Origin of the sequence: Pseudomonas persica, from assembly GCF_900291015.1 — a bacterium.
GTDB lineage: Bacteria > Pseudomonadota > Gammaproteobacteria > Pseudomonadales > Pseudomonadaceae > Aquipseudomonas.
The window spans coordinates 1-112,309 of the sequence record NZ_OLKL01000045.1 but is presented as its reverse complement, the minus strand read 5'-3'; the positions used below and the strand labels follow the sequence as shown (position 1 = coordinate 112,309).

101 protein-coding genes, 7 tRNA genes and 1 pseudogene are annotated in these 112,309 nt (G+C 63.3%); 69 read left to right on the top strand and 40 right to left on the bottom strand.

Annotated elements, in window-relative coordinates; translation table 11 throughout:
• Positions 1 to 539: 539 nt before the first annotated feature.
• Entirely contained in the window at positions 540 to 1,421 is an 882-nt protein-coding gene (locus FQ664_RS21175) for a DMT family transporter (protein WP_144174651.1), read from the top strand.
• 3 nt (positions 1,422 to 1,424) lie between these two features.
• Here FQ664_RS21175 and FQ664_RS21170 read toward each other — a convergent pair whose 3' ends face one another.
• Positions 1,425 to 1,883, bottom strand: a complete 459-nt coding sequence (locus FQ664_RS21170) for a DUF4265 domain-containing protein (protein WP_144174649.1) — start codon at positions 1,881 to 1,883, stop codon at positions 1,425 to 1,427.
• Between the two features lie 13 nt (positions 1,884 to 1,896).
• Positions 1,897 to 2,772 (bottom strand): DMT family transporter, encoded by an 876-nt coding sequence (locus FQ664_RS21165; protein WP_144174647.1) that lies wholly within the window; start codon positions 2,770 to 2,772, stop codon positions 1,897 to 1,899.
• A 248-nt stretch (positions 2,773 to 3,020) separates the two neighbouring features.
• Here FQ664_RS21165 and aceK point away from each other — a divergent pair, with 248 nt between their 5' ends.
• Positions 3,021 to 4,736 carry a bifunctional isocitrate dehydrogenase kinase/phosphatase gene (aceK, locus tag FQ664_RS21160; protein ID WP_144174645.1) on the top strand — a complete coding sequence of 572 codons (1,716 nt, stop codon included), beginning with the start codon at positions 3,021 to 3,023 and terminating at the stop codon, positions 4,734 to 4,736.
• Between the two features lie 123 nt (positions 4,737 to 4,859).
• On the opposite strand, the gene FQ664_RS21155 is transcribed toward aceK, so the two are convergent.
• Positions 4,860 to 5,726 carry a DUF6279 family lipoprotein gene (locus tag FQ664_RS21155; RefSeq protein ID WP_144174643.1) on the bottom strand — a complete coding sequence of 289 codons (867 nt, stop codon included), beginning with the start codon at positions 5,724 to 5,726 and terminating at the stop codon, positions 4,860 to 4,862.
• A gap of 131 nt (positions 5,727 to 5,857) precedes the next feature.
• On the opposite strand from FQ664_RS21155, the gene FQ664_RS21150 reads away from it, so the two are divergent.
• Entirely contained in the window at positions 5,858 to 6,694 is an 837-nt protein-coding gene (locus tag FQ664_RS21150; RefSeq protein ID WP_144174641.1) for a CvfB family protein, read from the top strand.
• Here the strand turns inward: FQ664_RS21150 and FQ664_RS21145 are convergent, their stop codons facing one another.
• Positions 6,695 to 7,075, bottom strand: a complete 381-nt coding sequence (locus FQ664_RS21145; protein WP_144174639.1) for a hypothetical protein — start codon at positions 7,073 to 7,075, stop codon at positions 6,695 to 6,697.
• A 295-nt stretch (positions 7,076 to 7,370) separates the two neighbouring features.
• Here FQ664_RS21145 and FQ664_RS21135 point away from each other — a divergent pair, with 295 nt between their 5' ends.
• Positions 7,371 to 8,330, top strand: a complete 960-nt coding sequence (locus FQ664_RS21135) for a YihY/virulence factor BrkB family protein (protein WP_144174635.1) — start codon at positions 7,371 to 7,373, stop codon at positions 8,328 to 8,330.
• The gene (def, locus tag FQ664_RS21130; RefSeq protein WP_144174633.1) at positions 8,327 to 8,863 is read left to right on the top strand and encodes a peptide deformylase; all 537 of its coding nucleotides are present in this window, start codon (positions 8,327 to 8,329) and stop codon (positions 8,861 to 8,863) included. The genes FQ664_RS21135 and def overlap by 4 nt, the downstream gene beginning before the upstream one ends.
• Here the strand turns inward: def and FQ664_RS21125 are convergent.
• On the bottom strand, positions 8,818 to 9,186 hold the full coding sequence (locus tag FQ664_RS21125; protein ID WP_144174631.1) for a GNAT family N-acetyltransferase: 369 nt from the start codon (positions 9,184 to 9,186) through the stop codon (positions 8,818 to 8,820). The genes def and FQ664_RS21125 overlap by 46 nt on opposite strands.
• A 354-nt stretch (positions 9,187 to 9,540) precedes the next feature.
• Between FQ664_RS21125 and FQ664_RS21120 the strand changes: the two genes are divergently transcribed.
• From FQ664_RS21120 to FQ664_RS21100, 5 genes are all read left to right on the top strand, one after another.
• Positions 9,541 to 9,798 (top strand): DUF2790 domain-containing protein, encoded by a 258-nt coding sequence (locus FQ664_RS21120; RefSeq protein ID WP_003254632.1) that lies wholly within the window; start codon positions 9,541 to 9,543, stop codon positions 9,796 to 9,798.
• Positions 9,799 to 10,048: 250 nt separating this feature from the next.
• Positions 10,049 to 10,474, top strand: coding sequence for a YybH family protein (locus tag FQ664_RS21115; RefSeq protein ID WP_144174629.1), 426 nt, complete (start codon positions 10,049 to 10,051; stop codon positions 10,472 to 10,474).
• Between the two features lie 44 nt (positions 10,475 to 10,518).
• Positions 10,519 to 10,863, top strand: a complete 345-nt coding sequence (locus tag FQ664_RS21110; RefSeq protein ID WP_013973721.1) for a YciI family protein — start codon at positions 10,519 to 10,521, stop codon at positions 10,861 to 10,863.
• A gap of 21 nt (positions 10,864 to 10,884) precedes the next feature.
• On the top strand, positions 10,885 to 11,370 hold the full coding sequence (locus tag FQ664_RS21105; protein ID WP_144174627.1) for an SRPBCC family protein: 486 nt from the start codon (positions 10,885 to 10,887) through the stop codon (positions 11,368 to 11,370).
• Positions 11,370 to 12,608, top strand: a complete 1,239-nt coding sequence (locus FQ664_RS21100; protein ID WP_144174625.1) for an RNA polymerase sigma factor — start codon at positions 11,370 to 11,372, stop codon at positions 12,606 to 12,608. The genes FQ664_RS21105 and FQ664_RS21100 overlap by 1 nt, the downstream gene beginning before the upstream one ends.
• Before the next feature lie 273 nt (positions 12,609 to 12,881).
• Here the strand turns inward: FQ664_RS21100 and FQ664_RS21095 are convergent, their stop codons facing one another.
• Together FQ664_RS21095 and FQ664_RS21090 are read right to left on the bottom strand one after the other, a co-directional pair.
• Entirely contained in the window at positions 12,882 to 13,352 is a 471-nt protein-coding gene (locus FQ664_RS21095; protein ID WP_016488563.1) for a MaoC family dehydratase, read from the bottom strand.
• A 34-nt stretch (positions 13,353 to 13,386) separates the two neighbouring features.
• Complete coding sequence (locus FQ664_RS21090) at positions 13,387 to 14,331, bottom strand: alpha/beta hydrolase (protein WP_144174623.1); 945 nt, start codon at positions 14,329 to 14,331, stop codon at positions 13,387 to 13,389.
• 219 nt (positions 14,332 to 14,550) lie between these two features.
• Here FQ664_RS21090 and fadD2 point away from each other — a divergent pair, with 219 nt between their 5' ends.
• Together fadD2 and fadD1 are read left to right on the top strand one after the other, a co-directional pair.
• Positions 14,551 to 16,239 carry a long-chain-fatty-acid--CoA ligase FadD2 gene (gene fadD2, locus FQ664_RS21085; protein WP_144174621.1) on the top strand — a complete coding sequence of 563 codons (1,689 nt, stop codon included), beginning with the start codon at positions 14,551 to 14,553 and terminating at the stop codon, positions 16,237 to 16,239.
• A gap of 360 nt (positions 16,240 to 16,599) precedes the next feature.
• The gene (fadD1, locus tag FQ664_RS21080) at positions 16,600 to 18,297 is read left to right on the top strand and encodes a long-chain-fatty-acid--CoA ligase FadD1 (protein ID WP_144174619.1); all 1,698 of its coding nucleotides are present in this window, start codon (positions 16,600 to 16,602) and stop codon (positions 18,295 to 18,297) included.
• Positions 18,298 to 18,415: 118 nt separating this feature from the next.
• Here the strand turns inward: fadD1 and FQ664_RS21070 are convergent, their stop codons facing one another.
• Together FQ664_RS21070 and FQ664_RS21065 are read right to left on the bottom strand one after the other, a co-directional pair.
• Positions 18,416 to 19,723 carry an NAD(P)/FAD-dependent oxidoreductase gene (locus FQ664_RS21070; protein WP_144174617.1) on the bottom strand — a complete coding sequence of 436 codons (1,308 nt, stop codon included), beginning with the start codon at positions 19,721 to 19,723 and terminating at the stop codon, positions 18,416 to 18,418.
• A gap of 23 nt (positions 19,724 to 19,746) precedes the next feature.
• The gene (locus tag FQ664_RS21065; RefSeq protein WP_144174615.1) at positions 19,747 to 21,111 is read right to left on the bottom strand and encodes a glutamine synthetase family protein; all 1,365 of its coding nucleotides are present in this window, start codon (positions 21,109 to 21,111) and stop codon (positions 19,747 to 19,749) included.
• A 535-nt stretch (positions 21,112 to 21,646) separates the two neighbouring features.
• Here FQ664_RS21065 and hrpA point away from each other — a divergent pair.
• Both hrpA and FQ664_RS21050 read left to right on the top strand, forming a co-directional pair.
• Complete coding sequence (gene hrpA, locus FQ664_RS21055) at positions 21,647 to 25,552, top strand: ATP-dependent RNA helicase HrpA (protein WP_144174612.1); 3,906 nt, start codon at positions 21,647 to 21,649, stop codon at positions 25,550 to 25,552.
• Between the two features lie 174 nt (positions 25,553 to 25,726).
• Positions 25,727 to 26,848, top strand: coding sequence for a beta-ketoacyl-ACP synthase III (locus tag FQ664_RS21050; protein ID WP_144174610.1), 1,122 nt, complete (start codon positions 25,727 to 25,729; stop codon positions 26,846 to 26,848).
• Positions 26,849 to 27,047: 199 nt separating this feature from the next.
• Here the strand turns inward: FQ664_RS21050 and FQ664_RS21045 are convergent, their stop codons facing one another.
• A complete protein-coding gene (locus FQ664_RS21045) occupies positions 27,048 to 28,292 on the bottom strand; it encodes a putative porin (protein WP_144174608.1) in 1,245 nt (414 codons plus the stop codon).
• A 262-nt stretch (positions 28,293 to 28,554) separates the two neighbouring features.
• Here FQ664_RS21045 and FQ664_RS21040 point away from each other — a divergent pair, with 262 nt between their 5' ends.
• The gene (locus FQ664_RS21040; protein ID WP_144174606.1) at positions 28,555 to 29,682 is read left to right on the top strand and encodes a GNAT family N-acetyltransferase; all 1,128 of its coding nucleotides are present in this window, start codon (positions 28,555 to 28,557) and stop codon (positions 29,680 to 29,682) included.
• Positions 29,683 to 29,745: 63 nt separating this feature from the next.
• On the opposite strand, the gene FQ664_RS21035 is transcribed toward FQ664_RS21040, so the two are convergent.
• The 4 genes from FQ664_RS21035 to FQ664_RS21020 all read right to left on the bottom strand — a co-directional run bounded on the left by FQ664_RS21035 (position 29,746) and on the right by FQ664_RS21020 (position 33,941).
• On the bottom strand, positions 29,746 to 31,578 hold the full coding sequence (locus tag FQ664_RS21035) for an ABC transporter ATP-binding protein (RefSeq protein ID WP_144174604.1): 1,833 nt from the start codon (positions 31,576 to 31,578) through the stop codon (positions 29,746 to 29,748).
• 62 nt (positions 31,579 to 31,640) lie between these two features.
• Entirely contained in the window at positions 31,641 to 32,198 is a 558-nt protein-coding gene (locus FQ664_RS21030) for a peptidylprolyl isomerase (RefSeq protein ID WP_144174602.1), read from the bottom strand.
• Positions 32,192 to 33,004: an alpha/beta fold hydrolase gene (locus FQ664_RS21025; RefSeq protein WP_144174601.1), complete on the bottom strand. Its 813-nt coding sequence runs from the start codon at positions 33,002 to 33,004 to the stop codon at positions 32,192 to 32,194. The genes FQ664_RS21030 and FQ664_RS21025 overlap by 7 nt, the downstream gene beginning before the upstream one ends.
• A 13-nt stretch (positions 33,005 to 33,017) precedes the next feature.
• Entirely contained in the window at positions 33,018 to 33,941 is a 924-nt protein-coding gene (locus FQ664_RS21020) for a LysR family transcriptional regulator (protein WP_016711896.1), read from the bottom strand.
• Between the two features lie 48 nt (positions 33,942 to 33,989).
• Between FQ664_RS21020 and FQ664_RS21015 the strand changes: the two genes are divergently transcribed.
• The 4 genes from FQ664_RS21015 to FQ664_RS21000 all read left to right on the top strand — a co-directional run bounded on the left by FQ664_RS21015 (position 33,990) and on the right by FQ664_RS21000 (position 37,627).
• Positions 33,990 to 34,304: a hypothetical protein gene (locus tag FQ664_RS21015; protein ID WP_056804885.1), complete on the top strand. Its 315-nt coding sequence runs from the start codon at positions 33,990 to 33,992 to the stop codon at positions 34,302 to 34,304.
• A 109-nt stretch (positions 34,305 to 34,413) separates the two neighbouring features.
• Positions 34,414 to 35,013 carry an FMN-dependent NADH-azoreductase gene (locus FQ664_RS21010; protein ID WP_144174600.1) on the top strand — a complete coding sequence of 200 codons (600 nt, stop codon included), beginning with the start codon at positions 34,414 to 34,416 and terminating at the stop codon, positions 35,011 to 35,013.
• Positions 35,014 to 35,296: 283 nt separating this feature from the next.
• Positions 35,297 to 36,178: a carboxylate/amino acid/amine transporter gene (locus FQ664_RS21005; protein ID WP_144174599.1), complete on the top strand. Its 882-nt coding sequence runs from the start codon at positions 35,297 to 35,299 to the stop codon at positions 36,176 to 36,178.
• Positions 36,179 to 36,250: 72 nt separating this feature from the next.
• Positions 36,251 to 37,627: a purine-cytosine permease family protein gene (locus FQ664_RS21000; RefSeq protein WP_144174597.1), complete on the top strand. Its 1,377-nt coding sequence runs from the start codon at positions 36,251 to 36,253 to the stop codon at positions 37,625 to 37,627.
• Positions 37,628 to 37,821: 194 nt separating this feature from the next.
• Here FQ664_RS21000 and FQ664_RS20990 read toward each other — a convergent pair whose 3' ends face one another.
• The gene (locus FQ664_RS20990) at positions 37,822 to 39,123 is read right to left on the bottom strand and encodes a mechanosensitive ion channel family protein (protein WP_144174595.1); all 1,302 of its coding nucleotides are present in this window, start codon (positions 39,121 to 39,123) and stop codon (positions 37,822 to 37,824) included.
• Positions 39,124 to 39,226: 103 nt separating this feature from the next.
• Between FQ664_RS20990 and FQ664_RS20985 the strand changes: the two genes are divergently transcribed.
• Positions 39,227 to 40,588, top strand: a complete 1,362-nt coding sequence (locus FQ664_RS20985; RefSeq protein WP_144174594.1) for a DEAD/DEAH box helicase — start codon at positions 39,227 to 39,229, stop codon at positions 40,586 to 40,588.
• A gap of 125 nt (positions 40,589 to 40,713) precedes the next feature.
• Here the strand turns inward: FQ664_RS20985 and FQ664_RS20980 are convergent, their stop codons facing one another.
• Positions 40,714 to 40,986 carry a hypothetical protein gene (locus FQ664_RS20980; RefSeq protein ID WP_025340165.1) on the bottom strand — a complete coding sequence of 91 codons (273 nt, stop codon included), beginning with the start codon at positions 40,984 to 40,986 and terminating at the stop codon, positions 40,714 to 40,716.
• Positions 40,987 to 41,236: 250 nt separating this feature from the next.
• On the opposite strand from FQ664_RS20980, the pseudogene FQ664_RS20975 reads away from it, so the two are divergent.
• From FQ664_RS20975 to FQ664_RS20965, 3 genes and pseudogenes are all read left to right on the top strand, one after another.
• Positions 41,237 to 41,329, top strand: a pseudogene (locus FQ664_RS20975) (BrnA antitoxin family protein); the annotation flags it as partial.
• A gap of 76 nt (positions 41,330 to 41,405) precedes the next feature.
• The gene (locus FQ664_RS20970; protein WP_144174593.1) at positions 41,406 to 41,801 is read left to right on the top strand and encodes a transcriptional regulator; all 396 of its coding nucleotides are present in this window, start codon (positions 41,406 to 41,408) and stop codon (positions 41,799 to 41,801) included.
• 106 nt (positions 41,802 to 41,907) lie between these two features.
• The gene (locus FQ664_RS20965) at positions 41,908 to 42,834 is read left to right on the top strand and encodes a DMT family transporter (protein WP_144174592.1); all 927 of its coding nucleotides are present in this window, start codon (positions 41,908 to 41,910) and stop codon (positions 42,832 to 42,834) included.
• Between the two features lie 127 nt (positions 42,835 to 42,961).
• Here FQ664_RS20965 and FQ664_RS20955 read toward each other — a convergent pair whose 3' ends face one another.
• The gene (locus FQ664_RS20955; RefSeq protein ID WP_144174591.1) at positions 42,962 to 44,134 is read right to left on the bottom strand and encodes an MFS transporter; all 1,173 of its coding nucleotides are present in this window, start codon (positions 44,132 to 44,134) and stop codon (positions 42,962 to 42,964) included.
• A gap of 106 nt (positions 44,135 to 44,240) precedes the next feature.
• Between FQ664_RS20955 and ptrR the strand changes: the two genes are divergently transcribed.
• Together ptrR and FQ664_RS27945 are read left to right on the top strand one after the other, a co-directional pair.
• Positions 44,241 to 45,134 (top strand): putrescine utilization regulator PtrR, encoded by an 894-nt coding sequence (ptrR, locus tag FQ664_RS20950; RefSeq protein WP_144174589.1) that lies wholly within the window; start codon positions 44,241 to 44,243, stop codon positions 45,132 to 45,134.
• Positions 45,135 to 45,258: 124 nt separating this feature from the next.
• Entirely contained in the window at positions 45,259 to 45,387 is a 129-nt protein-coding gene (locus FQ664_RS27945; RefSeq protein ID WP_256676039.1) for a PA1414 family protein, read from the top strand.
• Positions 45,388 to 45,576: 189 nt separating this feature from the next.
• On the opposite strand, the gene FQ664_RS20940 is transcribed toward FQ664_RS27945, so the two are convergent.
• Both FQ664_RS20940 and speB read right to left on the bottom strand, forming a co-directional pair.
• On the bottom strand, positions 45,577 to 46,956 hold the full coding sequence (locus FQ664_RS20940) for a sodium:solute symporter family protein (RefSeq protein WP_144174587.1): 1,380 nt from the start codon (positions 46,954 to 46,956) through the stop codon (positions 45,577 to 45,579).
• 132 nt (positions 46,957 to 47,088) lie between these two features.
• On the bottom strand, positions 47,089 to 48,039 hold the full coding sequence (speB, locus tag FQ664_RS20935; protein ID WP_144174585.1) for an agmatinase: 951 nt from the start codon (positions 48,037 to 48,039) through the stop codon (positions 47,089 to 47,091).
• 225 nt (positions 48,040 to 48,264) lie between these two features.
• Here speB and FQ664_RS20930 point away from each other — a divergent pair, with 225 nt between their 5' ends.
• The 3 genes from FQ664_RS20930 to FQ664_RS20920 all read left to right on the top strand — a co-directional run bounded on the left by FQ664_RS20930 (position 48,265) and on the right by FQ664_RS20920 (position 51,646).
• On the top strand, positions 48,265 to 49,158 hold the full coding sequence (locus FQ664_RS20930; RefSeq protein WP_144174583.1) for a LysR family transcriptional regulator: 894 nt from the start codon (positions 48,265 to 48,267) through the stop codon (positions 49,156 to 49,158).
• A gap of 140 nt (positions 49,159 to 49,298) precedes the next feature.
• Entirely contained in the window at positions 49,299 to 50,864 is a 1,566-nt protein-coding gene (locus tag FQ664_RS20925; RefSeq protein ID WP_144174581.1) for a methyl-accepting chemotaxis protein, read from the top strand.
• Positions 50,865 to 51,046: 182 nt separating this feature from the next.
• Positions 51,047 to 51,646, top strand: a complete 600-nt coding sequence (locus FQ664_RS20920; RefSeq protein WP_144174579.1) for a tRNA-uridine aminocarboxypropyltransferase — start codon at positions 51,047 to 51,049, stop codon at positions 51,644 to 51,646.
• 133 nt (positions 51,647 to 51,779) lie between these two features.
• Here FQ664_RS20920 and FQ664_RS20915 read toward each other — a convergent pair whose 3' ends face one another.
• The 3 genes from FQ664_RS20915 to FQ664_RS20905 form a co-directional block, all read right to left on the bottom strand.
• Positions 51,780 to 53,138: a TolC family outer membrane protein gene (locus FQ664_RS20915; protein WP_144174577.1), complete on the bottom strand. Its 1,359-nt coding sequence runs from the start codon at positions 53,136 to 53,138 to the stop codon at positions 51,780 to 51,782.
• 311 nt (positions 53,139 to 53,449) lie between these two features.
• Positions 53,450 to 53,815, bottom strand: a complete 366-nt coding sequence (locus FQ664_RS20910) for a YbaN family protein (RefSeq protein WP_025340149.1) — start codon at positions 53,813 to 53,815, stop codon at positions 53,450 to 53,452.
• A 7-nt stretch (positions 53,816 to 53,822) separates the two neighbouring features.
• Positions 53,823 to 54,410 (bottom strand): YecA/YgfB family protein, encoded by a 588-nt coding sequence (locus FQ664_RS20905; RefSeq protein ID WP_025340148.1) that lies wholly within the window; start codon positions 54,408 to 54,410, stop codon positions 53,823 to 53,825.
• 246 nt (positions 54,411 to 54,656) lie between these two features.
• Between FQ664_RS20905 and recQ the strand changes: the two genes are divergently transcribed.
• Positions 54,657 to 56,804: a DNA helicase RecQ gene (recQ, locus tag FQ664_RS20895; RefSeq protein WP_144174575.1), complete on the top strand. Its 2,148-nt coding sequence runs from the start codon at positions 54,657 to 54,659 to the stop codon at positions 56,802 to 56,804.
• Between the two features lie 150 nt (positions 56,805 to 56,954).
• Positions 56,955 to 57,392, top strand: coding sequence for a MarR family transcriptional regulator (locus FQ664_RS20890; protein WP_144174573.1), 438 nt, complete (start codon positions 56,955 to 56,957; stop codon positions 57,390 to 57,392).
• A 274-nt stretch (positions 57,393 to 57,666) separates the two neighbouring features.
• On the opposite strand, the gene FQ664_RS20880 is transcribed toward FQ664_RS20890, so the two are convergent.
• Positions 57,667 to 59,853 (bottom strand): patatin-like phospholipase family protein, encoded by a 2,187-nt coding sequence (locus FQ664_RS20880; RefSeq protein WP_144174569.1) that lies wholly within the window; start codon positions 59,851 to 59,853, stop codon positions 57,667 to 57,669.
• A gap of 67 nt (positions 59,854 to 59,920) precedes the next feature.
• On the opposite strand from FQ664_RS20880, the gene FQ664_RS20875 reads away from it, so the two are divergent.
• Entirely contained in the window at positions 59,921 to 60,202 is a 282-nt protein-coding gene (locus FQ664_RS20875) for an Rdx family protein (protein ID WP_144174567.1), read from the top strand.
• Positions 60,203 to 60,204: 2 nt separating this feature from the next.
• On the opposite strand, the gene FQ664_RS20870 is transcribed toward FQ664_RS20875, so the two are convergent.
• Positions 60,205 to 61,095, bottom strand: a complete 891-nt coding sequence (locus FQ664_RS20870; RefSeq protein ID WP_144174566.1) for a DMT family transporter — start codon at positions 61,093 to 61,095, stop codon at positions 60,205 to 60,207.
• Positions 61,096 to 61,432: 337 nt separating this feature from the next.
• Here FQ664_RS20870 and FQ664_RS20865 point away from each other — a divergent pair, with 337 nt between their 5' ends.
• On the top strand, positions 61,433 to 62,230 hold the full coding sequence (locus FQ664_RS20865; protein ID WP_144174564.1) for a UDP-2,3-diacylglucosamine diphosphatase: 798 nt from the start codon (positions 61,433 to 61,435) through the stop codon (positions 62,228 to 62,230).
• 28 nt (positions 62,231 to 62,258) lie between these two features.
• Here FQ664_RS20865 and FQ664_RS20860 read toward each other — a convergent pair whose 3' ends face one another.
• Positions 62,259 to 62,570, bottom strand: coding sequence for an Mpo1-like protein (locus FQ664_RS20860; RefSeq protein ID WP_144174562.1), 312 nt, complete (start codon positions 62,568 to 62,570; stop codon positions 62,259 to 62,261).
• A gap of 153 nt (positions 62,571 to 62,723) precedes the next feature.
• Here FQ664_RS20860 and FQ664_RS20855 point away from each other — a divergent pair, with 153 nt between their 5' ends.
• The gene (locus FQ664_RS20855; RefSeq protein ID WP_144174560.1) at positions 62,724 to 63,785 is read left to right on the top strand and encodes an AraC family transcriptional regulator; all 1,062 of its coding nucleotides are present in this window, start codon (positions 62,724 to 62,726) and stop codon (positions 63,783 to 63,785) included.
• On the opposite strand, the gene FQ664_RS20850 is transcribed toward FQ664_RS20855, so the two are convergent.
• Positions 63,742 to 65,196, bottom strand: a complete 1,455-nt coding sequence (locus FQ664_RS20850; protein WP_085589111.1) for a TrkH family potassium uptake protein — start codon at positions 65,194 to 65,196, stop codon at positions 63,742 to 63,744. The genes FQ664_RS20855 and FQ664_RS20850 overlap by 44 nt on opposite strands.
• Before the next feature lie 102 nt (positions 65,197 to 65,298).
• On the opposite strand from FQ664_RS20850, the gene FQ664_RS20845 reads away from it, so the two are divergent.
• On the top strand, positions 65,299 to 65,856 hold the full coding sequence (locus tag FQ664_RS20845; protein ID WP_144174558.1) for a nitroreductase family protein: 558 nt from the start codon (positions 65,299 to 65,301) through the stop codon (positions 65,854 to 65,856).
• 148 nt (positions 65,857 to 66,004) lie between these two features.
• Here the strand turns inward: FQ664_RS20845 and FQ664_RS20840 are convergent, their stop codons facing one another.
• From FQ664_RS20840 to FQ664_RS20820, 5 genes are all read right to left on the bottom strand, one after another.
• Complete coding sequence (locus FQ664_RS20840) at positions 66,005 to 67,345, bottom strand: sensor histidine kinase (RefSeq protein ID WP_144174800.1); 1,341 nt, start codon at positions 67,343 to 67,345, stop codon at positions 66,005 to 66,007.
• Positions 67,346 to 67,405: 60 nt separating this feature from the next.
• Positions 67,406 to 67,822, bottom strand: coding sequence for a Spy/CpxP family protein refolding chaperone (locus FQ664_RS20835; RefSeq protein WP_144174556.1), 417 nt, complete (start codon positions 67,820 to 67,822; stop codon positions 67,406 to 67,408).
• 129 nt (positions 67,823 to 67,951) lie between these two features.
• The gene (locus FQ664_RS20830; RefSeq protein ID WP_144174555.1) at positions 67,952 to 68,629 is read right to left on the bottom strand and encodes a response regulator transcription factor; all 678 of its coding nucleotides are present in this window, start codon (positions 68,627 to 68,629) and stop codon (positions 67,952 to 67,954) included.
• Positions 68,630 to 68,773: 144 nt separating this feature from the next.
• On the bottom strand, positions 68,774 to 69,073 hold the full coding sequence (locus FQ664_RS20825; protein ID WP_015271283.1) for a YciI family protein: 300 nt from the start codon (positions 69,071 to 69,073) through the stop codon (positions 68,774 to 68,776).
• A 1-nt stretch (position 69,074) separates the two neighbouring features.
• On the bottom strand, positions 69,075 to 69,668 hold the full coding sequence (locus FQ664_RS20820) for a septation protein A (RefSeq protein ID WP_144174553.1): 594 nt from the start codon (positions 69,666 to 69,668) through the stop codon (positions 69,075 to 69,077).
• A gap of 67 nt (positions 69,669 to 69,735) precedes the next feature.
• On the opposite strand from FQ664_RS20820, the gene FQ664_RS20815 reads away from it, so the two are divergent.
• The 6 genes from FQ664_RS20815 (at position 69,736) to FQ664_RS20785 (ending at position 76,252) form a co-directional block, all read left to right on the top strand.
• Positions 69,736 to 70,596, top strand: a complete 861-nt coding sequence (locus FQ664_RS20815; protein WP_144174551.1) for a PHP domain-containing protein — start codon at positions 69,736 to 69,738, stop codon at positions 70,594 to 70,596.
• Between the two features lie 13 nt (positions 70,597 to 70,609).
• A complete protein-coding gene (locus tag FQ664_RS20810; RefSeq protein WP_112253257.1) occupies positions 70,610 to 71,239 on the top strand; it encodes an L-threonylcarbamoyladenylate synthase in 630 nt (209 codons plus the stop codon).
• Between the two features lie 125 nt (positions 71,240 to 71,364).
• Complete coding sequence (locus tag FQ664_RS20805; protein WP_178091033.1) at positions 71,365 to 72,090, top strand: segregation and condensation protein A; 726 nt, start codon at positions 71,365 to 71,367, stop codon at positions 72,088 to 72,090.
• On the top strand, positions 72,077 to 72,847 hold the full coding sequence (gene scpB / locus FQ664_RS20800; protein ID WP_144174547.1) for an SMC-Scp complex subunit ScpB: 771 nt from the start codon (positions 72,077 to 72,079) through the stop codon (positions 72,845 to 72,847). The genes FQ664_RS20805 and scpB overlap by 14 nt, the downstream gene beginning before the upstream one ends.
• Positions 72,848 to 73,121: 274 nt before the next feature.
• Positions 73,122 to 74,189 carry a 23S rRNA pseudouridine(2605) synthase RluB gene (rluB, locus tag FQ664_RS20790; protein ID WP_144174545.1) on the top strand — a complete coding sequence of 356 codons (1,068 nt, stop codon included), beginning with the start codon at positions 73,122 to 73,124 and terminating at the stop codon, positions 74,187 to 74,189.
• Between the two features lie 644 nt (positions 74,190 to 74,833).
• Complete coding sequence (locus FQ664_RS20785) at positions 74,834 to 76,252, top strand: amino acid permease (RefSeq protein ID WP_178091026.1); 1,419 nt, start codon at positions 74,834 to 74,836, stop codon at positions 76,250 to 76,252.
• 176 nt (positions 76,253 to 76,428) lie between these two features.
• Here the strand turns inward: FQ664_RS20785 and FQ664_RS20780 are convergent, their stop codons facing one another.
• Positions 76,429 to 77,313 carry a LysR substrate-binding domain-containing protein gene (locus FQ664_RS20780; RefSeq protein WP_144174543.1) on the bottom strand — a complete coding sequence of 295 codons (885 nt, stop codon included), beginning with the start codon at positions 77,311 to 77,313 and terminating at the stop codon, positions 76,429 to 76,431.
• Positions 77,314 to 77,465: 152 nt separating this feature from the next.
• On the opposite strand from FQ664_RS20780, the gene ydiJ reads away from it, so the two are divergent.
• Positions 77,466 to 80,486: a D-2-hydroxyglutarate dehydrogenase YdiJ gene (gene ydiJ, locus FQ664_RS20775; protein ID WP_144174541.1), complete on the top strand. Its 3,021-nt coding sequence runs from the start codon at positions 77,466 to 77,468 to the stop codon at positions 80,484 to 80,486.
• Positions 80,487 to 80,623: 137 nt separating this feature from the next.
• On the opposite strand, the gene FQ664_RS20770 is transcribed toward ydiJ, so the two are convergent.
• The 4 genes from FQ664_RS20770 to phhA form a co-directional block, all read right to left on the bottom strand.
• Positions 80,624 to 81,823 (bottom strand): MFS transporter, encoded by a 1,200-nt coding sequence (locus FQ664_RS20770; RefSeq protein ID WP_144174540.1) that lies wholly within the window; start codon positions 81,821 to 81,823, stop codon positions 80,624 to 80,626.
• 91 nt (positions 81,824 to 81,914) lie between these two features.
• Positions 81,915 to 82,181 (bottom strand): hypothetical protein, encoded by a 267-nt coding sequence (locus tag FQ664_RS20765; RefSeq protein ID WP_144174539.1) that lies wholly within the window; start codon positions 82,179 to 82,181, stop codon positions 81,915 to 81,917.
• A 138-nt stretch (positions 82,182 to 82,319) separates the two neighbouring features.
• A complete protein-coding gene (locus FQ664_RS20755) occupies positions 82,320 to 82,676 on the bottom strand; it encodes a 4a-hydroxytetrahydrobiopterin dehydratase (protein WP_003254532.1) in 357 nt (118 codons plus the stop codon).
• Positions 82,677 to 82,715: 39 nt separating this feature from the next.
• Positions 82,716 to 83,504, bottom strand: a complete 789-nt coding sequence (gene phhA / locus FQ664_RS20750) for a phenylalanine 4-monooxygenase (protein ID WP_144174537.1) — start codon at positions 83,502 to 83,504, stop codon at positions 82,716 to 82,718.
• Between the two features lie 256 nt (positions 83,505 to 83,760).
• Between phhA and FQ664_RS20740 the strand changes: the two genes are divergently transcribed.
• Positions 83,761 to 85,320 (top strand): sigma-54-dependent transcriptional regulator, encoded by a 1,560-nt coding sequence (locus FQ664_RS20740; protein WP_144174536.1) that lies wholly within the window; start codon positions 83,761 to 83,763, stop codon positions 85,318 to 85,320.
• Between the two features lie 135 nt (positions 85,321 to 85,455).
• Here the strand turns inward: FQ664_RS20740 and FQ664_RS20735 are convergent, their stop codons facing one another.
• On the bottom strand, positions 85,456 to 85,710 hold the full coding sequence (locus FQ664_RS20735; protein WP_144174535.1) for a DUF2790 domain-containing protein: 255 nt from the start codon (positions 85,708 to 85,710) through the stop codon (positions 85,456 to 85,458).
• Between the two features lie 398 nt (positions 85,711 to 86,108).
• Between FQ664_RS20735 and acs the strand changes: the two genes are divergently transcribed.
• The 13 genes from acs to astE all read left to right on the top strand — a co-directional run bounded on the left by acs (position 86,109) and on the right by astE (position 100,804).
• Entirely contained in the window at positions 86,109 to 88,070 is a 1,962-nt protein-coding gene (gene acs, locus FQ664_RS20730) for an acetate--CoA ligase (protein ID WP_144174534.1), read from the top strand.
• A 613-nt stretch (positions 88,071 to 88,683) separates the two neighbouring features.
• Positions 88,684 to 89,469 carry an ABC transporter substrate-binding protein gene (locus FQ664_RS20725; RefSeq protein WP_075045965.1) on the top strand — a complete coding sequence of 262 codons (786 nt, stop codon included), beginning with the start codon at positions 88,684 to 88,686 and terminating at the stop codon, positions 89,467 to 89,469.
• Between the two features lie 88 nt (positions 89,470 to 89,557).
• Complete coding sequence (locus FQ664_RS20720) at positions 89,558 to 90,247, top strand: ABC transporter permease (protein ID WP_144174533.1); 690 nt, start codon at positions 89,558 to 89,560, stop codon at positions 90,245 to 90,247.
• Positions 90,244 to 90,942, top strand: coding sequence for an ABC transporter permease (locus tag FQ664_RS20715; RefSeq protein ID WP_144174532.1), 699 nt, complete (start codon positions 90,244 to 90,246; stop codon positions 90,940 to 90,942). Before FQ664_RS20720 ends, FQ664_RS20715 begins: the two co-directional genes overlap by 4 nt.
• A 22-nt stretch (positions 90,943 to 90,964) precedes the next feature.
• The gene (locus tag FQ664_RS20710) at positions 90,965 to 91,729 is read left to right on the top strand and encodes an ABC transporter ATP-binding protein (protein ID WP_025340127.1); all 765 of its coding nucleotides are present in this window, start codon (positions 90,965 to 90,967) and stop codon (positions 91,727 to 91,729) included.
• A 98-nt stretch (positions 91,730 to 91,827) separates the two neighbouring features.
• Positions 91,828 to 92,808, top strand: coding sequence for a transcriptional regulator ArgR (gene argR / locus FQ664_RS20705; protein WP_144174531.1), 981 nt, complete (start codon positions 91,828 to 91,830; stop codon positions 92,806 to 92,808).
• A 342-nt stretch (positions 92,809 to 93,150) separates the two neighbouring features.
• Entirely contained in the window at positions 93,151 to 94,371 is a 1,221-nt protein-coding gene (locus FQ664_RS20695) for an aspartate aminotransferase family protein (RefSeq protein ID WP_144174529.1), read from the top strand.
• A 146-nt stretch (positions 94,372 to 94,517) separates the two neighbouring features.
• Positions 94,518 to 95,537, top strand: a complete 1,020-nt coding sequence (aruF, locus tag FQ664_RS20690) for an arginine/ornithine succinyltransferase subunit alpha (protein WP_144174528.1) — start codon at positions 94,518 to 94,520, stop codon at positions 95,535 to 95,537.
• A gap of 78 nt (positions 95,538 to 95,615) precedes the next feature.
• Positions 95,616 to 96,644, top strand: a complete 1,029-nt coding sequence (gene astA / locus FQ664_RS20685; protein WP_144174527.1) for an arginine N-succinyltransferase — start codon at positions 95,616 to 95,618, stop codon at positions 96,642 to 96,644.
• Positions 96,645 to 98,108, top strand: coding sequence for a succinylglutamate-semialdehyde dehydrogenase (gene astD, locus FQ664_RS20680; RefSeq protein ID WP_144174526.1), 1,464 nt, complete (start codon positions 96,645 to 96,647; stop codon positions 98,106 to 98,108).
• Between the two features lie 23 nt (positions 98,109 to 98,131).
• Positions 98,132 to 99,481, top strand: coding sequence for an N-succinylarginine dihydrolase (gene astB / locus FQ664_RS20675; RefSeq protein ID WP_144174525.1), 1,350 nt, complete (start codon positions 98,132 to 98,134; stop codon positions 99,479 to 99,481).
• Between the two features lie 14 nt (positions 99,482 to 99,495).
• Positions 99,496 to 99,786: a topoisomerase II gene (locus tag FQ664_RS20670; protein WP_144174524.1), complete on the top strand. Its 291-nt coding sequence runs from the start codon at positions 99,496 to 99,498 to the stop codon at positions 99,784 to 99,786.
• Positions 99,787 to 99,796: 10 nt separating this feature from the next.
• The gene (gene astE, locus FQ664_RS20665) at positions 99,797 to 100,804 is read left to right on the top strand and encodes a succinylglutamate desuccinylase (protein ID WP_144174523.1); all 1,008 of its coding nucleotides are present in this window, start codon (positions 99,797 to 99,799) and stop codon (positions 100,802 to 100,804) included.
• A 49-nt stretch (positions 100,805 to 100,853) separates the two neighbouring features.
• Here astE and FQ664_RS20660 read toward each other — a convergent pair whose 3' ends face one another.
• Positions 100,854 to 102,026 carry a M91 family zinc metallopeptidase gene (locus FQ664_RS20660; protein ID WP_144174522.1) on the bottom strand — a complete coding sequence of 391 codons (1,173 nt, stop codon included), beginning with the start codon at positions 102,024 to 102,026 and terminating at the stop codon, positions 100,854 to 100,856.
• Between the two features lie 274 nt (positions 102,027 to 102,300).
• On the opposite strand from FQ664_RS20660, the gene alaS reads away from it, so the two are divergent.
• The 9 genes from alaS to FQ664_RS20615 all read left to right on the top strand — a co-directional run bounded on the left by alaS (position 102,301) and on the right by FQ664_RS20615 (position 107,541).
• Positions 102,301 to 104,925, top strand: coding sequence for an alanine--tRNA ligase (alaS, locus tag FQ664_RS20655; protein ID WP_144174520.1), 2,625 nt, complete (start codon positions 102,301 to 102,303; stop codon positions 104,923 to 104,925).
• A gap of 84 nt (positions 104,926 to 105,009) precedes the next feature.
• On the top strand, positions 105,010 to 106,245 hold the full coding sequence (locus FQ664_RS20650; RefSeq protein ID WP_013973645.1) for an aspartate kinase: 1,236 nt from the start codon (positions 105,010 to 105,012) through the stop codon (positions 106,243 to 106,245).
• 166 nt (positions 106,246 to 106,411) lie between these two features.
• Positions 106,412 to 106,600, top strand: coding sequence for a carbon storage regulator CsrA (gene csrA, locus FQ664_RS20645; protein ID WP_003254503.1), 189 nt, complete (start codon positions 106,412 to 106,414; stop codon positions 106,598 to 106,600).
• A gap of 72 nt (positions 106,601 to 106,672) precedes the next feature.
• A tRNA-Ser gene (locus FQ664_RS20640) sits at positions 106,673 to 106,763 on the top strand.
• Between the two features lie 107 nt (positions 106,764 to 106,870).
• A tRNA-Arg gene (locus FQ664_RS20635) sits at positions 106,871 to 106,947 on the top strand.
• Positions 106,948 to 107,018: 71 nt separating this feature from the next.
• Positions 107,019 to 107,095, top strand: a tRNA-Arg gene (locus FQ664_RS20630).
• Between the two features lie 72 nt (positions 107,096 to 107,167).
• A tRNA-Arg gene (locus FQ664_RS20625) sits at positions 107,168 to 107,244 on the top strand.
• Positions 107,245 to 107,315: 71 nt separating this feature from the next.
• Positions 107,316 to 107,392, top strand: a tRNA-Arg gene (locus FQ664_RS20620).
• Positions 107,393 to 107,464: 72 nt separating this feature from the next.
• Positions 107,465 to 107,541: transfer RNA gene (locus FQ664_RS20615), tRNA-Arg, on the top strand.
• A 7-nt stretch (positions 107,542 to 107,548) separates the two neighbouring features.
• Here the strand turns inward: FQ664_RS20615 and FQ664_RS20610 are convergent.
• Positions 107,549 to 107,788: a hypothetical protein gene (locus FQ664_RS20610; protein WP_144174519.1), complete on the bottom strand. Its 240-nt coding sequence runs from the start codon at positions 107,786 to 107,788 to the stop codon at positions 107,549 to 107,551.
• Between the two features lie 193 nt (positions 107,789 to 107,981).
• Between FQ664_RS20610 and mgtE the strand changes: the two genes are divergently transcribed.
• A complete protein-coding gene (gene mgtE, locus FQ664_RS20605; RefSeq protein WP_025340118.1) occupies positions 107,982 to 109,424 on the top strand; it encodes a magnesium transporter in 1,443 nt (480 codons plus the stop codon).
• Between the two features lie 87 nt (positions 109,425 to 109,511).
• On the opposite strand, the gene FQ664_RS20600 is transcribed toward mgtE, so the two are convergent.
• Positions 109,512 to 109,838 (bottom strand): Arc family DNA-binding protein, encoded by a 327-nt coding sequence (locus FQ664_RS20600; RefSeq protein ID WP_003254499.1) that lies wholly within the window; start codon positions 109,836 to 109,838, stop codon positions 109,512 to 109,514.
• A 69-nt stretch (positions 109,839 to 109,907) separates the two neighbouring features.
• On the opposite strand from FQ664_RS20600, the gene FQ664_RS20595 reads away from it, so the two are divergent.
• The 4 genes from FQ664_RS20595 to FQ664_RS20580 all read left to right on the top strand — a co-directional run bounded on the left by FQ664_RS20595 (position 109,908) and on the right by FQ664_RS20580 (position 112,160).
• Positions 109,908 to 110,195: a hypothetical protein gene (locus tag FQ664_RS20595; RefSeq protein ID WP_144174518.1), complete on the top strand. Its 288-nt coding sequence runs from the start codon at positions 109,908 to 109,910 to the stop codon at positions 110,193 to 110,195.
• Positions 110,185 to 110,778, top strand: coding sequence for a phosphonate metabolism protein/1,5-bisphosphokinase (PRPP-forming) PhnN (gene phnN, locus FQ664_RS20590; protein ID WP_144174517.1), 594 nt, complete (start codon positions 110,185 to 110,187; stop codon positions 110,776 to 110,778). The genes FQ664_RS20595 and phnN overlap by 11 nt, the downstream gene beginning before the upstream one ends.
• Positions 110,779 to 110,889: 111 nt before the next feature.
• A tRNA-Arg gene (locus tag FQ664_RS20585) sits at positions 110,890 to 110,966 on the top strand.
• A 195-nt stretch (positions 110,967 to 111,161) separates the two neighbouring features.
• A complete protein-coding gene (locus FQ664_RS20580; protein WP_144174516.1) occupies positions 111,162 to 112,160 on the top strand; it encodes a sensor domain-containing diguanylate cyclase in 999 nt (332 codons plus the stop codon).
• Positions 112,161 to 112,309: the final 149 nt, after the last annotated feature.

Below are 112,309 nucleotides of genomic sequence, written 5' to 3'. Positions count from 1 at the left end.
CCCTAAGGTCGCGGCTGGCTTGCAAAGAAATTGGAAGGTTGCGTAAACCCCTGTGGGAGCGGGTTTACCCGCGAAGAATCCAACGCGGTGCATGGCACCGGCTGCGCCGGTGCACAGGGATCGCGGCCGCTTCTTGACCTGGAGCAGGGCAGTTGTCCCGCAGTGACATGCGCAAGGTTGAACCAGGCGGGGGAGGTTGCCAGCCTTGTGGCACCGGGCTATAGTCCAGCCCACTGTTCTCTTCCTGAAGACCTGTTCATGCCAGCCAGCCCTTCCACCACAAGCTTTGCCATCGCGCCAGTCGCGGGCATGGTCGTGCGTGGCTGCCAGCAGCCGGCGATGATCAGTCACTATCCACCACCACCTGTCAGTGGCGTCGTAGGCGGCGTAGCTCCGCCTCCTTGCGTGGTCGTGCTGGGCTGATCGGCTTCTGGCCGCGTCCCTTCGCACACGCAACCTACTGAACACGGTCGGCGACTTCCCACACTGAAGCGCACGCCGTCCGTTTGGCTTATTCGCCTTATATCAGGTGGCAATACATGTCTGTCCTTAGCAAAGCATCCGTGGCCTCGGCGGCCACTACCAGCCTGTTCGTCCTGCTGTGGAGCAGCGGGGCGATCGTCTCCAAGCTGGGCCTGGCGCATGCCAGCCCGTTCGCCTTCCTGCTGTTGCGCTCGGCGCTGGCCCTGGCTGGCCTGCTGCTGATCGGCCCGCTGCTGGGGCTGCGCTGGCCGCGTAGTCGCGGGGCCATCCTGCGGGCCCTGGGCACCGGCTGTGTGCTGCTCGGCGCCTACCAGATCTTCTACCTGCTGGCGCTCGACGCCCATGTCACCCCCGGCGTCATGGCCACGGTGATGGGGGTACAACCGATCCTGACCGTGGTGCTGATGGAGCGCCAGCGCTCCTGGAGCCGCTTGTTCGGCCTGGGGTTGGGGCTTGGCGGGTTGATCATGGTGGTCTACCAGGGCATCAACCTGGGCGGGGTGTCGCTGGCAGGGATGCTGTTCGCCTTGCTGGCGCTGGCCAGCATGACCTTTGGCTCGATCCTGCAGAAGCGCATCACCGACAACCCCATGGGCACGCTGCCGCTGCAGTACCTGGCCGGCTTTGCCCTGTGCGCGCTGTTCGCGCCGCTGCAGCCGCTGCATGTGGCGTGGACTGGCGGTTTCGTCGGCGCGCTGCTGTGGATGGGGCTGGTGGTCTCGCTACTGGCGACCCTGCTGCTGTACCGGCTGATCGCCCAGGGTAACCTGGTCAATGTCACCAGCCTGTTCTACCTGGTGCCGGCAGTGACCGCAGTGATGGACTTGCTGATCTTCGGCAACCACCTGGCGCCGCTCAGCCTGCTGGGCATGGGGCTGATCGTGGTGGGCCTGCTGTTCGTGTTCCGCAAGCCCGCCGCACACCTGGCCGAGGCGTAGGCCCTAGCGGAATTCTTCGGGGATGGCGTGGCGCAGTACGCCTTCCTCGAAGTCCAGCAGGCCGGCTTCGCGCTGGGTGAGCAGGTAGTAGAGCAAGGTGTCGAGCGAGCGCTGCGGCGGGACCTCGACCGCCAGCATCTTCACCGCCTGCTCGGTTTCGCAATTGCAGCCGAAATCGTGCAAGGCCGCGCGTACCTGGGCCAGGGTTTCCGGGGGCTTGACGAGAACCCGGAACACCGAGCTGCCGCTGCTGCGACGCAGTTCGGCGAACCAGGTTTCGCCGGCTTCCTCACGGGTGCCGATCACGTCGCCCGGGGCGATGCCGTAGACATGGAAGGGAATGTTGTCGACGGCATAGCCGCCTTCCACGGCCTTGGCCCACAGGCCCTCGACCGAGGCCGGCGGGTAGCCGTTTTCGTCTTGCTCCAGGCGGAACAGGACCTTCTTGTACGCGCTGTTCATCCTGTACCCCGCTTCAGCTGCGCGCCGGGCGCAGCACCAGCCACAATGCCACGCCAATCAGCAGGCCGCCGTACAGGTGCGCCATCGACAGCGGTTCGTTCAGCAGCCATGCCCCCCACAATACGCCGAAAACCGGGATCAGGAAGGTCACGGTGCTGGCCTTGACCGGGCCGATCTCCTCCAGCAGGCGGAAGTACAGGATGTAGGCGAACGCGGTGCACAGCAGGCCCAGGCCCAGCAGCGACAGCCACACCTGCCAGCCGCCCCAGCTGGCCGGTGGCTGGCTCAGCGCGCTCCAGGCGAACAGCGGGCTGAGCATCAGGGTAGCGCCGAGCATGCTGCCCAGTGCCGACAGGCGGCTGTCCAGGCCGCTGACCCAGCGGCGGGCGAGGAAGCCGGCAAAGCCGTAGCAGGTGGTGGCCGCCAGGCAGGCGAGGGCGCCTTGCAGCAAGGCAATGTCCAGGGCTACCGGGCCGGCGCCGCTGAGGATGCCGACGCCGAACAGGCCCAGGAAGATGCCGCAGAGCTTGGCCAGGGTCATCGGTTCGCGGAAGAACAGCACGCCGACCAGCACGCCCATCAGCGGCGTGGTGGCGTTGAAGATTGCCGAATAGCCGGCGGGCAGCACCTGGGCGGCCACCGAATAGAAGGTGGCGGGGATACCGGAGTTGATCATGCCCAGCACCAGGCAAGCACCGAGCTTGCCCTGGAAGTCCCAGCGCACGCGGGCGGCGGCGAGCAGCGCAACCAGGCCCAGGCAGGCGATCGACACACGGAAGAACGCCGTTGGCACCGTGCCCAGCTCGGGGGCGATGATGCGCATGAACAGGAAGCTCGCCCCCCAGACGGCGGCAAGGGTCAGCAGGCGGGCTAGGGCGATGGCGCTCACAACGGTCTCCGGAGGCGGGGCAGGGGCGCGAGTGTACGCCAGGGGGCCAGGGGATTCTTGTGCTTTCTTGCGGTGTAAACCTGTGCCGGCCTCTTCGCGGGTAAACCCGCTCCCACAGGATTACCACAGGGCCGAGCATTGCAGCGAACCTGTGGGAGCGGGCTTACCCGCGAAGAGGCCGGCACAGGCTCCGCAAAAGCCAAGAGACGACTAAGCTCTGTAACTCAACACCGCACCGAGGTCTCTGCATGCCCCAGCCCTGGCCCGCTGTCGAAATCGCCCGGATGATCCTCGCCGGCTTCGACGACTACCGCGACCACTTCCAACGCATCACCCTTGGCGCCCGCCAACGCTTCGAACAGGCGCGCTGGCAGGATATCCAGCGTGCCGCCGCCGCCCGCATCAATCTCTATGAAGAGAAGGTCGCCGAGGTCAACGGCTGGCTGCGCCAGGGCTTTGCCGAGGACGTGCTGCTGGATGTGGAACAATGGCCACTGGTGAAGAACGCCTACATCCACCTGATCGACCCACGGCTGGACGACGAGCTGGCCGAGACCTGGTACAACTCGCTGTTCTGCAGCCTGTTCAGCCACGACCTGATCAGCGACGGCTGCATGTTCATCCACACCACCCGCCCCTCCATGCGCAGCCGTGAGCGCGCCGCGCAAACCCGTACCTATCGGCCTGACGCTGGGCTCAAGGGCCTGCTGCGGGCGGTGTTCACCGATTACCGGTTCGATGTGCCGTACGGTGACCTGGAAGGCGACCTGGCGCGCCTGGAAGATCAACTGCGCGACTGCCTGCCGGACTGGGTATGCAAGGACCCGACCCTGGCAGTGGAGCTGTTTTCGCCGGTGCTGTACCGCAACAAGGGTGCCTACCTGGTCGGCCGGCTGTTCAACAGCGATGAGCAGTGGCCGCTGGTAATCCCGCTGTTGCACCGCGAAGGGCACGGTATCGAGGCCGATGCGCTGATCACCGACGAGGCCGAGGTGTCGATCATCTTTTCCTTCACCCGCTCGTACTTCATGGTCGCTGTGCCGGTGCCGGCGGAGTTCGTCAACTTCCTCAAGCGCATCTTGCCCGGCAAGCACATCGCCGAGCTGTACACCTCCATCGGTTTCTACAAGCACGGCAAGTCGGAGTTCTACCGGGCACTGATCAACCACCTGGCCAGCAGCGACGACCGCTTCGTCATGGCGCCCGGGGTGCGCGGCATGGTCATGAGCGTGTTCACCCTGCCGGGCTTCAACACCGTGTTCAAGATCATCAAGGACCGCTTTTCTCCGTCCAAGACGGTCGACCGCGCCACGGTGATCGACAAGTACCGGCTGGTGAAAAGCGTCGACCGCGTCGGGCGCATGGCCGATACCCAGGAATTCGCCGATTTTCGCTTCCCGCGCAGCAAGTTCGAGCCGGAGTGCCTGGCCGAACTGCTGGAGGTGGCGCCATCGACCGTGGCGCTGGAGGGCGACACGGTGCTGATCCGCCACTGCTGGACCGAGCGGCGCATGACGCCGCTGAACCTGTACCTGGAGCACGCCAGCGAAGGCCAGGTGCTCGAGGCGCTAGAGGACTATGGCTTGGCCATCAAGCAGCTGGCAGCGGCGAATATCTTCCCAGGCGACATGCTGCTGAAGAACTTTGGCGTTACCCGCCATGGCCGGGTGGTGTTCTATGACTATGACGAGATCAGCTTGCTGACCGAGGTGAACTTCCGCCATATCCCGCCGCCGCGTTACCCGGAAGACGAGATGTCGGGTGAGCCGTGGTACTCGATCGGGCCGCATGACGTGTTCCCCGAGGAGTTTCCGCCATTCCTGTTTGCCGATATCGGCCAGCGACGGTTGTTCAGCCGCTTGCATGGGGAGTTGTATGACGCGGATTACTGGAAGGGGCTGCAGGCAGCGATTCGTGAAGGGAAGGTGATCGATGTGTTTCCGTATCGGCGCAAGGTGCGGTGATCATGCTTTATCAGGCCCGGCCACTTCGCGGGTAAACCCGCTCCCACAGGGACCCCACTGGTTTCGAGCCCTGTGCCGTACCTGTGGGAGCGGGTTTACCCGCGAAGAGGCCGGGCCTGCTTTTCACACTCCCCCCTTCAAGCACTTCAATTCACTGAAATCGGTACGCACCTTGCCCAACCGCTCCTGCAGGAACCGCCGCTGCTGCGGGGTACTCTGGTGCACCAGATCCACCAGCAAGCTGCGCGCCTGCTGCTCGGTATTCTGATACGCCGCCCGGTACTCAGACGTCCACAGGCTTTCCTTGCGCTGCAACAGCGTCGCCAGGCGCGGCTCGAAGCTGGCGTCGTTGCGCTGGTTCATCGCCAGCAGCAATTGCTGCTGCCAGTGCGCGCGGTTGGCGATCCGTTCGCGGTTCTGGTCGCCCAGTGCCTGGGACCAGGCCTGTACGCGCTGCTTCTGCACCGCGGTCAGCTCGCCAAACCACGGCGTCAGGCGTTTCTCCATGCGTTCGCTGCGGCGGGCGATCTGCCTGGACAACGGTGTATCCACATACTGCTTCTGCCGTTCGCTGATATCCTCGCGGAACGCCTCGCGCATCTCCGCTACCTGGGTATCGCTCATGCCGCGTAGCAACTCGGTGGCCGAAGGGGTGATTTCCTCGGCCACCCGGCCAATCGCCTCGCGGGCTTCGCGGGTGCGCTGCTGCAGGGCCTGGTCGGTCACCTGGTCATCGACGACCATGGCGCGTACCCGGTCCAGCCAGTCGAGGTAGCCGGGCAGTTGGGTCTTGCAATGCCAGGCCAGGTGCTCCCGCAGCCGGTCGTCAAGCATGGCCTTCTGCTCACGGTTCATGGCCAGGTAGTCGCCCAGCGACCACGGCACCAGGCGGTCGAGGTTGCGGTAGGCCAGGTCGATACGGCTGCAGGCGACCAGGGCCAGGGCGCAGCCGATGGCGACGAGCAGGGCTTTGGACAGGCGTAGCGGCATGGGCTGTTCCTTGCGGGTGCTGGCCAGACGGTAGACGCAAGGGGGAGGCTGACGGTTCCACTGCATCAGCGGTCGGGCGGCGCGCTGGCTTCAGGTGTAGAATAGCCGCCTTGTCTTGAGGAACATCGGAAATGGCTCTGCTTGGGCGTTACAACAGTTTGCAAATCGTGAAACACGTGGACTTCGGCCTGTACCTGGACGGCGGTGCCGACGGCGAGATCCTGCTGCCCGGGCGCTATATCCCGAAAAACGCCGAAACCGAGGTGGATGACTGGCTGAACGTGTTCATCTACCTGGACAGCGAAGACCAGCTGATCGCCACCACCGAAAAGCCCAAGGTGCAGGTCGGCGAGTTCGCCAGCCTCAAGGTCAAGGACATCAACGGGGCCGGCATCTTCCTCGACTGGGGCCTGTCCAAGGACCTGCTGATGCCGTACTCGGAAGAGGCGCGGCCGCTGAAGATCGGCGACTACTGTGTGGTGCACGTGTACCTCGACAAGCGCACCCGCCGCATCACTGCCACTTCACGCCTGGACCGCTACCTGGACCGCACGCCGGCGGACTACCAGGTGGGCCAGCCGGTCGAGCTGCTGGTGGCCGGCGAGACGCCGATGGGCTTCAAGGCGATCATCAACAACCGCCACTGGGGCCTGATCCACAAGAACGAGGTGTTCAAGTTCCTGCGCTCGGGCATGCACGAGAAGGGCTTCATCAAGGAAGTGCGCGCGGACGGCAAGATCGCCTTGAGCCTGCAACCGGTCGGCGCTGCCCTGGCCGACAGCCTGCAGGAGCAGATCATGGCGCGCCTGGAGGCCGAAGGCGGGGTGCTGGGGGTGTGCGACAAGAGCGACCCGGCGCTGATCAGCAAGCTGTTCAACGTCAGCAAGGGCAACTTCAAGAAGGCCATTGGCGGGTTGTTCAAGGAGGGCCGCATCGTCATCCATGACGATCGGATCGAGAAGGCCTGATCAGGCCTGCACGAAGGTACGGAAGTCCAGCTGTTCGCCACCGGGGCGGGTGTCGCGCAGCAGCGAGTCGCGGTCGGCGCTGAGGGCCAGGCTGATGGTCGAGCGGCGCTTGCCGGGGTTGCGCACTTCCATGTGTTCCTGGTGAGCGCGCAGGAAGTTGATCGGTACTTTCAGGTGCTGCAGCTCGTCGCTTTCCGGGGTGTGCAGCAGCAGGTTGACCCAGTCGGGCTGGCCCTTGCGCAGCAGCGCCACCGGCACCTCGAACCACCACAGGTTGCGCTTGCGGTCGAGGATGGCGAACAGGGTGTTGCTGCTGGTCAGCACCGGGCGGGCCAGTGCTTCGTTGCGCCGGGCGATGGCGGCGGGTTTGTCGAGTTTCATGCAGGTTCCTGCGGGTTGACGCTATGAAGGCCTGCATTGTGAGGGGTGGCGGGTAGCGGGGCAAGGTTTGCCATCTGCTCTGGCTGTAGCGGCCTCTTCGCGGGCACGCCCGCTCCCACAGGTACACCACAGCTCTCAAGGGGCAGTGGAGGACCTGTGGGAGCGGGTTTACCCGCGAAGAGGCCAGTACCGGCGTAAGCAAATTCTTGCAGCATGGCCGGGATCAGCACAGCAACGGCATGGTCTATTAGACTTACCCGTGGTACTCACGAATCAAGCGGCGAAAGGAGACGCTATGATTTTCCCCGACCTGCGCGGCCTGCCCCTGCACCGCGTGCTGGTACGCACCGTCAAGGAATTCCTCGACGACGAGATGTCGACCTACGCCTCCGCGCTGGCCTACCAGATGCTGTTTTCGCTGTTCCCGTTCCTGCTGTTCCTGATCGCCCTGATCGGCTTCCTGCACCTGCCGGACTTCTTCTCCTGGCTGCGTCTGCAATCGGAACTGGTGCTGCCACCCCAGGCGCTGGAGCAGGTGAACCCGGTGATCGACCAGCTGCAGCAGTCCAAGGGCGGGCTGTTGTCGGTGGGTATCGTGATTGCCTTGTGGACCGCATCGGCCGGTGTGCGCCTGATGATGAGCGCGATGAACGCCGCCTACGATGTGCCCGAGGGGCGCCCGGTGTGGAAGCGCATTCCGTTGTCGATCATCTACACCGTGGGCATCGCCGGCATGTTGCTGGTGGCTGCGGCGCTGATGGTGCTGGGGCCGCAGGTGATGGAGTGGATTGCTGCCCAGGTCGGCATGCAGGAGGTGATCGTCACGGTATGGACCATCCTGCGCTGGCCGGCGATCATCATCCTGATGATGGTGGCGGTGGCGCTGATCTACTACGTGATGCCCGATGTGAAGCAGCAGTTCCGCTTCATCACTCCGGGCTCGGTGCTGGCGGTGGTGGTGTGGATCGTGGCGTCGTTGGGCTTTGCCTACTACGTGAAGGCCTTTGCCGACTACAACGCGATGTACGGCAGTATCGGTGCAATCATCGTGCTATTGCTGTATTTCTATATTTCCGCCGCCGTGTTGCTGCTGGGCGCGGAGATGAATGCAGTGATCGAGCACATGTCGAGCGAGGGCAAGAACCCTGGCGAAAAGGACTTCGATGAGCACAAACCGCGGGAAACCATTACCGTGCTGGGCCATGAACACCCGATACCGAGCGAGCACCAACCTTCCGAGCCGAACCCCCGATGATCCGTGACATTCTCAAGATGGGCGACGAACGCCTGCTGCGCATCGCCCCACCAGTACCCGAACATATGCTCGGCAGTGCCGAACTGCAGCAACTGATCGACGACATGTTCGAAACCATGCGCCATGTGGGCGGAGTGGGCCTGGCCGCACCACAGATCGGCATCGACCTGCAACTGGTGATCTTCGGCTTCGAGCGCAGCGAGCGTTACCCGAATGCCGAACCGGTGCCGCAGACTATCCTGCTCAACCCGGTCATCACGCCCACCTCCAGCGAGCTCGAGGACGGTTGGGAAGGTTGCCTGTCGGTGCCCGGCCTGCGCGGCGTGGTGCCGCGTTTCAAGCACATCTGCTACGAAGGCATCGATCCCCAGGGCAACCCGATCAACCGCTTTGCCGACGGCTTTCATGCGCGGGTGGTGCAGCATGAATGCGACCACCTGAGCGGTCGGCTGTACCCGTCACGCATCCAGGACTTTTCCCGGTTCGGCTACACCGAGGTGCTGTTCCCCGGGCTCGACGCCAGCGACGACTGACCCCGCTGCAGTGCCACCAGGCGCTTGCTGCGCTGGTAGCGCTGCAGGCGGTCAGCCAGGGCTTGCGGCAGTTGCCTGGCGACCTCGAAGCCCAGGCGTTGGTAGAAGGGCGCAAGGTCCGGGTGGCAGAACAGCCAGGTGGGCCCGCCAGCCTGGGCCAGCGCCGCCTCGATCAAGCGCCCGGCCACCCCCTGGCTGCGCCGCTGCGGGGCGACGAACAACCCGGTCAGCCACAAGCCATCGCCCACCGCGCTCAGGCTCAGGCCCGCGATGATGCCGGGGCTGCGCGCTACCCACAGCTGAGCGTCGCCCGCAGCGCGCATGCGTGAGCCGTGCTGGCGGTAAAAGTGGTCCAGCAGCCGGCGTTCCGGGTCCGAAAGTTTCGAACAGTACACATTTTCAGAAATGGCGCGTCCTACCCTGCATGGCGGCCAGAGGCTCTGGCCTGACATTTTTCGGTCATCTTGTCGCAGATTGTTGCATATCCGGCAAGGGTGAATATCCGAGTTCGGGGTTCAACTATTCCAGGCCGGGAGTAGACTTTTACCCATCCCCACTGGCAGTACGAAGCGGGATCGGTACTTCGTGCCATCTCCACCGCAGATGGCAACTTCTCCGCGCCGCTTACGGCAATAGAAGTCAATCGATCAGCTTGAATGCTCAAAAGGCAAACACACATGAAACCACTACTGATTCTTGCATTGGTCGGTATGTCCTCGTTCGCCCTCGCCGATGAGGCCAAACCTGTTTCCAGCGAGCCCGTGGCCCAGCAGTACGACTACTCCATGAACCTGGACATCAAGCGGGTGATCAACCTGTCGACCATCCCCAATGTCTGCGAAGTGGTACCTGCGACCATGACCTATGAGGACCACCAGGGCCAGGTGCACACCATCCAGTACCGGGCCATGGGTGAGGGTTGCCAGCAGGGTTGAGCCCGCTTGCCCGAGCGCTTGAAGCTTGCGAGACCCCTGTAGGAGCGGCTTTGGCCGCGAACACCGGCGCAGCCGGTGCCATCCACCGCAATGGCTGGTTCGCGGGCAAGCCCGCTCCTGCAGGTTCAAACCGCAATCAGGCCAGAATAATTTCCTCGACCTGTCGATTCCTCCAGTTGCCGTTCGACCATAGGTGAAAGCACGCTGCACTGCGTGCCCAACCACCCATGACCTGTCGGAGGAACACCCGATGAGCACCGCAGCCGAAACCGAGATCCGCCAATTGATCGAGCGCTGGATGCAGGCCGTGCGCGAGCGCGACATCCCCAACATCATCGCGCCCTATGCCGACGACATCGTCGCCTTCGATGCCATCCAGGCCCTGCAATTCAAAGGCAAGGCCACCTACCAGGCGCACTGGGAAATGTGCATGGGCATGTGCCCCGGCCCCATGGTTTTCGAATTTGCCGAGCTTACCGTGCATGCCGCTGGCGACCTGGCCCTGGCCCACTGGCTGAACCGCTGTGGCCCGGCGGACAACGAAAGCCAGTGCGGCTTCATGCGCGCCACCGTGGGCTATCGTCGTCAAGGTGGCCAGTGGCAGGTAATCCACGAGCACTGGTCGGCGCCGTTCGACATGGAAAGCCAGAAAGCCCTGTTCGATCTCAAGCCCTGAGCCGTTATTGCCAAACGCACTTTGCCAATGCCCTGGAGGCAATCATGAAATACCTGTGCCTGGTCTATTGTGACGAGGGGCTGCTGCACAGCCTGCCCGACAGCCCGGAAGACGCCGAATGCATGGCGTACGCCGAATCCATCCAGGGCTCCGGGCGCATGCTGGCGGCCGAGGCGCTGAAACCGGTGCAGACCGCCACCACAGTGCGCATGCGCAACGGGCACATGAGCCTGACCGACGGCCCGTTTGCCGAAACCAAGGAACAACTGGCGGGGTTCTACCTGGTGGAGGCCCGCGACCTGAACGAGGCACTGAACATCGCCAAGGGCATCCCCGCCGCGCGGGTCGGCAGTGTCGAGGTGCGGCCGGTGCGCGAACTGCAACCCTGACAGCAACGGAGACCTACCAGCATGAGCCTTGCACACCCCGCGCAAGCGCAACACGAGTTGTCCATCAGCCGCCTGATCGACGCGCCACCGGCCAAGGTATTCCGCGCCTGGACCGACCCCCAGTGGCTGATGCAGTGGTGGGGGCCGCATGGCATGACCACCCCGGAGTGCGAAATGCAGTTGTGGAGCGGGGGCCTGTTCCGCACCCTGATGCGGGCGCCGGATGGCAGCGAGTACCCGAACCAGGGCGTGTTCCTGGAAATTGTCGCGCCGCGACGGCTGGTGTTCACCGATGCCTTTGGCCCAGGCTGGGTGCCTGCGGACAAGGCCTTCATGACCGCCGTGATCAGTTTTGACGAGGAGCAGGGCAAAACCCGCTACACCGCCCGCGCCTGGCACTGGAATGCCGCCGACTGCCGCGCCCATGAGGAAATGGGCTTCCACCAGGGCTGGGGAGAAAGCCTGGACCGCCTGGTGGAGGTGGTGACCCAGCGGATGCCCGACTGATGACGGCACTGGCGCAGGTGCGTGCCGAGGTCGAGGCGGTCTACCGGCGCGAGTCGCGGCGCATCCTGGCGACGCTGATCCGCCTGCTGGGTGATTTCGACCTGGCCGAGGAGGCCATGCACGATGCCTTCTTCATCGCCGTCGAGCGCTGGCAGCGCGACGGAATCCCTGATAGCCCGCGGGCGTGGCTGGTTTCCACCGGCCGCTTCAAAGCCATCGATGCGCTGCGCCGACGCGCCCGCTTCGACCGTTCCCAGGCGGACCTGAGCATGCTGCTCGACGGCCAGGCCCACGACCCCAGCGAAGACGAGTTGCTGGCCGACGACCGCCTGCGGCTGATCTTCACCTGCTGCCACCCGGCCCTGTCCGCCGATGCCCAGGTGCCGCTGACCCTGCGTGAAGTGTGCGACCTGACCACCGAGCAGATCGCCCGCGCTTTCCTGCAAAGCCCGGCCACCATCGCCCAGCGCATCGTGCGCGCCAAGGCCAAGATCCGCGATGCCGGCATCCCTTACCAGGTGCCGGAGCTGAACGAACTGCCCGAGCGCCTGGAAAGTGTACTGCGAGTGATCTACCTGGTGTTCAACGAGGGCTATTCGGCGTCGTCGGGCGAGGCGCTGTTGCAGCAGGAACTGAGCGATGAAGCCATTCGCCTGGCGCGCTTGCTGGTGCAATTGCTGCCTGACCCGGAGGCGGTCGGCCTGCTGGCCTTGATGTTGTTGCAAGCATCCCGGCAGCGGGCGCGTACCGATGGCCAGGGCAACCTGGTATTGCTGGAACAGCAGGACCGTAGCCTGTGGGACCGGCAACGCATTGTCGAAGGTTGCGAACTGGTGCGCCAGGCCCTGCAAAGCCGGGCGTTCGGTGCCTATACCGTGCAGGCGGCGATTGCCGCGGTGCATGCCGAAGCGGCGACCGCCGAAGAGACCGACTGGGCGGAGATCGTCGGGCTGTATGACGTGTTGCAGCGGCATTGGCCGTCAGCAGTGGTAGAGCTGAACCGGGCCGTGGCGCTGGCGAAGCGGGATGGGCCGGAGGTTGGCCTGCGGGAGGTCGAAGGGATTCTGGCGCGGGGGGAGTTGCTGGACTATCACCTGGCCCATGCGGCGCGGGCCGAACTGTATTACCAGCTGGGGCGTGTGGAGGAGGCGCGTGCGGCCTGGCGGCAGGCGCTGGCGCTGACCCGGCAGGCGCCGGAGCGCAGGCATATCGAGCGGCGCTTGCAGGCCATCGAATGATGTTTGCCGTACTGGCCCTATCGCCGGCAAGCCAGCTCCCACAGGATCACCACAATGTTCAAGCCTGTGGTGATCCTGTGGGAGATGGCCCAGCCCTTTGGGCTGCGCTGTCGCATAGAGAACTGAATTCGCAAGCGGTCCGTGCATCCTGNGCTGCGCCGGTGTTCGCGGCTAAAGCCGCTCCCACAGGGGCCCTGCTAATTCAACGAGTTATGTGCAGTTCTATGAGAGCTGGCTTGCCGGCGATAGGGCCAGTACTGCCTAAATCACTTTTCAGCTAGCCACGAAATTCGGCGGCGACACCAGCTCGACGGTCTGCTGCTTGCGCGGCGCCAGGATCTCGGCCTCGCCCTGGACCACCAGCTCATCATTCTGGTTGTACACATTGGTGGCGATGCGCACCTTGAACTTGGGCAGCTTCTCCAGGATTTCCAGGCGCACGGTCAGGGTATCGCCAATTTTCACCGGCTTCTGGAAGCTCATCTGCTGGCCCAGGTAGATGGTGCCAGGGCCAGGCAGGGTGCAGGCCACTGCAGCACTGATCAGTGCGCCGCTGAACATGCCATGGGCAATGCGCTCGCGGAACATGCTCTTGGCAGCGAACTCGGCGTCCAGGTGCACCGGGTTGTGGTCACCGGACATCGCGGCGAACAACTGGATGTCGCGTTCTTCAACGGACTTCTTGTACTCGGCCGTCTGGCCGACTTCGAGGGCTTCGTAAGGCGTGTTGGTGACCTGGGACATCGGGGCTTCCTTAAGCGGTAAGCGAGGGCGGCTATCATTCACTGCGCACAGGGCGGCCAAGGGCAAGCGCCTGTTCAAGCCAGCCGAGAATATCGGCGGTGACCTCGTCACGGTTGGTTTCGTTGAGAACTTCATGCCGCGCCTCAGGGTAGACGCGCAGCTGTACATGTCGATTGCCGGTCGCGCGCAGAGCGTCGGCCAGGCGGGTGAGACGCTTGCCGGCACTGACCGGATCACATTCACCTCCGATCACCAGCATGGGCAGGTTCGGATCGATCTGCGCGAGGTTACTCGGCTGACTGATCTGCGCCAAGCCTTGCAGCAGGTCGAGCCACAACTGGTTGCTGCAGCGAAAGCCGCACAGCGGGTCGTTGACGTACAGGTCGACCTGCGCCGGGTCGCGGCTGAGCCAGTCGAACGCCGTGCGATTGGGCTTGAAAGCCTTGTTGAACGAGCCGAACGACAGCCATTCGATCAGCGTGCTCTTGCCTAGCGGCCCCTGGCGCCAGGCCTCCAGCCGGGCAATCAGCCGCGCCACGCGGTACAGCGCCGCCGGCTGGTAGTTGGAGCCGCTGAGGATCGCCCCATGCAGGCTGCCACTGTGGTGCAGCAGGTAAGCCTGGGCGATGTAGCTGCCCATGCTGTGGCCGAACAGGAACAGCGGTGTGCACGGGTACTGCTGGCCGATGTGCTGGGCCAGCAACCCGAGGTCGTTGACCACGGCATTCCAGCCATGATGGCGGGCGAACAGGCCGAGACTGCCCAGTTCGGCGGTGCGTCCATGGCCGCGCTGGTCGGCGGCGAACAGGGCAAAGCCGGCCTCGCTCAGGGCATGGCCCAGGCGCTGGTAGCGCCCGGCATGCTCGGCCATGCCGTGGGCCAGCAGCACCACGGCCTTCACCGGCGTGGCCGGCAGCCATTGGTGCACGTACAGGCTGCAGTGCTCGCTGGCGGGCAGCCAGAAGGCATCGTGAGGCATGGCGGGTCCTTGTGCGCACAGGTATCCGAACAGTGTATGCACAACCGGCCGGATTGCAGGAAGGGCACAAATAAGATTCACAATGTTAATGGCGGCACTTGGCGTATATGCCACCTTGGGCTTACCTGCTAACGTCGGATCAACGCCTTTTCGCTTTCGGGCGGGCAGGTGAAAGGACTACAGGCCTCACAGCAGGTCCAGGCAGAGGAACAATAATAAATGCAAGCCGACTTCTGGAATGACAAGCGCCCGGCGGGCGTGCCTTCGACCATCGACATCAATGCCTACACCTCGGTCGTCGAGGTGTTCGAGCGCTCCTGCAAGCGCTTCGCCGACCGCCCGGCCTTCAGCAACCTGGGCGTGACCCTGACCTACGCGGAGCTGGAACGCCATTCGGCGGCCTTCGCCGCCTGGTTGCAGCAGCATACCGACCTCAAGCCGGGTGACCGCATCGCGGTGCAGATGCCCAACGTGCTGCAATACCCCATCGCCGTGTTCGGTGCCCTGCGCGCAGGCCTGATCGTGGTCAACACCAACCCGCTGTACACCGAGCGCGAGATGCGCCACCAGTTCAAGGACAGCGGCGCGCGTGCGCTGGTGTACCTGAACATGTTCGGCAAGCGCGTGCAGGAGGTGTTGCCCGATACCGGCATCGAGTACCTGATCGAGGCCAGGATGGGCGACCTGCTGCCCACCGCCAAGGGCTGGCTGGTCAACACCGTGGTCGACAAGCTGAAGAAGATGGTGCCGGCCTACCAGTTGCCCCAGGCGGTGTCGTTCAAGCAGGTGCTGCGCCAGGGCCGCGAGCTGTCGCACAAGCCGGTGCCGCTCAGCCTGGGCGACATCGCCGTGCTGCAATACACCGGCGGCACCACTGGCCTGGCCAAGGGTGCCATGCTCACCCACGGCAACCTGGTGGCCAACATGCTGCAGGTGCTGGCCTGCTTCTCGCAGCACGGGCCGGACGGGCAGAAGCTGATCAAGGACGGCCAGGAGGTGATGATCGCGCCGCTGCCGCTGTACCACATCTATGCCTTTACCGCGAACTGCATGTGCATGATGGTCACCGGCAACCACAACGTGCTGATCACCAACCCGCGGGATATCCCCGGCTTCATCAAGGAGCTGGGCAAATGGCGTTTCTCCGCCTTGCTGGGCCTGAACACGCTGTTCGTCGCGCTGATGGACCACCCGGGCTTCCGCCAGCTCGACTTCTCGGCGCTGAAGGTCACCAACTCCGGCGGCACCGCGCTGGTCAAGGCCACGGCCGAGCGCTGGGAGGCGCTTACCGGTTGCCGCATCGTCGAAGGCTACGGCCTGACCGAAACCTCGCCGGTGGCCAGCACCAATCCCTATGGCCAGCTGGCGCGTCTGGGCACGGTGGGCATCCCGGTGGCGGGCACCGCCTTCAAGGTGATCGACGATGATGGCAATGAGTTGCCGCTGGGCGAGCGGGGCGAGCTGTGCATCAAGGGCCCGCAGGTGATGAAAGGCTACTGGCAGCAGCCCGAGGCCACGGCCCAGGCCCTGGATGCCGAAGGCTGGTTCAAGACCGGCGACATCGCGGTGATCGACCCGGACGGCTTCACCCGTATTGTCGACCGCAAGAAGGACATGATCATCGTCTCGGGTTTCAACGTGTACCCCAACGAGATCGAGGACGTGGTGATGGGCCACCCCAAGGTCGCCAACTGCGCGGCCATCGGCGTGCCGGACGAGCGCTCCGGCGAGGCGGTGAAGCTGTTCGTGGTGCCGCGCGAGGGCGGGCTGAGCGTGGATGAGCTGAAGGCCTACTGCAAGGCCAACTTCACCGGCTACAAGGTGCCCAAGCACATCGTGCTGCGCGAGTCGTTGCCGATGACGCCGGTGGGCAAGATCCTGCGGCGGGAGCTGCGGGATATCGCTTGAGACCGAGTTGGATTCTTCGCGGGTGAACCCGCTCCCACAAGGGGCTTGCAGTTCTCAAGGCCTGTGCAGTACCTGTGTGGGAGCGGGTTCACCCGCGAATGCTTTCAAACACCTCTAGCAGGCTTTTTACAGCCCGATCTGCAACATTTTGGATAATTACTCTAAAAATGACCTGTATTCTTCATTGAGTCATTTTTGTGACCGTGAGGCCTGTTTTGGCCTCTAGGCGACCCCAGGCAAAGCTGTTACTCTCGGCCCGCTTTCAGATGATCCGGTTTGCAACGAGCCGTCATCTCATATCAATAATAAGCGCATCAACGCGTGAATCGAACTTCGCTGTTGCTGAAGGAGTGGGCTTCCATGATCGAAAATTTTTGGAAGGATAAGTACCCAGCCGGGATTACGGCGGAAATCAATCCTGACGAATTCCCCAATATCCAGGCGGTACTCAAGCAATCCTGCCAACGCTTTGCCGACAAACCGGCCTTTAGCAACCTGGGCAAGACTATCACTTATGGCGAGCTGTATGCGCTGTCGGGGGCGTTTGCCGCCTGGTTGCAGCAGCATACCGACCTCAAGCCGGGTGACCGTATCGCCGTGCAACTGCCTAACGTACTGCAATACCCGGTGGCGGTATTCGGTGCCATGCGTGCCGGGCTGATCGTGGTCAACACCAACCCGCTGTACACCGCACGGGAAATGGAACACCAGTTCAACGACTCCGGCGCCAAGGCTCTGGTGTGCCTGGCCAACATGGCCCACCTGGCCGAGAAGGTGGTGCCCAAGACCCAGGTCAGGCACGTCATCGTTACCGAAGTGGCCGACCTGCTGCCACCGCTCAAGCGCCTGCTGATCAACAGCGTGATCAAGTACGTGAAGAAGATGGTACCGGCCTACAACCTGCCGCGTGCCGTACGCTTCAACGACGCACTGGCGCTGGGCAAGGGCCAGCCGGTGACCGAGGCCAACCCGCAGGCCAACGACGTGGCGGTGCTGCAGTACACCGGTGGCACCACCGGCGTGGCCAAGGGCGCGATGCTGACCCACCGCAACCTGGTCGCCAACATGCTGCAGTGCCGGGCACTGATGGGCTCCAACCTGCACGAAGGCTGCGAAATCCTCATCACCCCGCTGCCGCTGTACCACATCTACGCCTTTACCTTCCATTGCATGGCAATGATGCTGATCGGCAACCACAACGTGCTGATCAGTAACCCGCGTGACCTGCCGGCCATGGTCAAGGAACTGGGCAAGTGGAAGTTCAGCGGCTTCGTCGGCCTCAACACCCTGTTCGTTGCCCTGTGCAACAACGAAGCGTTCCGTGCCCTGGACTTCTCGGCGCTGAAGATCACCCTGTCCGGCGGCATGGCCTTGCAGCTGAGCGTGGCCGAGCGCTGGAAGGCCGTGACCGGCTGCGCCATCTGCGAAGGCTATGGCATGACCGAGACCAGCCCGGTGGCCGCGGTGAACCCCGCAGATGCCAACCAGGTCGGCACCATCGGTATTCCGGTGCCGTCCACCCTGTGCAAAGTCATCGACGACAACGGCAACGAGCTGCCGCTGGGCGAGGTGGGCGAGTTGTGCATCAAGGGCCCGCAGGTGATGAAGGGCTACTGGCAGCGCGAGGACGCCACTGCCGAGATCCTCGACAGCGATGGCTGGCTGAAGACCGGTGACATTGCCGTGATCCAGCCGGATGGCTACATGCGCATTGTCGACCGCAAGAAGGACATGATCCTGGTCTCGGGCTTCAACGTGTACCCCAATGAGCTGGAAGATGTGCTGGCGGCCCTGCCGGGCGTGCTGCAGTGTGCAGCCATCGGCGTGCCGGACGAGAAGTCCGGTGAAGTGATCAAGGTGTTCATCGTGGTCAAGCCGGGCATGACCGTGACCAAGGAGCAGGTGATGGAGCACATGCGTGCCAACGTCACCGGCTACAAGGTTCCGCGCCAGATCGAGTTCCGCGACGCGCTGCCGACCACCAACGTGGGCAAGATCCTGCGCCGCGAACTGCGCGATGAAGAGCTGAAGAAGCAGGGCCTGAAGAAGATCGCCTGATCCTCTGCATCTTCGCTGGCTTTACTGGCCTTTTCGCGGGTAAACCCGCTCCCACAGGTTTTGCGCAACTCTCAAGGGTTGTGCAATACCTGTGGGAGCGGGTTTACCCGCGAATGCTTCAGCGCAGTTTTTCCAGCATCTGGTAGTACCACATCCCCGCCGCCAGCAGCGGGTTGCCCAGCAAGTCGCCCATCGGCACCCGCACATGCTTGCACTGGGCAAAGGTGTCGAATTTCTCCAGGGTCCCGGTCAGCGCCTCGGCCATGATCTCGCCCATGATGTGGCTGGTGGCAATCCCGTGCCCCGAATAGCCCTGGCAATACCACACGTTATCCGACAACTTGCCCAGCTGTGGGATGCGGTTGACCACGATGCCCATGGCGCAGCTCCACTGGAACTCGATCGGCACGCCTTTCAATGCCGGGAACGTGCGTTCGATGCACGGGCGCAGTTCGCCTTCGATATCCCGTGAATCACGGCCGGAATAGTTGGCACCGCCGCCGAACAGCAGGCGCTTGTCGGCGGTCAGGCGGTAATAGTCGAGCACGAAGCGGCAGTCGTACACCGCCAGGTCCTGCGGGTTGATCTGCTCGGCCAGTTCCCCCAGCGGCGCGGTGGTGACGATGCCGCCCATGGCCGGGAAGATCTTGCCCTTGAGCTGGCGCTTTTCCAGCTTGTGGTACACATCACCGGCCAGCATCACCTGGCGCGCCTCGACCCGGCCGTGGGCGGTGACCACCGCCGGGCGCGGGCCGTGGACGATGTCCAGTACTTCGGAATTCTCGAAAATCAGCGCCCCCAGGCCATGGGCCGCACGGGCCTCGCCCAGGCACAGGTTGAGCGGGTGCAGGTGCAGGTTGCGCAGGTTCTTCAGCGCGCCCAGGTACAGCGGGCTTTGCAGGTGCTCGGCCATGCCATCGCGGTCCAGCAGTTGCACCTGCTCGCCCATGCCGCGCCGCCGTGCCTCGGCTTCGAATGCGCGCAGCTCGTCCATGTGCGAGGGCTTCATCGCCGCATGCAGGTGGCCGCGCTTGAGGTCACAGTCGATGCCGTAGCGTGCCACGCGTTGCTCGATCACTTGATGACCGCGCCAGCGCAAGTGCCAGATGAAGTCATCGACCTCGGCACCCAGGCGGTTGCGCATCTGCGAGCGCATGGCTTCGTCGCCCGACAGGCTGCCGGTAACCTGGCCGCCGTTGCGCCCGCTGGCCCCCCAGCCGATGCGGTTGGTTTCGACGATGGCCACTTTCAGACCACGCTCGGCCAGTTCCACCGCTGTGGCCACGCCGGTGAAGCCGCCGCCGATGATCGCCACATCCACCTGCACCGTGCCCTTGAGCTGCGGGTACTCGGTGTGGTCGTTGAGGCTGGCGCTGTAGTAGGACGGCGCGCGCTGCGCCGGGCCTTTGTTCAATGCTGCGTTCATGGGTGTTCCTTGTTAGTTGGGGCTCAGGCCTGGTGCAGGTACCAGCGCCAGTCCTGCTCGCTGACTTCGGCCATGAACTGGCGGTACTCGGCGCGCTTGACCTTCAGATACACGCCAAGGAAGTCCTCGCCCAGTGCTTCGCGCGCCCAGCTGGAATGCTGCAGGGCGTCGAGGGCGGTCAGCCAGTCGGTGGGCAGGTGTTCGGTGGCCTGGGCATAGCCGTTGCCTTCCACCGGTGCCCCCGGGTCCAGCTGTTCGCGGATACCCCGGTGGCTGGCGGCAAGGATCGCCGCAGCGGCCAGGTAGGGGTTGGCGTCGGCGCCGCAGATGCGGTGCTCCACATGCCGGCTGTTGGCCGGGCCGCCCGGTATGCGCAGGCTCACGGTGCGGTTGTCCACGCCCCAGGTCGGCGCCAGCGGCGCATAGCTGTTGGCCTGGAAGCGGCGGAACGAGTTGGCGTTGGGGCAGAACAGCAGCAGCGAGTCGCGCAGGTGGCGCAACATGCCGGCCACGGCCTGGCGCAGCAGCGGGGTGCCGGCCTTGTCCTCGCTGGCGAACAGGTTGTTGCCGGCGCTGTCGGCCAGGCTCAGGTGCATGTGCATGCCGGTGCCGGCCAGTTGCGCGAACGGCTTGGCCATGAAGCAGGCCTGCATGCCATGGGCATGGGCCACGCCTTTGACCAGGCGCTTGTAGCGTACGGCCTGGTCCATCGCCTGCAGGGCGTCGCCGTGTTCGAGGGTGATTTCCACCTGGCCGGGGGCGTATTCCGAAATCGCCGTGCGGGCCGGGATGCCCTGGGCCTTGCAGGCGGCATAGAGGTCGGCAAGAAACGGCTCGATTTGCTCCAGTTCGCGCAGGCCATACACCTGGGTGCTGCGTGGGCGACCGCCATCGTTGTCCAGCGCCGGTTGCGGGCGGCCCTGGGCGTCACGTTGCTGGTCGAGCAGGTAGAATTCCAGCTCGCAGGCCATCACCGGATGGTAGCCGTCGGCCTTCAATGCTTCGATGGTACGCAGCAGCACGTGGCGCGGGTCGGCGATGCTGGCCGGCAGGCCCTCGTTCGGGTGCATGCTCACCTGCACCGCGGCGGTCGGCACCCGGCGCCAGGGCAGGCGCACCAGGCTGCCTGCTAGCGGGTAGGCACGGCAGTCGATATCGCCGACGTCCCACACCAGGCCGGAGTTTTCCACGTCGTCGCCGTTCAGGGTCAGGCCGAGGATGGTGCTGGGCAGTGGCCGGCCGGACTGGTACACGGCCAGCAGTTCCTCGCGGTGCAGCAGCTTGCCGCGCGGTACGCCGTTGGCGTCGAGGATGAACAGTTCGAACAGCTCGATATCGGGGTTGTCGGCCAAAAAACGGCTGGCCTGCTCTACAGGTGCAAAGTGCATGATGGATTCGCTCACGGGCGCACGGGGCCACCGCGCATGCAGGCGGCCCAACTGAGTCAAACGGCCGGACGTCGGCCAGGTCTGGTCACAAAGGCGTGAGCGAAAAATCCGGTGGGCGCGCGTGACGACAGTGCCACAGGGCCCAGAAGGCGAGGATGATGTGCACCAGCGGATTTTCACCGGCACGGCGCCGGGCCTTCGGCAGCGAAGGGCGGGACAGCGGTGGGGCGATGGGCTGGACGGGAGTCATGCCTTTGATACTCACATGCGGCGTAAGGTTGATTAAAGCAGTGAATGGCAACCTTTACATCGCATTTGGCTAAACATATGTGCTGTTGCAACTGGCCTCTTCGCGGGTGAACCCGCTCCCACAGGATCGCATCAAGGCTGAGAGCTGTGGGGTACCTGTGGGAGCGGGTTTACCCGCGAAGAGGCCGGCACAGGCAGCAGAGAACCGGCAAATCTGCGACAATCGCCCGACTTTCCGAATGCCGATCATGACAAAGCAGGCCCACCTGCATCACTAAAAAGCCCCATGACTGACCACGCCATCGACAAACTGTTGCAAAACCTCGACCACGCCATGATCGCCGACCGCCATCGCCTGCGCCGGCAATTGCACGAACTGCGCAAGCGCCCCGACGAGGCGAAGCTGGCGCAGTGGGGGGAAAAGGTCCAGGCGTCCTGCGCCCAGGTCACCGCGCGTCAGCAGAGCGTGCCAACCGTACGCTACGACGACAGCCTGCCAATCGCTGCCAAGCGTGACGAAATCAAGAAGGCCCTGGCCGAACACCAGGTGCTGGTGATCGCTGGCGAAACCGGCTCGGGCAAGACCACCCAGTTGCCGAAGATCTGCCTGGAACTGGGCCGTGGCAGCCATGGCCTGATCGCCCACACCCAGCCACGCCGGATCGCCGCCCGCAGCGTGGCGGCGCGGGTCGCCGAAGAACTGGGCACGCCGCTGGGCGGGCTGGTCGGCTACCAGGTGCGCTTCGAGGACCAGAGCGACGCCAATACCCTGGTCAAGCTGATGACCGACGGCATCCTGCTGGCCGAAACCCAGCACGACCGGTTCCTCGAACGCTACGACACGATCATCGTCGACGAAGCCCACGAACGCAGCCTGAACATCGACTTCCTGCTCGGCTACCTGAAGACCCTGCTGCACCGCCGCCCGGACCTGAAACTGATCATCACCTCGGCGACCATCGACCTGGAACGCTTCTCCAGGCACTTCGACGGTGCACCGATCATCGAGGTGTCCGGGCGTACCTACCCGGTGGAAACCTGGTACCGCCCGCTGACCAGCGAGCAGGACGAGGAGGGTAACCAGATCGAGGATGACCTCACCGTCGATCAGGCCATCCTCGCCACGCTGGATGAACTGGCGCAACACGAGCGCAGTGAGGGCAAGGGCCCCGGCGATGTGCTGATCTTCCTGCCGGGCGAGCGGGAGATCCGCGATGCCGCCGAGATTCTGCGCAAGGCGCAACTGCGCCACACCGAGATCCTGCCGCTGTACGCGCGCCTGTCGCCGGCCGAGCAGCAGCGTATCTTCCAGCCGCACACCGGGCGCCGTGTGGTGCTGGCCACCAACGTCGCGGAAACCTCGCTGACCGTGCCCGGCATCCGCTATGTGATCGACACCGGTACCGCACGCATCAGCCGCTACAGCTACCGCGCCAAGGTCCAGCGCCTGCCCATCGAGGCCGTGTCGCAGGCCAGCGCCAATCAGCGAAAGGGCCGCTGTGGCCGGGTCGAGCCCGGCATCTGCGTGCGCCTGTACAGCGAAGAGGATTTCAACAGTCGGCCGGCGTTCACCGACCCGGAGATCCTGCGCACCAACCTGGCAGCGGTGATCCTGCAGATGCTGCACCTGCGCCTGGGCGCGATCGACGCCTTCCCGTTCATCGAGCCGCCGGATGGCAAGGCCATCAGCGACGGTTTCAACCTGCTGCAGGAGCTGTCGGCGGTCAACCGCGAGAACCAGCTGACACCGATCGGCCGCCAGCTGGCACGCCTGCCGATCGACCCGCGGCTGGGCCGCATGCTGCTCGAAGGTGCTCGGCTGGGCAGCCTGCAGGAAGTGCTGATCGTCACCAGTGCGCTGTCGGTGCAAGACCCGCGCGAACGGCCACCGGAGCGCCAGCAGGCCGCCGACCAGGCGCACGCGCAATGGAAGGACGTGGATTCCGACTTTGCCGCGCTGGTCAACCTGTGGCGTGGCTTCGAGGAACAGCGCCAGGCGCTGACCGCCAACCCGCTGCGCAACTGGTGCCGCAAGAACTTCCTGAATTACCTGCGCCTGCGCGAATGGCGCGATGCCCATCGTCAGCTGGCGCTGATCTGCCGTGATCTGCAGCTGACAGTGAACAAGGACCCGTCCGACTACCGGAAAATGCACAAGGCCATTCTCAGCGGCCTGCTCAGCCAGATCGGCCAGAAGACCGAAGAGGGCGACTACCAGGGTGCCCGCCAGCGGCGCTTCTGGGTGCACCCGTCGTCGGGCCTGGGGCGCAAGCGCCCGCAGTGGGTGATGGCGGCCGAACTGGTCGAAACCACCAAGCTGTATGCACGCATGGTGGCCAGGATCGAGCCGGACTGGATCGAGCCGCTGGCTGGTCACCTGGTCAAGAAGAACCACTTCGAGCCGCACTGGGAGAAGAAGCGCGGGCAGGTGGTGGCCTATGAGCAGATCACCCTCTACGGCCTGATCCTGGTCGGTCGTCGACCAGTGCATTTTGGCCCGATCGACCCGGCCACCTCACGCGAGCTGTTCATCCGCCACGGCCTGGTGGGTGGCGAAATCCAGTCGCGGGCCAAGTGCCTGGCGGCCAACCAGCGCCTGCTGGAAGAGCTTGACGAACTGGAGGCCAAGGCCCGCCGCCGTGACATCCTCGCCGACGAAGAGACGCTGTACGCCTTCTACGAAGCGCGCCTGCCGGCGGAAATCCATCAGACCGCGACCTTCGACAGTTGGTACCGCATGGGTAGCCAGAAGGACGCCAACCTGTTGATCATGCGTGAGGAAGACGTGCTGGCCCGCGAGGCCAGTGAGGTCACCGCCGCGCAGTATCCCGACAGCATGCAGGTGGGTGAGCTGCGCCTGCCGCTGAGTTACCACTTCGAGCCCGGCCACCCCCGCGATGGCGTGACCGTGCGGGTGCCGGCACCGCTGCTGCCGAGCCTGCCGGGCGAGCGCCTGGAATGGCTGGTGCCGGGCCTGCTGGAAGCCAAGTGCGTGGCGCTGGTGCGCAACCTGCCCAAGGCCCTGCGCAAGAACTTCGTGCCGGTGCCGGACTTCGTCAAGGCCGCGCTGGCGCGTATGGTCTTCGGCCAGGGCGCATTGCCGCAAGCTTTGGGCCAGGAGCTGCTGCGCATGACCGGCGCCCGTGTGGCCGACGAGGCCTGGGCCGAATCGGTCAACCTGGTCGAAGGCCACCTGCGCATGAACATCGAAGTGGTCGATGGCCAGGGCAAGTTCCTGGGTGAAGGCCGTGACCTGGCCGAGCTGACTGCGCGTTTTGCCGCCGCCAGCCAGGCAGCGCTGGCCGTGCCGCGTGATGCCAAGAGCGAGCAGCCGGTGCAGGCCAAGGCCTTCAGCGAAGTGAAGCAGACCGCCCAGCAGAAGATCGCCGGCCTGTCGATGACCGTGTACCCGGCGCTGGTGGAAGAGGCCGGCACCGTGCGCGAAGGGCGTTTCTCGACCCAGGCCGAAGCCGAGTTCCAGCACCGTCGCGCCTTGCAGCGGCTGTTGCTGCAGCAACTGGCCGAGCTGGCCAAATACCTGCGCGGCAAGCTGCCGGGGCTGACCGAGCTGGGCCTGTTGTACCGGGAAATGGGCCGGGTCGAGGCGCTGGTCGAGGACATTCTGCTGGCCAGCCTGGACAGTTGCATCCTCGAAGGCGAACAGCCGCTGCCACGCGATGGTGCGGCCCTGGCTGGTTTGGCCGAGCGCAAGCGCGGCAGCTGGGCCGAGCATGCCGAGCGCCTGGCACGGCAGGCCCTGGAAGTGCTGAAACTGTGGCATGGGCTGCAGAAGCGCTTCAAGGGCAAGATTGACCTGAGCCAGGCGGTGGCGCTGAACGACATCAAGCAACAGCTGGGCAACCTGGTGTACCCGGGCTTCGTGCGCGAAACCCCCGGGGTCTGGTTCAAGGAGTTGCCGCGTTACCTCAAGGCGGTGGAATTGCGCCTGGAGAAGCTGGGTTCGCAGGTGCAGAAGGACCGGGTATGGAGTGGTGAGCTGGCCAACCTGTGGGCGCAGTACAAGGCCCGTGCCGACAAGCATGCCCAGGAAGGCAAGCGCGATGAGCAACTGACCGTGTACCGCTGGTGGCTGGAGGAATATCGGGTGTCGCTGTTTGCCCAGCAGTTGGGGACCAAGGTGCCGATTTCCGACAAGCGATTGAGCAAACAGTGGAGCCAGGTGGAAGGCTAACTTCCTTGATTTGTGGCACACTTCAGTGAGTTTGGGGCCGCTTTGCGGCCCTTCGCGGGTAAACCCGCTCCCACAGGGTCCGCGTACGTCTTTGAGTTGGCACTAAAGTGCCATTAACCTGTCATGTTTCCAGCCAGCGCCCCGTGGCGATGGCCTTTGACCAGAGGAACGACCGTGCATAACGTCGTGATCAGCGGCACCGGCCTGTATACCCCGGCCCAGAGCATTTCCAACGAAGAACTGGTGGCGTCCTTCAACGCCTGGTCGCAGCAGTTCAACCAGGACAACGCCGCCGCCATCGAGCGCGGTGAAGTCGAGGCAGCGCCGCTGTCCGATGCGGCGTTCATCGAAAAGGCCTCGGGCATCAAGAGCCGCTTCGTCATGGACAAGGCCGGCATCCTCGACCCGCAGCGCATGAAACCCCGCCTGCCCGAGCGCTCCAACGACGAGCCGTCGCTGCTCTGCGAAATGGCCGTGGCCGCTGCCCGCCAGGCCCTGGAGCGCGCCGGCCGCAGCGCGGCCGATGTCGACGGGGTGATCGTCGCCTGCTCCAACCTGCAGCGCCCGTACCCGGCCATCGCCATCGAAGTGCAGCAGGCGCTGGGCATCCAGGGCTTTGCCTTCGACATGAACGTGGCCTGCTCGTCGGCCACTTTCGGCATCCAGACCGCCGCCAACAGCGTGGCCCTGGGCCAGGCGCGTGCGGTGCTGATGGTCAACCCGGAGGTGTGCACCGGGCACCTGAACTTCCGTGACCGTGACAGCCACTTCATCTTTGGCGATGCCGCCACTGCGGTGTTGCTCGAGCGTGCCGACAAGGCCACCTCGGCGCACCAGTTCGACATCGTCAGCAGCAAGCTGTGGACCGAGTTCTCCAACAACATCCGTAACAACTTCGGCTTCCTCAACCGCGCGGCGGAAGAGGGCGAAGGTGCGGCGGACAAGCTGTTCATCCAGGAGGGCCGCAAGGTGTTCCGCGAGGTGTGCCCGAAGGTGGCCGAACTGATCGGTGAGCACCTGCAGGAAAACGGGCTGCAACCAGGCGATGTGAAACGCTTCTGGCTGCACCAGGCCAACCTCAGCATGAACCAGCTGATCGTCAAGAAGCTGCTGGGGCGTGAAGTGGCCGAGGAAGATGCACCGGTGATTCTCGACCGTTATGCCAATACCAGCTCGGCGGGCTCGGTGATTGCCTTCCACCTGTACCAGGACGACCTGGCCAAGGGCTCGCTGGGGGTGTTGAGCTCGTTTGGTGCGGGGTATTCGATTGGTAGCGTGATCCTGCGCAAGCGCTGATTGAGCGCAAGCCAGTACCGGCCTCTTCGCGGGTAAACCCGCTCCCACAGGGATATCACAGATTCGAATGCTGTGGTGTCCCTGTGGGAGCGGGTTTACCCGCGAAGAGGCCGGTGCATTTTTCACAGGCAAAAAAAAGCGGGAAACGCCGGATGGGATCGGCATTTCCCGCTTCAGCTGAAGCAGGGGAGGGTGTCGCTTAGAACTTGGCTTCCAGGTCTACCTGCAGCGTGTCTACGTCAGCATCGCTGTTAGGCAGGTTGGAGAAGTCGGTCTTGGCCATCATATAGGCCGCGCCGAGGGCGAAGTTCTTGTCGATTTCGTAGCCCACCTTGAACTTGTGGCCACGCGAACCGGTAAAGCCGTTACCGAAGTCGGAGTCGGTGAACAGGCTGACGACACCGTTACGCTGCACGTCGCGGTAGTTGTAGTCCAGGCTCCAGACACCGATCTTGCTCTTCAGGCCAGCCAGCCAGGCCTTGTCCTTGCCATCGGTGCTTTCGGTGTTTTTGACGAACTGGCCGTAGGCCGACAGCGGGATGGCGAAGCCGGTGAAGTCGACCTGGCCGAAACCTTCCACCAGCTGGAACTCGTTGGTGGTGTTGCCCAGCGAACGCAGGGCGGCAGATTCCTTGTCGTTGTCGTAGCCGTAGATACTGCCACCGACGGTGACCTTGACGGTGTCAGCCGCATTGAACTTGGTGCCCACCTGGGCCGCGTACAGCTGGGCGTCGTGCTTGAACTGCACGCCGTCGCCGTCGACGTTGTCCTTCAGGTTGTAGTGGCCGATGCTGCCGAACACTTCGGCCGGGCCGAGGTTGGTCTTGTAGGTAGCGGCCAGGCCTTCCGGGTTGATGTCGCTGTCCCAGATGATGTCGCCCATACTCACCCATGGCTGCAGCATCTTGCCGCCGATCAGGTGCAGGTTCGGGACGGCAGTCGGGTGCCAGTCGAGGTAGGCCAGGTCGACCCACAGCGATTTCTTCTCGAAGTAGTTGTCCAGGCTTTGGTTGGTCGAGCGGGCATCGGCGCTGCTGCCGGTGGCCACACGCACGCCGGCGTCGACCTGCGGGTTGATCTCGCTGTAGAAGCCGACCCGGGCACGTACACGTTCACGGTCCTGGTTGCCGCTGCGAGCGATCGGGTCGTCGACGTTGACGTCTTCGTAACGCAGGCGCACATCACCCTTGATCTGGGTCTTGGCGGCCCATGCCACTTTCTGTTCAAAGGAGCTCATCCGTTCGGACTGAGCTTTCTGAGCGGCCTTTTCCTTGGTTTCTTGAGCCAGGTCCGCCTGCAGTTCGTTGTACTGCGCCTGGTTGATCGAGCCATTGGCGCGGAGCATTTCGAGCAGCTTGGCGTCGACAGCTGCACTGGCCGGAGTACTCAGAGCCAGCATCATGCCGGTGAGGCTCACTCCGGTAAGTGTAGAAACAAGACGCATAAGGTTCTCCCTACTGAATAAGATGGGGGAGGCTCAAGCGCCCGCCCCGTGTTGGCATGTCTTCGGAAAGGGCCTGAATAGACAGGTTCTCGGGTTCCGGAAAACAGGCGCAAGTATTGCGGGGGCGAATGACAGATTAATGTCGAATTGGTGGCACTGCTGTTAAGTAATTGAGAACAAAAGGATCTGGCCCGGCGTTGGTGATTTGAGTGGCGGGCCTTCCTTGGGGATACTGGGTACCTTCAGACAGCGAGCCGAAACCGTGACCAGCCTGTATAGCCTTGCCCATTTGCGTGATCTTCCGGCGGCCACCTGGGATGCCCTGGTGCCGGCCGGCCAACCGTTCCTGCGCCATGCGTTTCTCAGTGCCATGGAGGACAGCGGCAGCGTCGCACGCAACACCGGCTGGGCCGCCGAGCATCTGGTGCTGGAGCGTGACGGGCAGGTGCGGGCACTGCTGCCGGCGTACCGCAAATGGCACTCGTTTGGCGAGTACGTGTTCGACCATGGTTGGGCCGATGCCTGTGAACGGGCCGGCATCGCCTACTACCCCAAGTTGCTCGGTGCCGTGCCGTTCAGCCCGGTCAGCGGTCCGCGCCTGCTCGCCACCGACCCTGGCGATGGCTTGCTGCTGTTGCAGGCGTTGCCTGAGTACCTGGGCAAGGCCGGGCTGTCTGGCGCGCACATCAATTTCACCGAGCCGGCGCTGGACGAACAACTGGCCGGCCAGCCGGGCTGGATGGAGCGCCTGGGTTGCCAGTTCCATTGGCGTAACCACGGCTACCGCGACTTCCAGGATTTTCTCGACCGCCTGAGCTCGCGCAAGCGCAAGCAGATGCGCAAGGAACGTGAGCAGGTGGCTGGGCATGGCATTGAGTTCCGCTGGTACCGTGGGGATGAGCTGGATGAGGCGCAGTGGGATTTCGTCTACCGCTGCTACGCCAACACCTACGCGGTGCGCCGCCGTGCGCCTTACCTGACGCGCGCGTTTTTCAGCTTGCTGGCCGAGCGCATGCCTGAGGCGTTGCGTGTGGTGATGGCCCGGCAGGGTGGCCGTGATGTGGCCATGGCCTTGAGCCTGATTGGGGGCGACAGCCTGTTTGGCCGCTATTGGGGCTGCCTGGACGAGTTTGACCGGCTGCATTTCGAGACGTGTTTTTACCAGGGCATGGACTTTGCCATCGCCGAAGGGCTGCAGCGCTTCGATGCCGGGGCGCAGGGCGAGCACAAGCTGATTCGCGGGTTCGAGCCGGTGCTGACGCGGTCGTGGCACTACCTGCTGCACCCGGGGTTACGGCGGGCGGTGGAGGATTTTCTGGTGCAGGAGCGGGACGGGGTGCGGGCGTATGCCGAGGAGGCCCGGGGGATGCTGCCCTATCGGCGGGACTGATGGCTTGATGTTGTCTGTGCCGGCCTCTTCGCGGGTTTACCCGCGAAGAGGCCGGCACAGGAATCAGTCGACCCCGACAAAGCCCCCGGTCTGGTGATGCCACAACCGGGCATACAGCCCTTGCTGCTCCAGCAACTCACTGTGGCTACCACTCTCGACAATCCGCCCCTTGTCCAGCACCACCAGCCGGTCCATCCGCGCAATGGTGGAGAGCCGGTGGGCAATGGCGATCACCGTCTTGCCCTGCATCAGCGTCTCCAGGCTTTCCTGGATCGCTGCCTCCACCTCCGAGTCCAGCGCCGAGGTGGCCTCGTCCATGATCAGGATCGGTGCATTCTTCAACAGCACCCGGGCAATGGCGATGCGCTGGCGCTGGCCGCCCGACAGCTTGACCCCACGCTCGCCGACATGGGCATCGAAACCGGTGCGACCCTGGGCGTCCGACAGTTGCGGGATGAATTCGTCGGCGCGGGCCCGGCGCACCGCTTCATGCAATGCCGTCTCGCTGGCATCGGGGCGGCCATACAGCAGGTTGTCACGGATCGAGCGGTGCAGCAGCGAGGTGTCCTGGGTGATCATGCCGATCTGCGCACGCAGGCTGGCCTGGCTCACTTCGGCAATGTCCTGGCCGTCGATGAGAATGCGCCCGCCCTGCACGTCGTACAGCCGCAGCAGCAGGTTGACCAGGGTCGACTTGCCCGCCCCGGACGGGCCGATCAGGCCGATTTTCTCGCCCGGGCGGATGTCCAGGTTGAGCCCTTCGATGACGTTGGCGGCCTTGCCGTAGTGGAAGTCCACGTCATCGAAACGCACCGCGCCGCGGCTGACCTTGAGCGCTGGGGCGTTGGGCCGGTCGGTGACGGTGACCGGCTGGGCGATGGTCTGCAGGCCGTCCTGGACCATGCCGATGTTCTCGAAGATGCCGTTGACCACCCACATGATCCAGCCCGACATGTTGACGATGCGGATCACCAGGCCGGTGGCCAGGGCGATGGCGCCGACAGTGATCAGCGACTGGCTCCACAGCCACAGCGCCAGGCCGGTGGTGGCAACTACCAGCAGGCCGTTGAGGGTGGTGATGACCACGTCCATGCTGGTGACCACGCGCGCAGCCAGTTGAGTCTTCTCGGTCTGTTCGCTGATCGCTTCGCGGGCGTATTGCTGTTCGTAGTCGGTGTGGGCGAACAGCTTCAGGGTGGCGATGTTGGTGTAGCCATCGACGATACGGCCCATCAGCTTGGAGCGGGCATCGGAGGAGATCACCGAACGTTCCTTGACCCGTGGCACGAAGTAGAACAGCGCGGCGATGTAGCCGGTGATCCACAGCAGCAGTGGCAGCATCAGGCGCCAGTCGGCCTCGGCGAACAGCACCAGCGAGGTGATGGCGTAGATCAGCACGTGCCACAGCGCGTCTACCGCTTGCACGGCCGAATCGCGCAGCGAGTTGCCGGTCTGCATGATGCGCTGGGCGATGCGCCCGGCGAAGTCGCTCTGGAAGAAGTTCAGGCTCTGCTTGAGCACATAGGTATGGTTCTGCCAGCGGATCAGGCTGGTCATGCCGGGGTTGATGGTCTGGTGCACCAGCAGGTCATGCAGGCCGAAGAACAACGGCCGCAGCAGCAGGATCACTACCAGCATCCAGATCAGCTCGCCACTGTGCTCACTGAAGAAGTTTGCATTGGGCGTGCCCTGGGCCAGGTCGATGATGCGGCTGAGGTAGCTGAACATCGCCACCTCGATCAGCGAGGCGAACAGGCCGACCACCAGCAGGGCGACAAAGCTCGGCCACACCTGGCGCAGGTAGTACAGGTAGAACGGCCAGACCTGGCCGGGCGGCGACTCGCTGGGCGCGTCGCGGAAGATATCGATCAGTTGCTCGAAACGGCGGTACAGCATGGGTGACAAGACTCCTGTGCTACCCGACCCCGGAAGGTTTCACGTCCCTGTGAAGCCTGCGGTCAGTCGATGCGTTTGGCGGACTTGATGAACACCGGGTCTGCCGGGACATCACGCATGCCTTTCTTGATGGTAGTTGGCGAGTTGACGATCTGGTCGACCACCTCCATGCCCTTGGTGACCTTGCCGAACACCGCGTAGCCACGGTCGCGGCCCGGGTTGAGGAAGTCGTTGTCGGCGACGTTGATGAAGAACTGGCTGGTGGCCGAGTTCGGGTCGGAAGTACGTGCCATCGACAGTGTGCCGCGGGTGTTCTGCAGGCCGTTGCCGGCCTCGTTCTGGATCGGGTCACGGGTCTGCTTCTGGACCATTTGCTCGGTGAAACCGCCGCCCTGGACCATGAAGCCCGGAATTACCCGGTGGAAGATGGTGTTGTTGTAGAAGCCGCTGTCGACGTACTCGAGGAAGTTCTTGGTACTGATCGGCGCCTTCTCGGCATTCAGTTCGATTTCGACCTGGCCGAAGCTGGTGTCCAGCAGTACGTGCGGGGTCTTGTCGGAGGCCATGACGCTGGTGGCGAAGGCGAACGAGCAGGCGGTGAGCAGGAGTTTTTTCAGCATGGGCTCAAAGATCCTTGAGAGGTGGAAGCGGCTGCAAGGAACTGCAGCAGGGTCTGGTTGAAGACCTCGGGTTGATCGAGGGGTGTAGCGTGCCGGGAATCGTCGATGACCACCAGCCTGGCATGGGGCATCAGGGCGACGTAGCGTTGTTTCAGTTGTATCGGGGTGTAATCGTGGTCGGCGGCGATCACCAGGGTAGGACAGTGAATCTGCCCGATGCGTTCCTGCACGCCCCAGTCGACGATGGCGTCGAAGCTTTTGAGGTAGGCGCGCTTGTCGTTGCGTGCCCAGCGCTGGGCCATCTTGTTCCGCAGTTCGGCCTGCTGCGGTTTGGGAAACAGCCGCTCGGCCAGGCCCTTGCCGACGGTTTCGACACTGAGCAGACGCGCCAGGCCCCAGCGCTTGAGCCACCAGACCCAGTCATTGCGGGTGCGGCGCTTGACCTCGGGGGCGCTGTTGACGATGCACAGGCTGCGCAGCCACTGCGGGTGATCGACGGCGAACTGGAAGCCGACCATACCGCCCATGGACAGGCCGACGAAGTGCACGGGACCGGTGTGCAGGTGTTCGAGCAGGGCCAGCAGGTCGGCACTGAAGGTGGCGATCTGGTAACCGTCGCGTGGCTTGTCGGAGCGGCCGTGGCCGCGGATGTCCATGAGGATTACCCGGTAGTGGCGGCTGAGCACCGGCACCTGCAGCTCCCAGTCCTGGCAGCTGGAGCCCAGGCCATGCAGCAATACCAAGGGTTCGCCCTGGCCATATTCCTCGTAATGCAGTGTGCATCCTTCGTGTTCGAAATAGGCCATGGGCGCGGTCCTCTCAAGCTTGTGGGGGGGCTGCGAAGGGCACGTCCAGTGGCGCGGTGTCGAAATTGCGCAGCAGGTCGATGAGAATCTGCGTAGCCGGGCCCAAGGTCTTCTCTTTGCTCGAATAAAGGTAGAACAGTGGGTGGCGGCTGCCACCCTGATCCAGCGGCAACGGCTTGAGCACGCCTTCGCGCAGCTCGCGCTCGATCATGTGCCGGGGCAGCCAGGCAAAGCCCAGGCCACTGCTGACGAAGGTGGCGGCGGTGCCCAGGCTGCCGACGGTCCAGCGTTGCTCGGCACCCAGCCAGCCGACATCGCGCGGTTGGGCGCGGCCGGAGTCGCGGATTACCACCTGCAACTGGCTTTCCAGGTCCTGGAAGGTCAGTTCGCGGCCCAGGCGGTGCAGGCTGTGTTCGGGGTGGGCGACGGCGACGAACTCCACCGCGCTCAGTTCGGCGCCCAGGTAGCCGCCGATGCTGTAGCTGCTGATGGCCAGGTCGGCGATGCCTTCGTGCATCACTTCCTCGACGCCAGACAGCACTTCTTCACGCAGGCGCACGCGGCAGCCGCGGCTCTGCGGCATGAACGCGGCCAGGGCACGCACCAGGCGGGCACTGGGGTAGGCGGCATCGACCACCAGGCGCACCTCGGCCTCCCAGCCCTGTTCCATGTGGTGGGCGAGGTCTTCGAGCTGGCTGGCCTGCTTGACCAGGTGACGCGAACGGCGCAGCAGGACATTGCCCGCGTCGGTGAGCACCGCCTTGCGGCCGTCGATGCGCAGCAGCGGCACGCCCAGTTGCTCCTGCATGCGGGCCACGGTGTAGCTGACCGATGACTGCGAGCGGTGCAGTGCCTCGGCGGCCTGGGCAAACCCGCCGTGATCGACCACTGCCTGCAGGGTTCGCCACTGGTCAAGGGTTACGCGCGGCGCTTTCATCTTTCGCTCCTGTTGTCCTAAGCTGCGCTCTTTCAAGGAGAGCGGCCCATGAAGAAATGTTGTGCGGCAATACTGATGTGCCTGCCCCTCGGGGCCATGGCTTATCCCATCGATGTGGAGAAGGAGCTGACCGGGGTCAAGCTCGACTACACCGCCTATGACACGGCCTACGACATTGGCGCCATCACCCTGAACAACTATGGGCAGGTAGCGGCGGCGTGCAAGGTGACCTTCCGCAACGGCCCGGAGGCACCACGGGTGCGCCGGGTGAACGTACCGGCCGGGAAAAGCGTCGATGTCACCGCCAAGTTCAACCGGCAGATCATCAAACTACGGATCGCCTTGAACTGCAGTGCAGAATAAACTGATAAATCGATAGATTGAACCCACTTTTTACGCTTTTTTATCGATAGGTCAAGCCTTAATCTCACCTCCATCGAATCGCAACCCTTTTTGCCGATGGAGGCACCCCATGTCCCGTGTACTGATCATCGAAAGCAGCGCCCGCCAGCAGGATTCCGTTTCCCGTCAGCTGACCCGTGATTTCATCCAGCAATGGCAGGCCGCCCACCCGGCCGATCAGATCAGCGTACGCGACCTGGCCGTGACCCCGGTGCCGCATCTGGACGCCAACCTGCTGGGTGGCTGGATGAAGCCTGAAGAACAGCGCAGCGCTGCCGAACTGGAAGCGCTGGCCCGATCCAACCAACTGACCGATGAATTGCTAGCTGCCGACGTGCTGGTGATGGCTGCGCCGATGTACAACTTCACCATCCCCAGCACCCTCAAGGCCTGGCTCGACCACGTGCTGCGTGCCGGCATCACCTTCAAGTACACCCCCACCGGCCCGCAGGGCTTGCTGACCGGCAAGCGCGCCATCGTCCTGACTGCCCGGGGTGGCATCCACGCCGGCGCCACCAGCGACCACCAGGAACCTTACCTGCGCCAGGTCATGGCCTTCATCGGCATTCACGATGTCGACTTCATCCATGCCGAAGGCCTGAACATGAGCGGCGAGTTCCACGAGAAAGGCATCAACCAGGCCAAGGCCAAGCTGGCGGCGGTGGCCTGAGGCTTAGCGAATTCCCAACCCTGACACCTGGTTTTGCTCCTTTGGGTGTACCTGCCCGGCCATTGGCCGGGCTTTTTTGTGCCTGAAATTCTGTGGGTGCCTGTGCCGGCCTCTTCGCGGGTAAACCCGCTCCCACAGGAATATCACGGCACCTGAGGCCTGTGGTGTCCCTGTGGGAGCGGGTTTACCCGCGAAGAGGCCGGCACAGCCCTTACATTCCCCATGGTTGAACTCATTCACCGCAACCCGCTAAGGTCGCGGCCTTGATCCACGAGAGGCAACCATGGGCTACCTGATAATCGTCGCGCTGATCCAGGCGTTTTCCTTCAGCCTGATCGGCGAGTACCTGGCCGGGCACGTCGACAGCTACTTTGCCGTGCTCGCGCGCGTAGTGCTGGCTGGGCTGGTGTTCCTGCCGCTGACCCGCTGGCGCCAGGTCGAGCCGCGCTTCATGCGTTCGATGCTGCTGATCGGCGCGTTGCAGTACGGTATCACCTACGTCTGCCTGTACCTGAGCTTCCGCGTCCTCACCGTGCCGGAGGTGCTGCTGTTCACCATTCTCACGCCGTTGCACGTGACGCTGATCGAAGACGCCATGAACCGGCGCTTCAACCCGTGGGCACTGGTGGCAGCGCTGGTGGCAGTGGCCGGTGCAGCGGTGATCCGCTTCGACACCATCAGCGGCGAGTTCTTCATCGGCTTCCTGCTGCTGCAACTGGCCAACTTCACCTACGCCGCTGGCCAGGTGCTGTACCGCCACCTGGTCGCTCGCCACCCCAGCGACCTGCCGCACTACAAGCGCTTTGGCTACTTCTACCTGGGCGCGTTGATCGTGGTGTTGCCGGCGTTCCTGCTGTTCGGCAATGTCCAGCACCTGCCGACCACCAACGTGCAGTGGCTGGTGTTGCTGTTCCTGGGGCTATGCCCGACGGCACTGGGCCTGTACTGGTGGAACAAGGGCGCCTGCCTGGTTTCGGGCGGGACGCTGGCGGTGATGAACAACCTGCATGTGCCGGTAGGGTTGCTGCTCAATTTGCTGATCTGGAACCAGCACGAGCCACTGGGCAGGCTGTTCATCGGCGGTGCGGTGATCCTGGCGTCGGTGTGGCTGAGCCGCCTGGGTACCCTGACGTTATCAAGCAAGCCATGGCGCAGTCAGCTATGACGCGTTCGTTACTGAACCCAAAACCCGCCGGTACCTACCCGATAATCATGAAAATAAAATCGGGAGACCGGCGTGAAGTTAGAAACGCGAAGTATCGAATTTGTCCCACACGCTGAGCGTTATGGCACGCCCAAACGATTGTTCACCATCTGGTTCAGCTCCAACTTCCAGATAACCGCCCTGATGGTCGGCACCCTGGGCGTTGCCTCGGGGCTGAGTCTGGGCTGGACCTTGCTGGGCCTATTGGTCGGCAACCTGATCGGCACCGTGTTCATGGCCGCGCACTCTGCCCAGGGGCCGCACCTGGGCGTGCCACAGATGATCCAGAGCCGGGCCCAGTTCGGTGTCCATGGCGCGGCGCTGCCGCTGCTGGTGATGGTCACGGCCGCAGTCCTGTTCCTCGCCGCCAGCGGCGTGCTGATGCGCAATGCCCTGCAGGCACTGGTGCCCATGAGCGATGACCAGGCCATCGTGGTGGTCGGCTTGCTGACCTTTGTCATCGGCTTTGTCGGCTACGAACTCATCCACCGCCTCGGGGCATGGATGAGCCTGTTGTCCACGCTGGTTTTTGCCGGCGCCCTGGTGCTGATCCTGCTGCACCCCGGCGACATGGCAACCACAACGGCGGTGAGTACCGGCTTTTCGTTCACCGCGTTCAACCTGATCGTTGCCCAGTCGGCCTCGTGGACGCTGGGGTATGGCCCCTATGTGGCCGATTACTCGCGCTACCTCCCGGCCAACGTCAACCCGCGCGCCACCTTCTGGGCCACCTATTGCGGTTGTGCGCTGGGCTCCTTCGCCATGATGGCATTGGGCGCGCTGGTGGCAGTGGAACTGCCCTCGGCACTGGGGCATGACCCGGCGACAGCCATTGCCGCGTTGTTTGGCCCGTGGGCGCCGTTGGCGCTGGCAGTGATTGCCTTGGGGGTGATCCAGTACAACGTCCTGTGCCTGTACAGCGCCTACATGTCGTCGGTCACGATCTTTGGTGCCTTCAAGACCATCCGGCGCGTGACCGCGACGGCCAAGGCCTTGGTAATGGCCGGCCTGACCGCAGCGGCAACGCTGATCGCCATCGCCACCCAGTACAATTTCGATACGTTCTTTGCCGACATCCTGATCGGCCAGCTGTACCTGTTGATCCCATGGAGCGCGATCAACCTGGTGGATTACTACTGGGTGTGCCGCGGCCACTATGATGTGGGGGCGCTGTATGACGCCAAGGGGCGTTACGGATGCTTCAATCGTCGCAGCCTGGCGGTGTACGCCGTGTCGATCATCGGTACCATCCCGTTCATGAAGCTGTCGTTCTACACGGGCTTCGTGGCCGAGTGGCTGGGGGCGGACATCAGTTGGGCGATGGGGTTGATCCTGGCTGGCGCGCTGTATTGCATGGTCCATGGGCGCGAAAGCAAGCGGCTTTCGACAACCAGGAATGCGCTCTCCTGACGCGGCCTTGGGACGGAAAGGGCTGCTTAAACACCACCCTCAGGCGTAATGCCTGTCAGTCAAGTAATTTGGGGCGCTTTGCGGCCCATCGCCGGCAAGCCAGCTCCCACAGGTACTGCACACGTCTCGAATTTTGCGCGGAGCCTGTGGGAGCTGGCTTGCCGGCGATGGACTGCGAAGCAGCCCCGGCAATATCAAGCCTCGCTCATTTCTTCCTGCCGACGCGGCACAGGCTCTTGCGATACACGCCCGCTCAACCCCACCCGCATGTCATTGCCACTCGGCTGTTGATACAGACTCAGCCCGAACTCCGGCAGCACGGCCAGCAGGTAGTCGAAGATATCCCCCTGGATCCGCTCGTAATCCGCCCACGCCGTGGTGGTGGTAAAGCAGTAGATTTCCAGCGGCACGCCCTCGGCGGTGGTCTGCATCTGCCGCACCATGCAGGTCATGTCCGGGTGCACGTTGGGGTGGTTTTTCAGGTAGGCCAGGGCGAACGCCCGGAAAGTGCCGATATTGGTCAGCTTGCGGCGGTTGGCCGACAGCTCGGCCACCGGCCCCAGGGCTTCGTTCCAGCTTTGCAGTTCCTGGCGCTTGCCCGCCAGGTAGTCGCGCAGAAGACTGACCTGAGTGAGTCGCTGTTCTTCCTCGCGGGTCAGGAAGCGCACGCCGGCCGCATCGATGAACAGACTGCGCTTGATGCGCCGGCCACCGGACTGCTGCATGCCGCGGTAGTTGCGGAACGACTCGCTCATCAGGCGCCAGGTGGGGATGGAGACGATGGTCTTGTCGAAGTTCTGCACCTTCACCGTATGCAGGGTGATGTCCACCACATCGCCATCGGCGCCGACCTGGGGCATTTCGATCCAGTCGCCGACGTGCAGCATGTCGTTGCTGGTCAACTGCACGCTGGCGACGAACGACAGCAGGGTGTCCTTGTACACCAACAGCAGCACCGCCGACATCGCACCCAGGCCGGATAGCAGCAACAGTGGCGAGCGGTCGATCAGGGTGGCGACGATGACGATGGCGGCAAAGATCCACAGCATCATCTTGGCCAGTTGCACGTAACCCTTGATCGAGCGGGTGCGGGCGTGTTCGGTGCGGGCATAGATGTCCAGCAGGGCATCCAGCAGGCACGACAGCGCCATGGTCATGAACAGCAGGGTGAAAGCCAGGGCGACATTGCCGAGGAAGTGCTGGGCGGTGTCGGACAGCTCGGGCACCAGTTTCAGGCCGAACTGCAGGACCAGTGATGGTGTGGTTTGCGCCAGGCGGTGGAAAACCTTGTTGTTGCGCAGGTCGTCCAGCCATTTCAGTGCTGGCTGGCGGGCCAGCAGGCGGGCGCCATGCAGCACCAGGAAGCGTGCCAGGCGGCCGATGACCAGGGAAATCAGCAGCAGCACCGCCAGGCCGATGGCCGCGTGCAGCATCGGATGTTGGTCAAGGGTGCCCCACAGGTCGAGGGAGTCACGCCAGATTCGTTGGATATCCATGGGCTTGCGTACAGTCTTGTTGCCAAACGAAGCGCCATTAGAGCGCGGATGGCGACAAAGTTGCCAAAAGAAATTCGGCTAAGGCGGCAGAAAACGTTACCCTATGCAACTGAATTTCCCGCACTTGCCTGAGGTTACCTCCGTGTTCTCCCAATTCGCCCTGCATGAACGCCTGCTTAAAGCCGTGGCCGAGCTTAACTTTGTCGAGCCAACCCCGGTGCAGGCCGCGGCCATCCCCCTGGCCCTGCAAGGGCGTGACCTGCGCGTGACTGCGCAGACCGGCAGCGGCAAGACCGCAGCCTTCGTGCTGCCGCTGCTCAACCGCCTGGTCGACCTGCGCGAGCGCCGCGTGGAGATCCGCGCGCTGATCCTGCTGCCGACGCGTGAACTGGCCCAGCAGACCCTCAAGCAGGTACAGCTGTTCTCGCAGTTCACCTACATCAAGTCGGGCCTGGTCACCGGCGGTGAAGATTTCAAGGAACAGGCCGCCATGCTGCGCAAGGTGCCGGATGTGCTGATCGGCACCCCGGGACGCCTGCTCGAGCAGCTCAACGCCGGCAACCTCGACCTGTCCCACGTGCAGGTGCTGATCCTCGACGAAGCCGACCGCATGCTCGACATGGGCTTCGCCGAAGACATGGAGCGCCTGTGCAAGGAGTGCGAGAACCGCCAGCAGACCCTGCTGTTCTCCGCCACCACCGGTGGTGCGGCCCTGCGCGACATCATCGGCAAGGTACTGAAAGACCCTGAGCACCTGATGCTCAACAGCGTCTCGCAACTGGCCGAAGGCACCCGTCAGCAGATCATCACCGCCGACCACGACCAGCACAAAGAGCAGATCGTGCAGTGGCTGCTGGCCAACGAAACCTTCGACAAGGCGATCATCTTCACCAACACCCGCGCCCTGGCCGACCGCATCTACGGCCACCTGGTGGCCAAGGACGTGAAGGCCTTCGTGCTGCACGGAGAGAAGGACCAGAAGGACCGCAAGCTGGCCCTGGAGCGCTTCAAGCAGGGTAGCTCCAAGGTGCTGGTGGCCACCGATGTGGCGGCCCGTGGCCTGGACATCGACGGCCTGGACCTGGTGATCAACTTCGACATGCCGCGTAGCGGTGACGAGTACGTGCACCGTGTGGGCCGTACCGGCCGTGCCGGTGGCGAAGGCCTGGCGATCTCGCTGATCACCCACAACGACTGGAACCTGATGTCGAGCGTCGAGCGCTACCTCAAGCAGCAGTTCGAGCGCCGGGTGATCAAGGAAGTCAAGGGCACCTACAACGGGCCGAAGAAGGTCAAGGCCTCGGGCAAGGCGGCTGGCAGCAAGAAGAAAAAGGTCGAGAAGAAGACCGGGGACAAGAAGGCGGCCGCCAAGCGCAAGCCAACCGCCAAGCCAAAGGCCAACGCACCGCTGGCCAGCGCTGACGGCCTGGCGCCGCTGAAGAAGCGCAAGCCTGCTGCCGAGTAAGCCCCGGTAACGGGGTCGGCTTCTTCGCGGGTAAACCCGCTCCCACAGGTACTTCACAGGTTTCGAGAGCTGTGATGAGCCTGTGGGAGCGGGTTTACCCGCGAATGGGCCAGTACAGCCAACAACTATTCAGCCTTTTTCTCCGCCTCTTTCAACTCCTTGATCCGCTTGTCGATCAGTTGGCACTTGTCGGGCAAATCCTTGCTCGCCGTCCCCAGCTCCATCCCTTGAAGCTCGTCATTGATCTCCTTGGCCTTCTGCGGGTTCTGCTCGGTCAACTGGGTGACCAACCCGGCCAGCTCTTCGCGTTTCTGCGTCGCTTCTTCCGGTGTGCAGGCCCAGGCGGGCAGGGCGCAGAACAGGGCAGTGGCGCAGGCAATGGGCAGCAGCAGTTTCATCCTTCCTACCTCCGGCGGTGGTGATGCCCGGTGGAGGCATGTGCTTGCTCGTTAGTTCAGCGCCTTCGACCGGTGGCTATACCCCTGCGGACCAACCTCATGGTCAGCCTGTTCCCCAAGCTGGGCAACTGACCGAGCCTTGCTAGCCGGTTGGTTATGCCGCTTCCGCTTCCGGCTGTAATCCTTTTCCGGAGCGTCCCACCAGATGGGAGGCCAAACATTATGACCAAAGCATCGAAAACTGACTGGAGTCGCCTGGTTCAAACAGCAGGGTAGCGGCTACCAGACCCGGATCAACCAGTTGCTGCGCCAGTACATGCAAGCGCAACAACGCCAGCGCTGAGATATTTCGGAACGCCGGGCAACCTCGACAGGTCCCAACCTGTGTACCCTTCCGTCCACAGCAGGAGCCCGTAGCCATGAGCATCGCCTACGACTGGGACCTGATCGAGCGTTTGTTGCACGAGGTGCAGAACGGCGCCGGTCACAGCTTCACGCCACGCCCTTATGCCGAGCAGCACGCTGCGGCACTGGCCGCCAAGGGTGAGCCGGTGGGCGACCTGGACCACCTGAAAACCCGTGCCTGCGAGTACGAAAGGCTGTTGTTCGAGCGGGGTTTCATCGAAAGCCGGCCTGAAGAGGACGGCGGCAATGGCGAGAACTTCGTGCTGACCGAGCGCGGTTCGCGGCTGATGAGCCTGATCGACAGCAGCATCCCCGGCTTCGAGCACCCACGCCAGGTGCTGGACGAGCAGGAGGATGCGCTGGACGAAAGCACCTTCGAGCAGTTGTCGGCGAAGGCACAGATCGCCTGAGGTCGTTTTGAGGCTGGCAAGGGCAGCCCTTGAAACCCGATAATCGGTAGCTTCTGAACGCTGCCGAGCCCTTGCCCATGCCAATGACCACCGCAGAGGCCCGCCCATGAGCGCGGTCCGCAAGAACCCTGATGCCTTTGCCTTCCAGGTGATGCTGGGGCTTTGCCTGATCTGGGGCTGCCAGCAGGTGTTGATCAAGACCGCTGCCGTCGATATCGCGCCGGTGATGCAGGCGGCCTTGCGCAACGGCATCGCCGCCGTGCTGGTGGGCCTGATGCTGTGCTGGCGTGGCGGCTGGGAGCAGGTCGGCAGCACCTGGCGTGCCGGGGTGGTGGCGGGCGGGCTGTTCGGCCTGGAGTTCCTGTTCATTGCCGAGGGGCTGAAGCTGACCTCGGCGGCGCACATGTCGGTGTTTCTCTATACCGCGCCGGTGTTCACCGCGTTGGGCCTGCATTTCAGCTTGCCCAGCGAACGCCTGCGGCTGCTGCAATGGCTGGGCATTCTGCTGGCCTTCGGCGGCATTGCCATGGCATTTGCCGGCGGTATGTCGTTCGAGCACATGGATGGCCGCACCCTGCTGGGCGATGCCTTTGGTGTGATCGCCGGGCTGGCCTGGGGCGCGACCACGGTGGTGGTGCGTTGCTCGCGGCTGTCGGAAGCGCCGGCGACCTTGACCCTGTTCTATCAGTTGGCGGTGGGCTTTGCCGGGTTGCTGCTGATTGCCCTGCTCAGCGGGCAGATCGGCGCCGTATCGCTGACGCCGCTGGCGATGGGCAGCGTGCTGTTCCAGGGGGTTGTGGTGTCGTTCATCAGCTACCTGACCTGGTTCTGGTTGCTGCGCAAATACCTGGCGTCGAACCTGGCGGTGTTTTCCTTCATCACCCCGCTGTTCGGGGTGACCTTTGGCGTGTTGCTGCTGGATGAGCCGCTGAGCCTGAACTTTGTGGTTGGCGCGTTGATGGTGTTGCTGGGGGTGATTCTGGTGAGTGCCGAGCCTTGGGTGAAGCAGCAATTGCGTAAGTTTGTGGGGTAATGGGTTGCCTGTGCCGGCCTCTTCGCGGGTGAACCCGCTCCTACAGGTACTGCGCAGGGCTTGAGGTTTGTGCGGTCCCTGTGGGAGCGGGTTTACCCGCGAAGAGGCCAGAACAGGCAAACACAATTCAGGATGCAGCCTTGGCCTGACAAGCGCTGCCCTGCTGTGCAGAGCCGGCAAACAGCACCAGCCCCCCAGCCACCACCAAGCCACCCGCCGCCACCATCAGCGCCGGCTGCAGCCCGCCGCTGTAATGGCTGCTGAGCGCCGCCAGCAACGGCCCGCTCAACTGCCCCAGGGCAAAGCACGCTGTCAGCAGCCCGGCATTGCGCTGCGTGGCATGCGGCGCCAGCTCCCGTGAACGCTGCATCACCAGTTGCATGCAAGCCAGGAACGGCCCGCCACATAGCACCACGCCCAACGCCAGCCCGACCCCGCCGCCCATCAGGCAGGCCAGCACACCCAGCCCCTGCAACCACAGGGTGGCAGTCAGCCAGGTCGAGGTGCGGCCACCACGCCGCAAGCTCACCAGCAGCACACCGAGCGCCGCCGCCAGGCCGAACGCCGGCCAGAACAGGTCGGCCAGCCACTGCCCGCGGAACTGCTGGTTGGCCATCTGCGACAGGAAGGTGGCCGGCAGAATGTAACCCACGCCATACAGCGCATACACCAGCCCCAGGCGGCCGATGCCGACACTGCGCGTCGGGCCCTGGCCTGCAGCCGACGGCAGCGGCGCCGCTTGCAGCGCCCGGGGCAGCCAAGGCCGGACCGCCAGCAGCATCACCAGCGCGGCCACGGCATAGATCAGCCACAGTGCTGCCGAGCCCAGTCCCCACAAATGCGCCACCAGTGCCAGCAACCCGGTCAGCGCAATGCCCAGGCCGGGCCCTGCGAACACCAGGGCACCCAGGCGCTGGCGGTCATGGGTGTTGGCCACCTGCTGGCTGAGGCTGGTGATCATCACCAGCACCCAGGCGCTGGCCACGCCGGTGCCGAAGCGCAGCAGCAGGTGGCTGCAGAACCCGGCGGCGGCCCATGAGGCCAGGGTCAGCAGCACGCACAGCCACAGCCCGCCATGCAGGCGCAGGCGCACCTGGCCCGGCGAGCGGGCGAACATGGCGTCGACCGCGCCGATGAAGTAGCCCAGATAGTTGGCCGCCGCCACCAGCCCGGCGACCGTCAGGTCGAACTGGCCTTCGGCGATCAGTTGCGGCAGTTGCGGAGTAAGGGCGAATCGGCCGATGCCCATGGCCATCATCAGCGCCACGGCGCTGGCCAGCAGTTGAATGAGTGGCGACATGGCAAGTCTCCTGCACGGATGTAAGCGATGGCTGGCAGGTTAGGGCGGTTTCTTTTTCAATAAAATTGAATAATGATGATCAAGTTGTTCTGTTTTGGAGAATGCTGTGGAATTCAGCCAACTGCGTATCTTCCAGGCCGTGGCCGAGGAGGGTTCGGTCACCCGTGCCGCAGAGCGCCTGCATCGGGTGCCGTCGAACCTGTCGACGCGCTTGCGCCAGCTCGAGGAGCAACTGGGTGTCGAGCTGTTCCTGCGCGAGCGCCAGCGCCTGCAGCTGTCGCCGGCGGGCAAGGTGCTGCTGGACTACGCCAACCGCATGTCAGCTTTGCGCGACGAGGCGCTGGCCGCCGTGCGGGGTGGCCAACCGGCCGGGGACTTCGTGCTGGGGACCATGTACAGCACGGCGGCGACCCATTTGCCAGGGTTGCTGGCGCGTTATCACCAGGCCTACCCGGCGGTGAACCTGCAGGTGCGCGCGGCGCCCAGTGGCGAACTGCTGGAAGGCCTGCTCAGCCACAGCCTGGACGCGGCCCTGGTGGACGGGCCGCCGAGCCTGGCCGGGCTCGATGGGGTGCCGTTGTGCGATGAGCAGCTGGTGCTGATCACCAGCCCTGAGCACCCTGCGGTGCGCACTGCCAAGGATGTGGCAGGCAAGGCGGTGTTCACCTTCCGCCAGGGCTGCTCGTACCGCATGCGCCTGGAAGCCTGGTATGCCCATGCCCATATCCCCATGGGCCGGGTGATGGAGATCGAGTCGTACCAGAGCATGCTGGCCTGCGTGATCGCCGGCGCGGGCGTGGCGATGATGGCCAGGTCGATGCTCGACAGCCTGCCCGGGCGCGACCGGGTACGGGTGCACCAGATGCAGGCGCCGTTCGATCAGGCGGTCACCTGGTTGATGTGGCGCCAGGGCATGCGCGGGGCGAATTTGCAGGCCTGGATCGACCTGCAACAAAGCGAAACGATTAACCAGTCGTCGGAATGCGCCACTACGCCTTGATCCGTATCAAAATGGCCCGTATCTGTAGGTGTAGAGGCATGCGTAATACAGGACATAGGGCTATGATCTGTATGAAACATTGCAGGATTGAATTGCCGTGAGGCTGACCCGTCAAGGGGGCATTATGAATAAACCACTGTCCAACTGGCTCCACGACCTGGCTGTCGCCTTAGGGCTGATTCCACCACCCTTGCAGCCGGTGCCGATCCCGACTGATGAAGAGCAGCGCCAACGCCAACCGCGTCGTCGCTGATAAAAACAAAGGCCGCTGCACCTGGGTGGGGGCAGCGGCCTTTTTGTGTCTGATGAATATCTATTGCCTGTACCGGCCTCTTCGCGGGTAAACCCGCTCCCACAGGAATATCACAGGCCTCAAGTGCTGTGGGATACCTGTGGGAGCGGGTTTACCCGCGAAAGGGCCAGTACAGGCAGCCGGGATCTATCAGGCCAGCTTCACCGCTGCCGCCGATTTGCGCGACATCAGGCTTACCACCACAAAACTCACCAGGCCAACCACCAGGCTGTAGTAGATCGGTGTATTGGCCTCCAGCCCATCCTTGAACATGAACAGCAGCGCGGTAGCAAAGCCCAGCGACATGCTGGCGATAGCCCCGGCGGTGGTAGCGCGCTTCCAGAAGATCGCCCCGATCAGCGGGATCAGCATGCCGCCGACCAGCAGGTTGTAGGCCAGGGTCAGGGCACTGATCACATCGTTCACCACCAGGGCGATGCCCAGTACCACCAGCCCGGTGAGCAGGGTGAACAGGCGGCTGACGCCCAGGCTCGACGGCTTGCCGCCACGCAGCTTGGGCAGCAGGTCTTCGGTCACGGTGGTCGACGCAGCCAGCAGGCCGGCGCTGGCGGTGGACATCATGGCGGCCAGCGCCGCTGCCATCAGCAGGCCGCGGATGCCATCGGGCAGGGTAGTCTTGATCATCTCGGCAAAGGCATTGTTCGGGTTGGCCAGGTCGGGCATTAGCACGTGCGCAGCCATGCCGATCGTGGCGCAGGCCAGGCCGTACAGTACGCAGTACACACCGGCAGTGGTGCCGGCACGCTGGCAGACCTTCTCGTCACGGGCAGTGAACACCCGCTGCCAGATGTCCTGGCCGATGAGGATGCCGAAGAAGTAGATCAGGAAGTAGGTGATGATGGTGTCCCAGCCAATGGTGGTCAGCTGGAAGCTGGCCGCCGGCAGCTTGGCCACCAGGGTGTCCCAGCCACCGGCTTTGTACAGGCACACTGGCAGGAGGATGAACATCAGGCCGACGGTCTTGATCACGAACTGGACGATGTCGGTCAGGGTCAGCGACCACATGCCGCCAATGGTCGAGTACAGCACTACCACACCACCGCCCAGCAGCAGCGAGGCCCAGAACGGCAGGTCCAGCAGTACCTGCAGTACGGTGGCCATGGCCAGGGTCGAGGTGACGCCGATCATCAGTGCGTAGGCCAGCATGATCACGGCGCTGGCCTGGCGTGCGGTCGGGTTGTAGCGCTGCTCCAGCACCTGGGTCACGGTAAAGATGCGCAGGCGCAGCAAGGGTTTGGCCAGGAACAGGTTGATGGCGATGATGCCCAGGCCCAGGGCTGCACACAGCCAGAAGCCGGAGATGCCATGGACGTAGCCCAGGCGCACGGTGCCGACGGTGGAAGCGCCACCGAGCACAGTGGTGGCCATGGTGCCCATGTACAGGACCGGGCCGAGGTTGCGCCCGGCCACCAGGTAGTCCTCATGGGTTTTCGCGCGCCGCATGCCATACCAGCCAAGCCCGAGCATGCCGGCGGTGTAGATCATTACAACAATGATGTCCAAGGCCATTGGGGTCTCCCGATTATCTTTATTATGGCGAGATCGACCACGCGGGCGGGTTCACGGCGCCCGGTGGTCTGGTCGTGTTGTTGGCGGGCCTCTGTGGCCCTCCCTCATGGCTCCTGCCGGGGTGTAGCGGTTTTAACGACGCACTACGCCTGGAAGCACGCAGAGCATCTCGAACAGCAGGTTGGCACCGAGCAGCGAGGTGTTGCCGGTGGTGTCGTAAGGCGGGGAGACTTCGACGAGGTCACAGCCGATCAGGTCCAGGCCGTGGCAGCCGCGAATGATCTCCATCGCCTGGATGGTGGTCAAGCCGCCGATTTCCGGGGTACCGGTGCCTGGCGCCCAGGCCGGGTCGATGCCGTCGATGTCGAACGACAGGTACACCGGGCCGCCGCCGACCTTTTCCCGCACTTCGGCCATCAGCGGCGCCAGCGACTGGTGCCAGCACTCTTCGGCCTGGACCACGCGGAAGCCCTGGCGGCGGCTCCAGTTGAAGTCATCGGCGGTGTAGCCCTGGGCGCGCAGGCCGATCTGTACCACGCGCTCGCAATCGAGCAGGCCTTCTTCCACGGCGCGGCGGAAGGTGGTGCCGTGGGCGATCTTCTCGCCGAACATGTGGTCGTTGACGTCGGCATGGGCATCGATGTGCACCAGGCCGATCTTGCCGTGCTTCTTGTGCAGCGCGCGCAGGATCGGCAGGGTGATGGTGTGGTCACCGCCCAGGGTCAGCGGGATGACGTTGTGTTCGAGGATTTCGTCATACGCCTCTTCGATGATGCGCACGGCGTCCAGCAGGTTGAAGGTATTGATCGCCACGTCACCGATGTCGGCCACCGACAGCGAGTCGAACGGTGCAGCCCCGGTGGCCATGTTGTACGGGCGGATCATCACCGATTCGGCGCGGATCTGCCGCGGACCGAAGCGGGTGCCGGCGCGCAACGAGGTGCCGATATCCAGTGGCACGCCGATGAAGGCGGCGTCCAGGCCTTGGGCACTTTGCAGGTGGGGCAGACGGAGCATGGTGGCGATGCCGCCGAAACGCGGCATTTCGTTGCCGCCCAGTGGTTGGTGGAGGGTCTTGTCCACGGTGGGCCTCATCAGTCGGTCGATTGTTCTGGTTGTTCGAACCTGTGTCGCCGCGCGCCTTCCAGGTGCGGTGTTGCCGGCGGGTAGGGACATTTCGGCCAAGTCTGCTGAAGGTAGTGCCGGGGAAAAATCGCTACCGGCAAATACTTAGTTCAGGAATTTCTGAACTAAAGGCCAGCAGAGCGGTTAGACTGCGCGCAAATACCTTTGCGGAACCGTTGCACCATGGCCTCGTCCCTGCCCGACCTGAAACTGCTGCGTATCTTCGTCAGCGTGGTGCGCCACCAGGGCTTTGCCAACGCCCAACGCGAACTGAACCTGTCGACCTCGGCCATCAGCACCTACATGAGCCAGCTGGAAGGCGCCCTGGGGATCGTGCTGTGCCACCGCGGCCGTGGCGGTTTCAGCCTGACCAGCAAGGGCGAGCTGTTCCACCAGGAAACCCTGCGCCTGCTGGCCGAGCTGGACGGTTTCGAGCAGTACGCGGCCGCCCTCAAGGGCGAGTTGCGCGGCACTCTCAACCTGGGGGTGATCGACTCCACCGTCGGTGACCGGGCCTTGCCGCTGGCCGAAGCCATCGGTGCCTATAGTCAGGAACACCCGGCGGTGCACCTGCACCTGTCGGTGTCCAGCCCTTACGAGCTGCAACTGGGCGTGCAGGACAACCGCCTGGACCTGGCCATCGGGGCGTTTTCCTCGCGCATGAGCGGGCTGCTCTACCAGCCGCTGTACCGTGAGCAGCACTGGCTGTACTGCAGCAGCCGGCACCCGTTGTATGCCGAACGGCGCATCCCCGAGCAGGTGGTGACCCAGCAACGTATGGTCGGGCGTGGCTACTGGAGCCAGGCCGAGCTGGCCCGGCATGGCTTCAAGCACAGCGCGGCGACGGTGGAGAGCATGGAGGCGCAGTTGATCCTGATTCTCTCCGGGGCCTACATCGGCTACCTGCCCGAGCACTATGCCCAGGCCTGGGTCGACAAGGGCGACTTGCGCGTGCTGTCGCCATCGACCTTCGGTTACCAGGCACCGTTCTCGCTGATCATTCGCCGCGGGCGCAGCCGCGAACCGTTGATCCAGACTTTCCGCGACCTGCTCAAAAGCCAGCTCAACGTCGGCTGAGGTACGGCGCACGCCTGTATTTCGTTGGTGTGCGCTAAATAGTCGGCGCTGCTGACCGACAACATAATGGCGTCCTGCTATACATCACACTTGCGTGTGTTGCTGACTCTCTCCCTTTAATCCTGCAAGGATTGCCCAAGATGCGCATGAATTTGCCCGTCACTGAGCACGAAAGAACCTTTCCCAACGGTCAACGGCTGATTTCCACCACAGACCTCAACAGCCGCATCACTTACTGCAACGACGCTTTCGTGGCGATCAGCGGGTTCACCTACGACGAGCTGGTCGGCCAACCCCACAACCTGGTGCGCCACCCGGACATGCCGCCGGCGGTGTTCGGCCACATGTGGGAAACCATCAAACAGGGCAAACCGTGGATGGGTGTGGTCAAGAACCGGGCGAAAAACGGCGATTACTACTGGGTCAGTGCCTATGTCACGGCCATCTATGAGAAGGGCCGTATCAGTGGCTACGAGTCGGTGCGCTCGGTGCCCAGCCGCGAGCAGATCCGCCGCGCCGAGGCGTTGTACGCACGCTTGCGGGCCGGCCGCACGGCAGTGCCGTGGGCGGCCCGGCTGGGGCATGGCCTGGGCCACGGTTGGCCATTGATCGGTGCGGGCCTGCTGTCGGCGGCGGGCTACCTGTGGCTGCCACCTTATGCGGCGCTCGGTGTGCTGATGGCCAGCCTGCTGCTGGCCTGGTATCTGGTCGAGCATCGGCAGAACCAGGCCATCCGCCGTACGCTGGCCGAGCATCCCAAGGCCTTCACCAGCCCGCTGGTGGCGCTGACCTACAGCGATAACCCGGGCCTGCAGGGCCAGCTCGACCTGGCCATCATCAGTGAGGAAGCGCGCCTGCAAACGGCTCTGACCCGCCTGGTGGATGCCGGGGTCGGAGTGAAGTCACGGGCGGCGCAGTCGTCCGACTTGTCCGATGCCCAGGCACAGATGCTCGACCGCCAGCGCAACGAGACCGACCAGTCCGCCACCGCCATTGCGCAGATGGCGGCGACCATCCAGCAGGTAACCCACAACGTGCAAAGCACGGCGCACGCAGCGGGCGATGCCGACCAGCTGGCACAGCAGGGCAGCGAACTGGCCCTGCAGAGCCTGAAAGCCATGGGCAGCATGAGCGATGCCGTCAATGACATTGGCCAGGCGGTGAACGCCTTGGCCGAGCAGACCCAGTCGATCGGCAGTGTGGTCGATGTGATTACCTCGATCGCCGAGCAGACCAACCTGCTGGCGCTCAATGCCGCCATTGAAGCGGCACGCGCCGGCGAACAGGGGCGCGGGTTTGCCGTGGTGGCGGATGAAGTGCGTTCGTTGGCCCAGCGCACTCGCGCCTCGACCGAGGAAATCCATCACATCATCGCTTCGTTGCGCGCCGGGGCAGAGCGTGCGGTCAGTACCGCGAACCGTGGTGAGCAGATCTCGCGGGACAGCGTGCACAGTGTCGAGGCAGTGCAGGCGGCGTTGAGCGGGATTGCCCAGGCGGTCAGCCGCATCACTGGCATGAGCCAGCAGATGGCGACGGCGTCGGAGCAGCAGAGCCATGTGGCCGAAGACATCAACCAGCAGATCGTGAGGATTGCCCAGCTGTGCGACCAGAGTGCCGGGCAGGCCAGGCAGGGCGCGGAAATCAGCCAGGACCTGGAGCGCATGGCGGAGTACCTGCATAGCCTGGCGGAGCGGTTCAATCGCTGAAGTCGCAGAGGCTGCTTTGCAGCCCTTTCGCCCTGTAGGAGCGGGTTTACCCGCGATCACGGGCGAAGCCCGTGCCAACCACCGCATGGTCTGCATCGCGGGCAAGCCCGCTCCTACAGGGCGGATGTCCCGCAAAGCGGGCCCCGGTTCTGTGGCAAACTGTTCCCGCCAAGGAGAACCCCATGCCCAGACCCCGCTGCGAGCGTTGCCAGCGCCCGCTCGACCATTGCCTCTGCCCACTGATTCCCGCGCTCGACAGCCGCACCCGCGTCATCCTGCTGCAGCACCCCAGTGAAACCGCCCATGCCCTGAACACCGCCCGCCTGGCCGCCCTTGGCCTGAACAACGCCGAGTTGCGGGTAGGCGAGGTGTTCGATGACCTGAACGAACTGCTGGCCACTCCCGGTTACCGGCCGGCCCTGCTGTTCCCTGGCGACGATGCCCGGGTGCTGAAGGCCTATGGCGAGGCGGACGACAAACCCTTGCTGTTGATCGTGCCCGACGGCACCTGGCGCAAGGCGCGCAAGCTGCTGTACCTGAACCCGGTGCTGGAGGCCTTGCCGCGGGTGACGCTGGGGGCTGTCGCGCCTTCGCGCTACCGGCTGCGCAAGGCACCGCAGGCGGGGGCGTTGTCGACTATCGAGGCGGTGGTGGGGGCGCTCAATGCGCTTGAGCAACCGGCCTGCTTCGATGCGTTGCTGGCACCGTTCGAGGCGTTGATCGAGGGGCAGATCAGGGCCATGGGCGTGGAGACGTTCCAGCGCAATCATGGTGAGGGGTGAGGTGGCAGTGAGGGCCCTAGCGCCGGCAAGCCAGCTCCCACAGATACAGCACAGGTTCAGCCCTTGTGCTGTACCTGTGGGAGCTGGCTTGCCGGCGATGGGCCGCACAGCGGCCCCTGGCTTTCAAACCGGATCAACGCATCTCAGGCAAACGCGCCTCGGTGCGTACTTCGGTGGTGGCCAGCGCTTCCGGCGGCAGGGAAATACGCTGCTTGCTCAGCAGCTCACCCATGGTCGCCAGCACGCGGTAGCGCGAGAACTCCTCGGTATAACGCACCTCGGTGTAGCGACGGTCGGCGTTGTACAGCTCGTTCTCACTGTCGAGCAGGTCGAGCAGGGTACGCTGGCCCAGGCCGAACTGGTCCTGGTAGGCGGCACGCACACGCTTGGTGGTCTCGGCGTATTCACGCGCGGTCGGCAGCTGCTTGCTGGCGTTGTTCATGGCATTCCACGCCAGGCTCAGGTTTTCGGTCAGCTCACGCAGGGCGTTGTTGCGGATGTCCAGGGCCTGGTTGATCTTGTGTGCGTCGGACTGCAGGCGAGCCTTGTCGCTGCCACCGCGGAACAGGTTGTAGTTCATCTCCACGCCGGCTTGCCAGTCGTTGTTGTTGTGGCCTTTTTCGCCGCCGGTGTTGTTGTTGGCACCGGTGGCCAGAATGGCGTCGAAGCGTGGGTAGAAGGTCGACTTGGCCACTTCGTATTGCTGCTCGGCAGCATTCACGTCAGCCTGGGCAGACTTGATGTACGGGTTGTTCTGGCGCATGCCGTCGCGGGCCTCATCGAGGGTGCCAGGCACTTCGCCCTGGATGGTCTGCGGGCTTTCCAGCTCGTCCGGCATACGGCCGACGACGCTGAAGAAGTTGGCCTCGGCGTCGGCCAGGTCGACTTCGGCGGTGTCCAGGTTGTTTTCCGCCAGGGCGCGACGTGCGCGAGACTGGTCAAGGTCTGCGGTACTGCCGACGCCGCGCTCGTTGCGCAGGCCGATCTGGTCGTTGACGCGCAGGTGGGCTTGCAGGTTGTTCCTGGCCAGGGCTACCAGTTCACGGCGCTTGAGCACTTCCAGATACACCTCGACTGCACGCAGGGCGACATCCTGGGCGACGGCCTGGGTGTAGTAGGCGCGGGAGGTCGACACCGCTTCGGTGCGGCCCACTTCATTCGAGGTGTTGAAGCCGTCGAAGATCATCTGCCGCAGGCGCAGCTCGGACTGGGTGTAGTTGAGGGTTTCCTTGTTGTGGTTGCCCTCGGCACGAGTAGTGGTGTTGTCCGAACGCTGGCGACCATAGCCAGCGACCAAATCCACGGAAGGGTAGTAGCCACCACGCGCAAACTTCACATCTTCATCGGCCGACAGCTTGCTGTTGCGGTTGGAGCTGACTTGCGGATGGTAGTCCACGGCGCTCTGGACGGCCTCTGTGATCGACATCGCCTGTACGTTGGCACTGGCCAGGGCCAACAGTAATGCACTGGTGATGGGGGTCAAAACGCGCATGGTACATCTCCCTGATCCTGGAATTGATCCTGCTATTCGCCAAAAAAATGACGATAAAGTTATCGCGTATAGTGTTGCAGGTTTTTAACAACACAGCTAAGTACATTCAACGCGATAGATAAGAAGATTTGTTCATATCAAATTGCCATGAAAGACATATATTGTCTAATTGATTTGCGTTAGAGCAGAGCTTGCGGCAACGCAAAATGGCGTTCAAGCCAATGAATACAAGGCTTGTACACGGTTCCAGAACTATTTCGGATAAAAGAAATAGCAGTTAGGCGAAATTGATATTTGGCGACAAAATATTGTCACTTTGGCTTGTGCAAGGTTTTCTGGCTGAGGATATACAGGCTTACCAGTACGGCGCTGGTCAACATGAAGGTGCGTGCCCAGAACAGGGGCACCAGATAGCACGACAGGCCGATGCTGGCCCACATCAGGCCGATGGCGTAGACCTTGCCCTTGAGCGGGATACCTTCACCACTGAGGTAGTCGCGAATCCACGGCCCGAGCTTCGGGTGATGGACTAGCCAGTGGTGAAAGCGCGGCGAGCTGCGGGCAAAGCAGGCTGCCGCCAACAGCAGGAAAGGGGTGGTAGGCAATACCGGCAGGAAAATCCCCAACACCCCCAACGCGACGCTGAGCCAGCCGGTGGCCAGCAGCAGGTAGCGCACAGGCAACTTAGTGGTGGCGTGGCTTGAGCAGCGCCGGCTTTTCGTCAGGGGCGTGCAGCAGCAGGAACAGCGCAGTCAGCGCTTCGGGGATCTGTACGATCATGTCGTCCTGCAGGTTGGCGTTGCTGGCGATGTCGGCGAACTCCGGCTGCTCGTCGAACAGGCCCGAGCCGACCATGATCGGCAGCAGCATCTCGCTGACTTCTTCCTCGGCGTTCTCGAACCAGGCCTCTTCACGCAGGAATACGCCTTCCATGAAGCCAATGCACCAGCCGCGCAGGTCGGAATCGTCCGGCTCGTCGGTCAGGTCGAGGTCGCACGGCAGCTCGAACTCGTCGTCGCTGGCCAGTTGGCGGGCGATGTGCGCCTTGAGCGCCACCAGGGTGGCCTCGATCTCGGTGCGCTGAGCGTCGCTGGCGTAGTGCGGCTCTTCGGCGAACAGGGCGTCGATCCATTCGCGCTCGGGCACTTCCTCGGCATTGATCGACAGGGCGGTGAGGTAGCCGTGGGCGGCGACATAGTCCAGCGCTTCTTCGTGCAGCTCGTCGGCGTCGAGGAAGGCTTGCAGGCGGGTCAGTTGCTCGGCGAAGGACATTACAGGGCTACCTTGGAGAATAAACGATACCGAATTCTAGCACCATGCGACGGCGGCGGGGGAAAGGGAACGTCTATCGCCGTGGTGCCCTGCGCAGCGCGGTGCTGCGGTATACTCCGCGATTTTTCATCCAGGGGCAGGATTTGTCGGCTACCTGGCAAAAACCGCTTACGCATTTGGCGTGTGCGGGGCGGGTTTTTCGTCCAGCCTGTATCCAGGATGGTACGGCGATTTGTGGAGTTGCACATGCTCGAACAGGCTCAGCGCGTTCTCAAGGACGTCTTCGGCTACGACAGTTTCCGCGGGCGCCAGGCAGCGATCATCGACTGCGTGGCCAATGGCGGCGATGCCCTGGTGCTGATGCCCACCGGCGGCGGCAAGTCGTTGTGTTTCCAGGTGCCGGGGTTGTTGCGCCCGGGCCTGACGGTGGTGGTCTCGCCACTGATCGCGCTGATGGACGACCAGGTTGCCACGCTCGACGAACTGGGTGTGCCGGCTGCCGCGCTGAACTCCACGCTGACGCCGGAGCAGCAGCGTGACCTGGCCGGGCGCCTGCGCCGTGGCGAAGTGAAGATGCTGTACCTGGCGCCGGAGCGCCTGGTGCAGCCGCGCATGCTCGACTTCCTGCGCGACCTGGATATCTCGCTGTTCGCCATCGACGAGGCCCACTGCGTGTCGCAATGGGGCCACGATTTCCGCCCCGAATACCTGCAACTGGGCCAGCTGGCCGAGCTGTTCCCGCATGTGCCGCGTATCGCGCTGACCGCCACCGCCGACATGCGCACCCGCGAAGAGATCGTCCAGCGCCTGCACCTGCAAGGCGCCGAGCGCTTCCTGTCGAGTTTCGACCGGCCCAACATCTTCTATCGCATCGTGCCCAAGGAGGCGCCGCGCAAGCAGCTGATGGCCTTCCTCGGCGAGCGCCGCGGCAACGCCGGCATCGTCTATTGCCTGTCACGCAAGAAGGTCGATGAAACCGCCGCCTTCCTCTGTGACCAGGGCTTCCCGGCGCTGCCGTATCACGCCGGCCTGGCTGCCGAGACGCGCGCGGCCAACCAGCACCGTTTCCTCAACGAGGAAGGGCTGATCATGGTCGCCACCATCGCCTTCGGCATGGGTATCGACAAGCCCAACGTGCGCTTTGTCGCCCACCTTGACCTGCCCAAGTCGCTCGAGGCGTACTACCAGGAGACTGGCCGTGCCGGCCGTGACGGGCTGCCGTCCGATGCCTGGATGGCCTACGGGCTGCAGGACATGGTGATGCTCAAGCAGATGCTGCAGAACTCCGAAGGTGACGAGCGCCACAAGCGCATCGAGCAGCACAAGCTCGACGCCATGCTGGCCCTGTGCGAAGAAACCCGCTGCCGCCGCCAGTCGCTGCTGGCCTATTTCGATGAAACCCTCGAGCAGCCGTGCGGGCACTGCGACAACTGTGTCGACCAGGTGCAGACCTGGGATGCCACCGAGCCGGCCCGCCAGGCACTGTCGGCGGTGTTCCGCACCGGCCAGCGCTACGGCGTCGGTCACCTGGTCGACGTGCTGCTGGGCAAGGACACTGACAAGGTGCGCAATTTCGGCCACGAGAAGCTCTCGGTGTTTGGCGTCGGCAAGGGCCTGGCCGAGGTCGAGTGGCGTTCGCTGTTCCGCCAGCTGGTGGCGCGCGGTCTGGTCGACATCGACCTGGAAGGCTACGGCGGCCTGCGCCTGTCCGACAGCTGCCGGCCGCTGCTGCGTGGCGAGGTGACCTTGCAGTTGCGCCGTGACCTCAAGCCGCAGACCAGCGCCAAAACCTCGTCGTCCAGTGGCGGCAGCCCGGCCAGCCAGCTGGTGCGTGCCGAAGAGCGCGAGCTGTGGGAAGCACTGCGGACTCTGCGGCGCAAGCTGGCCGAGGAGCACAGTGTGCCGCCCTACGTCATCTTCCCTGACTCGACGCTGCTGGAAATGCTGCGCAGTCAGCCGGTCAGCCTCAGCGACATGGCCCAGGTCAGCGGCGTGGGCGCGCGCAAGCTGGAGCGTTATGGCCAGGCCTTCCTCGAGGTGCTGAACAACAGCGGCGGCACCGACGAAGCACCGAAAGTGGTGCTCGACCTGCGCCACGAACTGGTCAGCCTGGCCCGCGCCGGCATGACCCCGGCGCAGATCGCCGGGCAGCTCAACTGCAGCGAGAAGAACGTTTACAGCCTGCTGGCCGAGGCACTGGGGCGCCAGGAGCTGAGCCTGGAGCAGGCCCTGGACCTGCCGGAGGACCTGTTGATGGAAGTGCAGGATGCCTTCCTCGATGGCGAGGGCGAGCTGCCACCGGTGTCGGCGATTGCGCCGCTGTTCGGGGCACGGCTGCCGGAGGGCGTGCTGTACTGCGTGCGGGCGGCGCTGGCGGCCGAGTTCGAACTGTGAGTGGCGACAGGATCGAAGGCAGAACTGCCATCTGCTGACTTTCGTCATGTTTTTTGACGATTATCGAGCATTCCAGGGTGGCTGAACCTTGCCTCGTGGGACGGGTCATGATTAGCTGCCTAATAATTAGATCTGTTCAATGAGTTGCTTATGCCCCTGACCGACAACCAACACCGCTTCGGCATGCAGCTGGCCCAGATGTCCCGGGGGTGGCGTGCCGAGCTGGACCGCCGCCTGGCCGGGCTCAACCTGTCCCAGGCGCGCTGGCTGGTGTTGCTGCACCTGGCCCGTTTCGAAGATGCTCCGACCCAGCGTGAGTTGGCCCAGAGCGTCGGCGTCGAAGGCCCGACCCTGGCGCGTCTGCTCGACAGCCTGGAGGCGCAGGGGCTGGTACGCCGGCAGGCGGTGCTGGAGGACCGGCGGGCGAAGAAGATCGTGCTGTGCCCACCGGCCAAGCCGCTGATCGACCAGATCGAGACCATTGCCAATCAACTGCGGGTGGAGCTGTTCACCGGGGTGGACGAGGCGGACCTGCAGGTGTGCATGCGGGTGCATGCCAAGATCCTGGCCAACCTCGAAAAATCCTGAGGGGCCCTGGGGCCGCTTTGCGGCCTTGTGGGGGCGGGCGTGGTGGGAGCGCGTGCCCGCGAAGCAGGCGACGCGGTGCATGGCACCGGCTGCGCCAGTGATCGCCGGCAAGCCGGCTCCCACAGGTACTGTGCTGCCTTCAAGTTGGCGCTGTCCCTGTGGGAGCGGCTTTAGCCGCGAACACCGGCGCAGCCGGTGCCATGCACCGCGTCGCCTGCTTCGCGGGTGAACCCGCTCCCACAGGGATCTCACCGGCCCTGAAAGCGATGAAGCCCTAGAAGGTATGCCCAAGGTTCAGGTACACCGCCTGCTCATGCGCACTGTTGGCACCATAAGTGAAGTTCAACGGCCCCAGCGGCGTCTCCAGCCCCAGGAAGATGCTCGCTGCATTGATGTAACCACTGTCGAACTCGTTATCGTTGTTCCACGCCCGCCCGCGCTCCAGCGACCCGCCGATGTACAGCGGGAAGTCCAGCGGCACGTAGGCCCGTGGCGTCAGGCGGCGGTAGTAGACCATGCGCATCAGGCTCACGTTCTGCCCCGACACCGAGTCCTGGCGGAAGCCTGACAGCTCCCGCGCGCCGCCCAGCACGAAGCTCGATGTCACCACTTCGGTATCATCCAGCGTGCGCCCGTAGCGCCCGCCCAGCACCAAGGTGTTCGGCCCGCTGCTGATGGCCTTGTCCAGGTTGAACATCCACTGTCGGTAATCCTGGTCGGAATCCAGCGACTGGTCATACTTGCGCAAGGTCAGGCCGATATCCTCGCCGCGGTGCGGGAAGTACAGGTTGTCGAGGGTGTCGAACGAGTACTTCAGCTCGTAGAAACCTTCGTTGAAACTGACCTTGGGCAGGTCCTGGTCGCCAATGCGCACCTCGGCCTCGCCCCAGGCCTTGCCCACGCCCAGGCGCACTTCACCGTTGGTGCCGATCTGCCGCCCCACGTTCAGGCCAAAGCCGTAACGCTCCAGGCGGTACTCGGCGACCGGGTCGTTGTCCAGGGTGGCTTCGATGTTCTGCGAGCTGAAGTCCAGGTACGGCGCGATGAAATAGCGTGAGCCCACGTCCAGCGGCTGGTAGAACTCGCTGTACAGCTCCTGCTGGTCGCCGATCTGGCCACGGGTCAGCCATTCGGCGCCGAGGCTGTTGATGCCGTTGACCCGGTAGCTGGCGCCCAGGTTGAAGGCGCTGTCGCCGCGCAGGTCGTCCGACAGGTTCAGGCCCAGGCGCAGGTAGTCGGTGCCACCGCGGCGGCCCCGGGCGTTGATCACCAGGGTGTTGTCGTCACCCTTGTGCACCACGCGGTACTGCACCCGGTCGAAGTAGTCCAGGCCATACAGCGTGCCCATGTCGGTCTGCAGGCGGTCCAGCTGCAGCGGGGCATCGATTGGCTGGCGGATGTACGAACGGATGACGTCGTCGCTGACCTTGGAGTCGTTCTCGATCCTGATCGCGCTGATGGTCGGCGTGCGCTGGCGCGGCGAGCGGGCCACGGCCAGGCTGCTGTCGCCTTCGGCCTGGCGCAGGGCGAACAGGCGCGGGTCGAGCAGACGGGTGGCGCGGTAGCCGGCGTCGATCATTTCCTGGGCGCGGCCAAAATCGGTGACGCCGAAGGCGGTCAGCGGCGGCTGGATGAGGATGTCGTCGCGGTGCAGGCTGGCCAGTTGTTCTTCCGAGTTGCGCCGGGTCATCAGGGTGATCGACTGGTTGAGCACGTCGACCACCGTGGCCAGCTGCTTGCGGTCACGCAGCGGGGTGCCGATGTCGACCACGATGGCCAGGTCCACCCCCATTTCGCGGGCCACGTCCAGCGGGATGTTGTCGACCATGCCGCCGTCCACCAGCAGCCGGCCGTCCAGCTCGACCGGGGCGAACACCGCCGGGATCGACATGCTGGCACGGATCACCTGGGGCAGGTGGCCACGGCGGAATACCACCTTTTCACCACTGGCGATGTCGGTGGCTACCGCGCGGAAGGGGATGGGCAGCTTGTCGAAGTCACGGGTGTCGGCGGTGTGCGCCAGCTTGCTTTCCAGCAGCAACGCCAGGTTCTGGCCCTGAATCACCCCCAGCGGCAGGCCCAGGCTGCCGTCGTCGCGAAAGCTGAGCTTCTGCTTGACCAGGAAGTCGCGGTCATCCTGCTTGCGCCGGAACGGCACGTCCTTGCGCGGCGGGGCATCGGACAGCGCCTGTTGCCAGTCGAGGGTGGTGGCGAGCTTTTCCAGCTCTTCGACACTGTAGCCCGAGGCGTACAGGCCGCCGACCACCGCCCCCATGCTGGTGCCGGCGATGGCGTCGATGCGCACCCCCTGTTCCTCCAGGGCCTTGAGTACACCGATGTGGGCCAGGCCGCGCGCCGCGCCACCCGACAGCACCAGGCCAACCTTGGGCCTGGCCGGTTCGGCGGCGAGTGCCGTGAAGGAGGTGAGGGTGAGCAGGAAACAGAACAGCAAACGGCGCATCGTGAGTCTCAAAGCCTGGGCTAAAGACCGCTAGTATAAGCGGCCCCTCATCTGGAGATGCCTCACCATGGCCGACAGCAAACCGGAAATCGTCATCACTTATTGCACCCAGTGCCAATGGCTGCTGCGTGCCGCCTGGCTGGCCCAGGAACTGCTCAGCACCTTCGCCGACGACCTTGGCCGAGTGGCGCTGGAGCCTGGCACCGGCGGTATCTTCCGCATCACCTGCAATGGTGTGCAGATCTGGGAGCGGACGGCCGATGGTGGCTTCCCCGAGGCCAAGGTGCTGAAGCAGCGGGTACGCGACCAGATCGACCCACAGCGTGACCTGGGCCACAACGACCGCTGAAATCAGGCGCCCTCGGCCAGTGGCCGCTGCCTGGGCGGTTGCTCGGCGGCCAGGCGGCTGGACAGCACGATGGCGAAGATGATCAGTGCGCCGCCCAGCAGCATGCGCAGGGTCGGGGTTTCGGCGAACACCACCCAGGCCACGGCAATGCCGTAGACCGGTTCCATGGCGAACACCACGGCGGCGGTGCGCGCCTTGATCACCGACAGGCTGGCGACGAACAGGCTGTGCGCCACGCCGGTGCAGAAGATGCCGAGCAGGGCGATCCACAGCCAGTCCATGGCGGTGACGCCGGCCAGGCCCGGTGCTGCGAACGGCAGCAGGCACAGGCCCACCACCAGGTTCTGCCACAGCGCCGCCTGCACCGCGGGCAGGCGGCCGGAGCCGGCGCGGTTGGTGAGTGACAGCAGAGAGAACAGCAGCCCCGACAGCAATGACCAGAGCAGGCCACCGGTGGCTTCACTGGCCAGGTCGAATGCCGGCGTGACCAGTACCAGGCCGATGCTGACCAACAATACCAGCACAGCCTCGTTGCGGCGGATGCGCTCGCGGAACAGCAGGCCTTCGAGGATTACGGTGAAGGCCGGGAAGCTGGCGAAGCCGAGGGTGGCGATGGCCACGCCGGCAACCTTTACCGCGATGAAGAAGCTGACCCAGTGGCCGGCCAGCAGCACGCCGCCGAGCAGCAGACGGCGGGCGTCCTGGCCACTCAGGCGTTGCCAGCCTGGCCCGGCCAGGCTGGCGAACACGGCGAGGGCGAGCACGGCGAAGGCGGCGCGGCCGAAGACGATGATCGCCGGGCTGGCGCTGGCGGCCAGTTTGCCGAAGACGCCGGTGAGGCCGAAGAACAGCGCGCCGATGTGCAGGGCGCCGAGGGCGGTGCGGTGGTTCATGAGTGGTCCTTGCTCAAGATCTTTACAGGCAGTGCCGGCCCTTTCGCGGGTACTGCACAGGTTCCGAATGCGACGCGATACCTGTGGAAGCGGGTTTACCCGCGAAAGGGCCGGCACAGGCAACGTGCAAAGGCTCAGGCAAACAAGTCCTGTCGCAAGACTGCTGTCAGTTGTCGCCAGGCTCGCGCCGCAAAGCCAGAGGCTACACACAAACGCATCCTGGCAGGGCAGAAGCGCATTGTGCCTCATTCCCTGCAACCCATCACTCGTAACGGTTTTGCCACTGCGCTGTCATCCGCGCCTGCCAGTCTCCAGCAAACTGCGCCGGAGCCTGCCCATGACCCATGCCGAACTGTCCCGTCCCTCGCGCAAGCAACGCGTACGTACCCTGTGGATCTCCGATGTGCATCTGGGCACCCGCGACTGCCAGGCCGAACACCTGGCGCAGTTCCTCAAGGGCTACCAGGCTGACCGCATCTACCTGGTCGGCGATATCATCGATGGCTGGAAGCTGCGCGGCGGCATCTACTGGCCACAAGCCCACACCAACGTGATCCGCCGGCTGCTGACCATGAGCAAGCGGGGCACCGAGGTGATCTACGTCACCGGCAACCATGACGAATTCCTGCGCCGTTACTCCAGGCTGATGCTCGGCAACATCCAGTTGGTGGACGAGGCCGAGCACCTGACCGCTGATGGCCGCCGCCTGCTGGTGATCCATGGTGACCAGTTCGACGTGATTACCCGTTACCACCGCTGGCTGGCGTTCCTCGGTGACCGTGCCTACGAGTTCACCCTGCTGCTCAACCGCTGGCTCAACCACTGGCGTGCCCGCTATGGTTACGGCTATTGGTCACTGTCGGCGTACCTGAAGCACAAGGTCAAAGGCGCGGTGAACTTTATCAGCGACTTCGAGGATGCCATTGCCCACGAGTGCTCCCGTCGTGGTTTTCATGGGGTGGTGTGTGGGCATATCCACCATGCCGAGATTCGCCAGGTGGGGGAGGTGGAGTACCTCAACTGCGGGGATTGGGTGGAGTCCTGCACGGCGCTGATCGAGCATTGGGATGGCACGATCGAGCTGTACCGCTTGGCCGAGGCGCAGGCAGCGGCGGCACTGCGCCAACCGGCGTAGAGGGTGAGGGCCCAGAGGGGCCCAAAATCTACAGGCTGATCCTGCCAAGCAGGATATCCCGAAACATTACGAAATCTCCCATCAGGCTATACAGCGGGTAGGTAAAGGTTGCAGGTCGGTTCTTTTCGAAAAAGAAATGCCCGACCCAGGCGAAGCCGTAGCCGAACAGCGGTGCGGCCAGCAGCAGCAACCATTTGCCACTGCCGATGGTATAGGCCAGCAGGACAATCACCAGGCTGGTGCCGACAAAGTGCAGGCGGCGACAGGTGGGGTTGCTGTGCTCTCCCAGGTAATAAGGATAGAACTCGGCAAAACTGCGAAACTGCGCTGTGCGGTTCATGACAGTGCTCCGGTATTAATACTTCTGGACAAGATGCACGGCGTGGAGCCTGATTCGAGTCTAGAGTGATTGGCGATGCCTACCAGTGACAATAGGCGCCAATTGAATATCCTCGGGGTTCACCGCAGGAGCGGTCAGCATAAGAAGCCTGTCATGAGCGAAAGAACCACGTCAGCCAGCTGGGCATCAGGGATCGTGAAGGCACTCGAACTGGAAGGGCTGGACTGTCAGGCCATGTTCAAGCAACTGGGGCTGGATTTCGCTGCCCTCGACGACCCCGACGCGCGCTTCCCCCAGGACTCCATGACCCGGCTGTGGCAACTGGCGGTGGAGCTGTCGGGCAACGAGGCCATAGGCCTGAACATGGCGCGGGTGGTGCGCCCGGCGTCGTTCCATGTTGTGGGTTATGCATTGATGTCCAGCCGCACCCTGGCCGAAGGCTTCGAGCGCCTGGTGCGTTACCAGCGCATCATCGCCGAAAGCTCCGACCTCAGCTTCGTCCTCGGCCCCGAGGGCTATTCGCTGATCCTGACCGTGCACGGCGACCATCTGCCGCCGACCCGGCACAGTGCCGAAGCGTCGCTGGCCTGCGCGCTGGCGCTGTGCAGCTGGCTCAGCGGTCGGCCGGTGCAGCCGCGTCGAGTGCTGGTGCAGGGGCCGCAGCCAAAGAATGTCGAGCCGTACAAGGTGGCGTTTCATTCGCCGCTGGTGTTCGCTGCGCCGTACGATGCGCTGGTGTTCGCGCGCGCCGACATGGAGGCACCGCTGCCCACCGCCAACGAAGCCATGGCCATCCTGCATGACCGCTTTGCCGGCGAATACCTGGCGCGGTTCTCGGAAAGCCGGGTCACCCACCGTGTGCGCCAGGTACTGTGCCGTATCCTGCCGCAGGGCGAGCCCAAGCGCGAAACCGTGGCCCAGGCCCTGCACCTGTCGCAGCGTACCTTGCAGCGGCGCTTGCAGGAGGAAGGCACCAGCTTCCAGACCCTGCTCGATGATACCCGCCGTGAACTGGCCGAACAGTACCTGGCGCAGCCAGGCATGACCCTGCTGGAAACCGCCTACCTGCTGGGCTTTGCCGACCCCAGCAACTTCTACCGGGCGTTCCGCCGCTGGTTCGATGCCACGCCCGGTGAATTCCGCGCGCGCCTTGGCGCGGAGCCCGAGGTGGTCAGTGGCGCCAGAACGCTGGCATGCACAACACTAGCACGGTGATGATTTCCAGGCGGCCGAGCAGCATGCCGCTGGCGAGGATCCACTTGGCAGCGTCCGGCAGCGTGGCGTAGTTGCCCGACGGGCCGATCACTTCACCCAGGCCCGGGCCTACACCCGAGACCGTGCCGGCAGCGCCGGTCAGGGCGGTCATCCAGTCCACGCCAAGCAACGACAGCAGCAGCGCCATGACGCAGATGGTAATGGCGAAGAAGAACGAGAAGGTCAGGATCGAACGCACGATTTCTTCGTCGAGGCGGTGGCCGTTGTACTTCTGCTTGATCACCGCGCGCGGGTGGATCAGCTGGTTGAGGCTGGCCTTGAGCAGGATGTAGGCGACCTGGAAGCGGAAGATCTTGATGCCTCCTGCAGTCGAGCCGGAGCAGCCGCCGACGAAGCCCAGGTAGAAGAACAGCATCAGCGAGAAGTTGCCCCACAGGCTGTAGTCACCCAGGGCGAACCCGGTGGTGGTGACCACCGAGGTCACGTTCAGCGCCACGTGACGCAGCGCGTCGAGCCAGTGCAGGTTGGTGGTGGCCCAGTACCAGGTGCCAAGCACCAGCCAGGTGGCCACCAGCATGCCCAGCAAACCCTGCACTTGCTGGTCGCGGATCAGTGCCTTGCGGTTGCCGCGCAGGGTCGCCACGTAAAGGGTGAAGGGCAGGCTGCCGAGGATCATCACCACCACCGCGACCCAGTGCACGGCCGGGATATCCCACTTGGCCAGCGACTGGTCGGAGGTGGAAAACCCGCCAGTGGAAATTGCCGACATGGCGTGGTTGATTGCATCGAACGGGCTCATGCCGGCCCACCAGAAGCCCAGCGCGCCCAGGATCGAGAAGCCCACGTATACGCCCACGATCGACTTGGCGACCATGTGCGAGCGCGGCATGACCTTCTCCGAGCGGTCGGACGATTCGGTCTGGAACAGGCGCATGCCACCGATGCGCAGCAGCGGCAGGATCGCTACTGCCATGCCGATGAAGCCGATGCCGCCGAGCCAGTGCAGCATCGAACGCCACATCAGGATGCCCGGTGACATGTTATCGAGCCCGCTGAGCACGGTGGCGCCGGTGGCGGTGATTCCCGACATGCTTTCGAAGAAGGCGTCGGTGTAGCTGATGTGCTGGGTCAGCAGGAACGGCAGGGCGGCGAACACGCACACCACCAGCCAGCTGCTGACGGTCAGCAGGTACATGTCGCGCGGGCGCAGGTGCACATGCTCGGGGCGCCCCTGGAGCACCAGGGCCAGGCCGGCGATGAAGGTGATCAGGCTCGACCAGAGGAACGACGGCATGTCACGGGTGCGTTCGAAGATCACCAGGGTCGCCATGGGCACGGCCATGCTGACGGCGAGGGTAATCAGGAAGATGCCGATGATGAAACCAATGATCCTTAAGGTCGGCAACGCCATGTGATCTGCTCTGACTCGAAACGGAAGGGCGCCATTCTACCTATGGGTCTGGTGATGTAAACGCTAGAATGGCGACCCATTCACTTACCAGGAGGGTAGCCGATGGAGGCTCTCGACGCATTGCTCAACCGTGTATCCGTGCCACGCCTGACCGACCCGGCGCCCAATGCCGCCCAGCGCGAGGCGCTGTTCCAGGCCGCCCTGCGCGCCCCGGACCACGGCCAGTTGCGGCCGTGGCGTTTCCTCACCATCGAAGGCCAGGGCCGCGAGAAACTGGGGGAGCTGTTCGCCGAAGCGCTTCAGCACCAGGGGGATGCCAGCCAGGCTGCCCTGGACAAGGCCCGCGCCATGCCCCTGCGGGCGCCGTTGCTGATCGTGGTGATTGCCAAACTGCAGGACCACTTCAAGGTGCCCACGTCCGAGCAGCGCCTGGCCGCGGGCTGCGCGGCGCACGGCATCCTGATTGCGGCGCATGCGCAAGGTATCGGGGCGGTGTGGCGCACCGGTGACGTGGCTTACGATGCCCATGTGCACAAGGGCTTGGGGCTGGCCGGGAACGAGGAGCTGGTCGGTTACCTGTATGTCGGCACGCCGCTGACCGAGCCGCGCACCGCACCGATTCTGCAGACGGCTGATTTCGTCAGTGCCTGGGGCGAATAACGCAGCCCTGGGCTGATTGCCGTATCAGGGCATCTGGCCCTTTCGCGGGTAAACCCGCTCCCACAGAACTGCACATAACTCGTTGAATTAGCAGGGCCCCTGTGGGAGCGGGTTTACCCGCGAACAGGGCAGTTGCTTTACACCCCCATCAACTGACAGTCGCTGCAGTCACAGGCAACTCCAAGCGAGCTACAAACCCACCCTGCGGGTGGTTCTCCAGCACCAGGCTGCCACCATGCCGCTCCGCCGCCTTGCGCGCAATCGCCAGCCCCAGCCCATGCCCTGGCGTATCCTGCCCCGGCGCACGGAAGAACGGTTCCCCCAGTTGCCCCAGGTGCTCCGCCGCCGCCCCCGGCCCATGGTCACGCACGCTGATCACGATACCGTCCTGCTCGCGCACGGCGCTGACTTCGATCGGCTGGCCCACCGGGTTGAAGCGCAGGGCGTTGCGCAGCAGGTTGTCCACGGCACGCTCGATCAGCGTTGGCCAACCCTGCAAGGTCAACCCCGGCTGCGCCTCCAGGCGTACGTCCTGCTCCGGCGCGCCGAGCTGGGCGTCCTTGCGCACGCTGCCGAGCAGGGCATTGAGGTCGACCGGCTCGGCATGGGCCTGTTCGGCATCGACCCGCGCCAGGGCGAGGATTTCGCTGATCAGGTCTTCCAGGCGGTCGCATTCGCGGGTCAGGCGTGGCCATAGGGCTTCACGCTGCTCAGGCTCTGCGCGCTCGGCCAAGGCCAGGGCGATACGCAGCCTGGCCAGCGGTGAGCGCAATTCATGGGACACATCGCGCAGCAACTGGCGCTGGCTGCCGATGGTGCTTTGCAGGCGTGCGCCCATCTTGTTGAAGTCCTTGGCCAGCACGCCGAACTCGTCACGTCGCGCCGCCAGCTGCGCCAGGCTGTTCTGCTGGTAGGTGGTCTGGCCCAGGTCATGCACGGCGCTGCGCAGGCGGCTGAGCGGGCGGGTGATGGACAGGGTCACCAGCAGGCTGAACAGGGTCAGCACCACCAGGGCAATGCCCAGCGCACTGAGCGGCCACAACAGGCTCTCGCGGTGCCAGGCATCCAGCGCTGGATGGGGGATGCGGTAGATCAGCAGGTAGGTCTGGCCGGTGTCGGGGCTGGTGTATTCCTCGGTCAGGCGGCGCCACGGCAGGCGCCGCTGGTCATTGTGCTGGCGTGCCTCGAAGGCCGCCGCACGGCGTGGGAAGGTGCCGGGCACCACAGCTTCGCCACTGTCGTCGAGCACTTGCACGTCGATCTTGTAGCGGTCTTTGCGCCGTTCCAGGAAGTGCTGTGCCGAAGCCAGGCCTTCCTGTTCGTAATGCTTGGCCCACTTGCTGGCCAGGGTATTCAGGCCCGGGTGGCGGCTGAGGATCCAGGCGTCCTGGTTGAGCATATGGCCCAGCAGGATCGACAGGCCTGCAACCAGGGTGATGGCCAGCCAGAAACTGGCCAGGATGCGCCAGAACAGTGAACGCAAGTGCACCTCCTGCAAATGAGAAAAGCCCGGCTCGCACTGGGGCGGGCCGGGCATCGGGCGGTCAGCTTACTGGGCCTTGTTGCCTTTTTCAGCTTTCCAGGCCTGGAACTCCTGCCACTCGGCTTTCTGTGCGGCGCGTTCCTTCTGCAGCTCGTCGAACTTCTTCTGCTGCTCAGGCTTGAGCAGGGCACGGACCGCGCTGTCGGTCTTGTCGCGGTTGGCCTGCAGTTCGTCCTTCATCGCCTTCTGGTCGGCGGCCGGCAGTTTGGACAGGTAGCGCTCGGTGATGTCGCGGCGCTGTTTCATCTGCTCACCCATCAGCTTGCCGATCTGCTGGCGCTGGTCACGGCTCAAGTCCAGCTGGTGGAAAGCCGCATCACCGCGATGATGTGGGCCGTCGTGGCGCGGGCCGCCTTCAGGCATGGCCATGGCCACGGTCGGCAGGGCGGCGGCGAACATCAGGGCGATAAGGGTCTTGCGCATGGTGTCTCTCCTTTCATAGGCCGGTGGTCACCGGATGAACACAGTCTAGGGAGATCACCGTCAAGCGCGGTCAGCGGAGGGTAAAGGCTCGGTAAAGATGAATCAGGGTGCGCAGCGGCCCCGGCGATTTCACAGGCAGTAGTAATAGCCACGGCTGCGCAGGGCCACGATGCGTGGCCGGCCATCGGCGTGCGGGCCGATCTTCTTGCGCAGGTTGCTGACGTGCATGTCCAGGCTGCGGTCGTACAGGGTCAGCTTGCGGCCCAGGCCAATCTGCGCCAGTTCCTGCTTGTCCAGTGGCTCGCCGGGTTGGCGCAGCAGGGCTTCGAGAATGCGGCTTTCGGACAGGGTCAGGGTCATTTCGCGGCCATCGATGCTGGCCACGCCACGAGCAGGGCTGTAGACCAGGTCGCCCAGTTCCACCTGGCTGGTGGTGGCGGTGGGGTGGCTGCGGCGCAGCACGGCACGCAGGCGAGCGGTGAGTTCACGCGGGTCGCAAGGTTTGGCCAGGTAGTCGTCGGCGCCCAGTTCCAGGCCGAGGATGCGGTCCAGCGGCTCGCCGCGGGCCGAGAGCATCAGTACCGGCAGTTCGGCATGCTCGCTGCGCAACTGTTTGAGCAGTTCCAGGCCACTGCCGTCGGGCAGCATCACGTCCAGCACCACGGCCGCCGGGGCGTGCGCGGCCAGGGTCTGGCGTGCGCTCTGGCCATCGTGGCAGGCGCGCACGGTAAACCCTTCCTGGGTCAGCCAGCTGCCGAGCAGCTCGCACAGCTCCTGGTCATCATCAATCAGTAACAGCTCGCTCATGACTCACTCAATTCAACCATTGACGGCGGTTATATCGGCCCGCCAGTGGCAAAGATACCGCAGACTGATGGCCAGAGTATAACTGCTGGTACCACGTGGCCATCTTCGCGGGCTTGCCCGCGAAGATGGCCACCCGGTCTCAGATCAAGGCAGTACTTGCTTGAACGGCTTGACCACTACCTTGTCGTACACGCCCGCGGCAATGTAAGGGTCGGCATCGGCCCAGGCCTGCGCCGCGGCGAGGGAGTCGAACTCGGCAACGATCAGGCTACCGCTGAAACCCGCTTCACCCGGGTCGTTGCTGTCGATGGCCGGGTGCGGGCCGGCCAGTACCACGCGGCCCTCGGCCTTCAGCTGCTGCAGGCGTTCGATGTGCGCCGGGCGGGCGGCCAGGCGCTTTTCCAGGGAGTTTGCGACGTCGCTGGCGATGATGGCGTAGAGCATGTCAATCCTTGGGTTTGGAGGTAGAAGGGTCGTCGTGCAGGTGGCGTGACAGGTACACGCCCTGCGCCACCAGGAATATCACGGTCATGCCCAGGCTGCCGAACACCTTGAAGTCGACCCAGAAGTCCTGGAAGGTGAAGGCGACGAACAGGTTGGCCGCACCGCAGAACAGGAAGAAACCGATCCAGGCCAGGTTCAGGCGGGTCCAGATGGCATCGGGCAGGCTCAGGGCGTGGCCCATGATGCGCTTGATCAGCACCCGGTCACCGACGAAGTGGCTGCCGGCGAAGCCCAGGGCGAACAGCCAGTTCACCACCGGCGCCTTCCACTTGAGGAAGGTTTCGCTGTGGAAGGTCAGGGTCAGGCCGCCGAACACCAGGCAAGCCACCAGGGTCAGCCACTGGCCCTTTTCCAGCTTGCGCTGGCGCAGGAACAGCACACCATAGACCACCAGCGAGCTGATGATCAGCATGGCCGTGGCGCTGTAGATACCGCCGAATTCGAAGCTGTGGCCGGCGACTTCCATGGGGCGCGGGTCGAGCTTGTAGACGATGAAGAACAGCAGCAGCGGGATGAAATCGATGAATTGTTTCACAATGGGAGCCAGAATCGGGATGTGACGGCATAATAACAAACATCGATTCCAGCGAAAGCGCTCCTCCATGAATGTTGATCTGCACTGTCACAGCACGGCCTCCGACGGCGCCCTGTCGCCCTCGATACTGGTCGCCCGGGCCCATGAGCATGGGGTGCAAACGCTGGCACTGACCGACCATGACACCGTCGAAGGCCTGCCCGAGGCGCGCCAGGCGTGCCGCGACAAGGGCATGCACTGGGTCAGCGGGGTGGAGCTGTCGTGCACCTGGGGTGGCGCGACCATCCATGTGCTGGGCTATGACTTCCCGCTCGATGCACCGCCCCTGCTGGCGGCGATCGAAGCGCTGCACCGTGGCCGCTGGCTGCGCGCCGAAGAAATCGACAAGCGGCTGGCGGCCAAGGGCATGCCAGGTACCCTCGACGGCGCCCGCGCCGTGCAGCACGAGCTGGGCGATAGCGGCAACGCCCCGGCACGCCCGCATTTTGCCGAGTATCTGGTGCGTGCCGGGCACGTCAAGGACCGCGGCGAGGCGTTTCGCAAATGGCTGGGCGCCGGCAAGTTGGGGGACGTCAAGCAGCACTGGCCGACCCTCGATGAAACCGTCGCCACCCTGCGCCAGTCCAATGCGTGGGTGAGCCTGGCGCATCCCATGCACTACGATCTGACCCGCAGCAAGCGCAGAAGGCTGATTGCCGACTATATTCAGGCAGGCGGGCAGGCACTTGAAGTGGTCAACGGGATGATGCCGGCCGAGCAGGTGGGCACGATGTCCATCCTCACCCGTGAGTTCGGCCTGCTGGCAAGCGCCGGCAGTGACTTCCACGGCCCCGGCACCTGGGGCGAGATCGGTGCCTACCGGCCTTTGCCCGAGGACCTGCCACCTCTGTGGCGCCGATTCAGCCATGAACAGCCTTTGGCGGTATGAACAGGACGACTACGTGAGCCAATTTTTCCAGATTCATGCGGAGAACCCGCAGGCGCGCCTGATCAAACAGGCCGTCGAGATCATCCGTAAGGGTGGCGTGGTGGTGTATCCGACCGACTCGGCCTATGCCCTGGGGTGCCAGATCGGTAACAAGGCGGCGATCGAGCGAGTACGGCGCCTGCGCGGCCTGGACAAGACCCACAACTTCACCCTGATGTGCTGTGACATGTCGCAGCTGGGGTTGTACGCCAAGGTCGACACTGGCACCTTCCGCCTGCTCAAGGCCCATGTGCCCGGGCCTTACACCTTCATTCTCAACGGCACCCGCGAAGTGCCGCGTCTGCTGCTGCACGAAAAGCGCCGCACCATCGGCCTGCGTGTGCCGGACCATGCCATCACCCTGGCCCTGCTGGCTGAACTGGGCGAACCGCTGATGAGCGTGAGCCTGATCTTGCCAGGTGACGACGAACCGATGACCGACCCTTACGAGATCCGCGAGCGCCTGGAGCACCATGTCGACCTGGTGATCGACGGCGGTTTCGGCGACCTCAAGGCATCGACCATCATCGACCTGTCCGGCGACGAGCCGGAGCTGGTCCGTGAAGGCTGCGGCGACCCCACGCCGTTCCTGGTCAGCGCGTGAGCCAGGTGGAAGCGCCCGAGGCGCCGGCCGAACAGGCCGAGGTGCCTCGGCAGTTGCAGCTGGCGCTGGTCTACGGCGAAGCCCTGACCGAACTGCCGCTGGACCTCTACATCCCGCCGGACGCCCTGGAGGTCATCCTCGAAGCGTTCGAGGGCCCGCTGGACCTGTTGCTATACCTGATCCGCAAGCAGAACATCGACATTCTCGACATCCCCGTAGCCGAAATTACCCGGCAGTACATGGGCTATGTGGAGCTGATGAAGAGCGTGCGCCTGGAGCTGGCTGCCGAATATCTGGTGATGGCCGCCATGCTCGCCGAGATCAAGTCGCGCATGCTGCTGCCGCGCTCGACTGACGTCGAGGAAGAGGAGGGCGACCCGCGCGCCGAGCTGATCCGCCGCCTGCAGGAGTACGAACGCTTCAAGGCTGCTGCCGAGGGCATCGACGAACTGCCACGGGTCGGCCGCGAGGTGCTGGTGCCGCGTCTGGAGGCGCCACAGGCCAAGGTGCGCAAGCTGTTGCCGCAGGTCAGCCTGGAGGAGCTGCTGGTGTCGATGGCCGAGGTAATGCGCCGCAACGACCTGTTCGAAAGCCACCAGATCACCCGCGAGACCCTGTCCACCCGCGAGCGCATGAGCCAGGTGCTGGAACGCCTCAAGGGCGGGGCGTTCGTGCCCTTCGTCGAGCTGTTTGCCGCCGAGGAGGGCAAGCTGGGCGTGGTGGTGACCTTCATGGCGATTCTCGAGCTGGTGAAGGAATCGCTGGTCGAACTGGTGCAGAATGAACCCTTTGCCGCCATCCATGTGCGGCTTCGCCCGGCGCTTGTTGAAGAACCTGATGAACCTGAATGAACCCCGCGACCTGGCGTCGCTGATCGAAGCCTTTCTGCTGGCCTCGGGCAAGCCGCAATCCCTGGAGCGCCTGTATGAGCTGTTCGAGGACGCCGAGCGACCGGAGCCCAAGGTCTTCAAGCAGGCTCTGGAGCTGCTGGGCAAGTCGTGCAATGGCCGCGCATTCGAGCTCAAGGAGGTGGCCAGCGGTTACCGCCTGCAGATTCGCCAGGAATTTGCGCCGTGGGTCGGGCGCCTGTGGGAAGAGCGCCCGCAGCGCTACTCGCGTGCGCTGCTGGAAACCCTGGCCCTGATCGCCTACCGCCAGCCCATCACCCGCGGCGAAATCGAGGATGTGCGCGGTGTGGCGGTGAACAGCAATATCATCAAGACCCTGATGGAGCGTGAGTGGATCCGCGTGGTCGGCTATCGCGAAGTGCCCGGGCGACCGGCGATGTTCGCCACCACCAAGGCGTTTCTCGACCATTTCAACCTCAAGAGCCTGGACGAGCTGCCGGCCTTGGCCGAACTGCGGGAGATGGAGCCGGAGCCGCTGCTCGACCCGGATGATGCGCCGGTGCCTGCCCACTTGCAGGCTTTGGCCGATGCCAGCCTTGGGGAGGAGGAAGAGGTGGCCGAGCCGAAGGAGGAGACCAGCTTCCGTAGCCTGCTGGTGGAGCTGGATGCCATGGAAGAGGGGCTGAAGACCGATTTCGATGACTTGCGCGAAGAAGAGCCTGAAGTCTCTGCGGCCGAAGAGGACAAGTTGCAGCCCTGATTTTCCTGCTGACTGTTCTGGCCTCTTCGCGGGTAAACCCGCTCCCACAGGGATATCACAGGTTCTGAGAGTGGTGCTGTACCTGTGGGAGCGGGTTTACCCGCGCGAGGGCCGGCACTGCCAATACATCACCATTAGGCAGAAACCCCTCGCAAAGCCCACAAAACCCTCTACCCTCCAGTGCGTTCCCCCGCCGAACCGCGTATGATGCGCGGCCTTTTGGCACATTCGTCGCCAAAACCCTTATTTCATTCCTACACCGGGAGGTGCCCAGATGAGTGAGCAAGACCTGCAAGATAGCGAAATCACCCCTCCATCCGGCGAAAAGCTGCAGAAAGTGCTGGCGCGCATCGGCGTTGGCTCGCGCCGTGACGTCGAAGCCTGGATCAGCCAGGGCCGCATCAAGGTCAATGGCGTCGAGGCTACCCTCGGCCAGCGCGTCGACCTGCACGACGCCATTGCCGTGGATGGCAAGCTGATCAAGCGCGAAGAGGCCGCCGAGGCCACCCGCCGGGTGATCATGTACAACAAGCCCGATGGCGAAATCTGCACCCGTGACGACCCGGAAGGCCGCCCGACCGTGTTCGACCGCCTGCCACGGCCAAAAGAAGGCCGCTGGATCAATATCGGCCGCCTCGACATCAACACCACCGGCCTGCTGCTGTTCACCACCGACGGTGAACTGGCCAACCGTCTGATGCACCCGTCCTACGAGATGGACCGTGAGTACGCGGTACGTGTGCGTGGTGAGGTCGACGACGAAATGATCGAGCGCCTGAAGGCCGGCGTGATGCTGGAAGACGGCCCGGCCAAGTTTACCGACATCCAGAAGGCACCCGGTGGCGAAGGCTTCAACCACTGGTACCACTGCGTGGTGATGGAAGGCCGTAACCGTGAAGTGCGTCGCCTGTGGGAGTCCCAGGGCATGGTGGTCAGCCGCCTGAAGCGCGTGCGTTTCGGCCCGGTGTTCCTCAATTCCGACCTGCCGATGGGCCGCTGGCGGGAAATGTCCCAGGGCGAAATTGACATCTTGGCCGCTGAAGTGGGCTTGCAGCCGGTGGCGCTGCCAACCTTGAACCTCAAGGCCAAGGACAAGATGGAGCGCATGCAGCGCAAATCGTCCCGCCCGCTGGGGCGTGGCGAGCGCGTGCGCAACCTGCGCCCGGCGCACGAAGGTGCTGCTGGCGAGCAACGCCCGGCGCGCCAGCCGCGTGAAGAGGCCCCGCGCAAGACCGGCCGTGGCAGCACCGTGGCCGAGCGCCCGAGCGAGATGCGCAAGCGTCCGGGCAAGCCAGAAGGTGACAAGCCGGCGGGCCGTGGTCGCGGCAAGCCGCGCGGCTGATTGGCTTTTGCTTTGAAAGAGAACCAGCCTTCGGGCTGGTTTTTTTATGGCTGTGAGAATTTGGGGCTGCAAAGCGGCCCCAAGATATTGAAGCAAAAGAATTTTTCGGACGACTGGCAAGTTCACGAACCACCCTGTAAATAAATCTATACAAAGGTGGCCGATTTCCGCCCGCATTTCAGAACATACCCCACCCTGTAAACAAACCTTGCCATCCGTAAAGCCCCAAACGCCCCGCCCCGGCCCTGGCCACCCTTGCCCAAACCCCCGCCCCACGGTGTTATAGCTGCCATTGCCGTGTGCAAAAGCCTGTCCACAGAGCCGGGCTGACAAAACAACAAATGGAGGCGCCATGTACGCCGATCACTCCGCCTTTCAAGGCCCACACCACAGGATCGCTGCGTTTTTTCCCAAGGAAACGATGCAACGCGTTGACGCCTGCGCGTTTGCAGGGGTATACAGTGCGCCGCGTTTTACCTGTGACTCCTTTGCGTACCGCGCACTCTTGATTACGCCTGGTTGACCCGCTCCGGCGGCACCTGAGGTCAAGAAACCCAAGGTAACCACCTTGCCCATTCCGCTGCGCCACGAGCGCGGTGGGTCCGATTCCGTCACAGATAAAAACAATGCAGGTGACTTCGTTCATGAGTGGACAAAACATGCATTCAGGCGAGCTCAAGCGGGGCCTGAAGAACCGCCATATCCAGTTGATCGCCCTCGGCGGTGCGATTGGTACCGGCCTGTTCCTCGGCTCGGCAGGCGTGATGAAATCCGCTGGCCCGTCGATGATCCTGGGCTACGCCATCTGCGGCTTCATCGCCTTCATGATCATGCGCCAACTCGGCGAAATGATCGTCGAAGAGCCGGTGGCCGGCTCGTTCAGCCATTTCGCCCACACCTACTGGGGTGGTTTCGCCGGCTTCCTGTCGGGCTGGAACTGCTGGGTGCTGTACATCCTGGTGGGCATGTCGGAGCTTTCGGCAGTCGGCAAGTATGTTCACTACTGGTGGCCGGAGATCCCCACCTGGGTCACGGCGGCAGCGTTCTTCGTGCTGATCAACGCCATCAACCTGATGAACGTGAAGTTTTTCGGTGAGGCCGAATTCTGGTTTGCCATCATCAAGGTGGTGGCTATCGTCAGCATGATCGGCCTGGGTGCCTACCTGCTGACCAGCGGCAGCGGCGGCCCTGAAGCCACCGTGGCCAACCTGTGGTCGCATGGCGGCTTCTTCCCGAATGGTGTCAGCGGGCTGGTGATGGCCCTGGCCTTCATCATGTTCTCCTTCGGTGGCCTGGAAATGCTCGGCTTCACCGCAGCCGAGGCCGACAAGCCGAAGACCGTGATCCCCAAGGCGATCAACCAGGTCATCTACCGCATCCTGATCTTCTATGTCGGTGCCCTGGTGGTGCTGCTGTCGCTGACCCCATGGGACAACCTGGTCGCCAGCATCGATGCATCCGGTGGCAGCTATGGCAGCAGCCCGTTCGTGCAGGTGTTCTCGCTGCTGGGCAGTGACGTGGCCGCGCACCTGTTGAACTTCGTGGTCCTGACGGCGGCACTGTCGGTGTACAACAGCGGCACCTACTGCAACGCCCGCATGCTGCTGGGCATGGCCGAGCAAGGTGACGCCCCGGCGGCGCTGGCCAAGGTCGACAGCCGCGGTGTACCGGTGCGCTCGATCCTGGTGTCGGCAGCCGTGACCCTGATCGCGGTGTTGCTCAACTACCTGATGCCGTCGAACGCGCTGGAGCTGCTGATGTCGCTGGTGGTGGCCACCCTGGTGATCAACTGGGCGATGATCAGCTACTCGCACCTGAAGTTCCGTCAGCATCTGGACCGCACCGGTCAGAAGCCGCTGTTCAAGGCGCTGTGGTACCCCTATGGCAACTACATCTGCCTGGCGTTCGTGGTGCTGATCCTGGGTATCATGCTGATGATCCCGGGTATCCAGGTGTCCGTGTATGCGATCCCGGTGTGGCTGGTCGCCATGTTCGTGGCCTACATGATCAAGCCGCGTCGCAAGGCGCAGGCAGTCGAGGCTGTTGGTAGCGTCGCCAAGTAAGGCGCTGCAGGTAGCGTACAAAAAACCCGAAGTCAGGAACTGGCTTCGGGTTTTTTATTGCCTGTACCGGCCCCTTCGCGGGTAAACCTGCTCCCACAGGGGCATCACCTGACCTGAAAGCAGCGCTACACCTGTGGGAGCGGGTTTACCCGCGAAGAGGTCGGCACAGCCAAAAATCAGATCTGCTCCAGCAACCAGCTGCGAAACGCCCGCAGCGACGGCAATGCCTCATTGCGCTGCGGGTAGATCAGGTAATAACTGCGCTGGCTGGCAAATGCCCCCCCGGGGCTGTACAGCTCGCCCTTGGCCAGTTCCTCTTCCACCAGTATGCGCGGCACCAGGCCGATGCCAATCCCGGCCCGCACCGCCTGGATCAGGTGCGAGGTCAGCTCGAAGCTCGGCCCCAGGCGCATCGCCCGGTGCGCCAGGCCATGGTGCGAGAACCACTCGCCCCAGGCATGCGGGTTGTTGGCCACATTCAGCAGCACCTCTTCACTGATGCGGGCCGGGCTCCAGCCCTGGCTGTCTGCGCCAGCTTCCGGCGGCAATATCACCACCAGTTCCTCGGCATGCAGGCGATGGCAGATCAGCCCCGGCAGGTCGTGGCTGGCCACGCCGATGGCGGCATCGATCTCGCTGGTGTCGAAGTTGATGGCCTCGATGCGTGAATGGATGTGTACCAGCATGCCCGGGTGGGCGCTGTAGAACGCATGCAGACGCGGCAGCAGCCATTTCGAGCCGAAGGTCGGCAGGGTGGCCAGGCGCAAGGTGCCCACCCCCGACTGGTAGGCCAGTGCCTGCAAAGTGGCGCTGCGGATGCGCCCCAGTGCCTCGCTGAGCTCGCGCTGGTACAGGCGACCGACATCGGTCAGCTGCACCTGGCGCCCCTCGCGGCGGAACAGGGTCAGGCCCAGCTGCTGCTCCAGTGCCTGCACCTGGCGGCTGACCGCGCTCTGGGTCAGCGACAGCTCGGCGGCGGCGCGGGTGTAGCTCTCATGCCGGGCGGCGGCCTCGAAAGCCAGTAGCAGCGACATGGACGGGGTCAGGTGGCGGTAATTCATTCATAAAAGTCATTGATAGCGGCAGGATTATCCGTTTGCCCCTGAAGCGAAACTACAGGAACATTGGCCTATACGTCATCCCCGCATGCCATCACCCATGCCGGAACGACAGCAATCCCGTGAATTAGCCAATATCAAGAGGCCATCCTTCGATGATCGCCCAGCTGCCGACCGTTGCCCCGAGCGCCAACTACCCCGAATTCCTCGAAGCCCTGCGCAACAGCGGCTTCCGTGGCCAGATCAGTGCCGACTACGCTACCCGCACGGTGCTGGCCACCGACAACTCGATCTACCAGCGCTTGCCGCAGGCGGCAGTGTTCCCGCTGGACGCCGACGATGTGGCGCGGGTCGCCACGCTGATGGCCGAGGCGCGCTTCCGGCAGGTCAAGCTGACCCCGCGCGGTGGTGGCACCGGCACCAACGGCCAGTCGCTGACCGACGGTATCGTCGTCGATCTGTCGCGGCACATGAACAAGATCCTCGAAATCAACGTCGAGGAACGCTGGGTGCGGGTGCAGGCCGGTACGGTCAAGGACCAGCTCAACGCTGCGCTCAAGCCGCATGGGCTGTTCTTCGCCCCCGAGCTGTCCACCTCCAACCGCGCCACTGTCGGCGGCATGATCAACACCGACGCCAGCGGTCAGGGCAGCTGCACCTATGGCAAGACCCGCGACCATGTACTGGAGCTGCACAGCGTGCTGCTCGGCGGCGAGCGCCTGCACAGCCTGCCGATCGACGATGCCGCGCTGGAACAGGCTTGTGCCGCGCCCGGCCGGGTCGGTGAGGTGTACCGCATGGCGCGGCAAATCCAGGAAACCCAAGCCGATCTCATCGAAACCACCTTCCCCAAGCTCAACCGTTGCCTGACCGGTTACGACCTGGCCCACCTGCGTGACGAGCAGGGCCGCTTCAACCTCAACAGCGTGCTCTGCGGTGCCGAGGGCTCGCTGGGCTATGTGGTCGAAGCCAAGCTCAATGTGCTGCCGATCCCCAAATATGCCGTGCTGGTCAACGTGCGCTACAGCAGCTTCATGGATGCCCTGCGTGACGCCAACGCGCTGATGGCGCACAAGCCGCTGTCGATCGAAACCGTCGACTCCAAGGTGCTGATGCTGGCGATGAAGGACATCGTCTGGCACAGCGTCGCCGAATACTTCCCGGCCGACCCCGAGCGCCCGACCCTGGGCATCAACCTGGTGGAGTTCTGCGGCGACGAGCCGGCCGAGGTCAATGCCAAGGTACAAGCGTTCATCCAGCACCTGCAGAGCGACACCAGCGTCGAGCGCCTGGGCCATACCCTGGCCGAGGGGGCCGAGGCGGTGACCCGTGTCTACACCATGCGCAAGCGTTCAGTGGGCCTGCTGGGCAACGTCGAGGGCGAAGTACGCCCACAACCGTTCGTCGAAGATACTGCGGTACCGCCGGAGCAACTGGCCGACTACATCGCCGACTTCCGTGCACTGCTCGATGGCTATGGCCTGGCCTATGGCATGTTCGGTCACGTCGATGCCGGCGTGCTGCACGTGCGTCCGGCGCTGGATATGAAGGACCCGGCCCAGGCCGCACTGGTCAAGCCGATTTCCGACGCCGTGGCGGCACTGACCAAAAGCTACGGCGGCTTGCTGTGGGGCGAGCACGGCAAGGGCTTGCGCTCGGAGTACGTGCCGGAGTACTTCGGCGAGCTGTACCCGGCGCTGCAGCGCCTGAAGGGCGCTTTCGACCCGCACAACCAGCTCAACCCGGGCAAGATCTGCACCCCGCCGGACAGCGCCGAAGGCCTGACCAGGGTCGATGGCGTGACCCTGCGCGGCGACCTCGACCGCACCATCGACGAGCGCGTGTGGCAGGACTTCGGCAGCGCCGTGCACTGTAACGGCAATGGCGCTTGCTACAACTACGACCCCAATGACGCCATGTGCCCGTCGTGGAAGGCCACCCGTGAACGCCAGCATTCGCCCAAGGGCCGTGCCTCGCTGATGCGCGAGTGGCTGCGCCTGCAGGGCGAGGCGAACATCGACGTGCTGGCGGCAGCGCGCAACAAGGTATCGTGGCTCAAGGGCCTGCCGGCGCGCCTGCGCAACAACCGCGCGCGCAGCCAGGGCCAGGAAGACTTCTCCCATGAGGTGTACAACGCCATGGCCGGCTGTCTGGCGTGCAAGTCGTGCGCCGGGCAGTGCCCGATCAAGGTCAACGTGCCGGACTTCCGCTCGCGCTTCCTCGAGCTTTACCACGGCCGTTACCAGCGCCCGTTGCGTGACTACCTGATCGGCTCGCTGGAGTTCACCATCCCGTACCTGGCCCACGCGCCCGGGCTGTACAACGCGGTGATGGGCTCGAAATGGGTGAGCAAGCTGCTGGCCGACAAGGTCGGCATGGTCGACAGCCCGCTGATCAGCCGCTTCAACTTCCAGGCCACCCTGACCCGCTGCCGCGTCGGCGTGGCCAGCGTGCCGGCCCTGCGCGAACTGACCCCGGCCCAGCGCGAGCGCAGCATCGTGCTGGTGCAGGATGCCTTTACCCGTTACTTCGAGACGCCGCTGCTGTCGGCCTTCATCGACCTGGCGCACCGCCTGGGCCACCGGGTGTTCCTGGCACCGTACAGTGCCAACGGCAAGCCGCTGCACGTGCAGGGCTTCCTCGGTGCGTTCGCCAAGGCGGCGATCCGCAATGCCACCCAGCTCAAGGCCCTGGCCGACTGCGGTGTGCCGCTGGTGGGCCTGGACCCGGCGATGACCCTGGTGTATCGCCAGGAGTACCAGAAAGTGCCGGGCCTGGACGGTTGCCCGCAGGTGCTGTTGCCGCAGGAGTGGCTGATGGATGTGCTGCCGGAGCAGGCGCCGACCGCGCCGGGTACGTTCCGCCTGATGGCGCACTGCACTGAGAAGACCAACGTGCCGGCCAGTACCCGGCAGTGGGAACAGGTGTTCGCTCGCCTGGGCCTGAAGCTGGTGACCGAAGCGACTGGCTGCTGCGGCATGTCCGGTACCTATGGGCACGAGGCGCGCAACCAGGACACTTCGCGGACCATCTTCGAGCAGTCGTGGGCGACCAAGCTGGACAAGGAAGGTGAGCCGCTGGCGACGGGTTATTCGTGCCGCAGCCAGGTCAAGCGCATGACCGAACGGCAGATGCGCCATCCGCTGGAAGTGGTGCTGCAGTACGCCCAGCGCTAGGTTTCACGGCCTCGGGGCTGCTTTGCAGCCCATCGCCGGCAAGCCAGCGCCTACAGGTATTGCACCGGCCTTGAAAGCTGTGGAGTACCTGTGGGAGCTGGGCTGCCGGCGATAGGGCCAGTGCAGACACTACAAATTCAGGCTTCTTGCACTCTGCTTCGATGCCGCCGTGCCTGTCGGTACAGATACAGGCTCAACACCAACCCGCTAGCTGCTGCCGCCGCGGCAAACAGAAACATCGAAGCAAAGCCGAACCCCGCCGCCACCGCACCCACCAGCGGCCCGGTCACCCCTAGCGACAAATCGATGAACAGCGAATACGCCCCCACCGCCGCCCCGCGGTTGGCCGCCGACACCTGGTTCACCGCTTCCACCCCCAGCGCCGGGAACACCAGCGAGAAGCCGAACCCGCTCAACGCCGCACCCGCCAACGCCAGCTCGGCGCTGGGCGCCAGCCACAGCATCAGCAGCCCAAGGGTTTCCACCGACAGGCAGGCAATCGCCACCCGGAACCCGCCAAGCCGGTTGATCAGGTTGCCGAACAGCAGTCGTGCACTGATGAAGCTGGCGCCGAACAGGCTCAGGGTCAGCGCCGCATTGGCCCAACCGCGGCTGGCGTAATACAAGGTGATGAAGGTGGCGATGGTGCCAAAGCCGATCGAGCCCAGGGCCAGCCCCGAGCCGTGCGGGAATACCTTGCCCAGCACTCGCAGGAACGGCAGGCGCACGCCACTGACGATCGGCGCGGCCTGCTTGGGCCAGGCCAGCAGCAAGCCAAGCGCGCACAACAGGATGATGCTCACGCCCATGCTCCACAGCCCCAGGCCCTTGACCATCAGCACGCCCAGCGGGGCGCCGATGGCCAGCGCGCCATAGCTGGCGATGCCGTTCCAGGAGATGACCTTGGCTGTGTTTTCGCCACCCACCCGGCCAATGCCCCAGCCAATCGCACCGGAGCCCACCAGGCTTTCCGCGCTGCCAAGCACCAGGCGACCGAGCAGCAGGCAGGCCAGGCTCAGCCACGGCAGGTGGGTGAGGAAGGCGCAGGCCAGCATGAACACCCCGCTGAGCCCGCAGCCGGCCAAGCCATACATGACCGCTTTCTTGCTGCCGTGGTTGTCGATGATGCGGCTGGCGGTGGGGCGGCTGAGCAGGGTGGCCAGGTATTGCACGCTGATCACCAGGCCTGCGACCACGGCACTGAAGCCCAGATCGTTGTGCACATAGCCGGGCAATACGGCCAATGGGATGCCGATATTGAGGTAGCCGATGAAGGTGAAGAGGACGATGGAGACGACTTGCAGGGTGACCGCAAGAGGGCGCGGTGAGTGGGGCATGAGGGCCTACGTGGGTTCTGGACGGTGTGAAAACGTGATGACGGGGGTAGCCCGCAGGTCAGCCGTTTTCACACAGTCGGGGGATGCGCGGTTATTCCTGGTCAGCGCTGGATTGTTCGTCACCATCCTGCTCGACGGCAGTTGCCGGTTCGGCGTGAACGGTCACGGTTGGCTCTTCTGGGTTCAGGCTTGGGAAGGGAAGATTCGGGATTTCATGCATCTCGTCGTTCCTCGCAAGTGTGAGTGAAAAGTCTGCGCCAGGCGCGTTTGGAGCTTCGCAAAGCTTGGGCAGGATACACAAGTCTGGATGACAGTTTGGATTTTTTACCGGTTGCTTGTCGGTTTTGCGGGCGAACAACGGACACTTTTCTCCAAAAAAAATGGGGCCTCTGTGGGAGCGTTTTTACCCGCGAACACCGGCGAAGCCGGTGCCATGCACCGTGTCGCCTGCTTCGCGGGTAAACCCGCTCCCACAGAGGCCCCATTTTGTTACAGGTTACTTGCGGCCTTCAGCCGTCTCCGCCACTTTGTCGGTGCGCGCGCACATGATGAAGTCATTGCGGTGCAGGCCTTTGATCGAGTGGCTCCACCAGGTCACGGTGACCTTGCCCCACTCGGTCAGCAGGCCAGGGTGGTGGCCTTCGGCCTCGGCGATCTCGCCCACGGCATTGGTGAACGCCAGGGCGTGCTTGAAGTTCTTGAACAGGAACACGCGCTCCAGCTCCATGTGGCCGTCACGTACTTCGATGTTCCAGTCCGGGATTTCGCGAATCAGCTCGGCCAGTTCTTCGTCGGTGACCTTTGGTGCGTCGGCGCGGCAGGCTTCGCAATGGGCTTGGTTCAAGGCATTCATGTGGTGTTTTCCGGTTCGAGTTGTTATCGGCAAGGTCGCTCAGGCAGCGACCTTGGGTGGAAACTTCGGTGCGTGCAGGCCCAACTGCATGGCTTTATGAACCATGCCCATGATGTCTTCGTGGGCCAGGTCGAACAGGCGCTTCATGTTCGGCAGTACGAAATACAGCGGCTGCAGGATGTCGATGCGGTACGGTGTACGCATCGCCTCGATCGGGTCGAAGGCCTGGTGCTCAGGTTCGTCAGACAGACTGTAGACGGTCTCTTTTGGTGACGAGAGGATGCCGCCGCCATAGATCTTGCGGCCCTGCGCGGTTTCCATCAGGCCGAACTCGATGGTCATCCAGTACAGGCGCGCCAGGTACACGCGTTGTTCCTTAGTCGCGGCCAGGCCGAGCTTGCCATAGGTGTGGGTGAATTCGGCGAACCAGGGGTTGGTCAGCAGCGGGCAGTGGCCGAAAATCTCGTGGAAGATATCGGGCTCTTGCAGGTAGTCCAGCTCTTGCGGGGTGCGGATGAAGGTGGCCACCGGGAAGCGCTTGCTGGCCAGCAGTTCGAAGAAGGTCTGGAAGGGAATCAGCGCCGGTACCCGGGCAACCTGCCAGCCGGTGGTGGCGCCCAGCACTTTGTTGATCTCGCCCAGTTGCGGAATACGGTCATGGGGCAGCTTGAGCTGGTCGATGCCGTCCAGGTATTCCTGGCACGCGCGGCCTTCGATCACTTTCAGCTGTCGGGTGATCAGGGTGTTCCATACCGCATGCTCTTGCTGCGGGTAATCGATAAAACCATGCGCATCGGGCTCGCGTGCCACGTATTGCGTCTGTTTCATGTGGCTCTCCTGGTGAGGGCTTTTCTTGTTATGTGCAGGACATACCTAAGGAATATCCCTTCGCGGGCGGCTTTGCACGGGGGGGAGTCAGTGGCGGGGCGGTTTTTTGCTGCGTTTTCGTAACGATAATTTTACAAAAAGGCGCAGGTGTCGGAAAATCCGAGGCATCTGGCTGATGCTTCGGCGGTTTTTGTCAGCTTATCTTTACGACTTTTCCGCGCGGTGTTGAAAAAACATTGGCGCTTCGAGAGCCCTCATGCGTATCAAAGTGCACTGCCAGAACCGTATTGGCATCCTGCGCGACATTCTCAACCTGCTGGTGGAGTACGGCATCAACGTGCTGCGCGGCGAGGTGGGCGGTGACCATGGCAACGCCATCTACCTGCATTGCCCGAACCTGATCAATTTGCAGTTCCAGGCGCTGCGGCCGAAGTTCGAGGCCATCGCCGGGGTGTTCGGTGTCAAGCGGGTGGGGTTGATGCCCAGCGAGCGCCGGCACATGGAGCTGAACGCGCTGCTGGGGGCGCTGGACTTCCCGGTGCTGTCGATCGACATGGGTGGCAGCATCGTCGCCGCCAACCGTGCCGCTGCGCAGTTGCTGGGGGTGCGGGTGGACGAGGTACCAGGCATGCCTTTGGCTCGCTATGTGGAGGACTTCGACCTGCCGGAGTTGGTACGGGCCAACAAGTCGCGGATCAACGGCCTGCGCATCAAGGTCAAGGGCGATGTGTTCCTGGCCGATATTGCGCCGCTGCAGTCCGAGCACGATGACAGCGAGGCACTGGCCGGCGCGGTGCTGACCCTGCATCGCGCCGACCGTATCGGTGAGCGCATCTACAACGTGCGCAAGCAGGAGCTGCGCGGTTTCGACAGTATCTTCCAGAGCTCGCGGGTGATGGCTGCGGTGGTGCGCGAGGCACGGCGCATGGCGCCGCTGGATGCGCCATTGCTGATCGAGGGCGAGACCGGCACCGGCAAGGAGTTGCTGGCGCGTGCCTGTCACTTGGCCAGCCCGCGTGGCCAGTCGCCGCTGATGGCGCTCAACTGTGCCGGGTTGCCCGAGTCGATGGCCGAAACCGAGCTGTTCGGCTACGGCCCCGGGGCATTCGAAGGGGCGCGGGCCGAGGGCAAGCTGGGGCTGCTGGAGCTGACCGCCGGTGGCACGCTGTTCCTTGATGGGGTAGGGGAGATGAGCCCGCGTCTGCAGGTGAAGCTGTTGCGTTTTCTGCAGGATGGCTGCTTCCGCCGCGTAGGTAGCGATGAAGAGGTGTACCTGGATGTGCGGGTGATCTGCGCGACGCAGGTGGATTTGTCCGAATTGTGTGCCCGTGGCGAGTTTCGCCAGGACCTGTATCACCGGCTCAATGTGTTGTCGCTGCACATTCCGCCCTTGCGCGAATGCATGGATGGCCTGGAAGGGCTGGTGCAGCACTTTCTCGACCAGGCCAGCCGGCAGATCGGCTGCGCGATGCCACGGCTGGCGCCGGCGGCGATGGACAAACTCAGCCAGTACCATTGGCCGGGTAATGTCAGGCAGTTGGAAAACGTGTTGTTCCAGGCGGTTTCGTTATGTGAAGGCGGTGTGGTCAAGAGTGAACATATACGTTTGCCGGATTATGGTGTGCGCCAACCGCTGGGTGAGTTTTCGCTGGACGGGGATCTTTCGCAGATTGTCGGGCGCTTTGAAAAAGCGGTGCTGGAAAGTTTGCTGGGGGAGTTTCCCAGTAGCCGGGCTTTAGGCAAAAGACTGGGTGTTTCGCATACCACGATTGCCAACAAGTTGAGGGATTATTCGCTGGGCAAGTCAGCGGATTAAGTGGTCGTTAGTTAATAACCTGTCAATCAGGTGGTGTCTGCTTCGCGGGTACAGTGTTGGACTCAAGGCAAGCGCTGTACCTGTGGGAGCGGGTTTACCCGCGAATGGGGCCCAGGGGCCCCAATTCACAAGGTATCAGCCGTTCGAGCAGCCGTTCCCCATCACGCGGTATTCGAGAATGTGCTTCTGGCCCCTGGAGTCCTCGTAGGTCATGCGGGCTGGCACGACTTCGCACACATTGGGCACTTCGCTCATGGAAATGACACGGGCAATGTCCAGGTGCTGCGAGTAACTGTACTGTTCAACCGGAATCTGCTCGGCATCTTTGCCTTCGCCGGCCATCGCCGCACCGCAAAGACTGCCAAGTACCAATACCAGTAAAGCTTTCATTTTCTATTTACCTGTCTAAGGTCGTGAGGGGGCACGCGGCGCTTATGGCGCCGCGCGTATTGCAAGTTTTAACTATCGGGTTTGGATGGGGATTAACGCTTGCCTTCGTGGGGGCTGTTACCAGTTGTTAATCGCCTTGCCGTTGCTGGCGAGGTGAATTTTATGGCGGGGGCCAGGGCCGAAACAGTGGCTCTTTTGATAAAGTGTTTTGACAGAATCTGTAACAATCTTCGGGTAAACGGCCCCATTTTTTCCTCGCCATGGCTGTAAGGTGCGTGCCAGAGCGCTTTGTCAGAACGGGCGTACCAAATTACTACCAACGTCGAATGGCTTTTGTCGCTCTGGTACAGTTACAAACGGTTCCATACAAAAACAACTATTACACCGAGGTAACACAGATGAGTGCGGCTCCACTGTATCCCGTTCGTCCCGAGGTTGCGGCCACCACCCTGACCGATGAGGCCACCTACAAGGCCATGTACCAGCAATCGGTGATCAACCCGGACGGCTTCTGGCGCGAGCAGGCCCAGCGCATCGACTGGATCAAGCCGTTTACCAAGGTCAAGCAGACCTCCTTCGACGACCACCACGTCGATATCAAATGGTTCGCCGACGGCACTCTGAACGTTTCCTCCAACTGCCTGGATCGCCACCTCGCAGAACGCGGCGACCAGTTGGCCATCATCTGGGAAGGCGACGACCCTTCCGAACACCGCAACATCACCTACCGCGAGCTGCACGAGCAGGTCTGCAAGTTCGCCAACGCCCTGCGTGGCCAGGATGTGCACCGGGGTGACGTGGTCACCATCTATATGCCGATGATCCCCGAGGCCGTGGTCGCCATGCTGGCCTGTGCCCGTATCGGTGCGATCCATTCGGTGGTGTTCGGCGGCTTCTCGCCAGAGGCGCTGGCTGGCCGTATCATCGACTGCAAGTCCAAGATCGTGATTACCGCCGACGAAGGCGTGCGCGGCGGCCGACGTACCCCGCTCAAGGCCAACGTCGATCTGGCGCTGACCAACCCTGAAACCAGCAGCGTGCAGAAAATCATCGTGTGCAAGCGCACCGGTGGCGACATTGCCTGGCACCAGCACCGCGACATCTGGTACGAAGACCTGATGAAAGTGGCCTCCAGCCACTGCGCGCCGAAAGAGATGGGGGCCGAGGAAGCGTTGTTCATCCTTTATACCTCCGGTTCCACCGGCAGGCCGAAGGGCGTGCTGCACACCACCGGTGGCTACCTGGTATATGCCGCGCTGACCCATGAGCGCGTGTTCGACTATCGCCCGGGCGAGGTCTACTGGTGCACTGCTGACGTGGGTTGGGTCACCGGCCACAGCTACATCGTCTACGGCCCGCTGGCCAACGGCGCCACCACCCTGCTGTTCGAGGGCGTGCCGAACTACCCGGACATCACCCGTGTGACGAAGATCGTCGACAAGCACAAGGTCAACATCCTGTACACCGCGCCAACCGCCATCCGCGCGATGATGGCCGAAGGCGAGGCCGCGGTTGCCGGTGCCGATGGCTCCAGCCTGCGTCTGCTTGGCTCGGTGGGTGAGCCGATCAACCCTGAAGCCTGGAACTGGTACTACAAGACCGTGGGCAAGGAACGTTGCCCGATTGTCGACACCTGGTGGCAGACCGAGACCGGCGGCATCCTGATCAGCCCGCTGCCGGGCGCTACCGGCCTCAAGCCAGGCTCGGCAACCCGCCCGTTCTTTGGCGTGGTGCCGGCGTTGGTCGATAACCTGGGCAACCTGATCGAGGGCGCTGCCGAAGGTAACCTGGTAATCCTCGATTCCTGGCCGGGCCAGTCGCGTTCGCTGTACGGCGACCACGACCGTTTCGTCGATACCTACTTCAAGACCTTCCGTGGCATGTACTTCACCGGCGACGGCGCGCGCCGCGACGAGGATGGCTACTACTGGATCACCGGCCGCGTGGATGACGTGCTGAACGTGTCCGGTCACCGCATGGGTACTGCCGAGATCGAAAGCGCCATGGTGGCGCATGCGAAAGTGGCTGAAGCGGCGGTGGTGGGTGTGCCGCACGACATCAAGGGGCAGGGCATCTATGTGTATGTCACCCTCAATGCCGGTATCGAGGCCAGCGAGCAGTTGCGCCTGGAACTGAAGAACTGGGTGCGCAAGGAAATCGGCCCGATCGCCTCGCCGGATGTGATCCAGTGGGCGCCGGGGCTGCCGAAGACCCGTTCGGGCAAGATCATGCGCCGTATCCTGCGCAAGATTGCCACGGGTGAGTACGATGCCCTGGGCGATATCTCGACCCTGGCCGACCCAAGCGTGGTGCAGCACCTGATCGATACCCACAAGGCCATGAACCTGGCTTCGGCCTGATAGCTGCAAGCATTTGAAGCCTGAAAGCTTGCGCGATCCCTGTGGGAGCGGGTTCACCCGCGAAGCAGGCAACGCGGTGGATGGCACCGGCGTCGCCGGTGTTCGCGGCTAAAGCCGCTCCCACAGGTAAGGCCTGTGCAGCCAACCAAAACCCCGTCCGGGCAACCGGCGGGGTTTTTTGCTTTACTGTTACCCGACATTCATCGGTAACTGTTCTGTCACCGGCCCTGCACAATATCGGGGCGCCAGGAAACAATTCCGGCCCGTTCCGGTGCGCTCCCGCAGCCATTTTCTGCAATACGGCACGCTGCACTTGCCGTACTACAAGGCTTTGCCAATAATAGGCCCGGGAATTGCTAGGTTTATAGGTTCTATTTCTTGCGCTTTTGCATATTTTGCAATGGCTGTCAACATCGCCCGCTGTGGTTTCAAGCGCTTCTATAAGTAGTTGTCGCTTTGAAGAAATATCGACTACCGGGCTGTCGTTAAAATGCCAGTCACTCGCTCGTGGTCTGCGACCTTGGTCGAACCCTGCGCGGCTCGCGTTGTACCCATTCGCATATCGGGCAGCCGTTACCTGCCTTGTATTGCCCTGTACCGATGGAGTTACCTGATGAAGAAGCTCGCACTGCTTGGCGCCCTGGCGCTGTCCGTGTTTTCCCTGGTGTCGCAGGCCGATGAAAAACCGCTGAAAATCGGCATCGAAGCCGCCTACCCACCGTTCGCCTTCAAGCAACCCGACGGCAGTATCGCCGGTTTCGACTACGACATTGGCAACGCCCTGTGCGAAGAGATGAAAGCCAAGTGCACCTGGGTCGAGCAGGAGTTCGACGGCCTGATCCCGGCGCTGAAAGTGCGCAAGATCGACGCCATCCTGTCGTCCATGTCGATCACCGAAGACCGCAAGAAATCGGTCGACTTCACCAAGCGCTACTACCTGACCCCGGCGCGCCTGGTGATGAAGGAAGGCACCGCCGTCAGCGACAGCCTGGATGAGCTCAAGGGCAAGAAGATCGGTGTGCAGCGCGGCTCGATCCACGACCGCTTCGCCAAGGAGGTGCTGGGCGCCAAAGGTGCCACCGTGGTTCCTTACGGCACCCAGAACGAAATCTACCTGGACGTGGCAGCCGGCCGCCTCGATGGCACCGTGGCTGACGCCACCCTGCTGGAAGACGGCTTCCTCAAGACCGACGCCGGCAAGGGCTTCGCCTTCGTAGGCCCGTCCTTCACCGACGCCAAGTACTTCGGTGACGGCATCGGCATTGCCGTGCGCAAGGGTGACAAGGCCAACGTCGACCGCATCAATGCGGCCATCGACGCGATCCGTGCCAATGGCAAGTACAAAGAAATCGAGAAAAAGTACTTCAACTTCGATATCTACGGTCCAGACTCGAACTAAGACGTCGGGTTTCACCTGTGCAATGGTGCAAACAGCAGAGGCTCTGAGGTTTGCACCATTTTTCATTCTCTAGGTCGAGGACCTCATCATGTTGAAAGGCTATGGGGCAGTCATCCTCGACGGGGCGTGGCTGACGCTTCAGCTCGCCCTGTCGTCGATGGCCCTGGCCATCGTGCTCGGCCTGATCGGTGTGGCGCTGCGCTTGTCGCCGGTGCGCTGGCTGGCCTGGCTGGGCGATCTGTATTCCACGGTTATTCGTGGCATTCCGGACCTGGTCCTGATCCTGCTGATCTTCTACGGCGGTCAGGACATCATCAACCGGGTTGCGCCGTTGCTCGGCTATGAAGACTACATCGACCTGAATCCGCTGATCGCGGGTATCGGTACCCTGGGCTTCATTTTTGGCGCCTACCTGTCGGAAACCTTCCGCGGTGCGTTCCTCGGCATTCCCAAAGGCCAGGCCGAAGCGGGCGTGGCGTATGGCATGAGCAGCTTCCAGGTGTTCTTCCGCATCCAGGTGCCGCAAATGATTCGCCTGGCGATCCCGGGCTTCACCAACAACTGGCTGGTGCTGACCAAGGCCACCGCGCTGATTTCGGTCGTGGGCCTGCAGGACATGATGTTCAAGGCCAAGCAGGCGGCCGACGCCACCCGCGAGCCTTTCACCTTCTTCCTGGCGGTGGCAGCCCTGTACCTGGTGCTGACCAGCGTCTCGCTGCTGGCCCTGAAGTATCTCGAGCGCCGCTACTCGGTGGGCGTCAAGGTGGCTGAACTATGATCTTCGACTACAACGTCGTCTGGGAGGCGTTGCCGATGTACTTCGGCGGCCTGCTGACCACTCTCAAGCTGCTGGCGATTTCGCTGTTCTTCGGCCTGCTGGCGGCCATCCCGCTGGGCTTGATGCGGGTTTCCAGGCAGCCGGTGGTCAACATGGCTGCGTGGCTCTACACCTATGTGATCCGCGGCACGCCGATGCTGGTGCAGCTGTTCCTGATCTACTACGGTCTGGCGCAGTTCGAGGCGGTGCGCGAAAGCGTGTTCTGGCCGCTGCTGTCCAGCGCCACCTTCTGCGCATGTCTGGCGTTCGGTATCAACACCAGCGCCTACACCGCCGAAATCATCGCCGGCAGCCTCAAGGCCACGCCCCATGGCGAGATCGAGGCGGCCAAGGCCATGGGCATGTCGCGCATGAAGATGTACCGGCGCATCCTGCTGCCGTCGGCCCTGCGTCGGGCGCTGCCGCAGTACAGCAACGAAGTGATCATGATGCTGCAGACCACCAGTCTGGCGTCGATCGTCACCCTGATCGACATCACTGGCGCTGCGCGCACGGTCAATGCCCAGTACTACCTGCCTTTCGAGGCCTACATCACGGCGGGCGTGTTCTACCTGTGCCTGACCTTCATCCTGGTGCGCCTGTTCAAGATGGCCGAACGCCGCTGGCTCGGCTACCTGGCGCCGCGCAAGCACTGACCGCTTTGTGAGAATCGACAGCATGTACAAACTCGAAGTCCAAGACCTGCACAAGCGCTACGGCAGCCATGAAGTGCTCAAGGGCGTGTCCCTGTCGGCCAAGGCAGGCGATGTCATCAGCATCATCGGCTCCAGCGGTTCGGGCAAGTCGACCTTCCTGCGCTGCATCAACCTGCTGGAGCAGCCGCACGCCGGCAAGATCCTGCTCAACAACGAAGAGTTGAAGCTGGTGCCGGGCAAGGATGGCGCGCTCAAGGCCGCCGACCCGCGTCAGTTGCAGCGCATGCGCTCGCGGCTGTCGATGGTTTTCCAGCACTTCAACCTGTGGTCGCACATGACTGCGCTGGAAAACATCATCGAAGCGCCGGTGCACGTGCTGGGCGTGAACCGCAAGGAGGCCCTGGAAAAGGCCGAGCACTACCTGGCCAAGGTCGGTGTCGCCCACCGCAAGGATGCCTTCCCTGGGCACATGTCCGGCGGTGAGCAGCAGCGTGTGGCAATTGCCCGGGCGCTGGCGATGGAGCCGGAGGTCATGCTGTTCGACGAGCCGACCTCGGCGCTGGACCCGGAGCTGGTGGGTGATGTGCTCAAGGTGATGCAGGCACTGGCTCAGGAAGGCCGCACCATGGTGGTAGTGACCCACGAAATGGGCTTTGCCCGCGAGGTGTCCAACCAGCTGGTGTTCCTCCACAAGGGCCTGGTGGAAGAAACCGGTTGCCCGCGCGAAGTGCTGGCCAACCCGCAGTCGGAGCGCCTGAAGCAGTTCCTCTCCGGCAGCCTGAAGTAAAAACTGCATTTTTGCACCAGAATAGGGCATGCTGCGCGGCGAGCGCAGCCTGACCCGGCGCACAGACTCGAACGACCTCAGGTTTCGGACCGCACCCTATGACCACCCAGCGAATCGGTTTTCTCATCTGGCCCAGCACCAGGCCCTTGACCCTGGCGCTGGCCGAGGAAGTGTTGCTGGTGGCGCAGCGGGTGCACCCGGAGGTGGTCTACGAGCTGCTCTTCCTGCAGGCGGAGCCGGCGCAGGAGGGCAGCTGGCGTCTGCCGGGCGAGGCGTGGAACGGCCGCCTCGAGGGGTGTCACAAGCTGTTTCTGCTGGCCGACGAGCAGCCGCCGGCGGTGGGGGCGGCGTTGTCGGCGGCGCTCAAGCAGTTGGCGCGCAGTGGCTGCATGGTCGGTGGCCTGTCGGCCGGGGTTTATCCCCTGGCGATGCTGGGCCTGCTCGACGGTTACCGCGCTGCGGTGCATTGGCGCTGGCAGGACGATTTTGCCGAGCGCTTCCCCAAAGTCATCGCCACCAGTCACCTGTTCGACTGGGATCGCGATCGCCTGACTGCCTGTGGCGGCATGGCCGTGACCGACCTGCTGCTGGCGGTGCTGGCGCGTGATCACGGGGCGGAGCTGGCCGGGGCGGTGTCGGAGGAGTTGGTGGTCGAGCGCATCCGCGAGGGGGGCGAGCGCCAGCGCATTCCGCTGCAGAACCGCTTGGGCTCGAGCCATCCCAAGCTGACCCAGGCGGTGCTGTTGATGGAGGCCAACATCGAAGAGCCGCTGACCACCGACGAAATTGCCCAGCACGTGTGCGTGTCGCGCCGGCAGCTGGAGCGTATCTTCAAGCAGTACCTGAACCGCGTGCCGAGCCAGTATTACCTGGAGCTGCGGCTGAACAAGGCGCGGCAGATGCTGATGCAGACCAGCAAGTCGATCATCCAGATCGGGCTGTCCTGCGGCTTCTCCTCGGGGCCGCATTTCTCCAGCGCCTATCGCAACTTCTTTGGCGCCACGCCGCGGGAAGACCGCAACCAGCGGCGCAGCAGCAGCCCGTTCGAACTGAGCTCGGCACCTGCCGAAAAAGGCTGAGTTTTCTGTTGTCTGTGCTGGCCCTATCGCCGGCAAGCCAGCTCCCACAGGATCACCACAAACCCTGAAGTTTGCGGGGTACCTGTGGGAGCTGGCTTGCCGGCGATAGGGCCGGTGCAGGCAACCACTCTTCTATATGTGAACACCCGTTCACCCAGCCCCCTCTCTCCCGTACACTGCGCGATTGCGACAGTGTTTGTCGCATTGCCGAAAGCCTTGTCAAAACTGGGTTTTGCGCTGTAACAAGTTGTCGCTTGGCCGCAAGGACAGGCGCGGATCAGTCCTTACAATCCCCCCATCGCTCGCCACTTCCAGGCCAGCGTTCCTCTTCAGGAGACTCAGATGTCCGTTGAGCAAGCCCCGGTGCAACGTGCCGATTTCGACCAGGTCATGGTCCCCAACTATTCTCCGGCGGCCTTCATTCCTGTGCGAGGCGAGGGTTCCCGCGTTTGGGATCAGTCAGGTCGCGAGTTGATCGACTTTGCCGGTGGCATCGCGGTCAACGCCCTGGGCCACTGCCACCCGGCACTGGTCAAGGCCTTGACCGAGCAGGCCAACACCCTCTGGCACGTATCCAACGTGTTCACCAACGAGCCGGCCCTGCGCCTGGCTCACAAACTGGTGGACGCCACCTTTGCCGACCGTGCGTTCTTCTGCAACTCTGGCGCCGAGTCCAACGAGGCCGCCTTCAAGCTGGCCCGTCGCGTTGCCCATGACCGCTTCGGCCCGGAAAAGCACGAAATCATCGCCACCGTGAACAGCTTCCACGGTCGTACCCTGTTCACCGTCAGCGTCGGTGGCCAGCCGAAGTATTCTGACGGCTTCGGCCCGAAGATCACCGGCATCAGCCACGTGCCATACAACGACCTGGAAGCGTTGAAGGCACAGATTTCCGCCAAGACCTGCGCCGTGGTGATCGAGCCGATCCAGGGCGAGAGCGGCGTGGTGCCGGCCGACAAGGCCTACCTGGAAGGCGCGCGCAAACTGTGTGACGAACACAACGCCCTGCTGATCTTCGACGAAGTGCAGACCGGCGTGGGCCGTACCGGTTCGCTGTATGCCTACCAGCACTACGGCGTGACCCCGGATATCCTGACCAGCGCCAAGAGCCTGGGCGGCGGCTTCCCGATCGGTGCCATGCTGACCACCACCGAGCTGGCCAAGCACCTGGCCGTCGGCACCCACGGCACCACCTACGGCGGCAACCCGCTGGGCTGCGCCGTTGCCTGCGCGGTGCTGGACGTGGTCAACACTCCGGAAACCCTGGCCGGCATCAAGGCCAAGCATGAGCGCTTCAAGGTCCGCCTGGAGCAGATCGGCCAGAAGTACCACCTGTTCAGCCAGGTACGTGGCGTTGGCCTGCTGCTGGGCTGCGTGCTGACCGAGGCCTGGAAAGGCAAGGCCAAGGACGTGCTCAACGCTGCCGAGAAAGAAGGCGTGATGGTGCTGCAGGCCGGCCCGGACGTGGTCCGCTTCGCGCCAAGCCTGGTGGTTGAAGACGCCGACATCGATGAAGGCCTGGACCGCTTCGAGCGCGCCGTGGCCACCCTGACCCAGGGCTGATCCGCCTGCGTCCCTTCGCCGGCCCCGGCGCAGGCTCAGCCCGAGTCTGGACCGGGCCGGTGATACCCGATTCCAGTGCAGGTGCCAATGCACCTGCCGTTTTTCCGTGCCGCCGTGAGCGGCCCGCATTCCAAAGGAGTGACACCATGCTGGTGATGCGCCCCGCGCAAATGGCTGATCTGAACGAAGTGCAGCGTATGGCTGCAGACAGCCCCATTGGTGTCACCTCGCTGCCGGACGACGCTGCTCGCCTGGGCGACAAGATCGCCGCTTCCGAGACTTCCTTCGCCGCCGAGGTCAGCTTCAACGGTGAAGAAAGCTACTTCTTCGTGCTCGAAGACAGCGAAACCGGCAAGCTCGCCGGCTGCTCGGCCATCGTCGCTTCGGCCGGCTACTCCGAGCCGTTCTACAGCTTTCGTAACGAGACCTTCGTGCACGCCTCGCGTGAGCTGAAGATCCACAACAAGATCCACGTGCTGTCGCTGTGCCACGACCTGACCGGCAACAGCCTGCTGACCAGCTTCTATGTGCTGCCGGAGTTGGTGAACAGTAGCTGGGCCGAGCTCAATTCGCGCGGTCGCCTGCTGTTCATGGCAGCGCACCCGGAGCGTTTCGCCGACTCGGTGGTGACCGAGATCGTCGGCTACAGCGACGAGCAGGGTGAGTCGCCGTTCTGGGATGCCATCGGCCGCAACTTCTTCGACCTCAACTACGCTGACGCCGAGCGCCTGTGCGGCCTGAAGAGCCGCACCTTCCTCGCCGAGCTGATGCCGCACTACCCGATCTACGTGCCGCTGCTGCCTGACCTGGCGCAGGAGGCCATGGGCCAGGTGCACCCGCGGGCGCAGATCACCTTCGACATCCTCATGCGCGAAGGCTTCGAGACCGAGCACTACATCGACATCTTCGACGGTGGCCCGACCCTGCATGCGCGGACCTCGGGTATCCGCTCGATCGCCCAGAGCCGGGTGGTGCCGGTGAAGATCGAAGAAGCTGCGGCCAAGGGGAGCCGTCCGTATCTGGTGTGCAATGGCCAGTTGCAGGACTACCGTGCAGTGCTGCTGGACCTCGACTGGGTGCCTGGCAAACCGGTCAGCCTGAGCCCGGCAGCCGCCGATGCGCTGGGGGTGGGCGAGGGTGCCAGCGTGCGCCTGGTCGCGGTCTGAGGTCTGGCAACAGACGTTTCGGGATTGATGCGTTAGAAGAGTTTCGCGCCGGCCGCCGCCGCCGCACAAGGAGATAGCATGATCGTTCGTCCTGTACGCAGCAGCGATTTGCCTGCGTTGATCGAATTGGCACGCAGCACCGGGACCACCGGGCTGACCACGCTGCCGGCCAACGAAGAGCGCCTGCGGCATCGCGTCGGCTGGGCGGAAAAAAGCTTCCGTGGCGAAGCCGAGCGTGGCGACACCGACTACCTGTTCGTGCTGGAAAACGACGAAGGCATGGTGGTGGGCATCAGTGCCATCGCCGGTGCCGTCGGCCTGCGCGAGCCTTGGTACAACTTCCGGGTCGGCCTGACCGTCAGCGCCTCGCAGGAGCTGAAGATCTACCGCGAAATCCCCACCCTGTTCCTGGCCAACGACCTGACCGGCAACTCCGAGCTGTGCTCGCTGTTCCTGCGTAGCGACTACCGCTCCGGCCTCAACGGCCGCTTGCTGTCGCGGGCGCGCATGCTGTTCATCGCCGAGTTCCCCGAGCTGTTCGGCAAGAAGATCATCGCCGAAATGCGCGGCATGTCCGACGAGCAGGGCCGCTCGCCGTTCTGGGAAAGCCTGGGCCGGCACTTCTTCAAGATGGAGTTCAGCCAGGCCGACTACCTCACCGGCGTGGGCAACAAGTCGTTCATTGCCGAGCTGATGCCGAAGTTCCCGCTGTATACCTGCTTCCTGTCCGAGGCGGCGCGCAACGTGATCGGCCGCGTGCACAAAGACACCGAGCCGGCGCTGGCCATGCTCAAGCAGGAAGGCTTCAACTACCAGGGCTATGTCGACATCTTTGACGCCGGCCCCGCTATCGAGTGCGACACCTCCAGGATCCGCGCCGTGCGCGAGAGCCAGACCCTGGTGCTGGCGGTGGGCACACCGGGCGATGACGCGACGCCTTACATCATCCACAACCGCAAGCGCGACGACTGCCGCATCACCGCTGCACCTGCGCGGATGGCCGCCGGTACCCTGGTGGTCGATCCCTTGACCGCCAAGCGCCTGCGCATGGGCGCTGGCGACAACGTGCGCGCCGTGCCGCTGTCGGCAAGCCGGGAGGCCCAGTAAATGACCACGCATTACATCGCAGGCAATTGGCTGGTCGGCCAGGGCGAAACCTTGCAGTCGCTCAACCCGGTGACGCAAGCTGTCGTCTGGGAGGGGCAGGGCGCTGACGCCAGCCAGGTCGAGGCGGCCGTGCAGGCAGCCCGGCAAACCTTCCCGGCCTGGGCGCAGTTGAGCCTGGAAGCGCGTATCGATGTGCTGGAGAAGTTCGCCGAGCAACTGAAGACCCATGCCGAAGCGCTGGCCCAGTGCATCGGCGAGGAAACCGGCAAGCCCCTGTGGGAGTCGGCGACCGAAGTCACCAGCATGATCAACAAGGTGGCGATCTCGGTGCAGAGCTACCGCGAGCGCACCGGCGAAAAGAGCGGCCCGCTGGCCGATGCCACGGCCGTGCTGCGGCACAAGCCCCACGGTGTGGTGGCGGTGTTCGGCCCGTACAACTTCCCCGGCCACCTGCCCAACGGCCATATCGTGCCGGCGCTGCTGGCGGGCAACTGCGTGGTGTTCAAACCCAGTGAACTGACGCCCAAGGTCGCCGAACTGACCGTCAATTGCTGGATTGCCGCCGGGCTGCCGGCGGGTGTGCTCAACCTGGTGCAGGGCGCGCGTGAAACCGGTGTGGCGCTGGCCGCCAACCCGGGTATCGATGGCCTGTTCTTCACCGGCTCCAGCCGCACCGGCAACCTGCTGCACCAGCAGTTCGCCGGCCGCCCGGACAAGATCCTGGCCCTGGAAATGGGTGGTAACAACCCGCTGCTGGTGGATGAGGTCAAGGACCTCGATGCGGCGGTGTACACCATTATCCAGTCGGCGTTCATTTCCGCCGGCCAGCGCTGCACCTGCGCCCGTCGTCTGCTGGTGCCGCAAGGCACCTGGGGCGATGCGCTGATCGCGCGGCTGGTCGAGGTGAGTAAATCCATCACAGTCGGCGCGTTCGATGCACAGCCGGCGCCGTTCATGGGCTCGGTGATTTCGCTGCAGGCGGCGCGAGCGCTGATTGCGGCGCAGGCCGAACTGGTCGCCAAGGGCGCCGTGAAACTGCTGGAAATGACCCAGCCGCAGGCCGATGCCGCACTGCTGACCCCGGGCATTGTCGATGTCACCGCTGTGGCCGAGCGCCCGGACGAAGAGTTCTTCGGCCCGCTGCTGCAGGTGATCCGCTACGCCGACTTCGATGCTGCCATCGATGAGGCCAACAACACCCAGTATGGCCTGGCCGCCGGCTTGCTGTCCGACTCCCGTGCCCGTTACCAGTACTTCTGGCTGCGCAGCCGCGCCGGCATCGTCAACTGGAACAAGCAACTGACCGGTGCCGCCAGCAGTGCGCCATTCGGCGGCGTGGGTGCCAGCGGCAACCATCGCGCCAGCGCCTATTACGCGGCGGACTACTGCGCTTACCCCGTGGCTTCGCTGGAGACCGCCAGCCTTGCCTTGCCGGCAACCCTGACGCCGGGCGTCACCCTATAACAACAGGTCACGGAGCCTAGCCGATGAAATCCTACGAAGTGAATTTTGATGGCCTGGTGGGGCCTACCCACAACTATGGCGGCCTGTCCTACGGCAACGTGGCTTCGCAGAGCAACAGCCAGCAGGGTTCCAACCCGCGCGAAGCCGCGCGCCAGGGCCTGGCGAAGATGAAGGCGCTGGCCGACATGGGCTTCAAGCAGGGTGTGCTGGCGCCGCAGGAGCGCCCGGATGTAGCCGCGCTGCGCCGCCTGGGCTTTGGCGGCAGTGATGCCGAAGTGATCCAGCGTGCCGCCAAGGAGGCCATGCCATTGCTGGTGGCCAGCTGCTCGGCGTCGAGCATGTGGGTAGCCAACGCCGCCACGGTCAGCCCCAGTGCCGACACCGCCGATGGCCGCGTGCACTTCACTGCCGCCAACCTCAACTGCAAGTACCACCGCAGTATCGAGCACCCGACCACCAGCCGCGTGCTGGGCGCCATGTTCAGCAACGACAAACACTTTGCCCACCATGCAGCGCTGCCTGCGGTGGCTCAGTTCGGTGACGAGGGTGCGGCCAACCATACGCGCTTCTGCCGTGCGTATGGCGAGGCCGGTGTGGAGTTCTTCGTCTACGGCCGCAGCGCCTTCGACAGCCGCTTCCCGGCGCCGCAGAAGTACCCGGCCCGGCAGACCCTGGAAGCTTCCCAGGCCGTGGCTCGGCTGCATGGCCTGAGCGATGACGGCGTGGTCTACGCTCAACAGAACCCGGCCGTGATCGACCAGGGCGTGTTCCATAACGATGTGATTTCGGTGGGCAACGGCGAGGTGCTGTTCTACCACGAGGACGCGTTCCTCGAGACCGACGCGGTACTTGGCCAGCTGCAAGCTAAACTGGCCAGCAAGGGTGGCAACTTCCAGGCCATCTGCGTGCCGCGGGCAGCGGTGACGGTGGAGGACGCGGTGCGTTCCTACCTGTTCAACAGCCAGCTGCTCAGCCGCGACGACGGCTCCATGCTGCTGGTGGTGCCGGAAGAGTGCCGCAACAACGAGCGGGTCTGGGCCTACCTGGGCCAGTTGACCAGCCAGGGTGGCCCGGTGAAAGAGGTCAAGGTGTTCGACCTCAAGCAGAGCATGCAGAACGGCGGCGGGCCGGCTTGCCTGCGTTTGCGCGTGGCGTTGAAGGAAACGGAACTGGCGGCGGTCAACCAGGGCGTTATCATGACCGCCTCGCTGTACGACACCCTGCTGCAGTGGGTCGACAAGCATTACCGCGATCGCCTTGGCGAGGCGGACCTGGCCGACCCGCAGTTGCTGGTGGAATGCCGTACGGCACTGGACGAATTGACCCAGATCCTGAAGTTGGGCTCGGTGTACCCGTTCCAACGCCAACCTTGAAGAGAGACTTTGCAATGACCGATGCCCTGCGCCTGATCCTCGAAGATGAAGACGGCACCCAGCTGGAAACCTCCTGCACCCGCTTTGCCGTGGTCTGGCAAGGCAAGGAAGTGTGGATTCAGCAGGATGGCCGTGGCCAGTTGCTGATCGGCGTGGATGTCGAGGAAGACGACACCGAGTACGCCAACCTGCTGCTGCGCCCGATGGCCACCAACCTGGTCAGCCTGCAGCTGGAAATGGAACCGGCGCAGGTCGGCGGAGACGACGATCACGTCCATGGCCCCGACTGCGGCCACCACCACTAAGGAAGTACCTATGCTCGCCCTTGGCAAATTGCTTGAGCTGACCCTCACCGATCACGAACCGGCCGAGAAGACCCAAGTGACACCCAAGGGCGCGCGTTTGCGCTGGCTGGGGGAGGGCGCGCTCGAAGTACGCCCGGCCGAAAGCGAGGATTGCGGGCTGGACTTGCTGTTGTCCGCCGGCATCCACGGCAACGAAACGGCACCGATCGAGTTGCTCGAGCGGCTGCTGCATGGCGTGGCCAACGGCAAGCTCAAACCCAAGGCACGGGTGCTGTTCCTGTTCGGCAACCCGGCGGCGATCCGTAAGGGCGAGCGCTTCATCGAGCAGGACATCAACCGCCTGTTCAACGGCCGTCACGAGCTGTCCAGTGGCTTCGAGGCATTGCGTGCCGCCGAGCTGGAGCAGTTCGCCCGGGTGTTCTTCAGCAAGCCGGGGCGCAGCCGCCTGCACTACGACCTGCATACTGCCATCCGCGGTTCGAAGATCGAGCAGTTTGCCTTGTACCCTTACAAAGAGGGGCGCAAGCATTCCCGTCGCGAACTGGCGCGCCTGGCTGCGGCGGGCATGGAGGCGGTGTTGCTGCAGAGCAAGTCGTCGATCACTTTCAGCGCCTTCACCTACGAGCAGCTGGAGGCCGAAGCCTTCACCCTGGAGCTGGGCAAAGCCCGACCGTTCGGGCAGAACGAGCTGGTCAACCTCGACAAGCTGGAAGAGCGGCTGATCCGCATCATCGAAGACACCGAGCCACAGGGCGAAAGCTCGCTGGATGGCCTACAACTGTTCAGCGTATCCCGCGAGATCATCAAGCACAGCGACAGCTTTCACCTGCATTTGCCGGCGGACATCGAGAACTTCTCCGAGCTGAGCAAGGGTTACCTGCTGGCCGAAGACCTGGCCGAGACGCGCTGGGTGGTCGAGGAGGAGGGGGCGCGCATCATCTTCCCCAACCCCAAGGTCAAGAACGGCTTGCGTGCCGGGATCCTTATCGTGCCGGATTCGGGGCAGCACCTGGGTTGAGTGTCGCTGTGAGCGCACGGCGCGCGTCGCCGCGCCGTGCATGTGGTGCTCAATAATAGGTGCGTGCAGAGAGGCCCAGCTCCTCGCGTAACGCGTTTTCGTTGAGCGGCCAGGGGTTGGTGTCAGTCGGTGGGGTTTGTGCGTTCTGGTCGAAGTCGAACAAGAGCCCGCTGGGCAAGCCGATAGCCTGCAACTGGGCTTTGGCTACCGTGATCTGCCGACGATCAAGTGTTTTTATCTGGGTGGTTCCAGGTACTGTCGTACCGTTGAACGCGTTGTATGCCTCGCACAAGCAGCGGTAGAAGTCGAATAGCGGCAGATTGTCGCTATCCGAATGTGTCAGGTTGAAACTCAGTTCGCCGCCCTCTGCGGGCCAGCCGGAGACCCATTCCAGTCGGCTGTTTTGACGCAAGTGGTGGTCGCCGTCGCTTGGGTCGGATACGTACACCTCGAAATGGGTGGGGCTGCGCGATTCCGTGACCCTTATCCATGATCGTTTGGCCAGCTCTGCCAGCAGCCGTTGGCCGCAGAGTGTGTGACGAAAGAAGGTCAGATGGTTCTGAACGGCCGCTTTGAACGTACCGCTACCTTGTATTTCAAACGTATTGCTGGCCAAGGTATCAAGGGGTGCGATCAGAGGTTGCTCGAAACGGGCATCACCTGGCTGGTTGCGGGCGTAGATAATCGATTCGTGCGGGTCATCAACCAGGATATGACCCGTAATACGGCTGCCCTGGGGACCACTTCTGATGAATGTCAGGCCCTGGCCAACGTTGATTTGAGTGTCGCCAGTGCCGCTGAACACCTGGGTAATGCCGCCCCCCGTATCAATACGTTTGCTTCCGTTGCCGGCCTGGATGATCACCGGCGTTTTCACCTCTTTTGCCACTTTGATGCTACCGCCACCGTCGGCAGTTTTTATGACCAGTGTTTGTCTGCGCGTCGGTGCAAGGACAAAGCGCTTGGTGCCCACCTGGGCCATCAGGTGGCAATCGTAAGCGGAAATGTCAATGTCCACCCCGGCATCATGGCTTTCAATCACCATGTGGTGCTTGCCAGGGATCTGGCCTTGCTCAAACCACACCTGCTCGAGCAGGACATCCAGCTTCTCATCCCGGTACTCATAGAATTGATGAATGTCTTTGTCGTCTGTGGACGGGTCGATGAATTGTTGAAAACCGCTGGTTCTTCCGGAGATGAAGTAAATGGGGTTGGGGTGCATGATGGTACCTCGCTGGCAGTAGATGGCTATGCGCTGTGGCAGTGGCCAAGGTTAAAAAGCCTGCGATGGCGAGGCGCGGTAGTTATTTAGGCCCGGCAGGTGGCGAGCAACCCGCATTCGGCTACCCGGAGTGGCGATTTCATGGTGTTTGGTCGTGTCGAACGTATAAACACACTGTATCTCCCGTTCAGGCTGGATATAATGGCGCCCTTTGCCGTCGTTTCGTCGATGCGACGTATTAGCCCAAACGGCCGCCGTTTCCGTGGAAGAACCTATGAAAAGCGCAGAAATCCGTGAAGCCTTCCTTCGCTTCTTCGAAGAGCAGGGACATACCCGAGTCGCCTCCAGTTCGCTGATCCCGAACAACGACCCGACCCTGCTGTTCACCAATGCCGGCATGAACCAGTTCAAGGACTGCTTCCTCGGTGCGGAGAAGCGTGCCTACACCCGTGCCGTCAGCAGCCAGAAGTGCGTGCGTGCCGGTGGCAAGCACAACGACCTGGAAAACGTCGGTTACACCGCGCGTCACCACACCTTCTTCGAAATGCTGGGCAACTTCAGCTTCGGCGACTATTTCAAGCGCGACGCCATTACCTTCGCCTGGACCTTCCTGACTTCGGAAAAATGGCTGAACCTGCCCAAGGAAAAGCTCTGGGTCACCGTCTACGCCACTGACGACGAAGCCTACGATATCTGGACCAAGGAAGTCGGCGTGCCGGCCGAGCGCATGGTGCGCATCGGCGACAACAAGGGCGCCCCGTACGCCTCCGACAACTTCTGGACCATGGGCGACACCGGCCCGTGCGGCCCATGCACCGAGATCTTCTACGACCACGGCCCGGACATCTGGGGCGGCCCACCCGGCTCGCCGGAAGAAGACGGCGATCGCTACATCGAGATCTGGAACAACGTCTTCATGCAGTTCAACCGCACCGCCGACGGCGTGCTGCACCCGCTGCCAGCGCCGTCGGTGGACACCGGCATGGGCCTGGAGCGTGTCAGCGCCGTGCTGCAGCACGTGCATTCGAACTACGAGATCGACCTGTTCCAGAACCTGCTGGCTGCCGCGGCCAAGGCCATTGGTTGCAGCAATGACGGCCAGGCTTCGCTGAAAGTGGTGGCCGACCACATCCGTTCGTGCGGCTTCCTGATCGCCGACGGCGTGCTGCCGTCCAACGAAGGCCGTGGCTACGTGCTGCGCCGCATCATTCGCCGCGCCTGCCGCCACGGTAACAAGCTGGGCGCCAAAGGCAGCTTCTTCTACCAGATCGTTGCCGCGCTGGTCGCCGAAATGGGCGAAGCCTTCCCGGAACTGAACAGCCAGCAGGCGCACATCGAGCGCGTGCTCAAGGCTGAAGAAGAACAGTTCGCCAAGACCCTGGAGCAGGGCCTGCGCATCCTCGAGCAGGACCTGGCCCAGCTCAAGGGCGACGTGGTGCCGGGCGACGTAGTGTTCAAGCTGTACGACACCTACGGTTTCCCGATGGACCTGACTGCCGACATCGCCCGCGAGCGCGAGCTGACCATCGACGAAGCCGGCTTCGAGCGCGAAATGGACGCCCAGCGTGAGCGTGCCCGTTCCGCCAGCGCCTTCGGCATGGACTACAACAGCCTGGTCAAGGTCGACAGCGCCACCGAGTTCCTCGGTTATGACGCCACCGAAGGCCAGGGCAAGATCATCGCCCTGTACAAGGACGGCCAGGCCGTCGACCAGCTGGGAGAAGGCGAGCAGGGCGTGGTCGTGCTCGACCGCACGCCGTTCTACGCCGAGTCCGGCGGCCAGGTCGGTGACAGCGGCTTCCTGCAGGCCGGTGCTGCGCGCTTCGATGTGCGTGACACCACCAAGACCGGTGGTGCCTTCCTGCACCACGGCGTGGTTGCCAGCGGTGCGCTGGTGATCGGTTCGCCAGTCGAAGCCAAGGTCGATGCCGAGGTGCAGCACGCCACCTCGCTGAACCACTCCGCCACCCACCTGCTGCACGAAGCGTTGCGCCAGGTGCTGGGCGAGCACGTTCAGCAGAAGGGCTCGCTGGTCGACAGCCAGCGCCTGCGTTTCGACTTCAGCCACTTCGAGGCGGTGAAACCGGAGCAGATCAAGGCCCTGGAAGACATCGTCAACCGCGAAGTGCGCAAGAACACTGCGGTGGAAACCGAACTGACCGACATCGAAACCGCCAAGGCCAAGGGCGCAATGGCGCTGTTCGGCGAGAAGTACGGCGACACCGTGCGTGTGCTGAGCATGGGCGGCGATTTCTCGGTGGAGCTGTGCGGCGGTATCCACGCCAAGCGCACCGGCGACATCAGCCTGTTCAAGATCATCAGCGAAGGCGGCGTGGCCTCTGGCGTGCGCCGTATCGAAGCGGTCACCGGCGCTGCTGCGCTGGCCTACCTGAACGCTGCCGAAGAACAGGTCAAGGAAGCCGCGCAGCTGGTGAAGGGTAACCGTGACAACCTGATCGACAAGCTGTCGGCTGTGCTCGAGCGCAACCGCCAGCTGGAGAAGCAGCTGGAACAGCTGCAGGCCAAGGCCGCCAGCGCCGCCGGAGACGATCTCTCCAACGCGGCCGTTGAGGTCAAGGGCGCCAAGGTGCTCGCCGCCCGCCTGGATGGGCAGGACGGCAAGGCACTGCTGGCGCTGGTCGATCAGCTGAAGAACAAGCTCGGCCACGCAGTGATCCTGCTGGGCAGCGAGCATGAGGGCAAGGTCGTGCTGGTGGCCGGCGTGACCAAAGACCTCTCCAGTCAACTCAAGGCTGGCGATCTGATGAAGCAAGCCGCTGCGGCGGTGGGTGGCAAGGGCGGTGGCCGTCCGGACATGGCCCAGGGTGGTGGCGTCGACGTCGCTGCACTGGACCAGGCCCTGGCGCTGGCCGTGCCATTCGCAGAGCAGGGACTTTGAGATGAGGGGGCCGGTGGTCTAGTCGCCGGTCCCTTCATGTTGGATTGTTTTTTGGGGCCCTGTATGGGCTGAGGCACCATTGAAATGGCGTTGATCGTACAGAAATTTGGCGGCACCTCTGTCGGTTCCATCGAACGGATCGAGCAGGTAGCCGATAAGGTCAAGAAACACCGTGAGGCGGGCGACGACCTGGTGGTTGTGTTGTCGGCCATGAGCGGTGAAACCAATCGCCTGATCGATCTGGCCAAGCAGATCACCGATCAGCCGGTTCCACGTGAGCTGGACGTGATCGTGTCGACCGGTGAGCAGGTCACCATTGCCCTGCTGACCATGGCCCTGATCAAGCGTGGTGTGCCAGCGGTGTCCTACACCGGCAACCAGGTGCGTATTCTCACCGACAGTGCGCACAACAAGGCGCGCATCCTGCAGATCGACGATCAGAAGATTCGTGCCGACCTCAAGGAAGGCCGCGTGGTCGTGGTGGCGGGCTTCCAGGGCGTCGACGAGCACGGCAGCATCACCACCCTGGGCCGTGGCGGCTCCGATACCACGGGCGTGGCCCTGGCGGCTGCGCTGAAGGCTGACGAGTGCCAGATCTACACCGACGTCGATGGCGTCTACACCACCGACCCGCGCGTTGTGCCACAGGCCCAGCGCCTGGAGAAGATCACCTTCGAAGAGATGCTGGAAATGGCCAGTCTCGGTTCCAAGGTGCTGCAGATCCGTTCGGTGGAGTTCGCCGGCAAGTACAACGTTCCGCTGCGCGTGCTGCACAGCTTCAAGGAGGGTCCGGGTACCCTCATTACCATTGATGAAGAGGAATCCATGGAACAGCCGATCATTTCCGGTATCGCCTTCAACCGTGATGAAGCCAAGCTGACCATTCGCGGCGTGCCGGACACCCCGGGCGTGGCCTTCAAGATCCTCGGCCCGATCAGCGCCTCGAACATCGAGGTCGACATGATCGTGCAGAACGTTGCCCACGATAACACCACCGACTTCACCTTCACCGTACACCGCAACGAGTACGAGAAGGCGCAGAGCGTGCTGGAAAACACTGCCCGTGAAATCGGTGCCCGTGAAGTGATCGGCGACACCAAGATCGCCAAGGTCTCGATCGTTGGCGTCGGTATGCGTTCGCACGCCGGTGTTGCCAGCCGCATGTTCGAAGCTCTGGCCAAGGAGAGCATCAACATCCAGATGATCTCCACCTCCGAGATCAAGGTTTCGGTCGTGATCGAAGAGAAGTACCTGGAGCTGGCCGTACGCGCGCTGCACACCGCGTTCGAGCTCGACGCTCCGGCACGACAGAGCGAGTAATACGCTGCCTGGAAGGGCGCGGCTTGCCGCGCCCTTCGCGTTTCTGCTCGCCACGCAGGCCGGTCCTGCCCTGTGTGGCGAGTAACCGGGGCCCGAGTCGTCGTCCACGACCAGGCCGCGACCCCCAAGACTGTTACCCCTGAATGTTTTGCGTAAGGAGAAAGCTATGTTGATTCTGACTCGTCGGTGCGCCGAGAGCCTGATCATTGGAGACGGCGAGATCACCGTGACGGTGCTCGGCGTCAAAGGCAACCAGGTGCGTATTGGCGTCAGCGCCCCGAAAGAAGTGGCTGTGCACCGCGAAGAAATCTACCTGCGGATCAAGAAAGAGAAGGACGAGGAGCCAAGCCTTTAATTTTTTTGAAGTTTTTTTCAAAAAAAGGGTTGCAAACGAGGAAGAGCCTGTTTAATATTCGCCTCGTGTTGCGGTGAGGTGGCCGAGTGGCCGAAGGCGCTCCCCTGCTAAGGGAGTATACCTCATAAGGGTATCGGGGGTTCGAATCCCCCCTTCACCGCCATTATTCGCTTAGGGCGCTGTAAACGGTAAGAACGCTAAGTAGTTGATTTTAAACGAAAAAAGTTCTTGCAAAAATGTTTCAGCGACCTATAATGCGCGGCAAGACACGGACTCATAGCTCAGCTGGATAGAGTACTCGGCTACGAACCGAGCGGTCGGAGGTTCGAATCCTCCTGAGTCCGCCACTTTTGAAGTGGCTTTGCTTGCAAGGCTGCTTCAAACAACCAGTGGTAACCTGGTCTAAAACTACCATCGCGGACTCATAGCTCAGCTGGATAGAGTACTCGGCTACGAACCGAGCGGTCGCAGGTTCGAATCCTGCTGAGTCCGCCACTTTTTGAAGTGGCTCTGCTTGCAAAGGCGCTTCAACCAACCAGTGGTAATCTGGTCTAAAAATACCACCACGGACTCATAGCTCAGCTGGATAGAGTACTCGGCTACGAACCGAGCGGTCGGAGGTTCGAATCCTCCTGAGTCCGCCACTTTTGAAGTGGCTTTGCTTGCAAGGCTGCTTCAAACAACCAGTGGTAACCTGGTCTAAAACTACCATCGCGGACTCATAGCTCAGCTGGATAGAGTACTCGGCTACGAACCGAGCGGTCGCAGGTTCGAATCCTGCTGAGTCCGCCACTTTTTGAAGTGGCTCTGCTTGCAAAGGCGCTTCAACCAACCAGTGGTAATCTGGTCTAAAAATACCACCACGGACTCATAGCTCAGCTGGATAGAGTACTCGGCTACGAACCGAGCGGTCGGAGGTTCGAATCCTCCTGAGTCCGCCACACCAAATCAAGAAGCCCGCTCATTTGAGCGGGCTTTTTGTTTTTCTGCGCCAATGAATTGTTGCTGATGTCGATCTACGCTCTTCTGTAATGATTGTGGCGTAGCTTGGGGCTGCTTTGCAGTCCATCGCGACGCAGCGGCTGCAAAATCGATCAGGCGCCACACTTCTGAAAATGAATGTGCTTTCCCACCCATGACAACCGTCGCACTGATGGCTTCGAGCGTTGTCCCAGCTTTATCACGCAAACGATTGTTCTGGCCAAAATTTTAAGCGATCTGACAGCTTTAGCAGTGTATGATTGCGCCCGTCAGCCCCGCCGGGGCTTGTGGAAAACCACCATGGACTTACCCAGTAGTTACTCGCTAACAAGATTCATACAGAAAGATCTGATCGATTGATTCTCCCGGCGTGCTCCGCTGCTGGGAGTGGAGTTCGCCTATGACTGAAGTAGAAGTAAAAAAAGCGCAGGAAAGCCTGCAGGACCGCCTGGCCCAGGTGGTCGAACTGCTGCAGCGCCAGCGCGTGGTCGAAGACCTGACCCACCGTCAGGAGGGCGCCCACAACGACCTGGTGGAAAACCTGGTCCACCGCCAGAACCTCGTCGAGCTGCAGCGCAAGCTCGATGACCTGCACCCCGCCGACATCGCCTACATCCTCGAAGCCTTGCCCCTGGAAGACCGCCTGACGGTCTGGCAGCTGGTGCGCTCGGATCGCGATGGCGACATCCTGCTGGAAGTGTCCGACGCCGTGCGGCAATCGCTGATCGCCGACATGGACGATCACGAGCTGCTCGCCGCCGCCAAGGAAATGGACGCCGACGAGCTGGCCGACCTGGCCCCTGAGCTGCCGCGTGACGTTGTTCACGAGCTGATGGAAACCCTCGATGCCCAGCAACGCGAGCGCGTGCGTTCGGCGCTGAGCTACGACGAGGAGCAGGTCGGTGCGCTGATGGACTTCGAGATGGTTACCATCCGCGAAGACGTCAGCCTGGAAGTGGTGTTGCGCTACCTGCGCCGCCTGAAAGAGTTGCCGAACCACACCGACAAACTGTTCGTGGTCGATTATGACGGCATTCTCAAGGGCGTATTGCCGATCAAGCGCCTGCTGGTCAACGACCCGGAGAAGAAGGTGGCGGAGGTCATGGCGACCGACCCGGTCTCCTTCCATCCCGAGGAAGATGCCTATGATGCGGCGCAGGCCTTCGAGCGTTATGACCTGGTGTCTGCGCCGGTTGTGGACAAGAACGAACGCCTGATCGGCCGCTTGACCATTGACGAAATGGTTGACCTGATTCGTGAAGAAAGCGAAAGCGAAGTGCTGAACATGGCCGGTTTGCGCGAGGAAGAAGACATCTTCGCCTCGGTCTGGCGTTCGCTGCGCAACCGCTGGGCCTGGCTGGCCATCAACCTGATTACCGCTTTCGTTGCATCGCGCGTGATCGGCCTGTTCGAAGGCTCGATCGAGAAGCTGGTGGCCCTGGCTGCGCTGATGCCGATCGTGGCTGGTATTGGTGGCAACTCCGGCAACCAGACCATCACCATGATCGTGCGCGCCATGGCGCTGGACCAGGTGTCGCCGGGCAACACCAGCCGCCTGATGCGCAAGGAGCTGGCGGTATCGCTGCTCAACGGTCTGATCTGGGGTGGGGTGATCGGTGCGGTGGCATTCTGGCTGTATGGCAGCTGGTCGTTGGGCCTGGTGATGACCGCGGCGATGACCTTGAACCTGCTGTTGGCGGCCTTGATGGGGGTGTTGATTCCGATGACCCTGACTCGCCTGGGGCGCGACCCGGCGATGGGCTCCAGCGTGATGATTACTGCGGTGACTGACAGTGGCGGGTTCTTCATCTTCCTCGGCCTGGCCACACTGTTCCTGCTGTAACCGATTAACTTCTACAAGCTGATGAGCGCCCACAGCGCCCACAAAAAAAGCCAGCTTACGCTGGCTTTTTCATGTTCGCTGCAAGCCTCAGGAGGCGTCGGCGGCCATTTCCACATCGTGAGCGATGAGGGCGACCAGCGCGTTCTGCTGGCGGTGGGACAGTTGGCGGAAGCGTTGCAGCAATTCGCGTTCATGCAGGGACAGTTCGGGGCTGTCCAGGCGCATGCTCAGCTCGTCACCCAGCGCGCCTTCCTGGATAAGGCTCTGTTCCAGGCGTGCGATGATCTCGGAGTTCATGCTGCGGTGATGGTTGCGCGCTACCTCGGCAATGCGTTCACGCATCCCGTCTGGCAGGCGGACGACGAACTTGTCAGCAGTGCGGCTCGAATAAATAGCCTGTTTCATTGGGCGCATATAAATTGACCGGATTTTGGTTCAGGGGAAGCGGTTCTCAAATTGGCCGCACGGGGTGGTAGTACGACCGTGGCGACGACAGAATGTTCAACCGTCGGTGAAAAATGGATGCTCATCTTGCCTCATGGTCGCCGTTTCCTTGGCGTCAATTCTGTGACAAATAGTGAGCCGGGTAAAGGCTTTGTGCCAGTACCAATTATCAGAAATGAGTACTGGTTTGAAAAGTTTTACATGCGCCGGCTTGTCGAACTGTCAGGCTTTTGCCGTCAAAAACGGGTGAAACGCAGCAAAAGGCTTGGAAAACCCCTAAAATACATCGGTTTCCCTCCCATAGAGCATAGTGGCTATGCAATATGACGCAAGCGACCGCCAATCAGGGACAGGCCGGTTGATATTTCTTATAGGACCGTCGGGTTCCGGGAAAGATTCCCTGATCGACGCTTCACGCGAGCGGCTGGCCGCCGTCGGGGTGGAAATCGCCCGTCGCGTCATTACCCGCTCGGCCGAAGCCAAGGGCGAAGCCGCCCATGGGGTCACGGCCGAGCAGTTCGAATCACTGCGCGCGCAGGGTGCGTTCGCCATGCATTGGCGAGCCAATGGCCTGGATTACGGCATACCACAACAGGTGGACCAGTGGTTGGCGGCGGGCAGGGCGGTGCTGGTGAATGGTTCGCGGGCTTATCTGGCCGAGGCGCGCCAGCGCTATCCGAACCTGTTGGCAGTGCGGGTCGAGGTCAGGCCCGAGGTGCTGCGCGAGCGCTTGCTGGCCCGCGGCCGGGAAAGCGCAGAGGAAGTCGAGCAGCGCCTGGCACGTAATGCCAGCTTGCAGGCGCTGGCCGATCCTTCGGTGCATGTGCTGGACAACTCCACTACCCTGGAAGCTGCGGTTGCGGCATTGTTCGCGCTGCTGCGTGATGAAGGTGTGCTGCCGCAGGTGTAGCATTGGCAGAAAAGGATTACGCGAAAAAGCCCGGTTGAGGCATGACAAATGCCGGCATGCTGGTTAACATGCTGGCCGTCCCGCTGTGCAGCGCTCGCTGCCGGCACTTGCGTCTCAGTAGCTCAATTGGATAGAGCATCCCCCTCCTAAGGGGAAGGTTGCAGGTTCAATTCCTGCCTGGGACGCCATTTCTCTTTCCCTGCCCCCTGCGTCGGCCACTGGTCGTCAACATCGAAGAATTCAGCTTTGGCGCTATTCCGATGGCGGCATGCTGGGCATATGCTTGCCCGTCAGCGCCATGGGCTTGCCGCCTGCGGCAACTACCAACACTGTCGGCAGCCCCTTGATTGGAGCGCAGTTGCTGGGCATCAGGAAGAGCGTTCATGAGTCAGGAAACCCGGCCGGTACCCGCCGGCTTCAGCGAGCAGCAGTTGCATACGTTGTTCGATTTGATCAGCGATGGGATCTGGGACTGGAATGCCAATACCGGCTACGTCTATCGCAACCCGGGCTGGTACGCCATGCTCGGCTACCCCAGCCATTCCATGGCCAACTCGGTACTCACCTGGGAAAGCGTGATCCACCCGGACGACTACCCGCGGGTGATGGCGCATTTCGAGGCGTACATCAACCAGCGCAACGAGCGCTACCTGGTCGAATACCGCTGCCGTTGCCACGATGGCAGCTACTTGTGGATCGAAGACAGCGGCTACATCATCGCCCATAACGAGGACGGCTCGGTGGCGCGCATGCTCGGTGCCCACCGCAATATCGATGCCGGCAAGCGCCTGCTGGCGCAGCTGGAGCAGAAGAACCAGTCGCTGGAAAGCCAGGTGGCCGAACGCACCCGCGAGTTGTCCTGGGTGAACCAGCAGTTGCAGCGGCAGCTGGATGAGAACCGCGAGTTGGCCGAGCGCGATGCCTTGACCCGGGTCGCCAACCGCTACCGGCTGGAAAACGTGCTGCAGCGGGAATGCCGGCGCGCCCAGCGCTTTCGCCAGCCGTTATCGCTGATTGCCATGGACCTGGATAACTTCAAGCCGATCAATGATCGTTATGGCCATGCCCAGGGTGACGCGGCGCTGGTACGGGTGGTCGATAACCTGCGAACCTGCCTGCGTGAGCCGGACCTGCTGGCCCGTTGGGGTGGCGACGAGTTCGTCATCGTGCTGCCACAGACCTCGCTGGGCGAGGCGCTGGAGGTGGCGGGGCGCTTGCGCCAGGTGCTGGAGCAGCTGGAGCCGCTGGGCGGTTGCCGGCTGACCATGAGCTACGGCGTGGTGCAATGGCAGGAAGAAGATGACCCGCATGCGCTGCTGGCGCGTGCCGACCAGGCGCTGTACCGGGCTAAGGAAGCTGGTAAGAATGCCATTTCCGAGTAAACCGTGCCGGCCTCTTCGCGGGTAAACCCGCTCCCACAGGTATTTGCACAAGGCCAAAGGCCGCACAAATCCTGTGGGAGATTCTATGGTTTTCAGCAAGCCAGTTTCCCGCCTTTGGTGACATATTCGTCCTGATTTTTCATCAGGGC

What these genes read in the sequence shown, in the direction of transcription:
- FQ664_RS20980 (WP_025340165.1), bottom strand. Translation starts at nt 40,986, where the DNA reads ATGAAACTGCTGCTGCCCATTGCCTGCGCCACTGCCCTGTTCTGCGCC.
- FQ664_RS20990 (WP_144174595.1), bottom strand. Translation starts at nt 39,123, where the DNA reads ATGGATATCCAACGAATCTGGCGTGACTCCCTCGACCTGTGGGGCACC.
- rluB (WP_144174545.1), top strand. Translation starts at nt 73,122, where the DNA reads ATGAGTGAGCAAGACCTGCAAGATAGCGAAATCACCCCTCCATCCGGC.
- def (WP_144174633.1), top strand. Translation starts at nt 8,327, where the DNA reads ATGATCCGTGACATTCTCAAGATGGGCGACGAACGCCTGCTGCGCATC.
- FQ664_RS21110 (WP_013973721.1), top strand. Translation starts at nt 10,519, where the DNA reads ATGAAATACCTGTGCCTGGTCTATTGTGACGAGGGGCTGCTGCACAGC.
- FQ664_RS20920 (WP_144174579.1), top strand. Translation starts at nt 51,047, where the DNA reads ATGCCCAGACCCCGCTGCGAGCGTTGCCAGCGCCCGCTCGACCATTGC.
- astA (WP_144174527.1), top strand. Translation starts at nt 95,616, where the DNA reads ATGATCGTTCGTCCTGTACGCAGCAGCGATTTGCCTGCGTTGATCGAA.
- FQ664_RS21145 (WP_144174639.1), bottom strand. Translation starts at nt 7,075, where the DNA reads ATGAAACTCGACAAACCCGCCGCCATCGCCCGGCGCAACGAAGCACTG.
- FQ664_RS20985 (WP_144174594.1), top strand. Translation starts at nt 39,227, where the DNA reads ATGCAACTGAATTTCCCGCACTTGCCTGAGGTTACCTCCGTGTTCTCC.
- FQ664_RS20940 (WP_144174587.1), bottom strand. Translation starts at nt 46,956, where the DNA reads ATGGCCTTGGACATCATTGTTGTAATGATCTACACCGCCGGCATGCTC.
- FQ664_RS20870 (WP_144174566.1), bottom strand. Translation starts at nt 61,095, where the DNA reads ATGAACCACCGCACCGCCCTCGGCGCCCTGCACATCGGCGCGCTGTTC.
- FQ664_RS20720 (WP_144174533.1), top strand. Translation starts at nt 89,558, where the DNA reads ATGTTGAAAGGCTATGGGGCAGTCATCCTCGACGGGGCGTGGCTGACG.
- FQ664_RS21120 (WP_003254632.1), top strand. Translation starts at nt 9,541, where the DNA reads ATGAAACCACTACTGATTCTTGCATTGGTCGGTATGTCCTCGTTCGCC.
- FQ664_RS20845 (WP_144174558.1), top strand. Translation starts at nt 65,299, where the DNA reads ATGGAGGCTCTCGACGCATTGCTCAACCGTGTATCCGTGCCACGCCTG.
- recQ (WP_144174575.1), top strand. Translation starts at nt 54,657, where the DNA reads ATGCTCGAACAGGCTCAGCGCGTTCTCAAGGACGTCTTCGGCTACGAC.
- FQ664_RS21025 (WP_144174601.1), bottom strand. Translation starts at nt 33,004, where the DNA reads ATGGCCTATTTCGAACACGAAGGATGCACACTGCATTACGAGGAATAT.
- FQ664_RS21030 (WP_144174602.1), bottom strand. Translation starts at nt 32,198, where the DNA reads ATGCTGAAAAAACTCCTGCTCACCGCCTGCTCGTTCGCCTTCGCCACC.
- FQ664_RS20855 (WP_144174560.1), top strand. Translation starts at nt 62,724, where the DNA reads ATGAGCGAAAGAACCACGTCAGCCAGCTGGGCATCAGGGATCGTGAAG.
- aruF (WP_144174528.1), top strand. Translation starts at nt 94,518, where the DNA reads ATGCTGGTGATGCGCCCCGCGCAAATGGCTGATCTGAACGAAGTGCAG.
- FQ664_RS21115 (WP_144174629.1), top strand. Translation starts at nt 10,049, where the DNA reads ATGAGCACCGCAGCCGAAACCGAGATCCGCCAATTGATCGAGCGCTGG.
- FQ664_RS21170 (WP_144174649.1), bottom strand. Translation starts at nt 1,883, where the DNA reads ATGAACAGCGCGTACAAGAAGGTCCTGTTCCGCCTGGAGCAAGACGAA.
- FQ664_RS21035 (WP_144174604.1), bottom strand. Translation starts at nt 31,578, where the DNA reads ATGCTGTACCGCCGTTTCGAGCAACTGATCGATATCTTCCGCGACGCG.
- FQ664_RS20770 (WP_144174540.1), bottom strand. Translation starts at nt 81,823, where the DNA reads ATGCCCCACTCACCGCGCCCTCTTGCGGTCACCCTGCAAGTCGTCTCC.
- FQ664_RS21020 (WP_016711896.1), bottom strand. Translation starts at nt 33,941, where the DNA reads ATGAAAGCGCCGCGCGTAACCCTTGACCAGTGGCGAACCCTGCAGGCA.
- FQ664_RS20785 (WP_178091026.1), top strand. Translation starts at nt 74,834, where the DNA reads ATGAGTGGACAAAACATGCATTCAGGCGAGCTCAAGCGGGGCCTGAAG.
- FQ664_RS21015 (WP_056804885.1), top strand. Translation starts at nt 33,990, where the DNA reads ATGAAGAAATGTTGTGCGGCAATACTGATGTGCCTGCCCCTCGGGGCC.
- FQ664_RS21155 (WP_144174643.1), bottom strand. Translation starts at nt 5,726, where the DNA reads ATGCCGCTACGCCTGTCCAAAGCCCTGCTCGTCGCCATCGGCTGCGCC.
- FQ664_RS20850 (WP_085589111.1), bottom strand. Translation starts at nt 65,196, where the DNA reads ATGGCGTTGCCGACCTTAAGGATCATTGGTTTCATCATCGGCATCTTC.
- hrpA (WP_144174612.1), top strand. Translation starts at nt 21,647, where the DNA reads ATGACTGACCACGCCATCGACAAACTGTTGCAAAACCTCGACCACGCC.
- FQ664_RS20880 (WP_144174569.1), bottom strand. Translation starts at nt 59,853, where the DNA reads ATGCGCCGTTTGCTGTTCTGTTTCCTGCTCACCCTCACCTCCTTCACG.
- FQ664_RS20905 (WP_025340148.1), bottom strand. Translation starts at nt 54,410, where the DNA reads ATGTCCTTCGCCGAGCAACTGACCCGCCTGCAAGCCTTCCTCGACGCC.
- FQ664_RS20780 (WP_144174543.1), bottom strand. Translation starts at nt 77,313, where the DNA reads ATGAATTACCGCCACCTGACCCCGTCCATGTCGCTGCTACTGGCTTTC.
- FQ664_RS20600 (WP_003254499.1), bottom strand. Translation starts at nt 109,838, where the DNA reads ATGCGCCCAATGAAACAGGCTATTTATTCGAGCCGCACTGCTGACAAG.
- FQ664_RS21090 (WP_144174623.1), bottom strand. Translation starts at nt 14,331, where the DNA reads ATGCCTCACGATGCCTTCTGGCTGCCCGCCAGCGAGCACTGCAGCCTG.
- FQ664_RS20740 (WP_144174536.1), top strand. Translation starts at nt 83,761, where the DNA reads ATGCGTATCAAAGTGCACTGCCAGAACCGTATTGGCATCCTGCGCGAC.
- acs (WP_144174534.1), top strand. Translation starts at nt 86,109, where the DNA reads ATGAGTGCGGCTCCACTGTATCCCGTTCGTCCCGAGGTTGCGGCCACC.
- FQ664_RS20670 (WP_144174524.1), top strand. Translation starts at nt 99,496, where the DNA reads ATGACCGATGCCCTGCGCCTGATCCTCGAAGATGAAGACGGCACCCAG.
- FQ664_RS20925 (WP_144174581.1), top strand. Translation starts at nt 49,299, where the DNA reads ATGCGCATGAATTTGCCCGTCACTGAGCACGAAAGAACCTTTCCCAAC.
- FQ664_RS21125 (WP_144174631.1), bottom strand. Translation starts at nt 9,186, where the DNA reads ATGCGCGCTGCGGGCGACGCTCAGCTGTGGGTAGCGCGCAGCCCCGGC.
- FQ664_RS21150 (WP_144174641.1), top strand. Translation starts at nt 5,858, where the DNA reads ATGGCTCTGCTTGGGCGTTACAACAGTTTGCAAATCGTGAAACACGTG.
- FQ664_RS20930 (WP_144174583.1), top strand. Translation starts at nt 48,265, where the DNA reads ATGGCCTCGTCCCTGCCCGACCTGAAACTGCTGCGTATCTTCGTCAGC.
- FQ664_RS21010 (WP_144174600.1), top strand. Translation starts at nt 34,414, where the DNA reads ATGTCCCGTGTACTGATCATCGAAAGCAGCGCCCGCCAGCAGGATTCC.
- FQ664_RS21135 (WP_144174635.1), top strand. Translation starts at nt 7,371, where the DNA reads ATGATTTTCCCCGACCTGCGCGGCCTGCCCCTGCACCGCGTGCTGGTA.
- aceK (WP_144174645.1), top strand. Translation starts at nt 3,021, where the DNA reads ATGCCCCAGCCCTGGCCCGCTGTCGAAATCGCCCGGATGATCCTCGCC.
- mgtE (WP_025340118.1), top strand. Translation starts at nt 107,982, where the DNA reads ATGACTGAAGTAGAAGTAAAAAAAGCGCAGGAAAGCCTGCAGGACCGC.
- FQ664_RS20835 (WP_144174556.1), bottom strand. Translation starts at nt 67,822, where the DNA reads ATGCGCAAGACCCTTATCGCCCTGATGTTCGCCGCCGCCCTGCCGACC.
- FQ664_RS21095 (WP_016488563.1), bottom strand. Translation starts at nt 13,352, where the DNA reads ATGTCCCAGGTCACCAACACGCCTTACGAAGCCCTCGAAGTCGGCCAG.
- FQ664_RS20825 (WP_015271283.1), bottom strand. Translation starts at nt 69,073, where the DNA reads ATGCTCTACGCCATCATCGCCAGCGACGTCGCAAACTCCCTGGAAAAG.
- alaS (WP_144174520.1), top strand. Translation starts at nt 102,301, where the DNA reads ATGAAAAGCGCAGAAATCCGTGAAGCCTTCCTTCGCTTCTTCGAAGAG.
- FQ664_RS21105 (WP_144174627.1), top strand. Translation starts at nt 10,885, where the DNA reads ATGAGCCTTGCACACCCCGCGCAAGCGCAACACGAGTTGTCCATCAGC.
- csrA (WP_003254503.1), top strand. Translation starts at nt 106,412, where the DNA reads ATGTTGATTCTGACTCGTCGGTGCGCCGAGAGCCTGATCATTGGAGAC.
- ydiJ (WP_144174541.1), top strand. Translation starts at nt 77,466, where the DNA reads ATGATCGCCCAGCTGCCGACCGTTGCCCCGAGCGCCAACTACCCCGAA.
- FQ664_RS20660 (WP_144174522.1), bottom strand. Translation starts at nt 102,026, where the DNA reads ATGCACCCCAACCCCATTTACTTCATCTCCGGAAGAACCAGCGGTTTT.
- FQ664_RS20970 (WP_144174593.1), top strand. Translation starts at nt 41,406, where the DNA reads ATGAGCATCGCCTACGACTGGGACCTGATCGAGCGTTTGTTGCACGAG.
- phhA (WP_144174537.1), bottom strand. Translation starts at nt 83,504, where the DNA reads ATGAAACAGACGCAATACGTGGCACGCGAGCCCGATGCGCATGGTTTT.
- FQ664_RS20890 (WP_144174573.1), top strand. Translation starts at nt 56,955, where the DNA reads ATGCCCCTGACCGACAACCAACACCGCTTCGGCATGCAGCTGGCCCAG.
- FQ664_RS21070 (WP_144174617.1), bottom strand. Translation starts at nt 19,723, where the DNA reads ATGAACGCAGCATTGAACAAAGGCCCGGCGCAGCGCGCGCCGTCCTAC.
- fadD1 (WP_144174619.1), top strand. Translation starts at nt 16,600, where the DNA reads ATGATCGAAAATTTTTGGAAGGATAAGTACCCAGCCGGGATTACGGCG.
- phnN (WP_144174517.1), top strand. Translation starts at nt 110,185, where the DNA reads ATGCAATATGACGCAAGCGACCGCCAATCAGGGACAGGCCGGTTGATA.
- FQ664_RS20725 (WP_075045965.1), top strand. Translation starts at nt 88,684, where the DNA reads ATGAAGAAGCTCGCACTGCTTGGCGCCCTGGCGCTGTCCGTGTTTTCC.
- fadD2 (WP_144174621.1), top strand. Translation starts at nt 14,551, where the DNA reads ATGCAAGCCGACTTCTGGAATGACAAGCGCCCGGCGGGCGTGCCTTCG.
- FQ664_RS20580 (WP_144174516.1), top strand. Translation starts at nt 111,162, where the DNA reads ATGAGTCAGGAAACCCGGCCGGTACCCGCCGGCTTCAGCGAGCAGCAG.
- FQ664_RS20965 (WP_144174592.1), top strand. Translation starts at nt 41,908, where the DNA reads ATGAGCGCGGTCCGCAAGAACCCTGATGCCTTTGCCTTCCAGGTGATG.
- FQ664_RS20865 (WP_144174564.1), top strand. Translation starts at nt 61,433, where the DNA reads ATGACCCATGCCGAACTGTCCCGTCCCTCGCGCAAGCAACGCGTACGT.
- FQ664_RS21045 (WP_144174608.1), bottom strand. Translation starts at nt 28,292, where the DNA reads ATGCGTCTTGTTTCTACACTTACCGGAGTGAGCCTCACCGGCATGATG.
- FQ664_RS21005 (WP_144174599.1), top strand. Translation starts at nt 35,297, where the DNA reads ATGGGCTACCTGATAATCGTCGCGCTGATCCAGGCGTTTTCCTTCAGC.
- FQ664_RS20915 (WP_144174577.1), bottom strand. Translation starts at nt 53,138, where the DNA reads ATGCGCGTTTTGACCCCCATCACCAGTGCATTACTGTTGGCCCTGGCC.
- FQ664_RS21065 (WP_144174615.1), bottom strand. Translation starts at nt 21,111, where the DNA reads ATGCACTTTGCACCTGTAGAGCAGGCCAGCCGTTTTTTGGCCGACAAC.
- FQ664_RS20710 (WP_025340127.1), top strand. Translation starts at nt 90,965, where the DNA reads ATGTACAAACTCGAAGTCCAAGACCTGCACAAGCGCTACGGCAGCCAT.
- FQ664_RS20735 (WP_144174535.1), bottom strand. Translation starts at nt 85,710, where the DNA reads ATGAAAGCTTTACTGGTATTGGTACTTGGCAGTCTTTGCGGTGCGGCG.
- FQ664_RS20815 (WP_144174551.1), top strand. Translation starts at nt 69,736, where the DNA reads ATGAATGTTGATCTGCACTGTCACAGCACGGCCTCCGACGGCGCCCTG.
- FQ664_RS20755 (WP_003254532.1), bottom strand. Translation starts at nt 82,676, where the DNA reads ATGAATGCCTTGAACCAAGCCCATTGCGAAGCCTGCCGCGCCGACGCA.
- FQ664_RS20695 (WP_144174529.1), top strand. Translation starts at nt 93,151, where the DNA reads ATGTCCGTTGAGCAAGCCCCGGTGCAACGTGCCGATTTCGACCAGGTC.
- FQ664_RS21175 (WP_144174651.1), top strand. Translation starts at nt 540, where the DNA reads ATGTCTGTCCTTAGCAAAGCATCCGTGGCCTCGGCGGCCACTACCAGC.
- argR (WP_144174531.1), top strand. Translation starts at nt 91,828, where the DNA reads ATGACCACCCAGCGAATCGGTTTTCTCATCTGGCCCAGCACCAGGCCC.
- scpB (WP_144174547.1), top strand. Translation starts at nt 72,077, where the DNA reads ATGAACCTGAATGAACCCCGCGACCTGGCGTCGCTGATCGAAGCCTTT.
- astB (WP_144174525.1), top strand. Translation starts at nt 98,132, where the DNA reads ATGAAATCCTACGAAGTGAATTTTGATGGCCTGGTGGGGCCTACCCAC.
- FQ664_RS20860 (WP_144174562.1), bottom strand. Translation starts at nt 62,570, where the DNA reads ATGAACCGCACAGCGCAGTTTCGCAGTTTTGCCGAGTTCTATCCTTAT.
- FQ664_RS20650 (WP_013973645.1), top strand. Translation starts at nt 105,010, where the DNA reads ATGGCGTTGATCGTACAGAAATTTGGCGGCACCTCTGTCGGTTCCATC.
- FQ664_RS27945 (WP_256676039.1), top strand. Translation starts at nt 45,259, where the DNA reads ATGAATAAACCACTGTCCAACTGGCTCCACGACCTGGCTGTCGCCTTA.
- FQ664_RS20715 (WP_144174532.1), top strand. Translation starts at nt 90,244, where the DNA reads ATGATCTTCGACTACAACGTCGTCTGGGAGGCGTTGCCGATGTACTTC.
- FQ664_RS20955 (WP_144174591.1), bottom strand. Translation starts at nt 44,134, where the DNA reads ATGTCGCCACTCATTCAACTGCTGGCCAGCGCCGTGGCGCTGATGATG.
- FQ664_RS20875 (WP_144174567.1), top strand. Translation starts at nt 59,921, where the DNA reads ATGGCCGACAGCAAACCGGAAATCGTCATCACTTATTGCACCCAGTGC.
- FQ664_RS21100 (WP_144174625.1), top strand. Translation starts at nt 11,370, where the DNA reads ATGACGGCACTGGCGCAGGTGCGTGCCGAGGTCGAGGCGGTCTACCGG.
- astD (WP_144174526.1), top strand. Translation starts at nt 96,645, where the DNA reads ATGACCACGCATTACATCGCAGGCAATTGGCTGGTCGGCCAGGGCGAA.
- astE (WP_144174523.1), top strand. Translation starts at nt 99,797, where the DNA reads ATGCTCGCCCTTGGCAAATTGCTTGAGCTGACCCTCACCGATCACGAA.
- FQ664_RS20830 (WP_144174555.1), bottom strand. Translation starts at nt 68,629, where the DNA reads ATGAGCGAGCTGTTACTGATTGATGATGACCAGGAGCTGTGCGAGCTG.